Origin of the sequence: Streptomyces sp. GbtcB6, assembly GCF_019091475.1 — a bacterium.
GTDB lineage: Bacteria > Actinomycetota > Actinomycetes > Streptomycetales > Streptomycetaceae > Streptomyces > Streptomyces hyaluromycini.
In genome coordinates this window covers 1-113,392 of sequence record NZ_JAGXJL010000016.1, presented here as the reverse complement: position 1 = coordinate 113,392, position 113,392 = coordinate 1, and the positions used below count along the sequence as shown (strand labels likewise).

The following is a 113,392-nucleotide window of genomic DNA, read 5'->3' as shown; positions in this document are numbered from 1 at the left end:
GCGTCCAGCGCAGCACGGCCCGGACCGTGGTGGCCTCCACCGGGACGTTGGACCCCTTCAGCATCGCGTGCGTCATGCGGTCATACTGCCCTCTCGGTCCTGGTCACGACAACGCGGGGGGCCTCGCGACCGACACAGGCGGGTTACCTGAAATTCATGCCCTGCGGGAACCCCCGACATGGCTTTGTACGTACTATTACCGGCCACCCTTTACCAATTTCACAGGCTCGGCCCACGCCACGGGGGAGTTCTATGCGTCATTTCGGGCACATCGCACCTGAGGTGCGGCAGCGCCTTTTCCATCAGGAGCCGTGCGAGTTCACCGCCGACTCCCCGGCCCGTCTGCTCTCCGCGGCCCTGGGTGCCACGCTGTACAGCCCGGCCACCCGGCCGCGGCTCGCCGACGACATCGTCAAGCAGTCGGCACTCGGCGTGGTCTCGATGGTGCTGTGCCTGGAGGACTCCATCGGCGACGAGGACGTGGTGGCCGGCGAGGAGAACCTCGTCCGGCAGTTCGCCGACCTGGCCGAGCGGGAGCGGGCGGGTGTGGAGCTTCCGCTGCTCTTCATCCGGGTGCGGGAGCCCGAGCAGATCCCCGACCTGGTACGACGGCTGGGCGCGAGCGTGTCGCTGCTGTCCGGGTTCGTGTTCCCGAAGTTCACCGAGGAGCGCGGCATCCCCTTCCTGCAGGCCCTGGACGGCGCCACGCTGAGCAGCGGGCGCCGCTTGTTCGGCATGCCGGTCCTTGAGACGCCCGAGCTGATGTACCGGGAGACGCGCGTGGATGCCCTGGAGGGTATCGCCCGCGCCGTCGACAAGTACCGCGACAAGGTGCTGGCGCTGCGCCTCGGGGTCACCGACTTCTGCTCGTCCTACGGGCTGCGGCGGGCCCCCGACATGACCGCCTACGACGTGCAGATCATCGCCTCCGTCATCGCCGACGTGGTGAACATGCTGGGCCGGGCCGACGGCACCGGTTTCACGGTGACCGGGCCGGTGTGGGAGTACTTCCGGGTCCCCGAGCGCATGTTCAAGCCGATGCTGCGGACCAGCCCCTTCCTGGAGGAGCAGGCCGTGGAACTGCGCAACCGGCTCATCGAGCACGCCATGGACGGCCTGCTGAGAGAGATCTCCCTCGACCAGGCCAACGGGCTGCTCGGCAAGACCTGCATCCACCCGTCCCACGTCATCCCCGTGCACGCGCTGTCCGTCGTCAGTCACGAGGAGTTCTCCGACGCCCAGGACATCCTGCGGCCGGAACGGGGCGGCGGGGGTGTACTTCGTTCGGCCTACACGAACAAGATGAACGAGGTGAAGCCGCACCGCGCCTGGGCCGAGCGGACCATGCTCCGCGCCGAGGTGTTCGGCGTGGCCAACGAGGACGTCGGTTTCGTGGAACTGCTCGCCGCCGGGATACCGGGTTGACGGGCTCCAGGGGACGACACAGGGAACGCATGAACATCGCAGCGAACAACGGGGTCTGGTCCGGCAGCTGGGTCGCCGAGCGGCTCGGCGTCGAGCTCGTGGGCGACGACGGCCTGACGGCCCTCCTCGGCCTCGCCCTGCGCCGCAACCCCAGACGGGCCCACCTCCTGGTCTCCAACGTGCTCGGCAAGCACGTACCGCAGTCGCCGGCGGTGGTGTATGGGCATGGCTTCGCCCTGGGCCGACGGGTGCGGGACCTGCTCGGTGAGCAGGAGGCCCGGCAGGCCGTCGTCCTGGGTTACGCCGAGACGGCCACCGGCCTCGGCCACTCGGTGGCGGACGGGGTCGGCCTGGCCCCCTACCTCCACTCCACGCGCCGCCCGGTCGCCGGGGTCGCCGCGGCCGGCGGCTTCGAGGAGTCCCACTCGCACGCGACCTCGCATCTACTGCTTCCCGAGGACCCGGCCCTGCTCTCCGGCGACGGCCCCCTGGTCCTGGTCGACGACGAGTTCTCCACGGGCAACACGGTCCTGAACACGATCCGCGACCTGCATGCCCGATATCCGCGGAAACGTTACGTCGTGGTGGCTCTGGTGGATATGCGGTCACCGGAGGACGCGGGGCGGCTGACGGCGTTCGCCGCGGAGATCGGCGCGCGGGTGGACCTGGTGGCGGCGGCCTCAGGCACCGTAAAGCTGCCCGAGGGCGTCCTGGAAAAGGGCCAGGAACTGGTGGCTCGGTACGAAGAGAGTGCCGCGACAGGTGATCAGCCGTCCGCAGCGCCGTCGGGGCCGTTCGCGCAGTTCCCCGCGCCCCTAGGGGGTTGGGGGCAACCCTCTCAAGGGGCGCGGGGAACTGCGCGACCAGCCCCCACCCACCCGCACCCGACCGGCGACCGAACCACCCCTCACGTCACCCGCATCGACCTGCACTGGCCCCCCGGCCTCCCCGACGGCGGACGGCACGGCTTCACCCCCGCTCACCGCATACGCCTCGAAACGGCCCTCCCCCTGATGGCGGCCCGGGTCGCCGAAGCGCTCCCCCCCGACGCCCGCCGCGTGCTCACGCTCGGCTTCGAAGAGCTGATGTACGCCCCCCTCAGGGTCGCCCGCGAGCTGGAGGCCCTGGTCGCCGCCGAGGTCCGGTACTCCACCACCACCCGCTCGCCCGTCCTGGCCGTCGACGACCCCGGCTACGCCATCCGCAGCCGCCTCGTCTTCCCGGCCCACGACAACCCCGCCGACGGCCCCGGCGAGCGCTACGCGTACAACGTGGCCGGCGCCGGCTTCGACGCCGTCGTCCTGTTCGTCGACTCGGCCGGCGACACCCCCGAACTGCACGCCCCCGACGGCCTGCTGGACCGGCTCGGCGCGCATGCCCCGCACGTCCTGCTCGCGGTTGTACCGTCGTACGTCCCCGCGCTGACCGAAGAGAGCCCCGCCATGCTGCCCGAGCCCCTCCGCGGCCCCGCCTTCTCCTCGTACCCGGCGGAGGACGTCGGCTGGCTGCTCCAGGACCTCTCGGACGTCACGCTGGAGGCGCCGACCGAGGAGCGCGAGGAGGCGATCCAGAGCGGCGGCGCGCACTACGCCGAGTCGCTGCCGGTCGAGTACCAGCCGAGCGAGCGGTACCAGGCCCTCTTCCACGCCGCCCTGGACACCTCGGCCGCGCGGATCGCGCAGGCGGTCGGCGTCGTCACCGAGACCGTGCTGGCCGAGCGGTCGCCGCGGCCGGTGCTGGTGTCGCTGGCACGGGCCGGCACCCCGGTGGGCGTGCTGATGCGCCGCTGGGCGCAGTTCCGGTACGGCCTCGACCTGCCGCACTACGCCGTCTCGATCGTGCGCGGCCGCGGCATCGACGCGAACGCGCTGCGCTGGCTGGCCGCCCACCACGACCCGCGGGACGTCGTCTTCGTGGACGGCTGGACCGGCAAGGGCGCCATCACCCGGGAACTCGCCGACGCGGTCGAGGAGTTCGAGCAGCGGGCGGGCGTCTCCGGGTTCGACCCGGAGATCGCGGTGCTCGCGGACCCCGGGTCGTGCGTGCGGACGTACGGCACCCGGGAGGACTTCCTGATCCCCTCCGCGTGCCTCAACTCGACCGTCTCCGGGCTGATCTCGCGGACCGTGCTGCGGGCCGACCTGGTGGGTCCCGACGACTTCCACGGCGCGAAGTTCTACCGCGAGCTGGCCGGCGCCGACGTGTCGGTGGCCTTCATCGACGCGGTCGTGGCGCGGTTCGCCGAGGTGGTCGACTCCGTGGACGCCGCCGTGAAGGAGCTGGCCGTCGCCGACCGCACGCCGACCTGGGAGGGCTGGGCGGCCGTGGAGCGGATCAGCGAGGAGTACGGCATCCACGACGTGAACCTCGTCAAGCCGGGCGTCGGCGAGACCACCCGGGTGCTGCTGCGCCGGGTGCCCTGGAAGATCCTGGCGCGGGCCGGGGCGGGCGCCGACCTCGACCATGTGCGGCTGCTTGCGGAGCAGAGAGGGGTGCCCGTGGAGGAGGTCGGCGAACTGCCGTACACCTGTGTCGGGTTGATCCACCCCAAGTACACGCGCGGGGCGACCGGTGCCGACGGCAGGGCGGTGAACGTCTGATGGCGGTGCTCGTCGCGAGCGACCTCGATCGCACGCTCATCTACTCGGCGGGTGCCCTGGCGCTGACCATGCCGGACGCGCGGGCGCCCCGGCTGCTCTGCGTCGAGGTGCACGAGAGCAGGCCGCTGTCGTACATGACGGAGACGGCCGCGCAGCTGCTGGCCGAACTGGGGGACGCGGCCGTCTTCGTGCCGACCACGACGCGGACCCGCAAGCAGTACGAGCGGATCAACCTGCCGGGGCCCGCGCCGAGGTACGCCATCTGTGCCAACGGCGGGCATCTGCTGGTCGACGGGGTGTCCGACGCGGACTGGCACGGACGGGTGCTGGCGCGGCTGGCCGACGAGTGCGCGCCGCTGGACGAGGTGCGGGCGTATCTGGCGGAGCACGCCGATCCGCTGTGGCTGCGCAAGCAGCGGGTCGCCGAGGACCTGTTCGCCTACCTGGTCGTGGAGCGGGAGCTGCTGCCCGAGGAGTGGGTGAAGAGCCTCGCGGTGTGGGCGGAGAACCGCGGCTGGACGGTCTCGTTGCAGGGACGGAAGATCTACGCCGTGCCGAAGCCGCTGACGAAGAGCGCGGCCATGCGGGAGGTCGCGAGCCGGACCGGGGCCGAGCTGACGGTGGCCGCGGGGGACTCGCTGCTGGACGCCGACCTGTTGCTGGCCGCGGACTGCGGCTGGCGGCCGGGGCACGGGGAGCTGGCCGACGCCGGGTGGACCGGGCCGGCCATCGCCGCACTGCCGGAGCGAGGGGTGCTCGCCGGTGAGCGAATCCTGCGCGAATTCCTGAAGACGGTCCGTACGGCGGGTTAGCCGCAGCAACCGCCGCCGCAACAGCCCCCACCGGAGGCGGCGGGGGCGCCGGAGCCGGTGGCGGGCGCGGACGCCGAGCCCCCCACCGCCACCGTCGACAAGAGCTTTACCGTGTCTTGATGCCCTTCCGGGCATGCTGCCGGAGCCGATGACTCGGCCATGGGGCGGGACAGTTCGAAGGTGTCGCCGCAGGTGCGGCAGCGGTACTCGTAGCGGGGCATGAGGGACAGGCTAGCGGCAGTGATGCGGGAGTGATGGGCATCACTTCACCTCAGAATTTCATGAGTGTTCCTTTCTGTCCGATACTTGTGCGGAGATTTTGAAAAGATCGCTGATAATTTGAGCTGGCCGCGAGGAGCCGAAAGACCGGGGGAAGAGGGGGGCTCGTAGCGCCGCGCCCACCGCGGCCCTGCCCCCCGTCGTGTCCGACCGCGCGCGCAAGACCGAGTGCGAGGGGAGACGCAGTCGTGACGGACGCATCGGAGCGGACGGGCGACCCGGAGGGCGGCCGTGACCGGGCCGGATCCCGGGATCAGAAGCCGTTCGAGCCGGACGCGACCCTGCATCTGAACGTCGACGCCCTGCGCGCGGAGCATGCTCTGTGGCAGAAGGGCGACGACGCTCAGCGTGCGCAGGAGGTCGCGCGGCGGAAGGCCGAGGCGCTGTGGAAGGAGCTGCACGCCCTGCGGGCCGCCGAGGCCGACGCCGCGCAGGCGGGGGAGGGCGAGGGTGCGCGCCGCGGCGCGGGCGACGACCCGGCGCCCGGTAAGGGAGCGCGCCGGAAGAAGCCGGACCTGCCGGTGCATGACGAGACCCTGCATCTGAACGTGGGCGCCCTGCGGGCGGACGTCACGATGCAGATCCGGGTGCCCGAACAACGGCAGCCGGAGCCGGAGTCGGCGGCCTCGGGCGGCCGTGCCGAGCGGCGGCGCAGCGCACGGCCCTCCCCGCGGGAGCGTGTCGTCGGCGTCTGGGGCCGGATCGGGGCTCTCGTGGGGCCCCGCATCGAGCCCCTGCTGCCCTACGCGCGAAAGCTGCGGCCGATGTACCCGCGTCCCGGCCGGGCCGGCTGGCGGCGCTGGGTGCCGTCCTGGCGGCAGTGGCTGGGGGCCTGGCTGGGGAGCATCGGGCTGACCGGGCTGTTCCTCGTGGTGGCCTACGCGGCGACGGACATTCCCAGCAACCTCAACACGTACGCCACCCAGCAGGACAACGTCTACTTCTGGTCCGACGGAACGCCGATGGCCCGGACCGGCTGGGTGCAGCGGCAGGACATGCCGCTCAAGGACATACCCGTGGACGTGCGCTGGGCGGTGCTCGCGGCCGAGAACGAGAGTTTCTACTCCGACCCCGGTATCTCGGTCAAAGGCATAGCCCGGGCCCTGTATCGCACGGTAGGCGAAGGGGACACCGAGGGCGGCTCGACCATTACCCAGCAATACGTGAAAAACGTCTATCTCACGCAGAACCAGACGGTGAGCCGGAAATTCACCGAGGCGATGATCTCCCTCAAGCTCGACAACAAGATGAGCAAGGACCAGATCCTGGAGGGCTACCTCAACACCAGCTGGTTCGGCCGGGGGACGTACGGCATCCAGCGCGCCGCCCAGGCCTACTACGGCAAGGACGTCGGCCAGCTCAACGCCAGCCAGGCCGCCATGCTCGCCGGACTGCTCAAGGGGGCCGGGCTCTACGACCCGACGCTCAGCAAGGCCAACCACAAGCGGGCGGAGGAACGCTGGTCCTGGATCCTGGACCGGATGGTCAAGATAGGCAAGCTGTCGCCGACCGAGCGGGCCAAGTACACGAAGTTCCCCGAACCGATCGCGACCAACAAGGTTTACGACACCGGCAACCAGAGCGACTACCTCGTGGAACTGGCGCAGCAGTACGCCAAGAAGTCCGCCCATATCTCTGACAAACAGTTCGACCTGGGTGGATACCAGATCTACACGACCTTCGACCGGAAGAAGGAAGGCACCCTCACCAAGGCCGTGACCAAGGCCCGCAAGGACGCCAAGGCGAGCGACCCCAAGAACGCCGCGGCCGCCCACTACGGCGCAGCCTCGGTCGCCACCGACGGCCGGATCGTCGCCGTGTACGGCGGCCCCGACCACCGGACACAGGGCTACAACGAGTCCAACGCCACCACCGTCCCGGCCGGCAGCTCCTTCCTGCCCTTCGTCTACGCGGCCGGGCTGCAGAACGGCATCCACAAGGAACGCGGCGGGGCCGCCACCGACGTCCTGCCCGAGACGCTCTACGACGGCGACGACAAGGTCCCGGTCACCACACCCGACGGACCGTACTGGGACCGCAGCGGCAAGAAGGTCTACGCGAAGAACGACGACGACAAGTCCTACGGGCAGATCAGCCTCGCCAACGCCCTCGCCCAGTCGGTGAACACCCCGTTCATGCAACTCGGCGTGGACACCGGACTCGACAAGGTGCGCTCCACCGCGGTGGCCTCCGGACTGCTCTCCGAGAGCATGGGACCCCAGGTGCCCGCGCTCTCCATGGGCAGCTCCACACCCAGCGCGATCCGGATGGCGAACGGATACGCCACGTTCGCGGCCGGCGGCGACCACACCGAGCCGTACTCGGTCTCCAAGATCACCCGCAACGGCCGCCGGGTCGCCATGGACACCCCCCGGCCGACCCGCGCGGTCCGCGACGACGTGGCCGAGGACGTCGAGCAGGCACTCACCGAATCGTTCCGCCTGGCCCATCCGACCACCGCGCTGACCAACGCGGCGGCCGGGAAGGCCGGCAGCACGTACGCCGGCGGCAACGACACCGCCGCCTGGTACACCGGCACGCTCTCGAAGGTGACGACGTCGGTCGTCGTCTACCGCATCGACCTGAACAAGTCCCTGGAGCCGCTCCCGCTCAAGGGAATCGCCGGATCCGGCACCGACAACGTCCCTTACACGGTCTGGGCACAGGCCATGGGCCTCGACTGACCCCCGAGGCCCCGACGCTCCCCACGCCACCCACCCGCAGAATGAGCCGAGCATGAAGCCCCGCACGAAGCAGACAGCCGGCGGTCACCGCCGCAAGGCGCCCGCCCGTGACCGCCGTCCAGCCCGCCCGGAGGTCATGACCCTGGCCGCCTTCCTGGTCGTGGCCTCCCTCGTCGCGGGCTATCTGGTGCTCACCAGACAGGACGACACCGCGCCCACCGCCGCCGGGACCGCCAAGGCCTCCCCGTCGGCTTCGGCCTCACCGAAGTGGGACGGCAAGACCAAGATCCTCGGCGACGGCTCGACGTCGTACACCGGGCCGCAGAAGGACCAGTTGAAGCCCGAGAAACTCAAGCCGGGCGAGAAGCCGCCCCAGTTCGTCGTCTTCTCCTGGGACGGCGCGCTGGAGGGCTCCGACCATCTCTTCTCGCACTACCGGGAGATGGCCAAGGAGTACAACGCCCACATGACCTTCTTCCTCACCGGCATCTACCTGCTGCCCAAGAGCAAGAAGACCCTCTACACCGGGCCGATGCACCAGCCCGGCGACGCCGCCATCGACTACGCCACCGACGAGCACATCCGCACCACCCTGGAGCAGCTCCGCGAGGCCTACAACGACGGCAACGAGATCGGCACCCACTTCAACGGCCACTTCTGCGAGAAGAAGGGCGGCGGCGACTGGAGTGTCGAGCAGTGGAAGAGCGAGATCGACCAGTTCTACAAGTTCGCGGAGAACTGGAAGACCAACACCGGCTTCAAGGACATCCCCGCCCTGCCCTTCGACTTCAAGCAGGAGGTCGTCGGCGGCCGCGCCCCCTGCCTGGAGGGCCAGCCGAACCTGCTGAAGGCCCTGCAGAAGTACGGCTACAACTGGAAGTACGACGCCAGCTCCCCCGGCGACTTCCAGATATGGCCCTCGAAGAAGGACGGCCTCTGGAACTTCCCGCTGGAGATGCTCCCCTACCCCGGCGGTGACTACCAGGGCCTGTCCATGGACTTCAACTTCCTCTACAACCAGTCCAACGGCGAGACCGACGGCGACCCCTCCAAGTACGCCGAATGGGAGCAGCAGACCGCCGAGTCCTACATGGACGGCTTCAACCGCGTCTACTACGGCAGCCGCGCCCCCCTGTTCATCGGCAACCACTTCGAGGACTGGAACGGCGGCATCTACATGAAGGCCATCGACCAGATCATCCCGAAGATATGCACCAAGAAGGGCGTCAAGTGCGTCTCCTTCAAGGAACTCGCCGACTGGATGGACGCCCAGGACCCGGCGACCCTCGCCCGGCTGCGCACCCTGGACCCCGCCCAGGCCCCGTCGGACTGGTCGAGCATCGTGAAGTGAGCGCCGTACCAACTCCTGGCGGGCGGTTCAATTCGACGCGGCAGCAAGCGGATTCCAATCGTGCAACCCCCTTCACAGGAGTCACACACGCCGTGCGAAGATGCCGTCGCCCGGTAGAGGTGTACCGGCGTAGAGGGGAACATCATTGAAATCCAGAAAACTGAGCCGTAAGCGCAGCCGTGCGGCCATAGTCACGGCGGCGGCCGCCTCGGTCGTCGCCGGCGTCGCCCTCGTGCCCAACTGGAGCGCGGGCGCGGCCGTCGTCGACGACCCGACCGTGGACGCCGCGACCAAGGCGACCTTCCAGAAGCTGGCCGACGCGGTCTTCACCGACCGCACCCAGGCCCTCGTGCAGGGTGCTTCGCAGAAGCAGCAGACGTCCCGCTTCTCCGGCGACGTCCGGCTCTCCAGCACCCAGTCGCGCGACGAGAACGCGGCGCTGACCCAGCTGCGCGGCCGCCAGAACAGCATCGCCAAGGCAGGCGAGACGTACAACGCCGGCAGCACCCAGGTCACGCTCGACGCGACCCGCGTGACCGGCCGCACCGCCAAGGCCGACGTCACCGAGACCACGACGCTGACCTACGCCAAGGCCGCCGGCGGCACGCCGAAGACCACCGGCTTCCAGGCCCACCACGAGCTGACCTTCAAGGCGGACCAGCGGGGCACCTGGCAGCTGACGAACATCCAGGACACCGACGAGGGCGGCCTCGCCGTCAACACGCTGTCCAAGCCCTCGGTCAAGGCGCCCGCCACCCCCGACGACGGCAACACCACGCCGGACGCCCCCCGCGCGGCCACCACGCGCAACCCGGCGGCCGTGCCGAAGACGCTCACCGGTGGTACGTACGACTACAAGGCGATGGCCACCTACGCCGAGACGTACTGGAACAACTACAACACGGCCTACCCGAACTTCAACGGGCACGCGGACGGCGGCGACTGCACCAACTTCGTCAGCCAGTCCCTGAAGGCCGGCGGCTGGAAGCACGTCCCGGGCTACGTCTACGACTACACGAAGTGGTTCGGCACCGCCGACATCCAGTCCGACTCGTTCGTCGGCGTCAACGAGTGGTCCTGGTTCGCCCAGAACTCCAAGCGGACCACCCCGCTCGCCAACGTCTACCAGGCGGAAGTCGGCGACGTCATCCAGATGGACTTCGACCGGGACGGGTCGAAGGACCACACGATGATCGTCACGTACAAGGCCAACGGCATCCCGTATGTGACATACCACTCCAACAACACCTACCGCAGGTCGCTGGCGAGCCTCATCGCGTCGTACCCGAACGCGTACTACTACGCCTACCGCACCTGAGCCTCAGGCTCGGCCCGCTGCTCCGCCTCGGGGTGGCGGGCCCGCCAGTACGGGTTGTCGTGCGGCAGGTTCGTACTCACCCTGCCGTACATCCCGAACACCATCAGCACGAGGCCCACCACGAAACTGAACAGCACGTTCTGGATCTTGAAGGCAAGGAAGTCCGACTCCGTGTCGAGCAGGCCCAGGAACAGGAAGCCGTTCAGGATGAACAGCACACCCAGCACCATGTTCAGCGTGGACGCGAAGTTCCCGCCGATCACCATCCCGACGAACAGCAGCAGCCCGACACAGATCGACAGCACGCTCAGCGCACCGTTGGTGTTCAGACCGATCGCGCTGTTCCCGCCCGTGTCGAAGAAGCCGATGTTGTTGGTCAGTCCGAGGATCCCGAACGCCAGCAGGAACAGGCCCATCAGGCCCGCCCCGATCCGGTAGACCCGGTTCAGGCGGTGGTCGACGGGCAGTGCCTCGTCGAAAACGATCCGCCGCCGCGAGGTCCCCGACGTCCCCGAGTGCGCTGCGTGTGAGGCCATCTCCGCCTCCCATCTGGATTGCGGGCCTGGATTGCGGGCCTGGATTACGGGCCGCCCTCCCAATATCCGCCCGCACCGAGGGGACGGCAACGGCTCACAGACGACCGGTGCCCCGGTCCTCCCGGATCTGCGCCACCGCCCGCGCCACCGACTGCCGCACCGCCTCCGTCTCCGTCAGGAAGTGCCAGTAGTCGGGATGCCGCCCCTCCAGCGTCCCCACCGCCCGGTCCAGCCGCGCCACCGCGTCGTCCAGCAGCCGCGCGTGCCGCGGATCCGGACTGGTCCGCCCGGCCATCGCCAGCCGCTGCGCGTCCCGGATCGCGAACCGCGTCCGCTCGATCTCCGCCTGCGGATCCTTCTGCACGGCGTTGAGCCGGCTCAACCGGTCACCGGCGGCCGAAACCGCCTCGTCCGTACTGTTGAGCAGCGCCCGCACGGTGGACAGCAGCGAGGCGGCGTCCGCCCACTTCTGCGCGTCCCGCGCGGCCTGCGCCTCCCGCAGCTTCACCTCGGCCTGCCGGACGTTCTCCACGGCCTGCTGCGGCACCTGCTGCAGATCCTGCCAGCAGGCCGCCGAGAACCGCCGCCGCAGCTCGCTCAGCACCGGGTCCACCTGCCCGGCCCGGGTGGTCAGCGCCTGCGCCCGGGTCCGCAGGCTCACCAGCCGGTGATCGATCTCCGCGGCCTTCTCCGGCAGCCGCTCCGCCTCGACCCGGATGGCCTCGGCCTCCCGCTGCACCCGCCCGGCCCGCTCCAGCGTCGCCTGCACACCGTGCTGCCCCGCACCCTGGTTGAGCCTGGTCAGCTCAGGCGACAGCGCGACCAGCCGGGCCGCCAGCTCATCGGCCCTGATCTGCGTCTTCCGCACGGCATCGAGCGCGTTGCTGGCCGCCAGCAGCGCCTGCCGGGCCCGCTCCACGGCGGGCGCCAGCCGCGCCAACTGCGTCTCGGCCTTGCCCAGCAGCGGCCCCAGCGACTCCCCGAACCGGTCCAGCTCCCCCTTGACCCGGACCAGCTCGTCCTTGGCCCCGGAGATCTGCCCACGCGCCCGCGCCGCGACCCCGGCCTCCAGATCGTCCCGGTCCAGGTCATAGGCGTCGATGGCCTCGATGTACCGGTTGCTCACCTCGTCGATCCGCCGCCCCAGCGCCTCGAAGTCCGAGACGGCACGACGGGCCGCAGGCGAGTCGTCGACGGCGGAGATGGTCTCTATCGAGATCCGCAGATCCCGCTGGGCGGTGTCCAGCTCGTAGAACGCGGCGGCCGCGGCGTCCTTGGCCGCCTGCGCCTCCGCCCGCTGACTCTCCGCGCGCCCCCCGAACCACCGCCGCGTCCCGCCACCGGCGAACGCCCCGGGCACCACCAGCACGGCCAGCAACGGCAGGCTCACGAGAGTGAGAGCATCCCGAAGCGGCGTGCGCCGGGCCCGTACGGGAGGCGAGTACGACCGCTCGGATACCGCCGAAGTCGCCGATGTCCCCGTCACTTCTCCCTCTCCCGTACCGCGGTGCGCCCTGTGTCCTGGCGGTTGCTGCAATTCTCCCACTCGTGAAAGACGAACACACGAGCCGGTCAGTTCGCGGTTCGGGCGATCACCCGGTCACATTCGGCACGACCGGCCGGCGACGGTACGCGAGGCCGGTCCGGATACGGGTTTGCGGGACAGCGCCCCTGGCAATGTAGGCTGTCGACTCGTCTCGGGTGCGTAGCTCAGTGGTAGAGCGCCTGCCTTACAAGCAGGATGTCGGCGGTTCGAAACCGTCCGCGCCCACGTGACGAGAGGACCCCGGCCGATGCGGCCGGGGTCCTCTTGTGTTCTCAGTCCTTCTCGTGCGCGTGCTTGAGGCTGCTTCGGGCGTCCATGCGGTCCGGTGCCGTGACCTCCGCCCAGAAGCGGTGGCCGCTGACGAACACCGCGAGTTCGTGCTCGCGGCGGCGCAGCTTCTCCACCTCGGCCTGTTCGTCCTCGGTCCAACCTGGAGAGGCGGGGCGCTCCACCTTGCGCCAGCCGCCCTCGTCGCTGAATCCGTCCAGCGGCACGACCGACCAGGGGAGCCGCTTCAGCAGGGCCGACAGCTCGGCCCGGACCTGATGCAGCTCCTCCTGACCGGCGAGGAGGTCACTCGGAAAGTCATAGGTCGCAGCCACGCGGCAATGGTACGCCTGTTCGATTTTAGGTGGCGAGTTTGTTCGTGGGGTTCATGTGTTCGATGCGCGCGCGGTGCCGTCGGATCGCGTCGTCACGCGCCGCCCCAGAGGTCGATCACCGCCGCCAGGCAACCCCCGGTGACCAGCCCCTGCACCACCGCCGTGACCCACATCCGTGCGCTCCACGCCGCCGCCGCGATGATCCCCGCGCACAGCGTGAGGCCTCCAAAGCACGCCAGCGGGACCCACGCCGCCCCGGACGTGCCGAGCGTCAAAATGGCCAGGGCCCCGAACACCGCGACCGCCTCGAACACCACCATGGCCACCGCCGCGATCACGTCCCCGGCCCACCTTGTTCTGGGGCAGGGCGCCCGGTCCTTCAGAGCCGGGGTGAATATCCGTTCCCGCGGAGCGAGGCACGGGAAGCCGAATCGCCGTCAGGGCGATTCGGCATCGCCGTCCATGGCGCTGAGGGCGGCCACGCACAGGCGGTGGTGACAGGGAGCCGAGTATCCGGTGGCCGACCGGGTCGGCAGCCGGGAGCGGTCACTCACTCGGGTGATGGTGATCGATTGTGTGCGCGGGTGGGGAACGTGGTGGCTAGGTTCGCGGCATGTCACGTTTCCGGATGTTCCCGACGCCTGTGCAGGCGGAGCAGATGCTGCTGCACTGTGCGCATGCCCGGTACGTCTGGAATCTGGCCGTGGAGCAGCATGCGCACTGGAAGCCGGGCCGCAGGTCTGCGCCCGGTTTCGTGGAGCAGTGCCGTCAGCTCACCGAGGCCCGCAGGGACAATGAGTGGCTGGCCGCGGGGAACGCGGACGTGCAACAGCAGGCTTTGAAGGACTTCGCCCAGGCCAGGAACGCCCGCTTCACCTCCGGTTTCGGTGAGCCGACCTGGCGCAGGAAGCACCAGCACGAGGGCTTCCGCGTCATCGGCACCGACCGTCTACCCGAATACGAGTCGAACGGCTGCCCGAGGCTGAACCAGAAGACCGGCAAGCAGGTCATGGGCCGCTCTGTGGTCGTGCGGAAGCTCAACCGGCGGTGGGCGCAGGTCAAGGTCCCCGGCTGTGGCTGGGTCCGCTTCCGCCTCAGTGCCAAAGGCAAGGGTGCGCGGCTTCCTGCTGCGAAGACGTTCCGGGTGACGTACCGCAACGGTCAGTGGCACATCGCGTTCGCGGTCGTCCCCGAGCCGGTTCCCGCGCCCGGCACGGGTGAGGTCATCGGTATCGACCGGGGCGTGACCATTACGGCGGCGCTGTCGGGCGGGCGCAAGCTGAACTGCCCACAGCTCACGGTCAGGGAGCGGGCACAGATCCGCAAGCACCAGCGGCGCGCGGCCCGGGCTCCGAAGGGCAGTGCTCTCAAGGCCGCCGCGTACGCGAAGGTCGCCGGGCTCAAGGCCCGTGAGGTGAACCGGCGCAAGGACTGGTGCGAGAAGACCAGCACCCTGCTCGCCCGCAGCTACGACGTGATCCGGTTCGAGAAGCTGAACATCAAGAACATGACCCGCTCTGCGAAGGGAACCGTGGAGCAGCCCGGCGTGAACGTCCGGCAGAAGGCCGGGCTGAACCGGGGCATCCTCGCCCAGGGCTGGGGTCTGCTGAGGCGGCGCACGGAGCAGAAGGCTCCGGGCCGGGTCGAGGACGTTCCCGCGCCGTACACGAGTCTGCGGTGCAGTGCCTGCGGTTGGATCGAGAAGAAGTCGCGCAAGAGCCAAGCCGACTTCGTCTGCGTGTCCTGCGGGTTCACCTGCAACGCCGATGAGAACGCAAGCATCAACGTCGCGGCAGGACAGGGCGGGATCCCCCGCCCCCGGCAAACCGCCGGTGCCGGAGGGGCGACAACGGCAACCTGCCGTCCGAGCGCCCGTGAACCCCAACCCACCTGGGTTGGAATCCCCCTCTTTTAGGAGGGGGAGGATGTCAACGCGGCAGCGTCTCCCGGAGCCCGCAGACTCCGTCAGTCCCGCCCCCATACCGAGACCGGACCGGGACTCGACCGGTGGGTGGAGGCCCTGTCCATCGACCCGTGGGTGGTGGTGATCGACCGGGTGCCGGAGGAGCCTTGAGGCATGGGATCACTGCACTCGGTACTTGTCGTTCTCACCGGCGTCTGCGTTCTGGCCTTCGTCGTGGCCTGGATCGCGGGTGCTGTCTACTTCGGCTTGAAGAGCCAGGCCGGTGCGCGCGGCTGGGTGCGCGGACTGCGCCGCACGCTGCCCCGCCGGGTTCTGCTGGTCGTCGGCGCGTGGTTGTTCTCCTGGCTGGTCGGGCACACCGCCGGGTTCTGGCACCGTCTGCAGTACTGGCAGCCTGAACTCGCCCTCCTGGGCGCCCTGCTCGCCGTCGCCTCCACCACTCTGCTGCTGTGGGCCCGCTGGGTCCTGGGCACGATGTGGGCCAGCGTCCCGACGGTCCAGGAGCATCACGAACTGCGTACGGACGGGCCCTACCGGCTGGTCCGCCATCCCATATACACCGGCCTGCTGGGACTGGTCGTCGGCGCCATGCTGGCCTGCGGCTTCGGCGTCTGGACAGCCGCCCTGGCGGTCGCCGTCCCGTGGCTGCTGAGCCGGGTGCGGACCGAGGACGCCCTCATGGCCGGCCGGTTCGGGGCCGCCTACGACGCCTACCGCGCTCACGTCCCGGCACTCGTACCGTGGATCCGGCCGACACGGGTCCGTCCCTGCCGCGGTGACGCGAGCGGCAGCCCAGGGATGTAGGTGGGAGACTCCGCTACGGTCGGTGCGGCACGAAGCGGACGGTCAGGTGTTCCCGCCGGGCGGGAGAACGGAGCGAGGACAGGATGAGCGGGCAGCGGCAGCCGGCGTTCGTGAAGGTGTGCGGGCTCACCCAGGAGCAGCAGATCGACTGGGCCGTCGAGCTGGGATACGACGCCGTCGGGATCGTCGTGACCCCGAAGAGCAAGCGGTACTGCCCGCCGGAACGGGCCGTGGCGCTCGCCGAACACGCCAGGGGACGGATCACCGTCTTCGCCGTGGCCCTGACCCACGCCGAGACGGCCGCGGTCGCCGGGCACTTCGACACCGTCCAGATCTACGAGACGGCCGACATCCCGAACCTCGCCCTCGCCTCCGGCACCCCGCCCGGGAAGCCGGAGGCGCTCCAGTACTTCTTCTACGACGCCAGCGCCGGCAGCGGCGTGTTCGAGGACATCCCCGACTGGGTCGGCGAGGTGCCGGGGAAGGTGGTGATCGCCGGCGGCCTCGACGAGCACAACGTGGCCGGTGTCATCGAGGAGTTCGGGCCCTACGGCGTGGACGTCTCCAGCAGCGTCGAGACCGCGCCGGGGGTCAAGAGCCGCGAGAAGATGGCCGCCTTCGTCGCCGCCGCCCGAACCCCCGGGCGCGGCAGCCGCTAGCGTCCGGCCTCGCGCAACTCCCTGACGATGCGTGCCGTCACCGGCACGGGTACGCCGTGCCGGTCCGCCGCGCGCAGCAACGCGCCCCCGATCGCGTCGAGTTCGAGCGGGCGGCCGGCCTCCGCGTCGCGTTGCATCGAGGACTTGGTGGCGGGCGGGAAGGCGTCGTAGCGGGCCAGTGCCCGGGCCGGGTCGACGGGGGCGCCGCAGGCACGGCTGACCGCCGCCGTCTCCGCGACGAGGGACGCCAGTTCCTCGCGGTGCCGGGTGCGGGCCTCGCCGAGGGGGAGGGCGTAGCGGGTGGTGAGAAGGGCGAGCGGGGCGAGGAACGCCATCTTCGCCCAGAGGGTGGTGGTTTCGTCGTCCAGGACGCGGGTGGCCGGGCCGGCGGCGATGAGGGCTTCGGCCAGGGCCTCCAGACGGGGGCGGGGGACCTTGGCGCCGGTCAGGTCGATCTCCGCGAAGGGGCTGGTGTGTTCGACCAGGCCGGGGGCCGTGCGGGTCGACTCGACGCGGATCACGGACGGGGCCACGCGGTCCGGGGCGTAGCGGGCGCGCAGCAGCGCGGGGTGTTCCACGCCGTTCAGGAACGGTACGAGGAGGGCGTCGCCGAGGGCCGCGGGCGGGATCCGGGTGAGGGCCGCGTCCAGGGCGGTGGCCTTGACGGTGACCAGGCAGGCGTCGACCGGTTCGCGGAGGGCCGTGTCGGCCTCGACGGGGGCCGTGAAGTCGCCGAACAGGGGGCTGCGGACGTGGATGCCGGTGGTACGGAGCGTGTGCGCCGTTTCCTCGCCCGCGAGGCAGAGGACGCGGTGGCCGGAGCGGGAGAGCAGGGCCGCGAGCAGGCCGCCGACGCCGCCGGGGCCGAGGACGGCGACGCTGAGGCGAGGGGCGGAGACATCCGGGGTGTCCGGGCCGTTCGGCGTGTCAGGGCCGTTCAGGCTGTCCGGGGTGTCCGGGCCGTTCGGGCTGTTCGGCATGGAGTTGTCCTCTCGTCGGTCGGCCCCGGGAGTGGTGGCCGCCTCGGGAAGATCCTCGCAGGAAGGAGGGGGGCTGCGGGAGACTGGGGACATGTGCCGGAGTATCAAGACCCTGCGTCCGCCTCAGCTGGCCGAAGAGGCCACGGAGGAGGAGATCCGTGCTGCCGCGTTGCAGTACGTGCGGAAGGTGTCCGGGTTCCGGGCGCCGGCCGCGCACAACCGGGAGGTGTTCGAGCGGGCGGTGGACGCGGTCGCGGAGGCCACCGCCGCGTTGTTGGGGGGACTGGAGGTGCGGGGGCAGGGGGCCGTGGGTGGGGGCTGAGGCAGGGGGTGGGGACGCTTACCGGCGCTTGCCGGGGGGCGCGGCATGGTTCAGGCAGGGCGTCTTCGCATCAGGTACCCCGCGCCCGCTCCCGCGCCGAACAGGGCCGCCACCGATACCGCCGTCGCCATCCAGGTCGCGCCCAGCCACTGGGCGCCCAGCCAGCCGAGGGCGACGCTGTAGATCGCCCAGGTCAGGCCTGCCAGGGCGGACCAGGGGAGGAAGTCGCGGACGCTGCGGTGGGTCGCGCCGGCGCCGAGGGAGACTATCGAGCGGCCGGCCGGGGCGAAGCGGGCCAGTACCACCAGCGCGCCGCCGCCTCGGGACAGGGCCTCGCCGAGACGTTCCTGCGCGCTGCTGAGCCGTCGGGAGCGGGCGATGGCGCGGTCCAGGCGGGCCCCGCCGCGCCGGGCCAGCCGGTAGGCGACCAGGTCGCCGAGGACCGACGCGGCGGCCGCGCAGAGGGTCAGCCCCAGGATGTCCGCCAGGGCGTGCGGCGTGACCTGTCCGGCCGACGCTCCGGTGCCCGCCGCCGCTGCGGTGGCCGCGGTGATGACGAGCACCCCGCTCGGCAGGACCGGCAGGAACACATCAAGCAGCACGGAGAGGGCCACCATGGCGTATATCCATGGCCCGGCCTCCAGCGAGCCCATGCTTTCCCACACGACGGTTCCCCCGCGATTGTCCTGTTGCGCCCCCCGACGACAGCCATACAGCGTACGCGGGGGGTGTGACAGGAGTGTCACGGGGGCTTCGTATGTTCGGCAAAGGGTTATCGCGGGAGGGTCGGGCATGTGTCGTGCGGTGTCATACGGTGACCGGTGTGTTCCGTTCGGCCGCCGTCGGCCGTTCCGGGGCCGCCTCCGGCCGTGATTCCGCCGCGGCGGCCGCGGCGATACGGAGTACCGCCCGCGCGATCGCGTCGGCGTCCGACAGGGTCACCGAGTCCACGCCCGGCCGGGCCCCCGCCGCGGTCACCCAGTGCACCCCTTCCGTGGGCACCCCGAAGGCGAACCGCCGTGCGTGCGGGCGGCCGTGACGGCCGATGAGGCGGTACGGGCGCGGTGTCACGTCGACGCCGCCGGTCTCGTGGCCGTCCGCCACGTGCGGGCGGCACGCGCCCTCGCGGAGCAGTCCGGCCAGCAGCGCGTCGGCGGTGCGGCGCAGGTCCGGCTCGGGGAGGCGGGCCTCGACAAGGGTGGTCACCCGGACCGCCGAGCCGGGTATTTCGGGGGAGCGGGCCACCCAGGCGCCGTCCGCGAGGTCCACCTCCAGCCCCGGACCCAGCACTTCCACCACGCCCGCCGCCAGCAGCGCGGCGAACTCCTCGATACGGCGGCGGGGCGGGCCGATGGACAGGAAGGCGTTGAGCGGGGTGTACCAGCCGTCCAGATGGGCGCGCCGGGAGGCACCGGCCAGACCGCCGTGGTCGACGATCAGCCGTATCTCGTTGCGCAGGTCGCGCAGCACGTCCAGGGCGGCCTTGAGCGGGCCCCGCACATTGCCGAGGGCGGCCTGTGCCGCGTCCTCGCGCAGATACCCCAGGAGCCAGGCCCGCCACTGCTCGGGACCGGTGAACCTCCGCTCCCTGTACGGGTGCTGGAGCCGTTCCCAGGACCAGCGGTCCGGTTCCGGCACGCCGTGGGCGTCGAGTACGGCCGTCTCCGCGCGCCGGCCGTCGGCCGCGAGGAAGCGCTCGGTGAACTCCGGGTCGCCGGTCAGGGCCGCGTAGTAGACCGTCTCCACCTCCTTGGCGACCAGTGGCCAGATCTCCGCGAGGAAGTCGGGCGCCGCGCCGGAGTCCGCGCGTCTGCGGAAGCCCGCGATCACCTCGGGGGTGAGCAGGAGCGGGGTGTGGCGGCCGTACGGGCCCTTGGCGTTGTCGCCGCGTGCCTGGTACGGGATGCCGCGCCGGGAGCCCGCGTACAGGCGGGGCTCGCGGCCGGAAGGGGTGTAGCGCAGGGCGCCGTCGGGGGTGCGGGTGAAACGGCCGCCCCGGCCGGTGGTCAGCAGGGCCAGGTGGTCGAAGAAGTTGAGGCCCAGGCCGCGCAGCAGTACCGGTTCGCCGGGCGCGAGCGGGGTGAGGTCGACGTCGGCCGGGTTGGCGGGCGGGATGTGCCGCAGGCCGTGCCGGGCGGCGTGGGCGGAGAGCCGGCGTCGCTCGGCGGACGCCGTCGTCGGGAGGTGGCCCTGGGCCAGCACCACCGCCGCCAGGCCGGGCAGCGTGCGGCCGTCGTCCAGAGTGAGTGTCTGGTGGCCGTCGGGGGCGTCGTCGAGCCGTACGGCGCGGGCGCGGTGCGTCTCGACGCGGACCGCCGCCGGTGCCCGGGAGAGCGTCCGCGCGAACACCCACTCCAGGTAGCGGCCGTAGTGGGCGCGGGTCGGGTAGTCGTCGGGGCCCAGCTCACCGGCCGCCCACGCGTGCAGGCTGGGGCCGGGCAGGACGGGGCCCGCGCAGTCCACGCTGTCGTCGGTGAACAGGGTGACCTGGCTCGCCACGGTGTTCATCAGCAGCTCCGCCGGCTGCGTCGTACGCCAGACCCGGCCGGGGCCCGGTGGTGCCGGGTCGATCACATGGACCGTGAGGCGCCGGCCCGGGGGGAGCAGTTCGGGGGCGGAGGCGCAGAGGCGTTCCAGGACGCTGGTGCCGCGCGGGCCGGCGCCGACCAGGGCGACGGAGACGGGTGGGGAGGAGGACAAGGACGTGACTCCCGGGCGGGTGGGGGGCGCAGGGCAGGAACACCGTCCGCACGGGATCAGGAAGCGGACGGTCCGCCTCATCATGCCGTCGCGGTTAACAGTTGCCAACGTGCGCCCCACGCACCCCAGTTGTCCCTCAGATGTCCTTCAGTCGTCCCTCATGGGGTGGTGAGGACGGACTCCTGCACGGTCTCCAGGGTCCCGTTCCGCCGGGCCCGTTCCAGCCGCAGCCGGGCCGAACGGCCGTGCAGCGTCAGCGTCATGAGCTGGTTGCCGAACCACGGTCCGCCCCTCTTCCGCCATGTCACCGGCGGTCGCGCACAGCGCCCGTGCCGGGCGAACCGCCGTCCGAGGAACCGGGCGAGGGCGCTCCAGCCGAACCGGAAGCCGACCCGGATCGTCGGCGGCACGGAGTTGTGGACGGGGGAGCAGGTGAGTTGCAGCACACGGGAGTCGGGGGCGGCTCCGGCGGGCCACGCGGGCTCGGCGACGTACGCGTGATGGACGTCTCCGGAGAGCACGCAGATGGAGGCGGGCGCTCCGGGCCCGGAGCCGGTCCGGGCGAACAGGGCGGTCAGCTCGGCGAAGGACTCGGGGAAGGCCGCCCAGTGCTCCAGGTCGGCCGCGCGGCGCAGTCGTTCCCCGAACTCCGCCCAGCGGGCGCCGCGTTCGCCCCGGCACAGCGCCGCGTCCCAGTTCTCGACGTCGTGTATCAGGTGCGGCAGCAGCCAGGGCAGCGAGGTGCCGACCAGGAGATGGTCGTACGACTCCCGGCCTTCCAGGGCCTGTTCGCGCAGCCACTCGGCCTCGCCGGGGTCGAGCATGGCGCGGCTCTGCTGGTCCAGCACCCGCGCCGCCCGGGTGTCCACCATCAGCAGCCGTACCCGCCCGAAGTCACGCCGGTAACTCCACCGCACCGAGGCCGGATCGGCGTCGGCCCCGGCGGCGAAGGCGCGCAGTTCCTCGGTGCCGTCGGGAGCGGAGCGCACGGCCGCGTACACCGGGTCGGCGGCCAGTTCGGCCGGCGAGAGGTTGCCCAGGTGCTGATGGACCCAGTACGACATCAGCCCGCTCAGCAGCCGCTCCTGCCACCAGGGGGTGGCGCGCAGGTCGGCCAGCCAGGCCGCGGAGGTGTTCCAGTCGTCGATGACGTCGTGGTCGTCGAAGATCATGCAACTGGGCACGGTGGAGAGCAGCCAGCGCACCTCGGGGTCCAGCCAGGACTCGTAGTAGAGGCGGGTGTACTCCTCGTAGTCCGCGACCTCGGCGCCGGGTGCCTCCGCGAGGTCGCGGCGGGCGGCCAGCCAGTGCCGGGTGGCCGCCGAGGTCTCGTCGGCGTACACCTGGTCGCCCAACAGCAGCAGCACGTCCGGCCGTTGACCGCCGGCGGCGATGCGCGCGGCCAGGCTGTCCAGGGCGTCCGGGCCGACCGGGTCGTGGCCGTCGGCCGGCGGAGCGGCCCAGCGGCAGGAGCCGAGGACGACGTCGAGGCTGTCGCCGGCCGCCGGGCTGCGGATCACCGAGGGCGGGAAAGGGGAGTCGGGCAACGGCCACACGTGCGTGCCGTCCAGGAGGACGTCGTACGACGGTGACGTCCCCGGAGTCAGACCGGTGACCGGGACCAGGGCGTAGTGGTGGCCGGCCACCTGGAAGGTGCGCGCGGTGCCGCCGGCGCCGTCCGCGCAGCGCACCTCGGCGGTGCACGGACGGCTCGCCTCGACCCAGACGGTCGCCGACGAGCCGTCGGTGTACCTCAGCAGCGGTCCCAGGCGCAGTCCGGCCACGATCGCTCCGCTCTCCTCCTCGGTCGGTTCGCCTCCGTCGCCCCGTACGGTACGGAACGACGGAGGCCGGCGGGGAGGTGCCGACGCCGGAAAGAGAGCGGAGCGTGGCCGGAACGCGAGGGAAGCGGGACCTCGCGGCTGCGGTCGCCGGCTGGTTCAGCAGGCGGAGAGGTAGCTGGTGAGCGCGGTCTTCTCGGCGGAGTCCACGGAGAGGTTGTAGTAGTACTTCACCTGGACCCAGGCGCGGACGTAGGTGCAGCGGTAGGACGTGAGCGACGGCATCCAGGTGGCCGGGTCCTGGTCGCCCTTGGACTGGTTGACGTTGTCCGTGACGGCGAGCAGCTGCGGGCGGGTGACGTCGTTGGCGAAGGCCTGGCGCTGGGCCGTGGTCCAGTTCCGGGCGCCGGAGTCCCAGGCCTCGGCCAGCGGGACCAGGTGGTCGATGTCGACGTCGGAGGCGGCGGTCCAGGTGGCCCCGTCGTACGGGGAGTACCAGCTGCCGCTGGTGGAGACGCAGGCGGAGTCGGTGACGACGTTCGTACCGTCCCGCTTGAGGATGTACTCGCGGGTGTTGCAGGTGCCGCTGATGGTGATCCAGGTCGGGAACAGGTCTCGCTCGTAGCCGGTCCTGACCTCGGTCGCGACGGTGAGGGAGGCGAGGTAGGTGCGGGCGGTGGCGGCGCTGACCGGGGTGGGGAGGGCGGCGGAGGCGCTCGGGGAGTTGAACAGTGCGACGGAGGCTATGAGACCGGTAAGAGCCGCGAGTATGCTGGCTCGTCGACGCGCGTAGAACTTCGGCATGCGAACTCCCTGGTGGGGGTGGGGTGTTGGAGCACGAGCGAGGGAATGCTCGCGCTCCCGTGTTGCCGATGGGTGAGCGTTCGGTAAGAAACTAGTGACGTGTTCATGACACGACAAGGCGTGCGACGTGACTCACAGGTGGGAGCTCCGGCCTTGGGATCGATGGCTCGGTCACGTACTCTTGACGGCGTTGAAGGGGAGTAGCTCTTCGCCGGACCGTCGACATACTGCTCAGCTCGTCTGAGCCGGCGCCCGGAGGCGGATCTCGGCCATCTCGGTCAGGGGGCCGCCAGCGAGACCTTCGGCAAGCAGTGCACGCCCGTGCCGTACGGCACGGGCGATCGTGTGTGCTGCCGTGCCGAGGTGTTCGTCTGCGAAGTGCGGTGCTCTCGGTGGGGCGGCCCCGACCGATTGAGGACCCTTGATCAGCATCACCGTGACGGCGCTCGTCTTCGGCGTCATCTTCCTCGCCGAGCTGCCCGACAAGACCGCGCTCGCCGGCCTCGTCCTGGGCACGCGCTACCGGGCGTCGTACGTCTTCGCCGGTGTCGCCGCGGCCTTCCTGCTGCATGTCGTGCTCGCCGTCGCGGCCGGCAGTGTCCTGACCCTGCTCCCGCAGCAGATCGTGCACGCGCTGACCGGGGTGCTCTTCCTCGGCGGCGCGGCGGTGCTGCTGCTGAAGAAGGGTGAGGAGGAAGAGGAGATCCGCAAGCCGGCCGACCAGTCCTTCTGGAAGGTCGCCGGCACCGGTTTCATGCTCATCATGGTCGCCGAGTTCGGGGACCTCACGCAGATCATGACGGCGAACCTCGCGGCCCGCTACGACGACCCGATCTCCGTCGGCCTCGGCGCGGTGCTCGGCCTGTGGGCGGTGGCCGGACTCGGCATCGTCGGCGGCAAGGCGCTGATGAAGAAGGTGCCGCTGCGGCTGATCACGCAGATCGCGGCGGTGCTGATGCTGGCGCTGGGCGTGTGGAGCCTGTGGGAGGCGATCGCGGGCTGAGCCGGCCGGGCCCTGGACGGCCAGGGACTCCCCGCGGCCCGCTGTGGCCCGCTCCGGTCCGATCGGCCGAGCTGAAGACTCGGTGAACGGTCGGCGAAGGCGGTGGCGGGATCGGCGTTCTGTTTTGTACCGTAGAGAAACAAAGTGGCTCCCGCCCGTTTTCCCTGACCGGCGGGCGGGGCCGCCTTGTTCTTCCCGGCCTGCTTTCGGCCCGTGTATAGGAGCTGCCTGATGACGGCCACCGTCCTCACCGCCCGCGCCCTCCTGCTCGACATGGACGGCACCCTCGTCAACTCCGACGCCGTCGTGGAACGCATCTGGCGGCGCTGGTCCGAGCGGCACGGGCTGGACGGCGACGAGGTCATGAAGGTCGTCCACGGGCGCCAGGGGCATGCGTCCATGGCGGTGCTGCTGCCGGACCGGCCGGTGAAGCAGAACCTCGCGGACAACGCGCGGATGCTGGCGGAGGAGACGGCAGACGTGGACGGCGTGGTGGAGGTCCCGGGCGCCGCGGCCTTCCTCGCGTCCCTGGCGGGGCTGCCGCACGCGCTCGTGACCTCGGCGGACGTGGCGCTGTCGACGGCGCGGATGGCCGCGGCCGGGCTGCCGCTGCCGGCGGTGCGGGTGACCGCGGAGTCGGTGGGCGCCAGCAAGCCGGACCCCGAGGGCTTTCTGAAGGGGGCGGCGGAGCTGGGGGTCGCTCCGGCCGACTGCGTGGTGTTCGAGGACTCGGGCGCGGGGATCGCGGCGGGGCGGGCGGCGGGCATGCGGGTCGTGGGCGTCGGGGCGCGGGCCGGGGTGCACGGGCCGGATGCGGTGGTGCGGGATCTGACGGCGGTGCGGGTGGAGGCGGTGCCGGACGGGTCACTCCGGGTGCACGTCGGCGGGGCCTGAGGGGGGACGCTTACCGGCGCTGGCCGGGTGCCTCCCCCAGCCTTCGGCCGGGGGGACCCCCAGCGCCCACCCGTGCCGCCCTGCGGCACGCCTGCCCGCAGCTATGCAGGAAACGGCTGGGCAGCGCCCCGTAAGGGGCGCGAGGCTGTATCGATTTGCGGCTATCGCCGCGTGGGCGCGCCCAGCCCCCACTCACCCGCAGCCACACCACCACCGCACCCCCCCTGTCGGCCCGCCCCCTACGGCTCCGTCGTCTCCGACTCCAGTGCCGCCCGGGTAGCCGTTCCGTACACCCCCGCCTCGTCGGTGAGGATCCCCCGCGCCAGCTGGTACGTCCGCACCGCGTCCTCGGTCTTGGTGTCGTAGTGGCCGTCGGCCGTCCCCGTGTAGAGGTTCAGCTGGGTCAGCCGCTGCTGGAGTTCCGTCACCTCCGCCCCGGTGTCGCCGGGGCGGAGGACCGGCGCCGAGGTGGGCCGGGCGGAGGCCGCCGTGCCCGTCGTCGACGCCGACTCGGTCGGCGTGGCCGAGCGGGAGGGGGACGGGGACGGGGCGGCACTGGACGGCGCGGGGGACGGCGAGTGCGACGCGCTCGGGCTCGCGGACCCGGACGGGGAAGAAGAGCGCGCGGATCGCGGCGACGTCACCGGCGCCGCCGCCGAAGGCGACGCCGTGCTCGGGGTCACGTCCGGGACGCTCTCCCGTACGTCCGCCGGTGCCGCCCTGTCCCGCGTCGGCGTCGCGTGGGCGAACAGCCCGCTCGCGAACCCCGCCACGGCGAGGATCCCGATCACCGCCCCGGCGACCGCCAGGAGCAGGGCCCACCGGGGGCGCCGGCGAGGCCCTTCCGGAGCCTCCGGAGCCGCGTCGGCGGGCACCGCCCGCAGCGGCACGGTCACCTCGGCCGTGGCCTTGACCGGCGCGGTCACCGGCAGCGGCGAGGTCTCCGCACCGTCGGCAGCGTCGCCCGGGTCGCCCGCGATGGCGACGTACGGCCGTATCCGCAGCGGGTCGAAGTCCTCCGCGGCCGCCTGTTCGGCCGTGCGTGCGTCGCGCAGGGCGTCGGAGGTGCGCTGGTTGCAGTCGCAGAAGGGCGAGCCGTCCGGCCCCTTCGGTGTCCCGCACTCCGGGCACTGGTGGCCCCCGGTCGTATCCGTCACGGCATTCGTCCCTCCCCTCACGAACTCCACAGATTATGCAGAGCACCCACACGTACGTTCGCCGGAATCTCCCGTCTCACAGGTCCCGAAGCGGACTCGACGGGCCATACCGGGCGACACCGTCCACGATGGAAGATGGCCGAAAGCCCCGGGAGGTCTCCATGGCCCTGGAAACGACGCACACCCCGGCGAAAGACGCGGAGCGCGTACCCGGCAATGTGCTGGTCCCGATCGGCGCGCTGCTGCTCGGGCTGCTGCTGGCCGCGCTGGACCAGACGATCGTGTCGACGGCCCTGCCGACCATCGTCAGCGACCTCGGGGGGCTCGAACACCTGTCGTGGGTGGTCACCGCCTACCTGCTGGCCTCCACCGCCGCCACCCCGCTGTGGGGCAAGCTCGGCGACCAGTACGGGCGCAAGCGGCTCTTCCAGCTCGCGATCGTGATCTTCCTCGTCGGGTCGGCGCTGTGCGGGATGGCCCAGAACATGGGCGAGCTGATCGGCTTCCGCGCCTTGCAGGGGCTGGGCGGCGGCGGGCTCATGGTGCTGTCGATGGCGATCGTGGGGGACATCGTGCCGCCGCGTGACCGCGGGCGCTACCAGGGGCTCTTCGGCGCCGTGTTCGGTACGACCAGTGTGCTCGGGCCGCTGCTCGGCGGGTTGCTCACCGAGCAGCTGAGCTGGCGCTGGGTGTTCTACGTCAACCTGCCCGTCGGCATCGTCGCGCTCGCCGTGATCGCGGCCGCGCTGCACATCCCGCGCCGGAGCGCCCACCATGTCATCGACTACCTCGGCACCTTCCTGATCGCCGCCGTCGCCACCTGCCTGGTGCTGGTGGCCTCGCTGGGCGGGACGACCTGGCGCTGGGGTTCGCCGCAGATCGTCGGGCTCGCGGTGCTCGGGGTCGTCCTCGCCGTCGCGTTCGTGGCCGTCGAGCGGCGGGCCGCCGAACCCGTGCTCCCGCTGAAGCTCTTCGGTGTCCGCACCTTCACCCTCGCCGCCCTGATCAGCTTCATCGTCGGGTTCGCGATGTTCGGCGCGATGACCTATCTGCCGACCTTCCTCCAGGTCGTGCAGGGCATCTCGCCGACCCTGTCGGGCGTGCACATGCTGCCGATGGTGATCGGTCTGCTGCTGTCGTCGACGATCTCCGGGCAGATCGTCAGCCGTACCGGGCGCTGGAAGGTGTTCCCGGTCGCCGGCACCGGCGTGACCACCCTCGGGCTGCTGCTCCTGCACCGGCTCGACGAGCACAGCTCGACAGCCGAGATGAGCGGCTACTTCTTCGTCTTCGGCCTGGGCCTCGGGCTGGTCATGCAGGTGCTGGTGCTGATCGTGCAGAACTCCGTGTCGTACGAGGATCTCGGCGTCGCCACCTCCGGCGCGACCTTCTTCCGCTCGATCGGGGCCTCCTTCGGGGTCGCCATCTTCGGTTCGGTCTTCGCGAGCCGGCTCGCCGACAAGCTGGCCGACGCCTTCCGGGGCGTCCGGCTCCCGCCCGGCGCCACCCCGGACACCCTCAAGGCCGACCCGCGAGGCATCGCCGCACTGCCGCCCGCGCTGCGCCCGGCGGCCCTGCACGCGTACGCGTCCTCGATCACCGACGTGTTCCTCTACGCCGCTCCGGTCGCCCTCCTCGGCTTCGTCCTCGCCTGGTTCCTCAAGGAGGACCGGCTGCGCGGCTCGGTCACCGCGCCGGACGCCTCCGAGACCATCCCGCCCAACCCGGTCCAGCGGTCGTCCTACGACGAGTGCTCCCGGGCGCTGTCCCTGCTCGGCACCCGGGCGGGGCGCCGGGAGATCTACCGGAAGATCAACGAACGGGCCGGGTACCACGACCTGCTGCCGGCGTCCGGCTGGCTGCTGCTGCGGATCCGCAGGTACGGCTCGGTGGAGCCGGGCAGGCTCGCCGAGCGCGGCCCGGTCCCGATGAACGTCGTCCTGGAGGGGGCCCGTCAGCTGGAGGAGCGGCATCTCGCCGACCGCCTGGGCCTCGACCTGACCCTCACCGGCCAGGGCCGCGAGGCCGCCGAACGACTCGCCAGGGCCCGCGAGGAGTCCCTGGCCGAACTCCTCGGCGACTGGTGGACCCCGGACCGGCCGACCGACCTGGACCGCCTGGTGCGCGAGCTGACCGACGAAATGTGCGGCACCGAACGCGAGCAGCCGCAGCACCCGGCGGCACGGCAGGTCAGGTGAGGAGTTCCTTGCGGAACCAGTGCCCGGCGTAGACGTCGTCGTTGTGCGGCCCGGTCTCCGTGTAGCCGAGCCGCGCGTACAGGGCGCGGGCCTCCACCAGGTCGGTGCGGGTGTCCAGGAGGATCCGCACGGCCCCGAGGGCCCGGGCCGCGTCCTCGGCCGCTGTGACGAGGAGGGATGCGCCGCCCCGGCCGCGCAGCCCCTCGTGCACGAAGACCCGGGTGAGTTCGGCGGTGGCCGGGTCCAGGAGCCGTACACCCGCGCTGCCGGCCGGCTCACCGTCGTACCGCGCGATCAGCAACCGCCCGGTGGGCGGGGCCAGTTCGGAGCCCGGCCGGGCGGCGATCTCCCGCTCCAGCTCGGCCGGGTCGGTGCGGCGGCCCTCGTGGAGCAGGTACCAGCGGTCGCTGACCTCCGTGTAGTACGCCCGCCACAGGGCGCGGGCGGCCGGGGAGCCGGGGTCTTCGGGGGCGGTCGTCCAGGAGGTCATGGGCCGTAGTCTCCGGCGGACCGGGGCGGCTCGCGCAACCGGATATCGGCGCGCTCCGGCCGGCCCTGCGCGGCTACCGCGAACCGGCGGGCCGGCTGCTGCACATGTGCGTCACCCGCGTACGTCCGGTTCCGAGTCCGGTTCCGTGCCGGCCGCCGCCCGGCGCTCCCGCCACTCGCGTACGACCTCCTCGACGTCGTACGGCTTCTTGCCCAGCGGGGGCCCGGGCGGCGGCTTGAACATCATGTCGCGGATCTTGACGTTGACCTCCGTGATGATCTTGCGGACGATCCGCTCCGAAGGTGCCGCGTAGGCGGCCGCCAGCGCGTCCTCGGCCTCCTTGCGCAGGGCGAGCGTCGGCGGCAGCATCGCCAGGCCCTCCCGGGCCATCTTCCTTCTGATCCACCACATTTCGTCGTACGACGAGTCCAGGCCGGCGGGCAACGGCTCGCCCAGGCCCGGTAGTTGATCGAACTCGCCGCGCCGCTGCGCGTCCCCGATCTGCTTGTCGACCCAGGACTCGAACGGTACCCCGGGTGGCTTTCGCTCGGTCATGACTCCATTGTGCCGGACGCGGCCCGGCCGGGCGTTTTATCATGCGCCGGAGATCCAACAAGGATTCAGGAACCGCGCAGGGGGAACGCACGTGCTCGAACTCACCATGGCCTCCGTGTCCGGAGAAGCGGGCGAGACGGCCGGAATGCTCATGGCCGACGCGCCCAGCGACCCGGGCGCCGTGCTGCGGGTGGGCCGCGACGCCTCCGTCTGCCGGCTCACCACGCCCGACGACTGGCTGTTCGTCTCCCGGGTGCACCTGGAGTTCCTGTGCGGACCCGAGGGCGGCTGGCAGGTCACCTGGCTGCGCGGCTCCCAGCCCGAACCGTCCTCCGAGGTGCTGCTGAAGGTCGGGGAGTACGCCCAGGCCATCGCGTACGGCGGTACGGTCGCGCTGCCCCGGGGCGGCTCCGGCGAGATCGTCGTCCGGGACCGCACCGCCCCGCGCAGCGTCAACGTGGGCTTCTACCACGAGGGTTGAGCGACGCCTTTCCGGTGAGCCGGGGGGTCAGTCGAGGACCCTCGCCAGCGCGAAGCCGTCGTAGCCCTTGCTGCCGACCGTCTGGATCGCCGTGCCGCTCAGCCTCGGGTGGGCGGCGATCAGCTCGATCGCGGCGCGGGTGCCGACCACGTCCGGCTCGGCACTCTCGGCGTCGACGACCCGGCCGCCGCGCACCACGTTGTCGACGACGATCAGGCTGCCGGTGCGGGTGAGGCGGAGCGCCCACTCCACGTAGTTCGGGTTGTTGGCCTTGTCGGCGTCGATGAAGACCAGGTCGAAGGGGGCCGGGTTCTCGTCGGCGAGATTGGGCAGCGACTCCAGGGCGGGCCCGACCCGCACCTCGACGACCTTCTCCAGGCCCGCGCGGGCGATGTTGCGGACCGCGACCTCGGCGTGCCGGGCGCTGTACTCCAGCGAGATCAGCCTGCCGTCGGCGGGCAGGGCGCGGGCCAGCCAGATGGTGCTGTAGCCGCCGAGGGTGCCGATCTCCAGGATGTTCCGGGCGTCCTGGATCTGTGCGAGGAGCTGGAGCAGTTTGCCCTGGTTGGCGGTGACGTTGGCGTGCGGGAGCTCGTTCGCCTCGCTCTCCCGCAGGGCCGCCTGGAGCGCCTCGTCGTCCGGTGACAGGTGGCTGGTGAAGTAGAAGTCGACGTCGTCCCAGAGCTGAGAGCCGCTCATGCGTCCGCTGCCTTTCGCCTATTCAGATGGCTGTCCGGTGACAGCTACCTGGATAGCACTACTGAGGCGGCGGGCGCGCCGGTGATCCACCGCCCCGGTGCCGGACGGAACTCAGCCGATCGGCGCAGGGGGCGTCGGCGGGGGCGGCGGCTGCACCGGCGGGGGCGGCGGGGACGGGCGGCGGGAGCGTCGTACGGCGGCCAGGGACGTGACCGCGACGAGCAGCAGCAGCGCGCCGCCGACCGTCACCAGCCACGCCGGCATCCCGGCCACCTCGCGCAGCCGGTCCTCGTAGACGACCTGCTGGAACGGGGTGTCCGAGGACGCCCGCCGCAGCACGTGGTCGGCGGAGATCCGGGACGGGTACGGGAACTCCTGGCCGATCGCCGTCAGGTACGGGGTGCCGGCGGCCAGCTCGGCCAGCTCGCCGGTCGGGTGGCCGAGACGGCCGGCGTAGACGACCCGCGGGGGATCGCCGCCGATCGCCGAGCGCGGCTCCATGCGGTGCGCGGCGAGGACGTACAGGCCGAGCGACTGCGGGGTGGCCGCGAGTCTGGACAGCCGCATCGGGTAGACCGGGCTTTCGCTGGCGAAGGCGAGGTGGAGCGGGTCGAGGGCGCCGTGCAGTGCGGTGTCCGCGGTCTCGGGGGCGAGTCTGACCGCGACGTACTCCCAGTGGTCCGCGACGTAGGACTGGAGCGCGGTGTTCAGGCGGGGCGGGAAGGGGAAGCCGTTGCTGCGCAGCCAGCCGCTCAGGGCGCCGGAGTCGGTGGCGGTCAGCTGGGCCACGTCGAACGGGCCGAGCCGCTGGCGGTCGACCACGGCGACGCCGGGGGCGGTGGCGCCGGCGCCGGGCGGGCCGGTGGAGGTGTCGCCGCCGGTGGTGAGGGGCCAGTCGCCGTCCTCGGGCCAGAAGTGGTAGCGGGTGCGGTGTGCCGGGGCGGTGAGGGTGTGCAGCTGGTCGAAGAGGGCCGGGTCGGCGAGGGCGACGGTGGCGCGGTGCGGGACGGGCATGATCCAGGCGGCGGCGTCGGCGTCGCCGTCCACCGTCAGACGCATCACGATCTGCTCGCGGGTGCCGTCCCAGCGCAGTACGGATTCCTCGCGGCCGACGGTGACCTGCTGGGTGGCGCCGGGGACGAGGGCGCCGCAGGCGCAGGCGAAGGCGGGGGCGGCGAGCCAGCCGAGCTGGATGCCGGCGAGGATGAGGAGGACCGCGAGTAAGCGTGTGCGTCGGCGAGGTCTCCGCTGGCCGATCATGAACCGATGCCCTCCGCCCGTGTGTGGATCACCGACTACAGACGGTATAGCGGAGGGCATGGTTCCTGGGCCCGTTCCGGACAGCCACCGTCTGTCTACCGACGGTACGGGCCGACGGGGCGGATCGTTCGAACAGTGCAGGTGGGTGGGGGTTTTGCGCAGTTCCCCGCGCCCCTGAGGGGGATGGCTGCGCTCGGTCCGTCGACTGCGGGCCGGTGGGGGCCGAGCGCGCCCGCGCGGCGGAGCCGCATATGGACACAGCCCCGCGCCCCTTTAGGGGCGCTCCTACCGGGGCGCCTCCACAGAAGGGGCCGAGCCCGGAAGGGGCTGCCCCGCTGTCTCTGCCATGAGCCAGGCCGCGAAGCCGCCGATCACCGCTGCGGCCATCATGTAGTACGCGGGCATCATCAGGTTCCCCGTCGCTCCGATCAGGGCCGTCACCGCCAGCGGGGTCGTGCCGCCGAACAGGGAGACCGAGATGTTGAAGCCGATCGACAGGGAGCCGTAGCGGACCCGGGTCGGGAAGAGGGCCGGGAGGGCGGCCGGCATCGCTGCCGTGAAGCAGACCAGGAGGAGGCCCAGGGCGCCCATGCCGAGGGCGACCGCGAGCAGGCTGCCCTGGCGGATCAGGAGGAGGGCGGGGACGGAGAGGCAGAGGAAGCCCGCGCAGCCCGCCGCGATCACCGGGCGGCGGCCGACACGGTCGGTCAGGGCTCCGGCGAACGGCTGGACGATCATCATCAGCGCCATCACGCCGAGGACGACCAGCAGGCCGTGCGTCTCGTCGTACTTCAGCTCGCTGGTGAGATAGCTGGGCATGTACGACAGCAGCATGTAGTCCGTGACGTTGAAGACCAGGACCAGAGCCATGCAGAGGAGCAGAGCCCGCCACTGGCCCGTGATCATCTCGCGCAGGGGGACCTTCGGGCGGGACTCTTCGGACTTCTCGGCCTCCGCGGCGAACGCCGGGGTCTCCTCCAGGCGCATCCGCAGGTAGAGGCCGATGATGCCCATCGGGCCCGCGATCAGGAACGGGATGCGCCAGCCCCAGGACGTCAGGTCGTCGGCGGAGAGCAGCGCCGTCATCAGGGTCACCAGGCCCGCACCGCCGATGTAGCCCGCCAGCGTGCCGAACTCCAGCCAGCTGCCGAAGAAGCCGCGCTTCTTGTCCGGCGCGTACTCGGCGATGAACGTGGACGCGCCCGCGTACTCGCCGCCGGTGGAGAAGCCCTGCACCAGGCGGGCGGCGAGGAGGAGCAGCGGGGCGCCGACGCCGATCGTGGCGTAGGAGGGGATCAGGCCGATCGCGAAGGTGCCCGCCGCCATCATGATCATGGTGACGGCGAGGACCTTCTGGCGGCCCACGCGGTCGCCGAGCGGGCCGAAGACCATGCCGCCGAGCGGGCGGACCAGGAAGGCCGCGGCGAAGGCGCCGAACGTGGACAGCAGCTGGGCGGTCGGGCTGCCGGACGGGAAGAAGACCTTGCCCAGGGTCACCGCGATGTAGCTGTAGACGCCGAAGTCGAACCACTCCATGGCGTTGCCGAGCGCGGCCGCCTTCACGGCGCGCTTCACCAGCGCGGGGTCGGTGACGGTGGGGGCCAAGGCGGGGGAGGTGGCCGTACGGGTGGACGGGGTGACGGCAGTGGCGGTCGCCAAAACGGGGCTCGCCTACCTTTCGTGGGGGACGGGGGCGCGGCCCGTACGGCGGCGGACGGACCGAAAAGCGACGATAGGAGTACTTGGGGGCGTTACGTCGCGTACGCGCTTACGTGCATAGTGCAGCTAAACGCGGTGTGTGCAGGGACGTCTGCCCGCTCCCGCGGCCGTATGCGGGCCGCGCACTGTGATCCTTGTCGCGCTCCGTGGACGCGACCCCACCCCTCGCGCACTGTCGTCTTCCGGACAAAAGACGGGCGGACGTCAGGTGACGAGGGGGTTGCCTGCGTCTCTCTCCAGAGGTGGTGGGAGCCTCATAGGGTTCTCAGAACGATGCGCGGGACGGGGCGGGAGGCCGGCGAGGCGTGGCGAACGTGGAGCACGGAGGACGACCGGGGGAGGCTTTCGGCGGGGCGGAGGCCGGAGCACGGTTCAGAATGGCCCGGCTCGGCCTGTGGGCGGTGGCCGCGATCCTTGCCGTACGGCAGGTGGCCGCCGTCCTCAGCACCCCGAGCGGGGAACGGCTGACGGACCTGGAGACCTGGGTCGGCCCGGACGGCGTCCTGCACGTCAAGGGCTCCCTGTACGACTCGACGCAGTTCACCGGCACCCCCTTCGGCGGGCTGGTGCTCAAGCCGCTCACCAGAGCCGCCGAGCAGGCCCTCGGCTGGGGCTGGACCTTCGGCACGCTGCTGCTGGTGGTCGCCCTCGGCCTGGTCGCCGCCCGGGCGCTGCCCAAGCCGGTGAGCCGCCGCACCTCGCTGCTGGCCGCGCCGGTCGCGATCAGCCTCCTGATGCTCTCGCTGCCGGTCCGCAACACCCTCTGGCTCGGCCAGACCAGCATCATCCCGGTCCTGCTCGTCCTGCTCGGCTGCTTCGCCGGGCGCGGGCAGCGGGACAGCGGGCTGTGCGTCGGGCTGGCCGCCGCCCTCCAGCCGGCCCTGCTGCTGTTCGCGCCGCTGCTGTGGTTCACCGGCCGCCGCCGGGCCGCCCTCACCACCGGCGTGACCTTCGCCGCCTGCACGGTGCTGGCCTGGGCGGCGATGCCGCACGACTCGTACACCTACTGGGTCCACCACATGGCCGGCGTGGGCCTCGGCGGCGAGGCCGACGCGCTCGCCAACCAGTCGCTGCACGGTGCCCTGCTGCGGTTCGGGCTGAGCGGCCCGCTGGAGATCGTCCTGTTCCTGGCGCTCGCCGCGGGCGTGGCCACCCTCGCGCTGCGCCGGGCGGTGCGCTACGCCCGGGACGGGCAACTGCTGCTGGCGGTCGCCATCACCGGCTGTGCGGTGGTGGCGGTGTCGCCGGCCGCCTGGCAGCACCAGCTGCTGTGGGTGCTGCTCGCGGTGGTCGGCCGGGCCGGGCGGCGCGCGGCGGACCGGTCGGTGTGGCCGGTGGTGGTCGTCCTCGTGATGACGCTGCCCGCCAAGTCGATGCTGCCGAACCAGTCGCTCTTCGTGCCCGTGCGCGACAACACGATCCTGCTCGCCGCCCTGGCCGCGGCCACGGTCGTCCCCTTCCTGTCCCGCACCGCCCCGGAGTTCCTCCGCCCGATCCCGACGGACTACGCGGAACCGGTACCGGCCCGCTTCCGGCAGGTCCCGCTGGCCGCGTCCCTGCGCCGGGTGCTGACCCGCCCCAACCTCTTCCTCGAACTGGTCGCGATGCGGCTGGTCTACTTCGTCTACCAGCAGATCAGGCTCGCCGCCGCCGGGGACGGGAACGGCACCTCCGGGCGGGCCCGCGCCGAGCGCCACGGGTACCGGATCCACGACATCGAGCGGTTCCTGCACATCGACATCGAGCACTGGGCCAACCACACCGTGTACGGCATCGGCTGGCTGCGGAGCTTCCTCGACTTCTACTACGAGTCCTTCCACTTCGTCGTCCCGCTGACCGTCCTCGCCGTCCTCTACGTCCGCCGCCCCGTCGACTACCGCTGGGCCCGCACCGCCCTCGGCTTCGCCACCGCGTTCGCCCTGATCGGCTTCTGGCTCTACCCGCTGGCCCCGCCCCGCCTGATGCCGGGCCTCGGCATCGTCGACACCGTGCACGGCCCGCAGGACTTCGCCAAGCCGGACTACGGCACGCTCACCGAGCTGACCAACCAGTACGCGGCGATGCCCTCGCTGCACTTCGGCTGGGCGCTGTGGTGCGGGATCGTCATCGCCGTCGTCGCCCCGAAGTGGTGGCTGAAGGTCCTCGGCCTGATCCACCCCCTCTTCACGGTCTCGGCGATCATCGGCACCGGCAACCACTGGGTCCTGGACGCGGTGGGCGGTGCGGCGGTGGTCGGTGCGGGCTTCGGCGTCGGCTATCTGCTGCAGGGGCCGCGGGCCCTGCGGGTGGCGGGGGCCGACAAGGAAGACCGGGAGCCGGTGATGGCGTCGGCTCCCGGGTGACGCCTGTCGTTCGAGTTCGGCCGCGGCGCCGTTGTGGCTGGTCGCGCAGTTCCCCGCGCCCCTTTGGGGCGCTACAGCCGCTGGATGATCGTTCCGGTTGCCAGGGCGCCGCCCGCGCACATGGTGATGAGGGCGAACTCCTTGTCCGTGCGTTCCAGTTCGTGCAGGGCGGTGGTGATCAGGCGGGCGCCGGTGGCCCCCACCGGATGGCCGAGGGCGATCGCGCCGCCGTTGACGTTGACCTTGTCCAGGTTCTGCTCGAAGACCTGGGCCCAGCTGAGCACCACGGACGCGAACGCCTCGTTGATCTCGACGAGGTCGATGTCCTTCAGGGTCATGCCGGCCTTGCCCAGCACGGCGCGGGTCGCGTCGATCGGGCCGTCGAGGTGGAAGTGCGGGTCGGCGCCGACCAGGGCCTGGGCGACGATCCGGGCCCGCGGGCGGAGCTTCAGGGCACGGGCCATGCGCTTGGACGCCCACATGATGGCGGCCGCGCCGTCGGAGATCTGGGACGAGTTGCCGGCCGTGTGGACCGCCGTCGGCATCACCGGCTTCAGGCCCGCCAGCGCCTCGGCCGACGTGTCCCGCAGCCCCTCGTCCCTGTCGACCAGGCGCCACATGCCCTGCCCCGCGTGCTGTTCCTCCTCCGTCGTCGGTACCTGGACGGCGAAGGTCTCGCGCTTGAAGCGCTCCTCGGCCCAGGCGTGCGCCGCCCGCTCCTGCGAGAGCAGCCCGAGCGCGTCGACGTTCTCACGGGTCAGGCCCCGGTTGCGGGCGATGCGCTCGGCGGCCTCGAACTGGTTGGGCAGGTCGACGTTCCACTCGTCGGGGAAGGGCTTGCCCGGACCGTGCTTGGAGCCCGAGCCCAGCGGCACCCGGGACATCGCCTCGACCCCGCAGCTGATCCCGACGTCGATGACCCCGGCGGCGATCATGTTGGCGGTCATGTGCGAGGCCTGCTGCGAGGAGCCGCACTGGCAGTCGACGGTGGTGGCCGCGGTCTCGTACGGCAGCCCCATGGTCAGCCAGGCGGTGCGTGCGGGGTTCATGGACTGCTCGCCGGCGTGGGTCACCGTGCCGCCGACGATCTGCTCGACCGCGTCGGCGGGGATGCCGGTGCGGCCGAGGAGTTCACGGTAGGTCTCGCCCAGGAGGTAGGCGGGATGCAGGTTGGCGAGCGCGCCACCGCGCTTGCCGATGGGGGTGCGTACGGCTTCGACGATCACGGGTTCCGCGGCCATGGGGGCTCGGTCCTCTCCTCGGTCACCCGCGCGGCGCAGGGGCGTCCCGGCCCGGCCCGCCACGCAGAACTAGAACGCGTACTAGTTCTGCGTGCAGTTTGCTGACAGTCCGTCCACAACCGCAAGGGGGGTGCATGCAATTGGGGGGACCGTGCCCCTTGCGACTTGTAGAACCCGTTATTACCTTCACGGCAACCGGCCATTTCTGATGGTCCGTCAGAACATGTCAGAAACACATGTCCAGGCTCGTACACGGTGGGAGTGAGTCGCTCATGCCCTGTCCCGCGCTGCCCGACGGGTTCGACCTCACCGACCCCGACCTGCTCCATCACCGGGTGCCGCTCCCGGAGTTCGCCCAACTGCGCCAGGCGGAACCGGTCCGCTGGATCGAACAGCCGCACGGCATCGCGGGCTTCCAGGACGACGGCTACTGGGCCGTCACCCGGCACGCGGACGTCAAGTACGTCTCCACGCACCCCGAGATCTTCTCGTCCTGGGTCAACACCGCGATCATCCGCTTCGGCGAGCACATGCAGCGGGACGCGATCGACGCCCAGCGGCTGATCCTGCTGAACATGGACCCGCCCGAGCACACCCGGGTCCGCCAGATCATCCAGCGCGGCTTCACCCCGCGCTCGATCCGGGCCCTGGAGGAGCGGCTGCGCGCCCGCGCCGGGTCGATCGTCGACGCGGCCCGCGCCCACTCCGGCCCCTTCGACTTCGTCACCGAGGTCGCCTGCGAGCTCCCCCTCCAGGCGATCGCGGAACTGATCGGCATCCCGCAGGACGACCGGGCCAAGATCTTCGACTGGTCCAACAAGATGATCTCGTACGACGACCCGGAGTACGCGATCACCGAGGAGGTGGGCGCCGAGTCCGCCACCGAGCTGATCGCCTACGCGATGAACATGGCGGCCGACCGCAAGCAGTGCCCGGCCAAGGACATCGTCTCCACCCTGGTCGCCGCCGAGGACGAGGGCAACCTCAACTCCGACGAGTTCGGCTTCTTCGTGCTGATGCTCGCGGTGGCCGGCAACGAGACCACCCGCAACGCGATCACCCACGGCATGCACGCGTTCCTGACCCACCCCGACGCCTGGGACCTCTACAAGCGGGAGCGCCCGTCGACCGCGGCCGAGGAGATCGTCCGCTGGGCCACCCCGGTCAACTCCTTCCAGCGCACCGCCACCCAGGACACCGAACTGGGCGGCAGGCTGATCCGCAAGGGCGACCGGGTCGGCGTCTTCTATGCCTCCGCCAACCACGACCCCGAGGTCTTCGCCGACCCCGACGAGTTCGACATCACCCGCGACCCCAACCCCCACCTCGGCTTCGGGGGCGGCGGCCCCCACTACTGCCTCGGCAAGTCCCTGGCCGTCCTCGAGATCGACCTGATCTTCAACGCGATCGCCGACGCGATGCCGGGCCTCCGGCTGGTCAGCGACCCGGACCGGCTCCGCTCGGCGTGGATCAACGGTGTGAAACACCTTCAGGTCACCACGTCGTAACCCCTCCGGGCGACTACGTCGTAACCCCCTCCGGACGCGGGCCGACGGCTCCCGGCGCCGCCGGCCCGTCCCGAGGGAGGCAGGAGCACCCCCTCCCTACGCCCCGTTCCTGCCTCCCCCGAGACGCGATGTCACTCCCTGCCCGAGGCGATCAGCGCCAGCACCCCGGACATGGCCGCCGCGACCATCAGCGGCACCCCCGGGCTGTGGTCGCGGATCAGCCAGGCGCCCAGGACCGCGCCGGCGAACAGTGCGGCGATCGCGGCCGCCCTGCGCGGGGAGCGGCGGCTGGTGCCGTCGCCGAGGCGGGACTCGGAGACGAGTCCGGTCAGGGTGGTGGTGAGGACCGTGGTCGCCGTGAGGTCGGGCACGCCCAGCTTGCGGACGTTCGCGTTGCGCAGCCCCATCGCGAAGGCGGTCAGCGCGATCAGGACGTACCTGGTCGCCGGCGTGCCGGACGCGGTGAAGGCCACCGCGGCCGCCCCGGCCAGCAGCACCGCCTCCGCGGCCAGGGTCGCCCGCATCCACCGGCGGCGGGAGCCGGCGGCGAACCGGGCCGCGACCCGGCCGCCCACCGCAGCGCCCAGCATGAAGGCGGCCAGGGAGGCCGCCGAGTGGGGGACGGAGAAGCCGGGCGTCCCGGCGGCCGCGAAGCCGAGGATCACCACGTTGCCGGTCATGTTGGCGGTGAAGACATGGCCCAGGCCGAGATAGCCGACGGCGTCGATCAGGCCGCTCACCAGCATCAGCGCCAGCAGAACGGCCACCAGCCGCACACCGCGGGTCTCGGGGTCGCGGGGCGGGGTGGCCGTCGTCATCGTTCCTCCGGCGGATGGGCTGGCTCCGGGCCCAGTGCACCACGTCCGGACCTACGTCGGCACCCTCGCCCAGGAGGAGGGAGGCGAGGGTGCCGGGGTTCAGGGGCGCGCGGCGCCGGGGATCAGCGGCGGGTGCGTGGCTCGGCCGCGATCGACCGCGGGTGCGCGCGGGTCGGCCGGCTCAGTACCAGCCGTTGGCCTGCCAGAAGCTCCAGGCGGCGGTCGGGCTGCCGTAGCGGGAGTTCATGTAGTCCAGACCCCACTTGATCTGGGTGGCCGGGTTGGTCTTCCAGTCGGAGCCGGCAGACGCCATCTTCGAGCCGGGCAGGGCCTGGACCAGGCCGTAGGCGCCGGAGGACGAGTTGGTGGCGGAGGGGTTCCAGCCGCTCTCGTGCGACACGATCTTGCTGAACGCGTTGAACTGTGCGGCGTCCGGAATCATCTTGTGCGCGATCGCCTGGGCGGAGGAGGCCGACGTGGTGGCGGCCTGGGCGGGCGCCGCGGTCAGGGCCATGCCGGCGGCGGCAGCGGCCACGGCGGCGGTGGTGAGGGCCTTCTTCGGGGAAGCGATGCGGCGGATGAAGGACACGGACACGGAGAACCTCGTTCGTCGGGGACAGGGAGTCGCCGTGCTCCGGAACCACCCGTGAGGGCCGTCCGTATGCGTCGGCGCCGCGGCCCGCTGTGGGCTCGTGGCGCCTGGCGACGTCGTCCAGACAAGCAGGCCGGAAAGCCGTCCGCAATCACCCCTTTTACTAGTGGTGGTCGCATAGGCGGCGGTGGTCCGTTGTGTGGCGTGGCTCTCAAACCGCAGGTCGGCGGGGGTTGCGAAACGGACATAACGGATAAGTCTGACTACTGTTCCGGATCGTAGGTGACGTGCGTCATGTGGGGTGCTTCACCGGTCCCGTCACCGGACGCGTACGAGATCTCACGCCCCGGGGCCGTCGAATGTGACCGCGGTCTCGAAGGCGGCCCGCCGGGTGGCCCGGCGCAGCGCCCGCAGCAACGCCGGACCGAGGACCAGGGTGAGGACGACCGTGCACAGGGCCCGCCCCAGGTTCCATCCCATGGCGGTGGCCAGGCTGTAGGCGAGGAAACGGGCCAGGTTGGCGGCGGGCCCGGCATGCGGGTCGAAGGCCAGGTTCGAGGCGTTGCCGGCCAGCAGCGGCCAGCCGGCCAGGTCGACGACCGTGCCGTAGGCGAACGCGGCCAGGAAGCCGTAACCCGCCAGCAGCGCCAGCTCGCCGCGGCCGCGCAGCCGCCCGGCACCCGGCAGCAGACCGGCCCCCATCGTGAACCAGCCCATCGCCAGCATCTGGAACGGCAGCCACGGCCCCACCCCGCCGGTGAGCAGCGCCGACGCGAACATGGTGAGCGAGCCCAGGGTGAACCCGAAGCCCGGCCCGAGCACCCGTCCGCTCAGCACCATCAGGAAGAACATCGGCTCGATCCCGGCGGTGCCGGCGCCGACCGGCCGCAGCGCCGCCCCCGTCGCGGCCAGCACGCCCAGCATGGCGACCGCCTTCGGACCGAGCCCCGACTCGGCGATCGTCGCCGCCAGCACGGCGACCAGCAGCACCAGCAGGCCCGCGAAGAGCCAGGGCGCGTCCTGGGCGTGCGAGGCGATCCGGGAGGAGGGCGGCGCGAGGAAGGGCCAGCCGACGGCGACCACCCCGACGACACTGACCAGGAGCAGGGCCGCGAGGGAGCGGGGGCCGAGCCGCACGGGGTTGTCCGCTCGGGACCGTGCCCGGGGACCGGACCTCGCCCGGGGAGGGGGCATGCCGGTCATGCCAGCGCCTCCTGGACCTGGGCCACGGTGAGCCACCGCTGCGGCGCGAGGATCTTCGTCACCTGCGGGGCGAAGGACGGCGAGGAGACGACGATGTCGTCGGTCGGCCCGTCCGCGATGACCTCCCCCTCCGCGAGCAGCACCACCCGGTGCGCGAGCTCCGCGGCCAGCTCCACGTCGTGCGTGGCCAGCACGATCGCGTGCCCGTCGGCGGCGAGCCCGCGCAACACGCCCACCAGCCGGGCCTTCGCCGCGTAGTCCAGGCCCCGGGTCGGCTCGTCGAGCAGGAGCAGCGGCGGCCGGGCGGTGAGGACGACGGCGAGCGCGAGGGCGAGCCGCTGCCCCTCGGAGAGATCACGGGGGTGCGTGTCGTCCGCGACCCCGGGAAGCAGTCCGGACACGAGCCCGCGGCAGGTCCCGGGCACCGCCCCCGCGTCCCGGTCGGCGGCCGCGCACTCGGCGCCGACCGTGTCGGCGTACAGCAGGTCCCGGGGTTCCTGCGGGACCAGTCCGACGAGGCGTACTAGATCGCGCGGGCGCGTGCGGTGCGGGACCGCGCCGCCGACCCGCACCGCGCCGGAGTCCGGCTCGACGAGCCCGACCAGGGCGCCCAGCAGCGTGGACTTCCCGGCGCCGTTGCGCCCCATGAGGGCGACGGTCTCCCCGGGGGCGACGGTGAGATCGACGCCGCACAGCGCGTCGACCCGGCCCCGGCGGACGGCGAGGGAGCGGACCTCGGCGAGCGGAACCGCGGGGCCGGCCGCGGGCCGCTGCTCCGGGGCCCGCCCGGCCAGGCGCTCCCGCAGCCCGGCCGCCCGCCGCCGGGCGTCCCGTACGGTCATCGGCAGCGGCGACCACCCGGCCAGCCGCCCGAGCTCCACCACCGGCGGACACACCGGCGACACGGCCATCACCTCGGCGGGCGTCCCGCACACCGGCGCGGCCCCGTCCCCCGGCAGCAGCACGACCTGGTCGGCGTACTGCACGACCCGCTCCAGCCGGTGCTCGGCCAGCAGAACCGTCGTCCCCAGGTCGTGCACCAGCCGCTGGAGCACGGCCAGCACCTCCTCGGCGGCGGCCGGGTCGAGCGCGGAGGTCGGCTCGTCGAGCACCAGGACCGCGGGATGCGGGGTGAGCACCGACCCGATCGCGACCCGCTGCCGCTGCCCGCCCGAGAGCGTGGCGATCGCCCGGTCCCGCAGCTCGGCGAGCCCCAGCAGATCCAGGGTCTCCTCCACCCGCCGCCGCATCACGGCCGGGGCGATCCCCAACGACTCCATCCCGTAGGCGAGTTCGTCCTCCACCGTGTCGGTCACGAAATGGGCGAGCGGATCCTGGCCCACCGTGCCGACGACGTCGGCGAGTTCGCGCGGCCGGTGGGTACGGGTGTCCCGGCCGGCGACCGTCACCCGGCCGCGCAGGGTGCCGCCGGTGAAGTGCGGCACGAGCCCGCTCACGGAGTTCAGAACCGTCGACTTCCCGGTGCCGGACGGGCCGACCAGGAGGACGAGTTCACCCTCGGGCACCTCGAAGTCGACGCCTCGGACGGCGGGTCGGGCAGCGCCCTCGTACGTCACGGAGACGTCTTCGAAGCGGATCACGACGGCTCCTCCTCGGGATCCTCGGGATCCTTGGGAACGATCAGGGCGGGCAGCAGGCCGAGCAGCACGGCGGCCGCTGGCCAGAGCGGAAGCGTGGGGGCGACCAGCGGTACGACCCCGGGGTGCAGGGCGTCCGGATCACGGACGGACGCCAGGGTGAGCAGGGCGGCGACGGCGGCGCCCGCCCCGGACACCAGCCAGGCCCGCGCGTCCCACGGGTCCGGCCGGTACCGGGTGCGCGGCGAACGCCGGCCGCCGAGCCGCAGCCCCGCCAGCGCGGCGACCACCCCGGCGAGCAGTACGGGCAGCCCGTAGCCGCCGCCCTCGGTGGTCAGCAGCCCGTACAGCCCCGCGCAGATGCCGAGCAGACCGCCGAGGGTGAGCGCGGCCGTCGTACGGCGGACCCGGTCCGGGACGTCGGCGCTGCGGCCGTACCCGCGCGCGTCCATCGCGGCGGCGAGGGCGACCGAACGCTCCAACGCGCCCTCCAGGACCGGGAGTCCGACCTGGAGCAGGCCGCGGATGCCGGAGTCGGGGCGGCCGCGCAGCCGCCGGGCGGCCCGCAGCCGCTGTACGTCGGCGACCAGGTGCGGCGCGAAGGTGAGGGCGACGACCGCGGCCACGCCCAGCTCGTACAGGGCGCCGGGCAGGGACTTGAGCAGCCGGGCCGGGCCGGCGAGCGCGTTCGCGGCGCCGACGCAGACGAGGAGGGTGGCGATCCTGAGGCCGTCGTACAGGGCGAAGACGAGTGCCTCGGCGGTGACCCGGCCACCGAGCCGGATGCCCTGGGCCCAGTGGGGGAGGGGCACTTCGGGGAGGGTGACGAGGGTGTGCGCGCCGGGGACGGGGGAGCCGAGCACGACGGTGAAGGCGAGGCGGACGAGGAGAACGGCGAGGGCGAGCCTGGCGAAGGCGGCGTAGGAACGGGACCAGGGGGCGGACCGGGTCCGGCAGACGGCCACGACGTAGGCGGTGACCGTGACGAGGAGGGCGAGGAGGAGCGGGTTGGTGGTACGGGACGCGGCGACACCGAGGGAGAGGGACCAGAGCCACCAGGCGCCGGGGTGTACGGGGGAGCGGCGCTGCTGCCGGGGGACGGGGGGTTTCGCTCGCCCGCGCTTGCGGGGTGCCGCTGCGCCCACCCTCCCCCACGCTCGGCTTCGCTCGCGCGGGGGGACCCCCATCGCCCCAGCGGCACGACTGCCCGCAGCCATGAAGCTGACGCGACTGCGGCGCCCCTTCAGGGGCGCGGGGAACTGCGCGACCAGCCCCCACCGGCCCGCACTGTGGCGCTCACGCATTCTTCCGCCGCCGTGCCTGCCAGAGGGCACCCGCAGCCACCACCACGACCACCCCCACGCCGGCCGCCAGGCCAAGCGACGGCCCGCTGTCCGACGTACCCCCCGCGGCCACCTTCTCCCCGCACCCCCGCGACGGATACCCCCCGATCGCGCACAACAACGCGTTCGTGTCGTACCGCAGCGGCTTCGCCACTGCCGCCAGCGCCTCCGCCGCCGTCGCGTCCGCGGACACCACCGCGCAGGCCGTCCGTCGCGCAGGCGGCCGCTCTCCCGAGGGCGCGTCCGCCGCCGTACCGAAGTCGACGACCAGCCCCACCCGCTTCCGGCCCCCGACGGCGGGCGTACCGGCGCAGATCGTCCCGAAGTCCGCCGTGCCGCGCGGCCGCGACGCGTCCGCCGAGTCCTCGCTCAGCGCGAAGCGGAACCCCTCGACCGAACCGTCGGCGGGCCGCGCGGTGGCGGGGCCCTGCGTGGCGTACGTCCAGCGCGCGCCGTCCCGCTCCCAGAAGGACCAGTAGCGGTAACCGGTGGCCGCCGCCGGCCCGGCGGCCGCCGCGCACAGCGTCAGCGCGGCCAGGAGCAGCAGCGCCGCACGGCGGACCGCGGTCACAGCTGCTGCTGCTTCCGGCGGCCGCTGAGCAGGAAGCCGATGCCGATACCGGCGACGAGGCCGGTGCCGACGATCCACCACACGCTGCTGCCGGACTTCTTCTCCTCGGTGTGCTTCGCGGCTGCGGTCCGCGGGGCCGGGCCCGTCGCGTTCAGCGCCGTCACCAGGTTCGTGCCGCCGAAGTCACGCGGGTCCGCGCCCATCGCGTGCGCGGCGAGGATCAGCTCGGCGTAGGCCGCCGGCCCGCTCTGCTCCGCCCACGGCACGGCGTGCGCCTCCAGCCAGGCGTACGGCTTCTTCGCCGGCTTCGTCCAGCCCTGCGCGGCCATGGCGACGACCGCGTCGGCGGTGTTGCCGTAGTCCGGCTGGGGCTTGGCACCGGGCAGCGTGGAGACGAGGTGGCCGGTCGCGGACGTGGCGTCCCCCAGGTACGCGGCGCCGTTGCGGGCCACCTCCTCCCGGGTGAGGGCCTGGTCGGAGTCGGCGCAGGCGTAGCCCTTTGCCGGGGCCTTCCCGGCCGTCGTCACGAACCCCCTGCCGAGGGCCCCGAGCACCCCGGCCGCGGTCGCGTCCGCGTTGGCGGCCAGCTTCCCCTGCTTGTCCGGCTGGTAGGCGAGGGCGCCGCCACCGTCCTCGGCGCAGGGGATGGACCACTTGGCGAGGAGGTCGTACGGCGACCTGTCCGCGCTCTCGCCGGCCGCCGCGAGCGCGCCGATGACCACACCGGTGGAGTTGGTGTCGCTGGCCGAGCCCGGGGTGTAGCCCCAGCCGCCGTCCTTGTTCTGCTGCGACTTCAGCCAGGTCACGGCCTTGTCCGCGGCGGCGTCGTGCCCGCCGGCCGCCTTCAGCGCCTGTACGGCGGCCGCCGTGCTGTTCGTGTCGACCGCCACCTTGGCGTCGCAGGCCGCCGCCGGGTCGGCGCGGAACGCGGCGAACGAGCCGTTCGCGCACTGCTGCCCGGCCAGCCAGTCCACCGCCTTCGCGGCCGGGGTCAGCCCCACCGCGCGCTGGGCCAGCAGGGCGAGGGACTGGCGCCAGACGCCGTCGAACTTGGGGTCCGAACTGCCGTACAGCCCCGACGGGAGGACCGCCGACGCGGACGGCGACGGGGACGTGCCGGCGGCGAGTGCGGTCGTCGCGGGCGTGGCGGTACCGATGACGGCGGTGGCGGCCAGCACCCCGGCGGTGCGGCGGAGGACGGTCATGGTCGGCGGGTGCCTCTCCCTGCGGGGAGCCGGGCAGCACGGGACACCCCGGCGGCTCGGCTCCGTAAACCTCGACGGTGCCGTGCGACGGCGGGCGCCGGCGCACATGAGCCGATCAACGTCCCGGGCGCGGCGGTCCGGCTTGCCACCAGGTGTGGCTCACGGTTGCGGGTCAGCGCCGGAATTGCACCGGCTTCCCCCCGTACGGGTGATGACGACCCGGCTACCTTACCGGCCGCCCGGGGGAAGCTGAGAGGGGGCTGTGCGGGGACCGACTCGTTATGGTCACGCCATGACGGGGAGACTGCTCGGCTCGGGGCGTTCGGCCGATGTGTACGAGATCGACGAGGCGTGGGTGCTGCGCCGGGACCGGGACGGCCGGGGGGACGCGGCCGCCGAGGGCGCGGTGATGGCGTACGTACGGGAGCACGGGTACCCGGCGCCCCGGGTGCGGCCCTCCGGGTCCCGTACCGAACTGGTCATGGAGCGGCTGTCCGGGCCGACCATGCTGGCGGCGCTGCTGGCGGGGGAGACGGACGCGGAGGAGGGCGGTGCGCTGCTCGCCTCGCTGCTGCGGCGGCTGCACGCCGTGCCCGGCCGGGACCCTGCCGACCCCGGCACCCGGGTCCTCCACCTGGACCTGCATCCGGACAACGTGATTCTGACTCCCGACGGCCCGCGGGTCATCGACTGGACCAACGCCGAGGACGGGCCGCCCGGGCTCGACTGGGGCATGTCCGCGGTGATCCTCGCTCAAGTGGCGCTGGGTGCTTACCCGTTGGCGCACAAGCTGCTGGCGGCCCTGCTCGCCGACCCGGCCGAACTGTCCGAGGAGGGGCTGGCGGAGGCTCTGCGGCGGCGGGCGGTCAATCCGACGATGAGCCGGGAGGAAGTCGAAGTGCTGGGTGAGGCAGGCGAGTTGATACGGACGATCGCGTTCTAGGGCGGCTCGTACGGACCTCGTCCACTGCGATTCGGTAGCGCCCTGAAGGGGCGCGGGGCCGTATCCGATATGCGGCTGCCGCCGCGTGGGCGCGACCAGCCACGACGGCGCCGCAGTCGACCGACGGCATGTCGCGGCACTTCCAGCGGAGCGCTCAGGCCGCGTTCGCGAGCGGGGCGATGCCTGCGGACAGGTGGCGGGCCATCCGGCGCAGCGCGTCGTCGCAGTGGGCCGGGGTCTCGCCGACCGCCACCCAGAGGGCCAGCCGGTCGGCGGCGGTGGCGTGCGGACCGGCGGTGACGTGGTCGCCGGTGTGCCGGGTGAGGAGCATGCGGTCGGCGCCGGGCTCGTGGGCGGCGTCGGGGGAGAGGTCCAGGTGGTCGAGGCGGCCGGTGGCGGCCGGGTAGGCGAACTGGATGGCGGCCGCCCGCTGCCGGGTGGGCGTCGTGTCGGGCACCTCGCCGGTGGCGAGGGCGGCCGCGGCCTGGGCGAGGTCGACGCCGGTGGCCCGCTTGACGAGGAGCGGGATCAGGTCGCCCGGGAGATGCGGGGCGACGTCGGTGACCCGGGGACCGCGGTCGGTGAGGGTGAGGCCGATGTGCAGGACGCCCCGGCCGACGCCGAGGGCGTGCACGGTGCGGTCGACGGCCAGCCGCAGGAAACGGTTGTGCAGCAGGCCGTCGTGGGCGTGCACGGTGTGCCGGAGCGGCTGCCGGGCGGGCGCCGGACCCAGGGTCGTACGGGTGATGGCGGCGATGCGGATCTCGCCGTCGAGGACGACCGTCTCGGCCGAGACACGGGGCGTGCCGGGGGCGTCGACGGGGACCGCGTGGCCGGCCAGCAGCGTGCGCAGCGCGGGCGGGTCGGCACACGCGGCGGCCGCGGCGAGGGAGGTGCCGGGCAGCCCCAACTGCCCGGCGATCGTGGCGGCGGTGACCGCGTACTCGCCCATGTGGGTCAGCACGCCGCGGACCCGGTGCCTGGCCGCGAACCGCAGCACCGCCGATGCCGTCGCGCCGCCCTTGCCGGGGTCCGCCGCGAGGTGACCGGCCAGGCACTGCTGTGCCCAGGCCGGCGGTGCGGCGTCCACCAGCAGCACCGGGCGGACCGCGGCGACACGCGTCAGCACGAACTCGTCGTACGCGCGCCGGCGGCCGGCACCGAGGAGCAGGACGGGCTGCGGCATCGGTTCGCCTCACCTTCTGGGGAGGAGGCGGGGCGGCTGGTCGCCCCGGATGCCGCTCCCCCATAGGCGGCACCCGGGGCGGGTCGGTTCGACCGTGGCCTGGTGAGGTGATCCTTTCCTGCCGGTCCGTCACATGTCAACGATTGCTGCCCCCTTGGGCAGTGGTCCTTGTCATGTCTGGTGGCCGGGACCGGTGATTGGATAGCCTCGCGTCTGCTCGGCCGACCGACCAACCACGCGTGTCCAGGGGGACCTTGGTGAGTGACGCCCATGCCCCGCTGACCGGCGTACTGGAACGGCTCGGGGAGCTGACCGGACGCCCCGGACGGCTGCCCGAGGTGCTGGACGTGGCCGACCTGTCGTACCGCACCGGGATCCCGGTCGGGGTGGTCGCCGAACTCCTCGCGGGCGGGGCCGCGCCCGAGGCGGGGCTCGCCGAACGGGTGCGGCAGCGGCTGGACTTCATCCGCGAGAACCGGCGCCGCCCCGACGGCAAGCGGTACTCGCTGGGCGAGCTCGCGGCGATCGCGGGCACCAGCAGGCAGTGGCTGAGCGAGTGGCGCAAGAGCGGGCTGCCGAGCCTCGAACACACCGACCGGCTGCGGCGGTTCTTCGGCCTGCCGGCCGGTTTCTTCACCGCAGACGAGCCGGAGGCGCTGTACGAGGCGCTCCAGCCGGTGCTCCAGGGTCTGGAGGCCCAGGCCGACCCGCTCTCCCGGCTCCGCGAGAGCGGCCTGGTCCGCCTGGCGGCCCGCGCCCCGCAGATGAACCCCCGCCAGCTGGCCACCCTCGCCGACCTGGCGGAGATGCTCATCACAGCCGAGCGCGCCGTCAACTGAGCCTCGGGCGAGCCGGGTTGCGCGCGGCACGGCTTCAGCCGCCCGCGGTGGGGGTCGGCCCGCCGAACGGCAGCACCAGGGACCTGGACGCCAGAAGCCACCGCCCGTCGACGCGCCGGAACCCGTCCTGGTAGTGACCGACCTGGACGGGCGGCCCGGCCGGGACCATTCCGCCGCCGGATCCCCCCTCGCGTCCCGCGTCGTGACCGTCGACCCGGTACGTCTGGAAGTACGACGTCGCGGTCGCCGTGTCCGGTCCCGTCACCGTGACGAGGATGTTGGACATCACACGCCGGGAGAGGCGGCCCGGCGGCCGGGAGCCGAAGTACGCGGCGAGTGCCGCCCGCCCCTCGGCCCGCCGCCCGTCCCCGGGCGGCGGCCACTCCCACCACCCGTCCTCGGTGAACAGGTCCGCGACGGAGGAGGGTTCGCCGAGGTCGAGACGGTGGACGAAGTCGATGACGAGGCGCTCGCAGGCGTGTTCGGCGAGGAGCCGCTCCAAGGGGTCCATGAGGCTGTCTAGCAGCCGGGGGCGGCGATCGCCGAACGATTTTCACCGCCACGTAAACGATTTACACCGCCACGTAGGTGACCGGCTCGCTCCCCGCCACCGCCTCCGCCCGCCCCAGCTTCACCAGGCGCCGCAGGTGGGCCTCGGCCTCCGAGACGGCGATGTTCCTCGATCCGTACGGAATCTGCTCCCAGGGCCGGTTCCACTCCATCCGTACGGCCAACTGCCAGGGAGTGAGCGGCTGTTGGAGAAGGGAGAGCAGGCCGGAGAGGCGTTCCTCGTGGTGGGCCAGCAGTTCCCGTACCCGTCCCGGTGCGTCGGTGAAGGCGTACTGGTGGGCCGGGAGGACCTCGGCGGGGGCGAGCCGGCCGACGCGTTCCAGGGAGTCGAGGTAGTCGCCGAGGGGGTCGGTGACGGTCGCGTCGTCGGGGTCCTCGTAGAGGCCGATGTGCGGGGTGATCTCGGGGAGCAGGTGGTCGCCGGAGAACAGGCGTCCGCGGCCCGGGAGCCGGGCGGGATGCTCCTCCTCCAGGTGCAGGCAGACGTGGCCGGGGGTGTGCCCCGGCGTCCAGAGGGCACGCAGCCGGCGGCCCGGGAGGTCGAGGAGTTCGCCGGGGAGGATCTCACGGTCGGGGAGGGCGGGGGCCAGGCCGGGCGGGGTGCTCCGGCGGGGTCCGCCGCGCAACGGCGCCACGTGCTCGTCCGGCGCCCCGGCGGCCGTCAGCTTCGCCGCCATGTACGTGAACCACCGCTCCGGCCGGGTCTCCCGGGCCCGCCGCACGATCGCCGCGTCGGCCGCGTGCATCGCGACCCAGGCCCCGGACGCCTCGCGCACCCGCCCCGACAGCCCGTGATGGTCGGGATGGTGATGTGTGATGACGACCCCGTGCACCTCGCCGACGCCCGTACCGCACGCCTCCAGCCCCGCCGCCAGCACGTCCCACGACCCGGGATCGTCCCACCCGGTGTCGACCAGCACCGGCCCGCGGTCGGTGTCCATCACGTACACCAGCGTGTAGCCGAGCGGATTGTCCGGAATGGGTACGGCGACGGACCGCACGCCCCCGCCGAGATCCCGCACCGCCACCCCCGGCCGTGCCCCCGCCGACTCGCCCAGACTGTCCGCCATCAGCCTTCCTCCGCCCCCGCCCGGTCCCGCCGGCCCCACGGCCATTGCTCACTATAACGAGAACTGATGACACGTCAGATAGGCGGTGGACAAGTTCCCTTGATGACGCCCTGACCTGCGTCCGGGCGTCATCCGATGCAGGGCGCGGCCCGCGCCCGGACCCGTCGGGGGAGACATCGGGCCCGCCGCCCGCGAGATCTTCGCGCGCCGGACAATCCGCGCGGGTGTCTCCATGTCCCCGCACTCACCGACCAGGATCGGTCGCAGGTCGGCGCCTTAAGGTCGGGGCATGACGCTATCCCTTGCCGGCAGTGCCTTCGACTCGCTCCGCCTCGACGCCGTGCCCGATCAGGAGGCGTTGCGCCGGGCCTACGAACTGCCCGGCGACGCGGCCGTGCGCAAGCAGATGACCGAACTCACCGAGCAGACGCGGCGGTTGATCGGCTGTTCATCGCTGGTCCTGGTCGCCAGTGCGGACGCCGAGGGCAACTGTGACGTCTCCCCGCGCGGCGGCCCCGCCGGGTTCGTCGCCGTCCTGGACGCGCGGACGGTGGCGATACCGGACGCGACCGGCAACAAGCGTCTGGACACCCTGCAGAACGTCGTCGCCACCGGGCGGGCCGGGCTGCTGTTCGTCATCCCGGGGCGCACCACGACGCTCAGGGTGAACGGCCGGGCCTGCGTCTCCACCCGCCCGGAGCTGCTGGCGCAGCTGACCGCCGTGGGCAAGCCGCCGGCCAGTGCGCTGGTGGTGGGGATCGAGGAGGTCTACCCGCACTGCCCCAAGTCGCTCCTGCGCAGCGGGGCCTGGAAGCCGGAGCAGTGGCTGCCGGCCGACGCCCAGCCGCCCTCGGCCGAGGTGACGCTGGCCCAGCTGCGGATGCCGGAACTGACGATCGCCGACATCGAGCAGACGGAGGCGGACTCGCTGAAGTACCGCTACGAGTAAGGGACCGACCGGCGACCGGTGATCGCCGAACCACCGGCACGCCCCAAGATCAATCGCGGGGCGGTCCGTCGGACACCGGCTCGGACGCCGGCCGGGGCGACCGCATATTGGTTTGCCGCGCGCCGGTACGGCCGGGTAGGAAGCTCGCATGCTTACAGGCAGCACGGTCGGGCTCAGGGCCCGGCACGAGGAGGACATCCCGGTCCTGCGGGCCGAGCTCTTCGACGACGTGGTCAACTCCTCGCGGGCCAACAGCAGTCCGTGGCGGCCGGTTTCGCCCGACTCGAAGGACTCGCCGTTCACGGTGGACGACAAGGACGAGGGGAACGTCAAGTTCTCCGTGGTGGAGCTGGCGGGCGGCACGCTGGTCGGCACCGCGTCGCTGTGGGGCATCGACACCCACAACCGCGGCGCGCACATCGGGCTGGGGCTGCTGCCGGCCTCCCGCGGCAAGGGCTACGGCACCGACGTGGTCGCGGTGCTGTGCCACTACGGGTTCGTCGTGCGCGGCCTGCGGCGGCTGCAGATCGAGACGCTGTCGGACAACACCGCGATGCTGCGCGCCGCCGAGCGCAACGGCTTCGTCCGCGAAGGCGTGCTCCGCTCCTCGGCCTGGGTGATGGGCGAGTTCCTGGACGAGGTGCTGCTCGGTCTCCTCGCCCGGGAGTGGCGGCCGGACTCGAGGTCCTAGGCCCCGGAGGGCATCGGAGGCGTCCCCTTCGGCAGTGGCAAAAGTGCTGGTGAGAGCCTATTCGTTCCCACCCCTGGCTTAGTTGAACTAGAACTGGTATCAGTTCTGAGACATCGTCAGGAAGGGTGGCGGGGCGCCATGACCGAGTTCCTGGAACACGGACAGCTGTTCATCGGCGGGGAGTTGACCGACCCCCTGGGCAAGGACGTCATCGAGGTGGTCTCTCCGCATACCGAGGAGGTCTTCGGGCGGGTGCCGCACGCCTCGCGGGAGGACGTGGACCGGGCGGTGGCGGTGGCGCGGCGGGCCTTCGACGAGGGGCCCTGGCCGCGGATGACGCTCGACGAGCGGGTCGAGGTCGTCACCCGTATCAAGGACGCGATCCTCGTACGGCACGAGGAGATCGCCCGGGTGATCTCCTCCGAGAACGGTTCGCCGTACTCCTGGAGCGTCCTCGCGCAGGCGCTCGGCGCGATGATGGTGTGGGACGCGGCGATCAGGGTCGCGCGTGACTTCACGTACGAGGAGACGCGCGACGGGGTGCTCGGGAAGATCCTGGTGCGGCGGGAGCCGGTCGGGGTGGTGGCGGCCGTGGTGCCGTGGAACGTGCCCCAGTTCGTGGCGGCCGCCAAGCTGGCCCCGGCGCTGCTCACCGGCTGCACGGTGGTGCTCAAGCCGTCCCCGGAGTCGCCGCTCGACGCGTACATCCTCGGCGAGATCACCAAGGAGGCCGGGCTGCCGGACGGAGTGCTCTCCATCCTTCCGGCGGACCGCGAGGTGAGTGAGTACCTCGTGTCCCACCCGGGCGTCGACAAGGTCTCCTTCACCGGATCGGTCGCGGCCGGCAAGCGCGTGATGGAGGTCGCCGCGAAGAACCTCACCCGGGTGACCCTGGAACTCGGCGGCAAGTCGGCGGCCGTCGTGCTGCCGGACGCGGACGTGGCCACCGCCGTCGCCGGCATCGTCCCGGCGGCCTGGATGAACAACGGCCAGGCGTGCGTCGCCCAGACCCGCATCCTCGTCCCGCGCTCGCGCTACGACGAGTTCGCCGACGCCTTCGCGGCCGCGGCGAGCGCCCTGAAGGTCGGCGACCCGCTGGACCCGGCCACCCAGGTGGGCCCGCTGGTCGCGCGCCGCCAGCAGCAGCGGAACCTGGACTACATCCGGATCGGCCAGGAGGAGGGGGCCAAGATCCTCACCGGCGGCGGACGGCCGCCGGGTCTGGAGAAGGGCTGGTACGTCGAGCCCACCCTCTTCGGCGACGTCGACAACTCCATGCGGATCGCGCGCGAGGAGATCTTCGGCCCGGTGATCTGCCTGCTCCCCTACGGCGACGAGTCCGAGGCCCTGAAGATAGCGAACGACTCGGACTACGGGCTGAGCGGAAGCGTCTGGACGGCGGACGTGGCGCACGGCATCGAGGTCGCGCGGCAGGTTCGTACCGGGACCTACTCCGTGAACACCTTCAGCCTCGACATGCTTGGCCCCTTCGGCGGCTACAAGAACTCAGGCCTGGGGCGGGAGTTCGGCCCGGAGGGGTACGGCGAGTTCCTGGAACACAAGATGATCCACCTGCCGGCCGGCTGGGAGGGGTGAGAGGCCGCCATGGGTGACCGCTGGCACGTCGAGGTCGACCGTTCGATCTGCATCGGCTCGGCCCAGTGCGTCCACCGGGCCACCGGCTCCTTCCGCCTCGACTCCGCCATGCAGTCCCACCCCGTGGACCCGGAGACGGACGCCAACGGGAAGGTCCTCGACGCGGCGGAGAGCTGCCCGGTGGAGGCGATCACGATCACCCTGCTGGGCAGCGGGGAGCCGGTGTTCCCGCCGGAGGACTAGCCGGAGGACTAAAGGGCTTGCAGGGTCGCGAACAGTGCCCGGGCACGGGTGCCGTCCGGCTGCTGCCAGGCGCCGGTGATCCGGCCGAGCGCGTCGTCCGGCGCCGTCGAACCGGCGGTCAGCACGCGCCGCAGCCGCAGGACCAGGCCGCTGTCCGGTACGGCGAACTCGGTGCTCTCGTCGGTGTCGACGGGGGTGCCGAGGCCGGGCACGGGGCCCTGGCCGGTGTAGGAACGCTCGACCTCACGGTCGGGGGTGTCGGTGATGCTCTGGGCCTGTGCCTCGGCGCGCCCCTCGAGCAGGGCGAGCAACTCGCCGGTCAGCACCGGGTCGTGGCAGCCGTCGTAGATCCAGCGGGTGCCGAGGACGCCGTGCTCCGCGGTGCCGACGAGCGCGTGTTCGGCGCCTTCGAGCGGGGCCCCGCGATAGGTGAGCGGTACGAGGTAGGCCCCTGAACCCTCCGCGGCGACCATGAACTCGATCCCGACCTCGCCCGCCGGGTCGTCCAGCCGGAACCCGCCGGCCTTCACCAACTCCGGTGCGGCGGGGCCGTGATACCAGGGGCGGGTGGGGAGCCAGCCGGCGAGGAGTTCGACCTTGGTGGGCTTGACGGTGGTGTGGTGGATGAGTGCCATGGGGGGATTCTGCGTTCGGGCGAGGGCGCCTCGCCAGGCGGTTTACGCCCCGGCGACCACGAAATCCTGCCGCCCTCCTGGGGTACGCTCCAGCGGTCCGGCGGACCGAACAGGGTGGGAAACGTGCACAAGTCCGAGGCCGAGGGCCTGATCAGCGAGGCTTACCAGGCGTGGGAGGCCGAGGAGTGGCTGACCGCCGCCGGGCTCTTCGAGCAGGTCCTCGCGCGGTTCCCGGACGAGGAGCGGAGCGCCGTGTGGTGGTACGACGCCGCGCTCGCCCACAAGTTCCTGCGCAACTGGGCGAAGGCCTACGCGCTGGGCCGCGAGGCCGCCGCCCGGGCGCCGCGCGGGGAGGGCGACCCGGCGTTCTGGAACCTCGGGATCGCGGCCACCATCCAGGGCGACTGGGCCACCGCCCGGGACGCGTGGGCCGGTTTCGGCATCGACCTTCCGGCGGGGGAGGGGGAGATCGACGGGCGGTTCGGGGCGGCCTGCGTACGGCTCGACACCGGCGGCGAACGCGAGGTCGTCTGGATCGACCGGCTGTGCCCCACCCGCGGCCGGGTGATGAACGTGCCGGTCTCGGCCGGGCGGCGGTTCGGTGAGGTCGTCGTGCACGACGGCGAACCGAAGGGGCACCGGGTGGTCGACGGCCGGGAGTTTCCCGTCTTCGACGAACTGCTCCTCTTCCGCGCCTCCGAGCTGCCCACCCTGGAGGTGACGGTCAGCGCCGGCGAGGCCGCCGACCTGGACGCGCTGGTCGCCCTCTTCGTCGAGCACGACTTCGGCGCCGAACCCGCGAGCAGCGTGGAGGTGCTCTGCTCCTGCTGCAGCGAGGGCACCCACGAACAGTGGCGCACAGTGCACGGCGGCGCCCAGCGGGTGTCCCTGGCGGCTCCGGAGGGGGAGGCCCGGCTGCTGCTGGAGCGGTGGGCGGGGGAGACCGTCATCGGGCGGAGCTGGAGCGGGCTGGAGCCGGTGGAGTAGGCGTGCTGTATCAGTAAAAGTCCAAAAAATCCACTTCTGGGGGTTCCCATATGCTCTGCGCGCTCTATCCTGGAATCAGCCTACGAGGCGAGTGAGGGAGTCCGAGCGGAGTAGCCGACTCTGGCGTGACGCAGATGCAGAAGCATCCGCCGGTGCCGACGTCGACGGTCGGGCTGAGAGGCCGGAAGGCAGCAGCAAGGCCGGACGGCGACCCCCATCACCTGATCCGGACCATGCCGGCGAAGGGAACCCGTCTCGTAGGTCTTTCTGTGCCCTGCTGCTTCGGTCTTCCTGTGCCCTACTGCTTCGCGTCCGGCTCCGTCAGGTCGATCAGGCGGCACACCGTCTCGATGTCGATCTTCACCTGTGCGATGGAGGCACGGCCCGAGAGCCAGGTGATCAGGGCCGAGTGCCAGGTGTGCTCGATCACCCGGACGGCGGACAGCTGGGCGGGGGTGGGGTCGGTCAGGCCCATCGCGTCCAGGATGATCGCCGTCGTCTGCCGGGAGACCTGGTCCACCTCGGGGGAGACGCTGCGGTCGGCGAAGGTGAGGGCCCGGACCATCGCGTCGGCCAGGTGCGGCTCCCGCTGAAGGGCGCGGAAGGCCCGCATCAGGGTCTCGGCGACCCGCTCGGACGCCGTCTCGCCCGCCGGCGGCTTCTTGCGCAGCGTGCCGTGCATGTGCTCCAGCTGGTCCTGCATGGTCGCGACCAGCAGATGCACCTTGGACGGGAAGTACCGGTACAGGGTCCCGAGGGCCACCTGGGAGGACTCCGCCACCTCGCGCATCTGCACCGCGTCGAAACCGCCCCGGCTGGCCAGCTGGGCGCTCGCGTGCAGGATCCGGCGGCGCCGGGCCTCCTGCCGCTCGGTGAGCGGCGGGGTGGCCGATCTGGCGCCGATGTCCACCTTGGCTTCCGCAGGCATGGGTCCCGTCCGTGACAGTCGGTGAGGGCAGTGCTCAGGGCGAGTGATCAGACAGCATGGCAGGGGTTCCCGCCGTGGCGCGAATCACCTGATCCACTGCTCACTCCACCCCTACCTGCCGGTAGATTCAGAGCCTCTTGAACGATCAAGTCTGAAACTTGTTCTAGATTAGCGTCCCGGCGTAACCTCACGGGAAAGTGCAGGGAGAAGGGGGCCCGGAGTGACCGCTGAGGCCAGGCGGGCGGGTGCTGACGAGGAACCCGCCGCCGACGGCGAGCGACCGCTCGACATCGCGCTCCTCACCTATAAAGGGAACCCGTTCTGCGGCGGCCAGGGTGTCTACGTACGCCATCTGTCGCGCGAGCTGGCCCGGCTCGGGCACCGGGTCGAGGTCATCGGCTCGCAGCCGTATCCCGTCCTCGACGAGGGATACCCCGGCCTCACCCTCACCGAGCTGCCCAGCCTCGACCTGTACCGCTCCCCGGACCCCTTCCGGACGCCCGGGCGCGACGAGTACCGGGACTGGGTCGACGCCCTCGAAGTGGCGACCATGTGGACCGGCGGCTTCCCCGAACCGCTGACCTTCTCCCTGCGCGCCCGCCGCCATCTGCGTGCCCGCGCCGGGGAGTTCGACGTCGTCCACGACAACCAGACCCTGGGATACGGCCTGTTGGGGGACATCGGCGCCCCCCTCGTCACCACCATCCACCATCCCATCACCGTCGACCGGCAGTTGGAGCTGGACGCCGCCGAGGGATGGAAACGGCGGTACTCCGTACGGCGCTGGTACGCCTTCACCCGGATGCAGAAGCGGGTCGCCCGCAGGCTGCCCTCCGTGCTCACCGTCTCCGGCACCTCCCGCCAGGAGATCGTCGACCACCTCGGCGTCCGCGAGGACCGCGTCCACGTCGTCCACATCGGCGCCGACACCGACCTCTTCGCGCCGAATCCCGCCGTCCCCCAGGTGCCCGGCCGGATCGTCACCACCTCCAGCGCGGACGTCCCGCTCAAGGGGCTGGTCTTCCTCGTCGAGGCCCTCGCCAAGGTACGGACCGAGCACCCGGCCGCCCACCTCGTCGTCGTCGGCAAGCGGCCCACCGAGGGGCCCGTCGCGCAGGCCGTGGAGCGGTACGGCCTCGACGGCGCCGTCGAGTTCGTGAAGGGCATCTCCGACGCCGAACTCGTCGACCTGGTCCGTTCGGCCGAGGTCGCCTGCGTGCCGTCGCTCTACGAGGGCTTCTCGCTGCCCGCCGCCGAGGCCATGGCGACCGGCACCCCGCTGGTCGCGACGACCGGCGGCGCGATCCCCGAGGTCGCCGGGCGCGACGGGGAGACCTGCCTGGCCGTACCGCCGGGCGACGCGGGCGCGCTGGCCACCGCGCTGAACCGGCTGCTGGGCGACGCGGAGCTACGGTTGCGGCTCGGCCACGCGGGCCGTGAGCGGGTGCTGCGGCACTACACCTGGGCGCGTGCCGCGCAGGGCACGGTGGCCCGCTACCGCGAGGCGATCGCCCGCTCCGCGGGCGGCCCGGGCGCCGCCGTGTCCGCCCGCTCCGCGGCCGCCGAGGCCGTCGCCCCCTCCGCTCCCCGCAGTCCCGGCCGCTCCGCGGCCTCAGCTGGTGTTCGTCACGAGAGTGAAAGCAGGGCCACGTGCTGACCGTCGACTTCTCCCGGTTCCCGCTCGCGCCGGGCGACCGCGTCCTGGACCTCGGCTGCGGGGCCGGCCGGCACGCCTTCGAGTGCTACCGGCGCGGCGCCCAGGTCGTGGCCCTCGACCAGAACGCCGAGGAGATCCGCGAGGTCGCCAAGTGGTTCGCGGCGATGAAGGAGGCCGGCGAGGCCCCGGCGGGCGCGACCGCGACCGCCATGGAGGGCGACGCCCTGGCCCTCCCGTTCCCGGACGAGTCCTTCGACGTCGTGATCATCTCCGAGGTGATGGAGCACATCCCCGACGACAAGGGCGTGCTCGCCGAGATGGTGCGGGTGCTGAGGCCGGGCGGCCGGATCGCCGTCACCGTGCCCCGCTACGGCCCCGAGAAGGTCTGCTGGGCGCTCTCCGACGCCTACCACGAGGTCGAGGGCGGCCACATCCGCATCTACAAGGCCGACGAGCTGGTCGGGAAGATCAAGGAAGCCGGTCTGCGGCCCTACGGCAGCCACCACGCACACGCGCTGCACTCGCCGTACTGGTGGCTGAAGTGCGCGTTCGGCGTCGACAACGACAAGGCGCTGCCGGTGCGGGCGTACCACAAGCTGCTGGTCTGGGACATCATGAAGAAGCCGCTGGCCACGCGCGTCGCCGAACAGGCGCTGAACCCGGTCCTGGGCAAGAGCTTCGTCGTCTACGCCACCAAGCCGCACCTGCCCGGCACCGCAGCCGTGTCGGACGCCGAGGTGGCCGCCAAGTGACCACCCCCCGGACAGAACACCTCGTCCTGCCCGGGGTCCTCACCGCCGAGCAGGCTGCCGCGACCGTCCGCGGCATCCTCGCCGTGCAGCGGGAGGACGGTGCGATCCCGTGGTTCCGGGGGCACCACCTCGACCCATGGGACCACACCGAGGCCGCGATGGCACTCGATGCCGCCGGGGAGCACGCGGCCGCCGAGCGGGCGTACGCCTGGCTCGCCGAGCACCAGAACGAGGACGGCTCCTGGTACGCGGCCTACGCCGACGGCGCACACGACGACGTCACCGACCGCGCCCGCGAGTCCAACTTCGTCGCGTACCTCGCCGTGGGCGTCTGGCACCACTACCTGTCCACCGGCGACGACACGTTCCTCGACCGGATGTGGCCCGCCGTCTACGCGGCCGTCGAGTGGGTGCTGCGGCTGCAGCAGCCGGGCGGCGAGATCGGCTGGCGCCGCGAGGACGACGGCACGCCCACCGACGACGCGCTGCTGACCGGGAGTTCGTCGATCCACCACGCGTTGCGCTGCGCGCTCGCCATCGCCGAGCAGCGGGAAGAGCCGCAGCCGGACTGGGAGTTGGCGGTGGGCGCGCTGCGGCACGCGATACGGCGGCATCCCGAGCGGTTCCTGGACAAGGACCGGTACTCGATGGACTGGTACTACCCGGTGCTGGGCGGGGCGTTGACCGGTGCGGAGGCGGGCGCGCGGATCGAGAAGGACTGGGAGCGGTTCGTCGTGCCCGGGTTCGGGGTGCGGTGCGTCGTACCCAATCCGTGGGTGACCGGCGGGGAGTCGGCCGAGCTGGCGCTGGCGCTGTGGGCGGTGGGGGAGTCCGACCGGGCGCTGGAGATCCTCCAGTCCATCCAGCATCTGCGGGACGCCGAGTCGGGGCTGTACTGGACCGGGTACGTCTTCGAGGACGACGCGATCTGGCCGCGGGAGCTGACGACGTGGACGGCGGGGTCGTTGTTGCTCGCGGTGGCCGCGCTCGGGGGGCATGACGCCACGTGCGCGGTGTTCGGGGGCGGGGAGCTTCCTTCTGGGCTTGAGGTGGATTGTTGCGCCTAGTGGGGCGGGGGTTCTGCGGTACGGCGGGTGCGGGTCCGTCGTGGTTGCTCGCGCAGTTCCCCGCGCCCCTGAGGGGGCGCTTGCCCTGACCGGGGTTTTCTAGTGGCGGTGCATGCGGTTGGCGATCGCGTGGCCGATGAAGAGGTAGACCACCGCTGCCAGGCCGTAGCCGGTCACCACTCTGGCCCATGCCTCGTGGAAGGTGAACAGGTCGTGTGACCAGCCTGCCAGCCAGGCGGCCGCGTCGTGGACGAACCGGACCAGGCTGTTGGCCCGGTTCGCGTCCAGCAGGTACATCAGGATCCAGAGGCCCAGGATGAGGGCCATGATGTCGGCGACGACCGCGACGACCGTGCCGGCCTGATTGGCACCGCGAGATTCAGAGGACATACGGTTCGGGTTGCCGCCGAAGGGTCCTTGAAACCTGAACGGGGTTCTCCCCGAGTGGCGAGGTGCCGCCATCTGGGTGAGGCTGCCGGAGGAAGCAACCGCTCGGGGAGGACATCGAGACTCACGGGAGGACCCCGTGCCCGTACCGATACGGCGCCTCGTCGTCACGCTCACCCTCTGCTGCGCCCTGGTCGCCGGTGTCACCGCCTGCGCCGGCAGCACCCGGAGCAAGTCGGTCGACACCGGTATGGTGGCGGCCCCGGTGGCCGACACGCCCAGTCCGAGCACGTCCGCGCAGAGACAGAAACTCGCCAAGACGCGGTTCGTCGCCAACGCGGGTCTCGCCGCCGGCGCGACCTACCAGTGGATCGTGAAGCCGTGGAAGGCCGGCAAGTTCAAGAAGGGCGCCCACGGCCGCACCTTCGCCCTGATCAAGGCCGCCGCCGCGGGCGGGTTCGCCTACAACCGGCTCAAGGCAGCCAAGCGGAACGCCGAGGGCGACCCGTTGCTGTCCAAGGCCATCGCACCGCTCTCCGCCGGGATCGACTCCCTGAAGGACCTGCCGTCCAAGCTCCGCAAGGGCGACGGGGACGCGGCGAGTTCGTTCAACGACATCATCAACCAGGTCAAGGACGCCGGGAAGAGCGCCGGCGCACCGGTACAGAACCGGGTGCCCTCGGCCGGTCAGCTCACCGGAGGCTAGGAGTTGAGCTCGGCCAGCACACGCAGGGTGTGGGGGTCCGGTGCCAGGGCCAGTAGGTCGGTCACCGGGCCCTTGCGCCACAACTCCAGCCGCTCGGCGATGCGTTCGCGTGGGCCGACCAGTGAGATCTCGTCGGCGAACGCGTCCGGCACCGCCAGCACCGCCTCCTGCCGCCGTCCCGACAGGAACAGCTCCTGGATCCGCCGGGCCTCCTCCTCGTACCCCATGCGGGCCATGAGGTCGGCATGGAAGTTGCGGGCCGCGTGGCCCATCCCGCCGATGTAGAAGCCGAGCATGGCCTTCACGGGCAGCAGCCCGGCCGCCACGTCGTCGCAGACCTTGACCTGGGCCATGGGGGCGACCAGGAAGCCCGCCGGGAGGTCGGCGACCGCCGGGCCGTACACCTCGGGCCGGCTCGGCGCCCAGTACAGCGGCAGCCAGCCGTCGGCGATCCGGACCGTCTGGGCGACGTTCTTCGGCCCCTCGGCGCCGAGCAGGACGGGCAGGCCGGGGCGGAGGGGGTGGGTGATCGGCTTCAGCGGCTTGCCGAGGCCGGTCGCGTCCGGCCCCCGGTACGGGAGCGGGTGAAAGCGCCCGTCCAGCGCCACCGGCCCCTCCCGGCGCAGCACTTGCCGTACGACGTCCACGTACTCCCTGGTCGCGGTCAGCGGCGACTTCGGGAACGGGCGGCCGTACCAGCCCTCGACGACCTGCGGCCCGGACAGCCCGAGCCCCAGCAGCATCCGGCCCCCGGACAGATGGTCCAGGGTCAGCGCGTGCATCGCGGTCGTGACCGGCGACCGGGCCGCCATCTGGGCAACGGCCGTACCCAGCTTGATCGTCGACGTCTGCGCGGCGATCCAGGTGAGCGGGGTGAAGGCGTCCGAGCCCCAGGACTCCGCCGTCCACACCGAGTCGTACCCGAGCCGCTCCGCCTCCCGCGCCAGCGGCAGATGGTCCGGGGAGGGCCCGCGCCCCCAGTAGCCGAGTGCCAACCCGAGCCGCATGGCCACCTCCTGACGATACGTCAGACAAATCGCCGGTCGACTGTACGACAACGGCCCCTCGCCCGGAAGGGCAAGGGGCCGTATGCGCAAGGCTGTTCAGCCGCGCTGGATCCCGGAGGTGTCCTGCAGCACGCCGCGGCGGCCGTCCTGGGTCTGGGCCACCAGGGCGGGGCCCCGCTGCTCGACCGCCAAGTACCAGGTGCCGGGCGCCAGTTCGGCGATCGGCGCGGTCGAACCGTCCTCCGCGAACAGCGGCCGCGCCACCGGAACGGCGAACCAGAACGGCGAGAAGTCCGCGGCCGGCGGTTGCTGCTGCGCGGCGGCCGGGGGCTGCTGCTGCCCGTACGGCTGGCCGGGCTGCGGCTGGGCGCCGTAGGGCTGTCCGGGCTGCGGGGCACCGGCACCCGGGTAGCCGTAGCCACCGGGGGGCTGGGCACCGTAGGGCTGCGGGGCCGGCGGCTTGGGGGCCGGGACGAGTCCGGCCTGGAGGGCGGGGACGAGCGGGGTCGCGACAGCCGCGCCGGCCATGACGAGGGTGGCGACCAGGGCCAGGATGAGGCCCATGCCCGCGCTGGGGCCGTTGGAGGAGCCGGAGAGATTGTCCGCGGCGCCGGCCGGGTCGATGACATTGCCGAGCGCGCTCCACGCGGCGAAGACCGTGAGCGCAACGCCGAACGGGCTCAGATCCAGACCGGCCACCTTCCTCGGCTGCGGCAGTACTCGCGAGACGACGACGAGTGCGGCGCCCGCGATGCCCGCGAAGATGATGCTGAAGAGGACCGGTCCGCTCGACCAGAGGCTCGGCAGGTCGATGCCGTCCGGCACCCCGTCGTACGAATAGTTGTCGAGGAACGACGCGATCAACAGCAATACCGCTGCTCCGATCACCACGCCGTCGCCTCTAGTGAGGGAGCGGATATTCACTTCAGGTCCTTCGTAGGTCGTCTCGTCGGCGGAGGAGGCGTCGCGGGGGTGTGCCCCTCATCGTAGGAATCGATCGTAGGACGGACACTATCGTCCGAACGATCAGGGTGTCCGCCCGGAGGGGCCCGCCGATACCTACCCGCGCAGGAAACTCACGATTCCCTCAGAGATTCCCTGCGCCGCCTTCTGCCGCCAGGCACCGCTGGTCAACAGTGCCGCGTCCTTGCTATCGCGCATGTTGCCGCACTCGATGAACACCTTGGGAACCGTTGACAGATTGAGACCGCCGAGATCCTTGCGTACGTCGAGACCGGTGCCGTTGCCCACGTAGTTGGACGGAGCGCTGCCCGTGACCTTCGCGAAGTCGCTCTCGACACGCTCGCCGAGGGTGCGGGAGGAGGCGACGATCGGGCGGGTGTCGGCGGCGCCGGAGTGCACGGAGGCCGGGAGGATGACGTGGAAGCCGCGGTCGCCCTCGGGAGCGCCGTCGGCGTGGATGGAGATGGCCGCGTCGGCGTGCGCGGCGTTGCCGATCTCCGCGCGCTTGGTCACACACGGCCCCCAGGCCGGCCGGTCCCCGTCGCGGGTCAGCTTCACAGTGGCGCCCTGCCGCTCCAGCAGGGTCCGCAGCCGGTGCGCGACGTCGAGGGTGAAACGGGCCTCGCTGTACCCGGCGTTGGTGGACGTGCCCGTCGTGTCGCACTCCTTCCAGTTCGTCCCGATGTTCACCTTCTGGTTGATCTCGGACGTGTGCTGGAAGTTCCCCGGGTTGTGCCCCGGGTCGATGACGACGACCTTGCCCTGCAGCGGGCGGGCCGCGCTCGGGCTCGCACTCGGCACCTTGGCGTCGTCGGACGCCGCCCCGGCCGCCGACTTGGGCGCCGCCGCGCCCGCCTGCCCGGCACCGCTCCCGCCGGGCCTGCCGACCCCCTCGTACAGCACCCAGCCGAGCAGGGCACCGGGCACCAGCGCGGCAAGGCCGACGGCGAGCGGAGCCCGCCGGAACCGGCGCTGCTGCGGGGGATCGAATTCCGGGCCTGAGTACGACACGTCTGCGACTCTAACCGCGCCTTCAGATCCCCGCCCCCGTTCGCCGCAGGACGCGCAGCGAGTCGTGGGCGGAGACCTCCGTGAAGGCGCCCGACTCCAGGGCGCGGAGGTAGACGCGGTAAGGGGCCTGGCCGGTGAACTCGTCCTTCGGGTCCGGGAAGACGTCGTGGATCAGGAGGAGCCCGCCTTGGGCCACATGGGGGGCCCAGCCCTCGTAGTCGGCGGTGGCGTGCTCGTCGGTGTGGCCGCCGTCGATGAAGACGAAGCCGAGCGGGGAGTTCCAGAACGCGGCGATCTGCGGGGAACGGCCGACGACGGCGACGACGTGGTCCTCCAGGCCCGCCCGGTACAGGGTGCGCCGGAAGGCGGGGAGCGTGTCCATCAGCCCGATCTCCGGGTCGACCGTCTCCGGGTCGTGGTAGTCCCAGCCCGGCTGCTGCTCCTCGCTGCCCCGGTGGTGGTCGACGGTGAGCGCGGTGACCCCGGCCGCGCGGGCCGCGTCGGCGAGCAGGATCGTCGAGCGCCCGCAGTACGTCCCGACCTCCAGCAACGGGAGGCCGAGCCGCCCCGCCTCGACGGCGGCCGCGTACAACGCGAGCCCCTCGCCGACGGGCATGAACCCCTTCGCCGCCTCGAACGCGGCCAGGATCTCGGGCTTGGGTGCCGCCGCGGTCATGGGCGTCCTCTCACTCGTACGACTGTCCGAACCCATGCTGCCGCACACGCTCCGTCGGCCGGTCGACAGGGGTGCGGCGACACCGGCGGCACGCTCTTGACGTGGTGGTCGCCTCGCGCGAAGTGACGGCCTCGCGGCACGCGGGGGACGCACCGGCGGCCCGGTGGGTATCAGCCAAAGCGTTCGGATCGGCCACCGGCACACCCCCCGTGCCCGAGTGCCGTCCGAGCGCGCCACGGCCTCCAAGTCGGCTGCGTGTCACCGAAGTTGGCCGGGGGCTGGTTCTCAAGTGCACTCCAAGATCTACACTGACGCCGCCAACCCACCTCACCTGTGACGGAGCACCGGCATGCGCTATCGCGTCCTCGGCAAGACCGGCATCGAGGTCAGCACCCACTGTCTGGGCACGATGATGTTCGGGGGCCTGGGCAACCCCGACCACGAGGACGGCGCCCGCATCATCAACGCCGCACTCGACGCCGGCATCAACTTCGTGGACACCGCCGACATGTACTCGGCCGGTGAGTGCGAGGAGATCGTCGGCAAGGCGCTCAAGGGCAGGCGCGACGACGTGGTGCTCGCCACGAAGGTGCACTTTCCGCTGGGGGAGGGCCGCAACCGCAGCGGCAACTCGCGCCGCTGGATCCTCAAGGCCGTCGAGGACAGCCTGCGGCGGCTGGACACCGACTGGATCGACCTCTACCAGGTGCACCGCCCCGACCACACCACCGACATCGAGGAGACGCTGTCCGTCCTCGGCGACCTGGTGACGGCGGGCAAGATCCGGGCGTTCGGCTGCTCCACGTTCCCCGCCGAGGACCTCGTCGAGGCGCACCACGTGGCGGAGCGGCGCGGGCTGATGCGGATGCGCACGGAGCAGCCGCCGTACTCGGTTCTCGCCCGCGGCATCGAACGGGCCGTGCTGCCCACCGCGGAGCGCCTGGGCATGGGCGTGCTGACCTGGTCGCCGCTCGCCTCCGGATTCCTGTCCGGTGCCCACCGCGAGGGCCGGCCGGTCGACCTCACCACCGGTCGGGCCAAGCGCTTCCCGCAGCGCTTCGACCCCGCCGCCCCCGGCAACGCCGCGAAGTACGCGGCCGTCGAGCAACTCGTCGCGCTCACCGAGGAGGCGGGCTGCACCCTGCCGGAGCTGGCCGTCGCCTTTCCGCTGGTACACCCGGCGGTGACGTCGGTGATCATCGGCCCGCGCACGATGGACCAGCTCACCGCGCTGCTCAAGGGGGCGGAGCTGGTCCTCGACGACGAAGTGCTCGACCGCATCGACGAGATCGTGGCCCCCGGCACCGACCTCTACCGGGCCGACGGCGTCTGGCAGCCACCGTCCCTGACCGACCCGGCCCGCCGCCGGCGCCCGTCCGGGGAGCGCGCGGCCGCGGCCTGACCCCGGCGTACGGCGTACGGCGTACGGCGATTCGTCCGAGCCGGTCACCGCTCGTCCCGGTCCCCTGACTGGCCTCCCGGTCCCCTGACCGGCCGTCTCCCGGCCAGGCGCCTCGTGCGTCCGGCCGCCCGCGACCGTGCTCGCCCGGCAATCGTGCCCGCCTGCGGGCGAGCCGGCTCACCGGCCGCCGAGCGGTTTCCGGGCCGCTGCCGAGTCGCTGCCGGGCCACCGCTTTGCGGTCCGACGGCGGCCCCGCGGCGGTCTGCTCGTCCGGCGGCCCGCACACCCGGTACGTCCGCGGGACGGACTCCCGCGGCCCGGTCGGCGCCGCGCGGCCACGGCCGTCACGCCGGGGCGGTCACGGCGCCGCCGGTGTGCGGGCGGCCTCGACGTACGCGCGGCCGCCCACCCACCGGGTGTTACGCGTTGACCGTCTCCACGGGCAGCGCCAGGTCCAGGTCGACCGCGCGGTCGTCCCCGGCATGCGTCGCCGACGAGGCGAGCGGACCGTGGCCCGCCGCCTTCGCGGCCAGCACGTACGCCCCCTCGGCGGGCACCGCGAGCGCGTACGTACCGTCCTCGGCGGACAGCGTCGCCCCCGCCTGCCGCCCCCGCCGGTCGATCAGGGTCACCTTGGCACGGGCCACCGGCCCGCCCGCGGCGTCCAGGACGCGGCCGCGGAAGCCTCGCAGCACCTCCTCGGCGCCGGCGAGCGCGGCCTCCTCCTCGCTGCTCGCCCGCAGCTGCGTGTGCTGGGCGACCTCGGCCGGCCGGCTCCGCTTCGGCAGCAGCAGGGCGAGCACCAGACCCACCGCGACCGCTCCCGTGGCGATCAGGAACGAGACCCGGAAGCCGTGCATGGTCGGGACGGCGACACCGCCGACGTGGTTCGCCGTGTTGGCCAGCACCATCCCGATGACGGCGCTGGACACGGACGTACCGATCGACCGCATCAGAGTGTTGAGGCCGTTCGCCGCGCCCGTCTCGGACGCCGGGACCGCGCCGACGATCAGGGCCGGGAGGGAGGAGTAGGCGAGGCCGATGCCGGCGCCGAGGACCACCGCGATGACCAGGCTCTGCCAGGGCGCGCTCATCAGGCCGAGACCGGCGCCGTAGCCGATGGCGATGATCAGCATGCCGAGGATCAGGGTGGTCTTGGGGCCGTACTTGGCGGACAGGCGGGCGTAGACGGGGGCCGTGAACATCATCGTCAGGCCCAGCGGGGCGACCAGCAGACCGGCGGTGACCATCGACTGGCCGAGGCCGTAGCCGGTGGCCTTCGGGAGCTGGAGCAGCTGCGGCAGGACCAGCGAGACGACGTAGAAGCTGACGCCGACCATGATCGAGGCGAGGTTGGTGAAGAGCACGGCCGGGCGGGCGGTGGTGCGCAGGTCGACCAGCGGGGCCGAGTGGCGCAGCTCGAACACGCCCCACAGCAGCAGGACGGCCACCGAGGCGGCGAACAGGCCCAGCGTGGTGCCGGACGACCAGCCCCAGTCGCTGCCCTTGGTGATGGGCAGCAGAAGCAGCACCAGACCGGCCGACAGGCCGATCGCGCCGGGCACGTCGAAGGAGCCCTCCGCGCGCATCGGGGACTCCGGTACGACCAGGAGGGTCAGGGCTATGGAGAGCACGCCGAGGCCGGCCGCGCCGTAGAACAGGGCGTGCCAGTCCATGTGCTGCGCGACCAGGGCCGCGGCGGGCAGCGCGAGGCCGCCGCCGACGCCGATCGAGGAGCTCATCAGGGCCATCGCCGAGCCGAGCTTCTCGCGCGGCAGCATGTCGCGCATCAGGCCGATGCCCAGCGGGATCGCGCCCATGGCGAAGCCCTGGAGAGTGCGGCCCGCGATCATCGTGAGCAGGTCACTGGTGAGCGCGCTGACCAGCGCGCCGACCACCATCACGGCGAGGCTCAGGACCAGCATCCGCCGCTTGCCGTAGAGGTCGCCGAGGCGGCCCATGATCGGGGTTGCCACGGCGCCCGACAGCAGCGTCGAGGTCAGGACCCAGGTGGCGTTGCTGGGCTCGGTACCCAGCAGCTGCGGGAGGTCCTTGATGACCGGAACGAGCAGGGTCTGCATCACCGCGACCACGATGCCCGCGAAGGCGAGGACCGGGACCACGGCCCCGCTCGCGCCCCGGGCGGGCTGGTCGGTCGTCGTGTGCGTCATTGAGTGGGGCCTCCGGGCCGAGAGAGTGACGGGAAGAGCGGAAGGAGATCAGGACTCGTGCATGCGCATCGAATAAGTGGTGGGTAAACCTCGTATGCACAGGCAACTATTCCGTTGCTTCGAGCTGCTAACGAATCCTTGACCGTCCCATGGGTTTCTGATCCGCCGTCAAGGTCTGGCCTGTTTGTGGAACGTGTTCTAATCTCCCGCGTCATGGCTGCTGTGAAGGCGTATGTCGCCGGGGTCGGAATGACCAAGTTCGAGAAGCCCGAGAGTCGCGACTGGCAGTACTGGGACATGGTCCGGGAGGCCGGCGGCTCCGCGCTCGCCGACGCCGGGATCACGTACGGCGAGGTAGAACAGGTTCCTGTCGGCTACTGTTTCCAGCCCTCCACCGCCGGCCAGCGCGCCGCCTATGAACTGGGTCTCACCGGCGTCCCCGTCTACAACGTCAACAACAACTGCGCCACCGGCGCGACCGCCCTGATGCTGGCCCGCCAGCTGGTCGAGGGCGGGGCGGCCGACTGCGTCCTGGCCCTCGGCTTCGAGAAGATGAAGAGGGGAGCGCTCGGGGGCGGAGCCGACGGCGGCGACTTCTCCACTTCGCCGGTCGCCCGGCACTACGGCGTCATGGCCGCCCGGCACGGCTTCGAGATGACCCCGCCCACCGCGCAGATCTTCGGCGACGCGGCCCGCGAGCACATGGAGCGGTACGGCACGACGGAGGCGCAGCTCGCCGTCGTGGCCGCCAAGAACCACCGGCACTCGGCCCTCAACCCCTATGCGCAGTTCCAGGACGTGTACGAGGTCGACGACATCCTCGCCGCGCGCACCGTCCACCGCCCGCTCACCAAACTCCAGTGCTCACCCACCTCCGACGGAGCGGCGGCGGCCGTGGTCGTCTCCGAACGGTTCGCCGAACGGCGCGGGCTCACCGGCCTTGTCGAGATCGTCGCGCAGGCGATGGCGACCGACACCGAGGAGTCCTTCGCGTCCGGCTCGTGCATCGACGTCGTCGGACAGCCGATGTCCCGGGCGGCCGCCCGGCAGGTGTACGACCGCTCCGGCCTCGGCATCGAGGACGTCGACGTCGTGGAACTGCACGACTGCTTCTCGGTCAACGAGCTGCTGACGTACGAGGCGCTCGGCATGTGCGCCGTCGGCGAGTCGGGCAAGCTCGTGGAGTCCGGTGCGACCACGTACGGCGGGCGCTGGGTGGTGAACCCGTCCGGCGGGCTCATCTCCAAGGGGCATCCGCTGGGCGCGACCGGGCTCGCGCAGACCGCCGAACTGGTCTGGCAGCTGCGCGGCGCGGCCGGCGACCGGCAGGTGCCCGGGGCCCGGGTGGGGCTCGCGCACAACATCGGACTGGGTGGGGCGGCGGTGGTGACGCTCTTCCGGCGGGCGGGGTAGGCCGTACGACCGGGGACCGAGGGCCGGGGACCGAGGGCCGAGGGCCGCGTGGGCCGAAATGCCGATGCAAGGACCGTAACCGGCTTGAGAGCATGACACCCATGCTGGAAGCCGCGGACACCTCACGCATATCCCGCCGTACCGCGCCCCCCACCTGGCTGGTGGTGTCGCTGGCGTGCGCCGGGCAGTTCCTGGTCGTGCTCGACGTGTCCGTGGTGAACGTGGCGCTCCCGTCGATGCGCGCCGATCTCGGGCTGAGCGCCTCCGGGCTGCAGTGGGTGGTGAACGCGTACGCCATCGCCTTCGCCGGGTTCATGCTGCTCGGCGGGCGGGCCGGCGACCTGTACGGCCGCAAGCGGATGTTCCTGGTCGGGCTCGGCCTGTTCACGCTGGCCTCGCTCGGCGGCGGGCTCGCCCAGGACGGCTGGCAACTGCTGCTCGCCCGCGCCGTGCAGGGGCTGGGCGCGGCGGTCCTGGCGCCCGCCACGCTGACCCTGCTCACGGCGGCAGTACCGGAGGGGCCCGCCCGGGCGCGGGCGATCGCCACCTGGACGGCGGTCGGCGCCGGGGGCGGCGCGGCCGGCGGACTGGTCGGCGGGGTGCTGGTGGACGTGCTGTCCTGGCGCTGGGTGCTGCTGATCAACGTGCCGGTGGGCGCGCTGGTCCTCGCCGGGTCCGTGCTGTGGCTGACGGAGAGCCGGACCGGGGACGGCCGGCGCCTCGACCTGCCCGGCGCACTGCTGGTGACAGCGGGCCTCGGGACCCTGGCGTACGGCATCTCGCAGACCGAGGGGGCCGGCTGGACGGCGGCCCGGACCCTGCTCCCGCTCGTCGCCGGACTCGCGCTGCTCGGTCTGTTCCTGTACGTCGAGGCGCGCACGGCGGCCCCGCTGATGCCGCTCGGACTGCTGGGCCGGCGGTCGGTGGCCTCGGCCAACGCGGCCATGCTGGTGTCCGGTTCGGCGATGTTCTGCATGTGGTACTTCATGACGCTCTACGCCCAGAACGTCCTCGGCTACACCCCGCTGGAGGCCGGTCTCGCCCTGGTGCCCAGCTCGGTCGCGGTGCTCGTCGGCTCCAAGACGGCGCCGCGGCTGATGCGGCGGGCGGGGACGCGGACGGTGGCGGTGACCGGAACCCTGGTCGCGGCGACCGGGTTCGCCTGGCAGTCGACGATGGGCCCGCACGGCGCCTATACGACGGCCGTCATGTTCCCCGGGATCCTGATGATGCTCGGCGCGGGCCTGGCCGCGACCCCGCTGGCCGCGCTGGCCACGTCCGGGGCCGCGCCGGCCGAGGCCGGGCTGCTCTCCGGGCTGGTCAACACCTCGCGCACGATGGGCGGTTCGCTGGGGCTCGCGGTGATGTCGACGATCGCGGCGGCCCGGACGGGCGGGGAAGGCGGGGCGGCCGCCCTGACGCAGGGGTACGCCGCCGCCTTCCGCACCAGCACCGGGGTGCTGCTGGTCGGGGCGGCGCTGATGCTGCTGTGGCTGCCGCGCCGGAAGGTCTCCGCGAAGTAGGCCGCTCCGTGAAGTAGGCCGCTCCGTGAAGTAGGCCGCTCCGTGAAGTAGGCCGCTCCGTGAAGTAGGCCGGGAATTTCTGGCGCGGCAGGCAACGGTCCGGGCGGCTCGGGGACTCCTCTTTACATCTAGGAGGTGCCCATGGGGGAGCGGAAGGACGCTCGGAGCGAGGAGTTCCAGAGCTTCATGATCGGCCGCTGGCCGCGGCTGATGCGTACGGCATTTCTCCTCACGGGGGAGCAGCACGCCGCCGAGGACCTGGTCCAGTCGACGCTCGAACAGGTCTTCGTGGCCTGGCGGAAGGTCGGCTCGGCCGACGACCCGGAGGCGTATGTGCGGCGCGTGATGATCAACGCGCACGCACGCAGGCACAGAAGGAAACTCAAGGAGTTCCTCGCGCCGAAGGACGACTCGGGCCTGGTGCGCGAGGTGCCGGACACGGGGGACCGGATCGCCCAGGCCGACGACCGCAGCGCCCTGCTCAAGGCGCTCGCCCAACTGCCGCCGCGGCAGCGGGAGGCGGTGGTGCTGCGCTACTGGGAGGACCTGACGGAGACCCAGGCGGCGGAGGCGATGGGCTGCTCGGTGGGCACGGTCAAGAGCAACGCGGCCAAGGGGATCGCGAAACTCCGTGCCATACCGGGACTGGCCGAGATGGTGACGCAGGGAGGGCGTGGCTGATGAGCGGGAACCGGGAGAACCACGGCATGACACAGACGGAGTCGGACATCGCCTTCCTCCTCGCGGACGCCGCGGACGAGGTCGAGATCGGTATAGCCCCCGTGCAGGCGGTCATGCGCGGCGGCCGGCGGCGCCGGGCCCGGCGCTGGGCGGTGGCGGCGGCCGCGGCGGTGGTGGTGCTGGGCGGATCGGCGGGGGCGACGCTGGCGTTCGCCGGGCTGCCCGGGGAGCACCGGACGCAGGTTGCGGCACACCCGGCGTCTCCCGAGGCGCGGCACGTCTACGAGCCGCAGCGAACCGAGCTGTCCCGGGGGACCTACCGGGGCAAGGAATGGAGCGTGAGCGTCCAGGTGTGGGGAGCGCCGCGCAACGAGACCGAGGCGGAGCGGCAGTTCGACCGCATGGACGAACTGGGCGTGAAGCCTGCGGATGTCCACAAGCCCGCCGATCTGATCGGCAAGATCTCGTTCTTCGCGACCCGGGGCTGGGGAGAGGAGCACGTCCAGCAGGTCATGTTCAACACCGTCCGCACACTGGAGTTCTACGCGGGCACGGATCTGGAGTCCATGGCGACCCGGTTCTCGTCCGACTCCGCGAGCTCGGAGCGGCTGGTGATCGGCATGGTCGCCAAGAGCGCCCAGGAGGTCACCTGCGGCTGGAAGGACGGGCGGACCAGCGTGGCCCGCCTCGCCGTGGGCTTCTCGGCGCAGGACGACGGCAACGCGATCCGTACGGTGGACGGCTTCCCGACGGCGAACTGGTTCGTCTGCGTGGCCCCGCAGGGCACGGTCTACCAGTCGGCGGAGGTGACGAAGTAACGCCCTCGGGCGGCTCGCCGGGAGGTCACAGCCACCCCTGCTGCCGGGCCTCCCGCACCGCCTCCGCGCGGTTGCGGGTGCCGGTCTTGCCGATCGCGGCGGAGAGGTAGTTGCGGACCGTCGACTCCGACAGATGCACCTTCGCCGCGATGTCGGCGACGGTCGCGCCGTCCACCGACGCCTTCAGTACGTCGCACTCGCGGGCGGTGAGCGGGTTCGGCCCGGCGCTGAGCGCGGCCGCGGCAAGCGCCGGGTCGACCACGGTCTCCCCGGTGAGCACCCGTCGGATCGCCTGGGCCAGCTCCTCCACCGGCCCGTCCTTGACGAGGAACCCGGCCGCCCCCGCCTCCATCGCCCGGCGCAGATAGCCGGGCCGGCCGAAGGTGGTGAGGATCAGCACCCGGCAGTCCGGCGCCTGCTCGCGCAGCTCCGCGGCCGCGTCCAGGCCGCTGATGCCCGGCAGTTCGATGTCGAGGAGGGCCACGTCGGGCCGGTGGACCAGCACGGCGTCCGTGATCGCGTCGCCCGTCCCGACCTGGGCGACCACCTCGATGTCCGGCTCCATCCCGAGCAGTAAGGCGAGAGCCCCGCGCATCATCCCCTGGTCCTCGGCGAGCAGCACCCTGATGGACTTGGCGGGCCGGTGGTCCCGGGGCATCTCGTTCGCAGGCTCGTACACAGCCCAAGCCTAGCCTCGGGCTTTCACGAGGGGCGTCGTCCAACAGGCGATCGAAAGAGGCGCTTCCCAGCTGACGAAGAGCAGCGGGTCCTGCGCAGCCGGGCGCGAGGCACCCGGTGAAGGAGCGCGGTCAGGAATGGCGCGGTCCGCCGGGGTGATGCGCGGCCTGTCGATCTGCCGCTGCAGGACCGGCGGTCGGTGGCGCGGCGTCAGTATTTCGATGTCCTTGTCGGTGCCGCTCGTGGGAAGCGGCCGCATGAGGGAGGCAGGGCAGTCGCACCAGCACGATCGACCAGCCCGACATGTCTGTATGCGGCACTGCGTTGCCGGCGGCGACTGCCGTCCGGCGAGTCTCGTGCGGAAGTGGTCACGATGCCTCTTCGGCCTCCACGAGCCTGAAGTCCACCTTGTCGAACTGGTGACCGTTGACCTGAAGCTGCACGGCGTGGGCCCCCGGGTAGTAGACGCGCGTGCTGATGGGGCGGAACGAATGGCTGCGCGTCAGCTCGGCCGACTCTCCGGGGGCCAGGCCGCGCTTCGCGAGCTTGAAGACCTTGGGCGCCTGCTTCCCGTTCGCCTTCATGTGGTGGATGACGTAGTCGATGGCCAGGGAGACCGGCTGGTCGGAGGCGTTCGTGACGCGTGCCGAGAAGACGAGGGTCCCGCCGATGGAGATCTCGGTCTCCTCCGCCAGCGGTCCCACCACTTCGAGATCGTCGCGGCTGCCGTGGAAACCGACCAGCTCCAGCGCCGCCGGCTCGCCCTTCTTGACGAGCGTGCGCATGGCGTGCCGCACCAGGGCCGGCGTGGTGGACACCGGGTTGTGCATCCATCGCGCGGCGACCTCGGCGGCCAGGGCGGCGTCGAGACGGGAGATGTCGTTGAGGTGGTTGGCCACCGAGCGACGCACCACCTGCGAGCTGTCCGTGCGGAGCCTGTCCAGCAGGGGGACGGTGGCCTTGGGCCTGCGGTTGAGCTCGGGGACCTGCCGCGCCCAGGGGAGTCTGGGGCGGGTGCCCTCGCTCGCCAGCCGCCGCACGGCCGGATCCGGGGAGTCGGTCCACGTTCGTGCGGTTGCCAGGGTGCGCTCCAGGTCTGCGTTGAGGAAGGTCCTCAGCGCGAACTCGCCCGTCAGGCGGGGCGTGAGCTGCGCGAGCAGGTGGAGGCCGTCGTCGAAGTGCCGGTCGGTGCCGGACTCGGTGGCCGCAGTGGCGACGGCTTCGGTGACGGGCCAGATCATCCAACCGGTCAGGTCCGGGCGGATCAGGGCCTTGCGTACCGCGTGTGCCAGCTTCTCGTAGTCGCCGTCGCAGTCGGCCAGGACGGCGTCGCCCACGATCCGGGCCCGCTCGCTGAGGCCGAGGGTGCCGAGTACCGACTGGCTGCCGGCAACGCGTTGCCAGTCGGCGTTTCCGGAAGAGGTCTCCTGGAGGATGGCGGCCAGGCGGCGGACGCTGTCGGGGCTGATCAGCTCATCTGCGGTAGGCACGTTTCCTCCAAGGGCGCCGGCCGTGTGCTGGGGAAGACCGGCCGCGGTGCGATGGTAGACGGCCGACGGTCCCGTCCTGACCAGGGCTCTCAGCGCGCTGCGATGCCCTGGCCCTGGTAGATCTCGTCGTAGTAGTGGATCACCATCGGGCGGGTGAGCATGGCCTCGAAGGTGGAGGTGAAGCCGTGTGCCGTGCGCCAGGCGAGATAGTCGGTGTAGTTGTGCGCCTCCGTCCACTGGGTCAGACCCGTGACGTGGTCGGCGTCGCTCTGGTCGCGCAGGATGCGGATCTCTTCGCAGCCCTCGTGCTTGAGGCTCTCGCCCAGGATGTCCAGCAGCAGTTTCGCGACGTCGTCGCCGCGGCCGGGCTGAGCGAAGAACTCCGCGGTGACCAGTGTGCTCATGGGATGTTCCTTTCGCGAACGCTGTCGACGCCGGCCCGAGGGCCTGCCTTCAGTAGGGAGCCGGCTCGTTGCGCACGATGATCAGTGAGGTGATCTTGCCGTCGGTGACTGTGAGGTAGTTGGTGAGCACCAGCTCGTCGGGCAGGTTCGTCTTGTCGTACTCGCCGTCGTAGCGTGCCCGTACGACCGTTACGCTGCCGTGGCGCGCGACCTCGGTCACGTCCATGGTGACCTTGTCGTCGACCAGTTCGCGGCGCGCCCAGGCGCGGATCGAGGCGGTACCGACGAATTCGCGGCGCGCGTCGTTGACCAGGGCATCGTCGGAGAAGGTCGCCATGATGGCATCCGTGTCGAAGGCGTTGACCGCCGCGATGTGGGCGGCGACGACGTCGGGCAGTACAGCCGGCTGGTCGATGGTGTTCATGGGGGCTCCTTCGATGACCTCGGCACTGTGCGGTGCACGCTGCAAACGTTGGGCCGTACCTTCACGGGAGAGTCAACCGGGGGTCTTCTGCTGGACCCTCCGGCAGGGGGAGGGTTGACACTGGCGCCATGGACACAGGTCTGACGATCGGCGAGTTCTCCCGTGTGACCCATCTGAGCGTCAAGACGCTGAGGCACTACCACGAGGTGGGGTTGCTCGCGCCGGCCGATGTCGACCGGGGCACCGGCTACCGGTACTACTCCCTGGACCAGGTGCCCACGGCACAGGTGATCCTGCGCCTGCGCGACCTGGACATGCCGGTGGCGGATGTGAAGGCCGTGCTGGCCGCAGAGGACGTGAGCACGCGCAACGAGCTGATCAGTGCGCATCTCGCACGCTTGGAGGACCGGCTCGAACAGGCCCGGAGCGCCGTCGAATCGCTGCGCGAGCTGCTGGCCCGCCCGAAGCACGGTTCGACCATCGAGTACCGCACGGTCCGCGAGCAGCCGGCGTTCGGGATCCGCGAGGTCGTCGACCGACAGGACGCGGTGAGCTGGTGGCAGGGCGCCCTCGGCGAGCTGCACGGCTTCGCCACGGCCCGGGGACTGCGCCGCACCGGCCCGATGGGCGGGCTGTTCGCCAATGATCTGCTCCAGGACGAGCGCGGTGAGGCGCTCGTGTTCGTCCCTGTCGACGGCGATGCCCGCCCGGTCGGCCGGGTCGATGCACTGGTCGTGCCCGGCGCGGAACTCGCGGTCGCCGTCCACCGCGGACCCCTGCACACCATCGATCTCACCTACGGTGACCTGGGCACCTACACCGCACGCCACGAGATCGGTGTCGACGGCCCGCTGCGCGAGTACTACCTGCGCAGCCCCCTCGACGTGGCCGGCGACGACGACCTGGTCACGGAGGTCGGCTGGCCCATCTTCCGCTCCGCCGGCTAGCGGTGGTCCCGTGGCGTCGGCGGGGACAACGGCGGACGCCGCAGTCCGGACCGGGCGTGTCGCTGCCGGGCACGGACCGCGGGTTGCCCGAGTCCCCGAGACGCGCCGTCCCCGGCTTCGGCGGTGGGCCCACCGCACCACGTGGACCGCTCAGCCGCCCGCGGCCGCACCTGGGCAAGCAGCCCTCGGCTGACCAGCGCCTTCCCGCCGGACTCCGAAAATCCCCGCCGACACTCACCACAAAGGGTCCGTCGGCAAGCCGGCGGACCCTCGTAAACGATCGAGGTTAAAGAGTGGTTATTGTTCCGCGCCGCAGGTCTTGACGGCGGTTGACCGTGCTCAAACAATCACCTCGGCAATTCCCCGAATGGTCGGCGAATGGTCGGTATTTCGACAGCTGAATAGGTTCGGTATTTCGATCGAACGGCGTTCGGGATATCGGACGGCAAGAACCCGCACCGCCCTACGAGGAACCAAGAAGAGGTGCACCGTGTTCTCAGTGCCTGTACGAGTCCTGCGCTCCTGTCCGCCGCGCGTCAGGAGAGCCGTGCTGTCGGCGCTCGCGGCGTTCGCGACCGTCGCCGCGCTCGTCGTCGGGGCCGGCGCCCCCGAGGCGGCCGCCGCGAGTTCGCTGCCCTGTGACGTCTACGCCGCCGCCGGCACCCCGTGCGTCGCCGCGCACAGCATGGTCCGGGCGCTGTACTCGTCGTACAGCGGCTCCCTCTACCAGGTGCAGCGCGCCTCGGACAGCGCCACGGCCAACATCGGCCTGCTGGCCACCGGCGGCTACGCCAACGCGGCCGCGCAGAACTCCTTCTGCGCCGGTACGACCTGCATCATCACCAGGATCTACGACCAGTCCAGCAAGCACAACGACCTCACGGTCGAGGGTGCGGGCGGGGCCGGCGCGGCCGATGTCGGGTCCCCTGCGGACGCGCTGCCGGTGACCGTCGGCGGGCACCAGGTCTACGGCCTGGAGATCTCGGCCGGCATGGGCTACCGCAACAACGCCACCTCGGGAGTCGCCACCAACGGCGCCGCCGAGGGGATGTACATGGTCACCTCCGGCACCCATGTGAACGGCAGCTGCTGCTTCGACTACGGCAACGCCGAGACCAACAACAAGGACACCGGCAACGGCCACATGGACGCCATCAACTTCGGCACCGAGTGCTGGTTCTCGCCCTGCTACGGCTCCGGCCCCTGGGTGCAGGCGGACCTGGAGAACGGGCTGTTCGAGTCCAACCTCGGCTACAGCACCAACTCGTCCAACACGGGCACCGGCGCGATACCGTTCGTCACCGCGTTGCTGAAGAACAACGGGCAGGACCATTTCGCACTGAAATGGGGAAACGCGCAATCCGGCGGTCTCACCACCACCTATTCCGGCAGTGAGCCCAGCACCAGCAGCGGTTACTCGCCGATGCACCAGGAGGGCGCGATCGTCCTCGGCACCGGCGGTGACAACAGCAACGGCTCCATCGGCTCGTTCTTCGAGGGCGTGATGACCTCCGGCATCCCGACCGACGCCGCCGACGACACCGTCCAGTCCAACATCGTCTCCGTCGGCTACGGCGGTGCGACCGGCTCCACCGGCACCCTCGGCTCCGCCTCGGAGATCTCCCTGAAGGCCACGACGTCCTGCTGCACCGCCGACTACGTGCGCCACCAGAACAACGCCGGTGTGCTGTCCGCCATCACCTCCGGCAGCTCCGCCCTCGACAAGGGCGACGCCACCTGGATCGTCCGCCCCGGCCTCGCCGACAGCTCCTGCGTCTCCTTCGAGTCCCGGAACTACCCCGGCGACTACCTGCGGCACTACAACTACAAGATCTACCGGCAGCCCATGGACGGCACCACCACGTATCGGCAGGACGCCACCTTCTGCCCGACGACCGGCAAGAGCGGCACGGGCACGTCCTTCGCGTCGTACAACTACCCGACGAAATACCTCCGCCACTACAACTACAACCTCTACATAGCGAGCGACGGCGGTTCCAACGCCTGGGACAGCGCCACGTCCTGGACCGACGACGTGAGCTGGGTCGTCAGCTCGCCGTGGGCGCCGTAGGAGCCGCTGAGGTCAGCAGCTCCAGCGCCTCGGTGGGGAGTTCCGCGGTGACCGTGAAGCCGCCGCGCGGCGCCGGGCCGGCCCTGAGGGAGCCGCCCGCCGCCGCGAGGCGCTCGGTCAGCCCCTTCAGGCCGGTGCCGCCGATGCCCTCCCGGCAGGGCTCGGCGGCCACCGCGCCCGAGCCGTCGTCGGCGACCGTCAGCCGGGCCCGCCCGGCGGCGCTGTCGACGGTGATCTCGCAGCACGTGGCGTCGCTGTGCCGGACCACGTTGGTGACCGCCTCGCGCACCACCCAGCCGAGCAGCGTCTCGGTCTGCGGGGCGAGCGGCGCCCCCGCCTGCCGGACCACCGGCTCGACGCCCGCCGCCTTGAGGGCCGAACGGGCCCGGGAGAGATCGGCGGCCAGGCTGCCCTCCCGGTAGCCGGTCACCGCCTCCCGGATCTCGGTCAGCGCCTGCCGGCCGACCGACTCGATGTCGGAGATCTGCGACAGCGCCGCGGCCAGGTCACGGGGCGCGACCCGCCGGGCCGCCTCCGACTTCACGACGATCACCGAGAGGGTGTGGCCGAGCAGGTCGTGCAGATCCCGGGAGAAGCGCAGCCGCTCCTTCTCGACCGCCCGCCGGGCCAGCTCCTCGCGGGCGGCGCGCAGTTCCCGCACGGCCTCGGAGAGGGAGAGGATCGCGGCGGTGATCATCGTCGACAGGAAGGTGCCGTAGGCGATGGTGATGGCGTCGGAGCCGTCCCGGTACCAGGAGGCCGCGCCCGCGAAGCAGGCGAGCAGGATCCCGGCGCGGCCCAGCCAGGGTCCGCGCAGCACCGCACCCGCGGCGAGGCCGAGCAGCGGGAAGAACATCAGCCAGTTGCCGCCGTAGCCGAGGGCCAGGCCGGTGGTGAGCAGGCCCATCAGCAGCAGGGCGACGCGGGTGGAGGTGGCGTTCCGGGCCTCTTTGCGGAAGGAGCGGAAGGTCACGTAGATGTACAGGGAGTTGAAGGCGAGCAGGCCGAAGGCGCCGATCAGCGGGTTGGCCGTCTTGCCCTGGAGCAGGTTGGACAGGGAGCCCATCCCCATCAGCAGCCAGGGGAGCAGGGCGAACCCGGAGGGCGGCGGGCCCGCGTGCTCGGGCACCTCACCGTTCTTCCGGGCTGCCTTCTGCTGCTCCTTGAAGCGCTCCATCTCCTCCCGCCACTGGGCCCGCGCCGTCCGCCAGGTCTCCGCCTGGCATCTCACCTGCTGCCACCACGACATCTCGTTCTCCCCCGATCCGTACTCCAGTCCGGCGATACGACCCTACGGAAGGGCACGCTCGTCCGGCAGAGGCGGATGTACGGCCGCGGGCAGGACAAATGTCCTGGCCCGGCAGAGCTGCATCTGACACGACGTCAGGAGCCTTCACAAGTGTCGAGCGCTGGGCTATACAAGGGGCGCCGGACTGAAACGCGTTCTAGGGAGTGTCCGGCGGATCAGGTCGGCTGGAAGAGACGGCGCTTCCCGGCCGGGCCGAGCGGGATCTGGTGCGGCGGATGCGCGTGCCAGGGGCCGCGACGCCGACGTGATCCGCCGGACACCCCCTAGCCCGCCCCGTGGACGACCTCGGTGCGGCCGACGGTGCGGACGGCCGTGCCGAGGTCTTGAGACACCTCAGGAGCCGTATGCCCATCGACGCAGCCAAGGCCCTCGCCGCCGAACCCCGGTCCGGGGAGATCGGCTGGGAGCGCCGGGACGTCCAGCTCTACCACCTCGGCATCGGCGCGGGCCGCCCCGCCACCGACCCCGACGAACTGCGCTACACCCTGGAGACCCGGCTGCACGTGCTGCCCAGCTTCGCCACCGTCGCGGGCGCCGGCTCGCCCGGGGTGATCAGCGGACTGTCCATGCCCGGCATCGACGTCGACCTCGCCAAGGTGCTGCACGGCGGCCAGTCCCTCACCCTGCACCGACCCATCCCGGTCGCGGGCACCGCCACCGCCACCGGCAGGATCGCCGCCGTCCACGACAAGGGCAAGGCGGCCGTCCTCGTGATGCGCACCGACGTCGCGGACGCCGACGGCCCGCTGTGGACCAACGACGCGCAGATCTTCGTACGCGGGGAGGGCGGCTGGGGCGGCGACCGCGGCCCCTCGACCCGGCTCGACCCGCCCGCAGGTGAGCCCGACCGGACCGTCGAGCGCCCGATCCGCGAGGACCAGGCCCTGCTCTACCGCCTCTCCGGCGACTACAACCCGCTGCACGCCGACCCGGACTTCGCCAAGCGCGCCGGCTTCGACCGGCCCATCCTGCACGGGCTGTGCACCTACGGCATGACGCTCAAGGCGGTCGTGGACACGCTGCTCGACGGGGACGTGAGCCGGGTGCGGTCGTACACGACCCGGTTCGCCGGGGTGGTGTACCCGGGGGAGACGCTCCGGATCCGCATGTGGCGGGGTGACGGGGACGTCCGGGTCGCCGTCAGCGCCGTCGAGCGCGAGGACGCGCCCGTCCTCGCCGACACGATCGTCGAACACTCTTGATCAGTTGAGCAGCTGAGCAGTTGAGGGGAGCCGCACCATGCGCGCAGCCGTACTGCACGAGATCGGCCAGGAGAAGCTGGATGTCCTCGACGACGTCGAGGCGGTGGGATTCGGGCCCGGCAGGGTGCGCATCCGGGTGCGCGCCACGGGGCTGTGCCACTCGGACCTGTCGGCGATGAGCGGGGTGCTGCCGCAGCCGGGACCGTTCGTGCCGGGCCACGAGGGCGCGGGCGAGGTCCTGGAGGTGGGGGAGGGCGTCACCCGGGTGAAGCCCGGCGACCGGGTGGTCGTCTGCTGGCTCCCGGCCTGCGGGGCGTGTCCCGCCTGCAAGCGCGGGCAGACCGAGCTCTGCCTGGCCGGGTTCATGAACGCCGGCACCCCCAACTTCCGGCGCCCCGGCGGAGACGTCTTCGGCTTCGCGGGCACCGGCACCTTCACCGAGGAGGTCGTGGTCGACGCCGGGTGCGCGGTGCCGATCCCGGACGACGTGCCCTTCGACATCGCCGCGCTGATCGGCTGCGGGGTCACCACCGGGCTCGGCGCGGCCCTCAACACGGCCGATGTGGAGGCCGGTTCGTCGGTCGCCGTCATCGGGTGCGGGGGCGTCGGGATCTCGGCGATCCAGGGGGCGCGGCTCAGGGGCGCGGCCGAGATCGTCGCCGTCGACCCGGTCGAGTCGCGGCGTGAGTCGGCACTCAGGTTCGGCGCGACGAAGGCGGTCTCGCCCGACGAACTGCCCGGCGCCAAGCAGGAGGTCACCGCCGGCGAGGGCTTCGACTACGTCTTCGAGGTCGTCGGCAGGTCTGCCACCGCCCGGACCGCGTACGAGAACACCCGGCGCGGCGGCACCCTGGTGGTCGTCGGCGCGGGCGCCATGGACGACTTCCTCCAGCTCAACATGTTCGAGCTGTTCTTCGACGAGAAGCGGATCCTGCCGTCCATGTACGGCGGCGGAGACGTGGTCCGCTCCTACGAACGGACGATCGCCCTGTGGCGGGCGGGCCGCATCGACCTGGAGGGCCTGATCACCCACCGGGTGCCGCTGGCGGAGATCAACGAGGCGCTGGACCAGATGCGCACGGGCACCGCCCTGCGTACCTGCATAGAGATCTGAGGGGCCGCCGTATGCCGGGCCGCATGCAGGACAGACCGCTCGACGGGCTCAGCGCGATCGTCACCGGCGCGGGCCGGGGCCTGGGCCGGGCCGAGGCACTCGAACTGGCCCGGCTGGGCGCGGCCGTCGTCGTCAACGACTTCGGCCAGCCGGGCCGGGACGGCTCGGGGGCGGCCTCCACGGCACCCGCCGAGCAGGTCGCCGAGGAGATCCGCGCGGCGGGCGGCCAGGCGGTCGCCCACACCGGCGATGTCGCGGACTTCTCACAGGCGCGAGACCTTCTCACACTCGCGACAGCCCATTACGGAAAGCTGGACATCCTCGTCAACAACGCCGGGATCCTGCGCGACCGCATGGTCTTCTCCATGACCGAGGACGAGTGGGACTCGGTGATCCGGGTCCACCTCAAGGGCCACTTCAACACCACCCACTTCGCGGCGGCGCACTGGCGGGACCGGTCCAAGGCGGCGGGAGGCGAGAAGGTCTACGGCCGGATCGTGAACACCTCCTCCGAGGCCTTCCTCGCCGGCTCCGCGGGCCAGCCCAACTACGCGGCCGCGAAAGGCGGCATCGTCGGCCTCACCACCTCCACGGCCCTCGCCCTCGCCAAGTACGGCGTGACCGCCAACGTGATCTGCCCGCGCGCCCGCACCCGGATGACCGAGGACGTCTTCGCCGGCTTCGAGCAGCCCGCCGAAGGCCTCGACCCCCTCGCACCCGAGCATGTCGCCCCGCTCGTCGGCTACCTGGCCGCACCGGCCGCCGAACGGATCAACGGCCAGCTGCTCGTCGTGCACGGCGGCATGGTCGCGATCGTCGAACGACCGCGCGTCCAGGCCAAGTTCGACAGCAAGCAGGACACCTTCAGCTACGACGAACTCGACGCCCTGCTCACCCCGCACTATGCGGACCGGCCGGCGGGGGAGACGTTCGCGGCGGCGGAGGTGCTGGGGCTGAAGCGGCAGTGATGTACCTGTATCCGTCGGGCCGAGTGATCGGCGCCACCGCCGAACTGCCCAGCCTCTCCTGCGCGACCGCGACGCCGTCACCACCGGCCTCACCCTCCCTGGAACTCCGGCGTCGTGGAGGGCCATGTCAACAGGATCAAGATGCTCAGGTTGATCAATATTGATGAGAGAAGCGGGTGCCGGGCGCAGGTGATGAGTACGTCGCAAAGAGAGTGACCGAGGGCATGTGGAGGCTGCTCCGCGAGACCCGGTTACTGGCCGACCGGTACGACGTTGCGGTCCACCGAGGTGATCACGCAGAACGCGGCTGACTCGACCGGTACGCCCCCGGCTGGGTACGTCGCCCCTGGCGCCGCCGCGACGGCATGGAAAAGGGGCCCACCAGTAATCTGATGGGCCCCTCCCTCTTACGTACCGTCAGGCCGCCGACTCGGCCGGCTCCGGCTTGCGGTGCCGGCCGCTGGGGGCCGTCTCGCTGTCCTGCCCCGAGACATGACCGCGGTGCTTGCCGTGGCCGTCCGTTTCCTGAAGGTCGGCGGACAGCGGCTGGGACGTGCTGGCGTCGCTCATCGGAAGAATTCACCCCGTCAACATGATCTTTCTACAGCGCGGCGATTTTATCGGGCGCACCACGGGGCGTTTCCAGGCGGGCACGCCGACCGGTGCTAGTTCGTTACAAGCCGTGCCAACGGGGCCTGTTGAAGGGGCACCGGGCGGGCCACGACAGGTCCCGGAGGGTCCGGTTCCGTCGGCTCCCCGGGCGTACCCGACGCCCCGGCAGCCGCGCCGTCATGAACCGGATCCCCCGGGCCCGCGTCCCCCGGCCCCCCGTACTCCCCCGCCATCCCCGCTCCCTCGGTTTCCCCCGAACCCCCCGTTTCCCCCGTCTCCCCCCAGGGCACCGCCACCGCCGCCACACCGCACGGGACCTCCCCCGAGGCGTACGGCAGCCGCAGCACCCCGTCCTGCGTCCACAACCCGGCGCCGGCCAACCACCCTTCCGGCGCCGGGAGATGGCACATCCTGCGCGCTCTCGGCCGCCAGGCGCCCACCCAGCTGCCGAGCGGACCGTCGATCCGCAGCGCCACCCCGCAGCTCTCCGGCACCAGCACCTGCCCCGGCTGGACGGCGAACGGCGTCACCACGCAGTCCGGGCACTCCGGCACCCGCAGGCTCTCCGGGAAGCGCACCGGCAGCGTGCTGCCGAGGACACCCCAGCCCAACCGTTCCTGCCCGGGGCTGGGCGCGTCCGAGCCGACCAGGATCAGCCCGCTGTCCGGGTCGGCGAGCAGCAGCCGGTCGTCGCTGTCCGCCGCGATCTGCAGCAGCGGCGACACCTCGCCGCCCCGCTCCAGATCGACCACGACCGCCTTGGTCCGCCCGCCCAGCTCCCGGTCCAGGGCCAGCATCCGCCCGGCCCGGTCCAGCCAGACCCCGCCCGAGCAACGCCCCGGCACCACCGCGAGCTGTTCCGGCCCGAAGGCCCCGCCCGCCACCAGCCAGACGGCGGAGGAGCGCGGCCCCACCGCGAGCGCATACGCCCGCACACCCCCCGGCGCCGGCGGCAGCAGCCGTAGCGAGGCGCCCTCGTCCGGGCACTCCACCGCGCCCAGCGGCAGCTCACCGGTGCCCGGCCCGGTCGGATACAGCAGGGTGAAGTGGTGCCGCCCGTCCACCAGCCGGCGGATGAGCACCCGTCCGTCGCCCATCGGCTGCACCTCCGTGCCCGGCTCCTCCGGCTGGTTGCCGGGGAGCGGGACGGCGTAGGGCTCGGGGCCGTCCAGCGTCCACCGCTCCGGGTACCAGGAACCTTCCTGCTGGGCCAGCCGGGCCGCGTACGACCCGTCCACCGCGATGGTGCAGCCCGCCCCTGGCGCGCTGTCGTCCTCGTCCGCAGACGGGGGTTCGATTGCACAGGCCGTCATCGTTCGGTCACCTCCGGCCACGAAGCTAGTTTTCGTACGCACAGGCGGGGGACCGGCAGACGGCTACTTCACACATACGGGTGCACACTCGGCGATTCGCCTGAGGAAACGGTGGCGGGTGTGCTGCCCGTTGCCTCCCGTGGGCGAGCAGGTACAGCCCCGTGGAACAGGCAGGTAGCCTTTCCCCGTGCCCCGTCTGTCAGAAGTCATCGCCGCGCTGGACAACCTGTGGCCCGCCGAGCGGGCCGAGTCCTGGGACGCGGTCGGTACGGTCGTGGGCGACCCCGACCAGGAGGTCACGCGGGTCCTCTTCGCCGTCGACCCGGTCCAGCAGATCGTCGACGAGGCGGTGAAGCTCGGTGCCGACCTGCTGGTCACCCACCACCCGCTCTACCTGCGCGGTACGACGACGGTCGCGGCCTCCCACTTCAAGGGCCGGGCCGTGCACACCCTGATCAAGAACGACATCGCGCTGCACGTCGCCCACACCAACGCCGACACCGCCGACCCGGGCGTCTCCGACGCACTCGCGGGCGCCCTGGACCTGCGGGTCGTACGCCCCCTCGTGCCGGACCCGACCGACCCGGAGGGCCGCCGGGGCCTCGGCCGGGTCTGCGAGCTGGACCACCCGGTCACCGTCCGGGAGCTGGCGGAGCGGGCCGCGACCCGCCTCCCCGCCACCGCACAGGGCATCCGCGTCGCCGGCGACCCCGAGGCCCTCGTCCGCACGGTCGCCGTCAGCGGCGGCTCCGGCGACAGCCTCTTCGACGTCGTACGCGCCGCCGGGGTGGACGCCTTCCTCACCGCCGACCTGCGCCACCACCCGGCGTCGGAAGCGGTCGCCCACAGCCCCCTCGCGCTGCTCGACGCGGCGCACTGGGCCACCGAATGGCCCTGGTGCGAGCTGGCCGCCACCCAGCTCGACGAAATCTCCGACCGCCATGGCTGGGAACTGCGCGTGCACGTCTCCAAGACGGTCACCGACCCCTGGACCAGCCACTCACCGTCCCTTGGAGCCCCCAACTGAACGCCGCGCCCGCCGACCAGATCCGACTCCTCGACGTCCAGGCCCTGGACGTCCGCCTCCAGCAGCTGGCGCACAAGCGGAAGTCGCTGCCCGAGCACGCCGAGATCGAGTCGCTGACCAAGGACCTCACCCAGCTGCGCGACCTGCTCGTGGCCGCGCAGACCGAGGAGAGCGACACCGCCCGCGAGCAGACCAAGGCCGAGCAGGACGTGGACCAGGTGCGCCAGCGCGCCGCCCGTGACCAGCAGCGCCTCGACTCCGGCGCGGTCACCTCCCCGAAGGACCTGGAGAACCTCCAGAAGGAGATCGTCTCCCTCGCCAAGCGCCAGGGCGACCTGGAGGACGTCGTCCTGGAGGTCATGGAGCGCCGCGAGTCCGTGCAGGAGCGGGTCGCCGAGCTGACCGAGCGGGTCGGCGCGGTCCAGGGCCGGATCGACGAGGCGACCGCCGGCCGGGACGCCGCCGCCGAGCAGATCGACGCCGAGGTGGCGACGGTCACCAAGGAGCGCGAGGTCATCGCGGGCTCGGTCCCGGAGGACCTGCTGAAGCTCTACGACAAGCTGCGCGCGCAGCAGGGCGGCATCGGCGCCGCCAAGCTGTACGCCCGCACCTGCCAGGGCTGCCGCCAGGAGCTCGCCATCACCGAGCTCAGCGAGATCCGCGCGGCCGCACCCGACACGGTGGTGCGCTGCGAGAACTGCCGCCGCATCCTGGTGCGTACGGCCGAGTCGGGCCTGTAAGAGGTTGCAGTTGCAAGAGCCTCTAAGGGCTGCTGGAAGAAACAGCTGCCGTTAGAGGTTGTAAGTCCCGCAAGGGTCTATAAGGACTGCAAGGGTCGCAAGAAGACACAAGGGGCTTACGTGGCAAGGGAGTTCATCGTCGAGGCGGACGGCGGCTCCCGGGGCAACCCGGGGCCGGCCGGCTACGGCGCGGTGGTCATCGACGCGGCGACCGGCGAGACGCTGACGGAGGCGGCCGAGTACCTCGGCGTCGTCACCAACAACGTCGCCGAGTACCGGGGACTGCTGGCGGGCCTGCGCGCGGCCCACGCCCTGGACCCGACCGCCGCCGTCCACGTCCGCATGGACTCCAAGCTGGTCATCGAGCAGATGTCCGGCCGCTGGAAGATCAAACACCCCGACATGAAGCCGCTGGCGACGGAGGCGTCCCGGGTCTTCCCGGCGGGACAGGTGACGTACGAGTGGATCCCGCGGGAGAGCAACAAGCACGCGGACCGCTTGGCGAACGAGGCGATGGACGCGGGCAAGCGGGGCGAGCAGTGGTCGGCTTCGGCGTCGACGGCTGAGCTGGACGCGGGCGCGAAGGTACGAACCGCGTCGGCAGCGCCCCGTGAGGGGCGCGGGGCTGAGACATTCGCGGCTCCGCCGCGTGGGCGCGACCAGCCCCCACGCACCGGCACTGTGACGACCACCGACCCCACCACCGTCGCCGACACCCGCGCCGCCCGCACCGTAGCGAGCCCCGGCTGGAGCTCCGCCCCCGACCTCGGCGCCCCCGCGACTTTCGTGCTCCTCCGCCACGGCGAAACCCCCCTCACCCCCCAGAAACGCTTCTCCGGCAGCGGCGGCACCAACCCGGAACTGTCTCCCGTCGGCCTGGAGCAGGCGCAGCGCGCCGCCGAGGCCCTCGCCCGGCGCGGCACGATCGAGACGATCCTCGCCTCCCCCCTCACCCGCACCCGGCAGACCGCCGCGGCCGTCGCCGAACGCCTCGGCCTCGACGTCACCATCGAGGAGGGCATCAAGGAGACGCACTTCGGCGCCTGGGAGGGCCTCACCTTCGGCGAGGTCCGCGAGCGCTACCCCGACGACCTGACCACCTGGCTGGCCGACCCGTCGGCCCACCCCACCGGCGGAGGCGAGAGCTTCGCCGAGACGGCGGCGCGGATCGCGGCCACCCGGGACAAGCTGATCGCGGCCTACGCCGGCCGCACGGTCCTGCTCGTCACGCACGTCACGCCGATCAAGACGTTCGTGCAACTCGCCCTCGGCGCCCCGCTCCAGTCCCTGTTCCGCATGGAACTGTCGGCGGCCTCGCTGTCGGCGGTGGCGTACTACGCGGACGGCAACGCGAGCGTACGGCTCTTCAACGACACGTCCCACCTGCGTCCCTGACCCCGTTCCTGAGCCCCGCCGCGGCCCGGGCCAGCTCCCGGACCCGGGCCCAGTCCCCGGCGGCGACGGCGTCCGCCGGGACCATCCAGGTGCCGCCCACGCAGCCGACGTTGGGGAGGGCGAGGTACTCCGGCGCGTTGTCCGGGCCGATCCCTCCCGTCGGGCAGAAGCGGGCCTGCGGCAGCGGACCGGCGAGCGACCTGAGATACGCCGTGCCGCCGGCGGCCTGCGCCGGGAAGAACTTCATCTCCCGCACCCCGCGTTCGAGCAGCGCCACCACCTCCGAGGCGGTCGACACCCCCGGCAGGTAAGGCACCCCGGACGCGGTCATCGCCGCCAGCAGCCCGTCCGTCCACCCGGGACTGACCAGGAACCGCGCCCCGGCCGCGACGCACTCGGTCACCTGCGCGGGCGTGAGGACCGTACCCGCACCGATCACCGCCTCCGGCACCGCACCGGCGACGGCCCGGATGGCGTCCAGCGCGGCCGGCGTCCGCAGGGTCACCTCGATGGCGGGCAGCCCGCCGTCCACCAGCGCCCGCGCCAGCGGCACGGCAGCGGCGGCGTCCTCGATGACGACGACGGGGACGACGGGCGCGAGGTCCAGCACGGAGGTGGGCATGGCGCCATCCTGCCGAGGCGATGCAGAGCACGCAAAGCTCATTGCGCATGCTGCAATGCGGCAATGCGGCAATGCGGCAGGGTGGGGGGTCAGTGAACCTCTGTCACCAGCACATCCAGCGACCACGCCTGCCCCGCCTTCGCGGGCGCCGCCACCTCCACCTCGTACCCCAGCTCCCGCAGCGCCTCCACCAGCTCAGCCGGACCACCGGGCGCGATCCCGGCGGCCAGCAGACTGCGCACCATCCGCCCCTTCGTCGCCTTGTTGAAGTGGCTGACCACCTTCCGCGTCGGCGCGTGCAGCACCCGCACGGTCGCCGTCCGCGAGGCCACCTCCCCCTTCGGCTTCCACGCGGCCGCGTACGCCGCCGACCGCAGATCCAGCACCAGCCCCGTCCCGGCCGCCTCCGGCAGCACCTCGGCCATCGGCTTGCGCCAGTGCGTACCCAGCGCGCCCAGCCCCGGCAGCTTCACCCCCATCGAGCAGCGGTACGACGGGATCCGGTCCGTCACCCGGACCGCGCCCCACAGCCCCGAGAAGACCAGCAGCGACCGCGCGGCCCGCTTCTTCGCCGCGGCGTCCAGGGAGGCGAGCCCGAGGGCGTCGTACAGCACCCCGGTGTAGATCTCCCCGGCCGGCCGCGCGCCCGCCGTCCGCAGCGCCGCGTTCTTGGCGACCTCGCCGCGCAGCCCCTCGCTCAGCCCGAGAACCTCGCGGGCCTTCTCCTCGTCACCGGTGCACAGGTCGACCAGCTCGGCGAGCACGGCCTCGCGCGCCGCCGCGAGCCCCGGCAGGGACAGCGACTCCGGCTTCAGCGGGGCACCACGCCCCGAGGACGCCTTGCCCTCCGAGGGCGGCAGCAGGACCAGCACGGGTACTCCTCTTCACCAACGACGTTCACGACCGACGTTTCATCATCGACGCTTCGCGCCAGCGTAAAGCGCCGGACCGGCGTCCTGTGACTACGCTCGTCCTATGCCCCGCCGCCACATCCGCGTCAAGGGTGCCCCCGAGGCCCCCCTCCGGGCCGCGCTCGCCGCGCTCCGGGCCGACCTGCACATCCCCGAGAGCTTCCCACCCGAGGTCCTCGCGGAGGCCGAGGGCGTCGCCAGGTTCCCGGCCGTGCCCGGCCACGACGCGACCGACATCCCCTTCTACACGGTCGACCCGCCCACCGCCGACGACCTGGACCAGGCGATGCACCTGTCCCGGCACGAGGGCGGCTACCGCGTCCGGTACGCCATCGCCGACGTCGCCGCCTTCGTCGTACCCGGCGGCGCACTGGACTCCGAGGCGCATCACCGTGTGAACACCCTCTACTTTCCCGACGAGAAGGTGCCGCTGCACCCCACCGTGCTGAGCGAGGGCGCGGCCAGTCTGCTCCCCGGCCAGACCTGCCCGGCCGTCCTGTGGACCATCGACCTGGACGGAGACGGACGGACGCTGACCGCCGAGGTCCGCCGGGCCCTCGTGCGCAGCCGGGCCAAGCTCGACTACGCGGGCGTGCAGAAGCAGATCGACGAGAAGACCGCCGAGGAACCCGTCGCGCTGCTCAGGGAGATCGGCGAGGCCCGCGAACGTCTGGAAGTGGAGCGCGGCGGCATCTCCCTCAACGTGCCGGAGCAGGAGATCGTCGAGTACGACCACACCTACGAGCTCAGCTACCGCGCCCCGCTGCCCGCCGACGCCTGGAACGCCCAGATCTCCCTGCTCACCGGCATGGCCGCCGCCGACCTGATGCTGGCCTACGGCACCGGCGTCCTGCGCACCCTCCCGACCGCCCCCGACGGAGCGGTCGCCCGCCTGCGCCGTACCGCGCACGCGCTGCACATCGAGTGGCCGCACCATGTCTCGTACGCCGCGCTGATCCGTTCCCTGAACCCGCGCCGCCCCCGCCACGCGGCCTTCCTCCAGGAGTGCACCACGCTGCTGCGCGGCGCCGGCTACACGGTCTTCCGCGACGGCGCCCTGCCCGCGGTCACCACCCACGCCGCCGTCGCCGCCCCCTACGCCCACTGCACCGCGCCGCTGCGCCGCCTGGCCGACCGCTTCGCCTCGGAGCTGTGCCTGGCGGCGGCCGCCGGCGAGGAGCCGCCCGACTGGGTGCTGATGGCGCTGGACACGCTTCCCAAGCAGATGGCCGAGGGCGCGCGGCGCGCGGGCACCCTGGAACGGGAGTGCGTCGACATCGTCGAGGCGGCCCTGCTCAAGGACCGGGTCGGGGAGGTGTTCGACGGGTGCGTGGTGGAGGTCGAGCCGCGTCAGCCGACCGTCGGGAAGGTGCTGTTGCAGCAGCCCGCCGTCATAGGCCGGATCGAGGCCGACGCACCTCTCCCGCTGGGCGAACGGCTGCCGGTGCGGTTGACGGAGGCCGACCCGGGGACGACGAAGGTGCGCTTCGCGCCCGCGTGAGCTGCCGTGTCGTGGTGAGTTGTCGTACGAGGTCGGTGGCGTCGTCGGCATGGAAGCGGACCACGCCCACCTCCTGTCGGCGGCCCAGCAGGCTGAAGTGGGCGACGGGCTCGGCGAGTTCGAGGGTCACCGAGGTCTGCGAGCCGATGGGCACGTCGAGTTCGCCGGCCGTCTTCTCGTGCAGGTAGCGCGTCTCGCGCCGTACGGCCCTGATCGCGTCCAGCGGTATGCGCAGGTCGAGCCGGACGCCGTTGCGGACGTGCAGCGCGTCCGGGGTCAGCAGGTGCGGGTGGACGACGGAGGCCGCGTGCAGCCCGATGACGAAGAGGACGGTGTAGACGTCCAGGACGAGGAGGACGAGGTGCACGGCCGGCCAGTTGCGCAGCAGCACCGACACACCGACCGTCTCGATCACGCACACGAAGGCGAGCCCGAACATCATGGCGCCCTGGCCCCGGGCGTACCCGAAGCGCGCCCCCGTCCCTCTGGTCCGCCGGGCGGCCCACAGCACCAGACTCGCCAGCAGCCGCAGCTCGTGCCGGAGCACGGCGTACGCCGCCTTCACGGCCGCTCTCCGGCTTTCCTGGCCACGACGATGTCCAGGGCCCGGCGGATCGCCGCGGCCTGGGCCGGGGCGAGGTCGGCGTAGAGGGCGCGCAGGAAGCTGTCCTCGTGGTCGATGACGTCGCCGGGGAACACCTCCTGGGGGATGCAGTCGGCGAGGACCCGGGCTGCCTCGGCCACCCGGGGGTCGTCGAGGCCGGCGTCGGCGAGCGCGTCGAGCAGGGCGTAGGCCTCGGCCGCCCGGGCCGTCGCCTGCGGTGAACCGGCGATGGCGCCGGCAAGGGACATCAGCCGCTCCCGGTCCGCCGGGTCCGCCACCGTCTCCATCAAGGCGAACACCTCACGGTCCTTGGCGGCCATCGGGGAGCCGGCGAGCCGCGGGGCCGTCTCGGCGAACAGGGCGGCCAGTTCGGGCGAGACGGGCCCCTCGGCGGGCAGTTCGCCGGCGTCCAGCAGGGCCCGCAGCCGTTGCCGCCGCTCGTGGATCTGCGCCTCCTGCCGGGCGAGGTCCCCGTCGAGTTCGGTGAGCACCTCGACGAGGTCCTTGCCGGCGTCGTCCGCGAGGACGTCCCGCACCTCGGCGAGCCCGAGCCCCAGCTCGGTCAGCCGCCGGATACGGGCGAGGACGACGGCGTGCCGGAGGGTGTAGTCCCGGTAGCCGTTGGAGAGCCGCTCGGGCTCGGGCAGCAGGCCCTGGTGGTGGTAGTGCCGCACCGTGCGCGTGGTGACGCCGACGGCGGCGGCGAGTTCTCCGATCCGCATGGGACCAGTAGAGACGTTGACGTCGCGGCAGGGTCAAGCCGCCGATCCGTGGGCTCCCGTGGACTCAGGCGGCGACGAACCAGCGGGTCAGGGCGTCGTCGAGGTCGTCTCCCTGATGATCCTCATCCGCGGCCCAGGCCACGAACCCGTCGGGCCGTACGAGCAGACCGGTCAGCCCCGGCCGCCCCGGGCAGGCCGCGGTGACGACGTCCACCCGGTCGCCGTACCCCTCCGCGCGGGCGCGCAGCTTCGGGTCGTCGGCGAGGTCGAGGAGCAGGGCGCGGCCGTCGTGCAGGTGGTCGCCGAGCCGGGTGCCGTCGGCGAGTTCCAGGTCCGGGGCGCTCTGCCCGGTCAGCGGGTGGTCGCCGGGGAGGTCGTAGTGCTGCCAGACGCCCGAGATCTGCTTGACGAGGTACGTCGTCCCGGCCGTCGTCAGCGCGAGATCGGTGACCACCCGGCGCAGGGCGCGGGCGTGCCGGTCGGGGCGCATCACGGCGATCTGGGCGCGGGTCCAGTCGAGCACCCAGGCGCCGATCGGGTGCCGTTCCGCGGTGTAGCTGTCGAGGAGGGATTCGGGGGCCGTCCCGCGCACCACGGCGGCCAGCTTCCAGCCGAGGTTCATTGCGTCGCCGAGCCCGAGGTTGAGCCCCTGCCCGCCGAACGGCGAGTGCACGTGCGCCGCGTCCCCCGCGAGCAGCACCCGGCCCTTGCGATAACCGCTCGTCTGCCGGGCGTTGTCGGTGAACCGGGTCGAGGAGTGCACCCGGTGGATGGCCACCTCGTCCACGCCCGACACCCGGCGCAGGGAGGCTTGCAACTCCTCGGCGGTGATCGGCGCGGAACGGTCGGCGGGCGGCCCGTCGAACTCGACGGTGAGGATCCGGCCGGGGAAGGGCCCGTTGACGTACGTCCCCACGTCGGTGGTGTTCCAGCCGACCCCGAGCCGCTCGCTCCCGCTCATCTCGACGACCGCCTGATAGCCGGTGATCTCCGGTTCGGTCCCGGGGAAGTCGAACCCGGCGAGCTTGCGGACGGTGCTCCGCCCGCCGTCGCACCCCACCAGCCACCCGGTCCGGACGTCTTCGTCGCTCCCGAGGTGTACGACCACCCCGTCGGCGCCGTCGGCGGCGTTCTCGTCCGCGTCGAAGCCGGTCAGCTCCACGCCCCGGCGGACCTCGACGCCGAGCCGCTCGGCACGGGCGGCCAGGATCCGCTCCAGGTGTGCCTGCGGGACCCCGAGTCCGACCCTGTCGGCGGGGCCGATGTCGGCGAACGCCGGGTCGGAGACGTCGAACAGGTCACCGCGCAGCATGATCCCGGCGAAGTGCCCGGCGAACTTCGGGGGAGTCCGGGGCGCGTCGGCACCCCGCTCCTGCCCCTGCTCCCCGAGGAAGGCCCGCAGCCGCCACATGTTCTTCTCCCAGGCCGCCGCGAGCTCGGGCAGCATCCCCCGCCGGTACAGCGCCACCGCGCCCGCCGTGTTGATCCCGCCCGCCTTGATGGTCTCGTCCACCTCGGCCAGCCGCTCCACGACCAGCACGCTCGCCCCGCCGAGCCGCAGCTCGCCGGCGAGGAAGAGCCCGACAGGCCCGCCGCCGGCCACCACCACGTCGTAGACCGCGCCGTTCGTACGGTCTGTCGCCGTCACGCCCTCGGTCATGCCCTGGGTCACGCTCTCAGTCACGCTCTCAGTCCTTTTGTCGGTCACGCCATTACTGTAGTCACTAAAAGTTTTGGGCGGCTATAGTTTTCTCGTGACGGATGAGAACAGGCCAGGGGAGTCCCTGCGGGAGCGCAAGAAGCGGGAGACGCGGCAGCGGATCTCGAACATCGCGACGGGGATGTTCCGGGAGCGTGGCTTCGACCAGGTGACGGTCGCCGAGGTCGCACGGGTGGCCGGTGTCTCGGCGATGACCGTCTTCAACTACTTCCCGCGCAAGGAGGACCTGTTCCTCGACCGCATCCCGGAGGCCGTCGCGGCCTTCGCCGGGGCGGTGCGGGACCGTGCGCCCGGCGAGCCCCCGCTCGCGGCGCTGCGCCGCCTGGCCTTCCGGTTCATCGACGCGCGACATCCGCTGGGCGGACTGGGGGAGGGCTTCGCAGGCTTCTGGTCGGTGGTCGCCGACTCGCCGGCGCTGCTGGCCAGGGCCCGCGAGGGGGTCGAGGAGGTGGAGTGGGCGCTGGCCGCGGCGTTCGCCGAGGCCGGGCTCGCCGCCCCGGAGCTGGTGGCGGCCGTGACCGTCGCCGCGTACCGCTCGGTGTGCGTCGCCTCCGTGCGCCGTCAGCTCGCGGGTTACCCGTTCGCGGAGATCGTCGAGGACCACCGGGAGCGGATGGGGGCGGCGTTCGACGCCCTGGAGCGGATGGTGCCGTGACCGCACCGCACTCGCTTGACGGCTAACACTGTTAGCCCTATCGTCAGGGCTAACGGCGTTAGCTGAATTGCCTTCGGGAGGCAGCCATGACCAGCACCACGAACGTCACCCCGGTCCTCCGCACCGCCACCGTGGTGGCCCGCCGCACGGCGTGGCTGGCCGCCGCCCTGTTCTGGACGGCGTTCGCGGTCCTGGAGGGCGTGCACCACGGCTGGCTCGCCGGCGCCCTCGCCCTGCTCTTCCTGATCCTCCCGGACCTCACCTTCCTGGTAGCCCTCGACGAGGCGCCCCGGATGGCGAAGGGCCGGCTGGCGCCGCGCGCGGTGCCGTACTACAACGCGATGCACCGGGCGCTGGTGCCGCTGGGCCTGCTGGTGGCGTACGCGGCGCAGCCCTTCTTCTCCTGGCCCCCGGCGTTCGCCGCACTCTGCGGCTGGCTGGCCCACATCTCGTACGATCGCGCCTTCGGCTACGGACTGCGGACGAAGGAGGGTTTCCAGCGTGACTGACGCGACTGGCGCGACTGACCTGACCGACCGGCTGACGCCGAGGGCGCGGGAGATCGTGGCGGCGGCCCGGGAACTGCTGGAGGAGTCCGGCCCCACCGTCCTCACCATGCGCACCCTGGCCGACCGCCTGGGCATCAAGGCTCCGTCGCTCTACAAGCACTTCCCCGACAAGCACGCCGTGGAGGTCGAACTCATCGCGCAGATGCTGGAGGAGTCGGCCGAGGCGTTGGAGACGGCGGAGGCGGCGGAGGCGGCGGCGGAGTCTCGCACCCCCGGCTCCCTGGAGACGCTGGCCGAGGCCTATCGCACATACGCCCTGGCCCACCCCCACCTCTACTGCCTGGCCACGGAACGCCCCCTCCCGCGTGCCGCTCTGCCGCCCGGTCTTGAGGACAGGGCTGCTCTCCCCCTCCTCCGCGCCTGCGGCGGCGATCTCGACCTGGCCCGCGCCACCTGGGCATTCGCCCACGGGATGGTGATCCTGGAGATCCACGGCCGCTTCCCGGAGGACGCCGACCTGGACGCGGCATGGAAACGGGGCCTGAGGACGTTGCACCCTTAGCGCAAGGGGGTGCCGAAGGTGGCTGAACACGCACGGTGGACAAGAGCACGGCTGGGCCGCTGCGGCCCGCCGCTCGACATGCTGACGGCGCGCTTCGACAAGCACGTGTACGCCCCGCACGCGCACGCCGAGTTCACGATCGGGGTGTGCGTCGACGGCTCCGAGGTGATCGCCTACCGGGGCGGCCACATCCACACCGGCCCCGGTTCGATCGTCGTCCTGGCCCCCGGTGAGATGCACACCGGCGGCCCGGCCACCCCGACCGACGGCTACGCCTACCGTGCCCTGTACGCGGACCCGTCCCTGTTGGCGGACGGCACGCTGGACGCCGTACCGCACTTCCGGGACCCGGTCGTCGACGACCCGGAACTGGCCGCGGCCTTCCGCCAGGCCCACACCGAACTGGCCGCCTGCCCGGACCCCCTGGAGGCCGAAACCCGCCTCCCCTGGCTGCTGACCGCTCTGTCCCACCGCCACTCCACGGCGCGACCGGCGAGGGACGAGATCCCCGGAGCCCACGGCATATCCCTCCTCGTCCGAGACCGCCTCGCCGACGAACTCACCTGCCCGCCCTCCCTCGCCGACCTGGCGGCCGACCTCGGCCTCTCCCGCTACCAGCTGCTCCGGACCTTCCGTACGACGATGGGCGTCCCGCCGTACGCCTGGCTGGCCCAGTACCGGGTGACCCGGGCCCGTGCCCTCCTGGACACGGGCCTGCGCCCCGCGGAGGCCGCCACGCTCGTGGGCTTCGCGGACCAGGCCCACATGACCCGCTGGTTCCGCCGGGTACTGGGGGTGACCCCGGCGGCGTACCGCAACAGCGTTCAAGACGCGTCACGGTACTAACACCGATGCTTGGCGCATGACTGCACGCGGCTGGTTCCTGTTCTCCCTCATGGGAGTGATCTGGGGCATCCCCTATCTGATGATCAAGGTGGCGGTGGACGAGGTGTCCCCGTCAATGGTGGTTTTCGCCCGCTGCGCGGTAGGCGCGCTGCTCCTCCTCCCACTGGCGATCCGCCAGGGCGGCCTGTTCCTCACCGTCCGCACCCACTGGCGCCCGATGCTGGCCTTCGCGTGCATAGAGATCATGGGCCCGTGGTTCACCCTGACCGACGCGGAACGCCACCTGTCCAGCTCGACGGCGGGCCTCCTGATAGCGGGCGTACCGATCGTGGGCGTGGTGGCGGCGCGCTACTTCGGCGGCGAACGGGAGCACCTGGGCGTACGGCGCATCACGGGCCTCCTGATCGGCCTCGCCGGCGTAGCGGTCCTCACCATCCCCCACCTGACCGGCGGCGACGCCCGCTCCCTCGGCGAGGTCCTCCTCACGGTCATCGGCTACGCGACGGCGCCCCTGATAGCGGCCCGCCGCCTGAAGGACGTCCCGACGCTGCAGCTGATAGCGCCGTGCCTGACCCTGGCGACCCTGGTCTACGCGCCGGCGGCGGCAGCGACCTGGCCCTCCTCCCTCCCCTCGACGAACGCGCTGATCTCCCTCCTGGCCCTGGGCGTCCTGTGCACGGCGGTGGCTTTCGTGGCCTTCCTGGAGCTCATCAAGGAGATAGGCCCGACCCGCTCGACGGTGATCACGTACGTCAACCCGGCGGTGGCGGTGGCGGCGGGTGCGTTGTTCCTGGGCGAGAGCTTCACTCCGACGATCGCCGTGTCCTTCGCGTTGATCCTGACGGGGTCGGTACTGGCGACGATGGCCTCGGCACCGAAGAGGCCGGAACGCCCGGTAACATGGTCGACACGGCAGACGAGCCGGGCGGACGGCCGCGTGGAGTCCCCTTGACGGGGGGCTTCCCGAGGAACGTCCGGGCTCCACAGGGCAGGGTGGTGGCTAACGGCCACCCGAGGCGACTCGCGGGACAGTGCCACAGAAAGCAAACCGCCGGGGACCTCGGTCCTCGGTAAGGGTGAAACGGTGGTGTAAGAGACCACCAGTGCCCAGGGCGACCTGGGCAGCTAGGTAAACCCCACCCGGAGCAAGGTCAAGAGGGGCCGCTGTAACAGGCGACCCTGCGGGGACGTTCGAGGGCTGCCCGCCCGAGCCCCCGGGTAGACCGCACGAGGCCGGTGGCAACACCGGCCCTAGATGGATGGCCGTCGCCGAGGGCTCCGCGAGGAACCCTCGGAACAGAACCCGGCGTACAGCCCGACTCGTCTGCCGCTCTCTATTTCCGCAGGTCAGAGTTCATGTTTACCCGTTGAACAAACTGGCCGGGTCGGATCCGGGTCGAATGCGTGCCGTGCGAGTGGGTGACGGCGCGGAGATATACGGCTCGTATCGTCCACCCGGTGTCGCGGTGGCCAGTCGAGTAGGGGATTGGCCGGTGGCCAAATCGGCACGCTGCCCGCAGTGACTGCGAGTCCACGATGGCGGCCGTCGGGTCCGGTGAACGGCCTTCCTTCTGGCGCACCTTGTCACGCAGCCGGTCGTGGAACTCGGCAAGCAGACCTGTCACCTGCCAGCGGCGGGCGAAGGTGTGCACCCGCCGGTACGGCGGGAAGTCACAGGGTAGATTGACCCACTTCACGCCGTTGTCGACGACGTAGCGGACCGCATCCAGCATCACGCGGTGGCAATCACCCTCCGGCCCCCCGCCCCGCCCCTGCAGCCACGCGGGGACCGGCAGCAGTGGCCGGATGACCTGCCACCGCCTCCGTCAGATCGGAGCCGTAACACCGCACACGGTCCGGCCCGTCCGCCACGTTGCCGAACCTGTGCCGTGATCTGGGCCGGCATCGACGCAGGCGAAGTCCATCATCACTGCGTCGCCATCGAAGAGGACGGCCGCCGGCTGCTGTCCGGACGTGTTGCCGACGACGAGCCCGAACTGCTCGAACTCCTCGCCGACGTCCTGTCTTTGGGCGAGGAGGTGACCTGGGGCATCGACCTGGCCGACGGCGGAGCTGCCCTGGCCATCGCGATCCTGCTCAACCATGACCAGGCGGTGCACTACATCTCCGGCCGGGCCATCCACCGCGCCTCCGAGAGCTACCGCGGCGAGGGTAAAACCGATGCCAAGGACGCCGCCGTCATCGCCGACCAGGTCCGCGTCCGCCGTGACCTGCACCCCTTACGGACAGGCGACGAGACCATCACCGACCTCCAGATCCTCACCGGCCGCCGCATGGACCTGGTCGCCGACCGCACCCGCACCGTCAACCGCTTGCGAGCCCAGCTCACCGGTGTCTTCCCCGGCCTGGAACGAGCGTTGGACCTGACCAACATCGGCCCGCTCACCCTGCTGACCGGCTACCAGACCCCCGACGCCATCCGCCGAATCGGCGTCAAACGGCTGGAGACCTGGCTGCGCAACCGCCACGTCGTCCGCCCGGACCGGCTCGCCGAGACTGCCGTCCAAGCCGCCGAGCGGCAGCACACCAGCCTGCCCGGCGAGAAACTGGCCGCGGAGCTGGTGCACACGCCGGCGCAGGAGGTGCTGCACCTCAACCAGCAGGTTGCCGATCTCGACAAGGACATCGAGGCCCGGTTTCGCGACCAACGCGTTTCTACATCTCGGCGTTGTTCAGCATCCGGCACTGCGATGAGTCACGTCAGTCCTACGACCGCAAACGCGCCGAGGGCAAACGCCACCCCCAGGCCGTCCCCGCCCTCGCCCGCCGCCGCGTCAATGTCCTCTGGGCCCTCCTACGCGACGGACGGCGCTACGAACTGACCCCGCCCCAGTGCCCTCGTGGCTTGACAGACCGCATTAGGAATGACTGGGAAAGGCTCAGTGACGGACCAGGACTTTTTTTCAAGTCATCTTGAGTCACGCCAATGGTCATGCTAAGGATGTCCTATGGCCACTCGATCTCGTCTGTCGACGCGCTACTAGTCACGGCGACGTATGAGGCGACCCGACCGGTTGTCTCAGCCGGAGCCGGGGCCTGCCCGGTCACCCCATGGTGCAGTGGTGCGATCACCGCGATCGCGATGATCAAGAAGCCAGCATGACGGATTATACGTATCATGGTTCTCTTCAGTCAGGTAGTGATTACACTTGCGGAATATCAGCCAGCCTGAATTCGGACGCCAACTGAAGCGGTTGCGCGACCGCGCTGGCCTCAAACAGGCCGACCTCGCAGGCGGGCCTGTGTCTCCGAGCTACATTTCACGGCTGGAGAGCGGCACACGGATTCCATCCCGAGAGACAGTCACCCATCTGGCCGAGGTGCTCCAGGTGTCAGTCGAGCAACTCGTAGAGCCGGATGACGCAGAGTCGGAATTCCCGCACGATGCAGCGTTGGTCGCCGCGAACATCGCCCTCGCGGATGGAGACTATGCCCAAGTCGTAGATCTACTCGAGGGCAAATCCACGGAGCGCGAGCCGCTGTGTGAGTGGCAGGCGCTCTGGCTGCTGTCCGTTGCATACCGCGAACTGAGGAAGCCTGACCGGCAGGCCGAATTTCTGAGGCGGCTCACGGAGCTCAACGGTCTTGACACCACCATCGATGTCCAGGTCCGGCTGTTCGCCGAGCTTGCGGGCGTGGAACGTTCTCTGGGGAACTTGGCGGAGTCGCTCGCCGCCGGCCGTCGGGCCGCGGCACTGCTACAGACCTCCTCCACCAGTCACCCCGAACTGGCAGTCCGTTCGGCCCTGGCACTCCTGGCGTCGGAGACCGAAGCCGGGTTTGCGGCCGAGGCCAGCGAACGGATCCCGTCTCTGCTGGCGCAGGCCAAGAATGTGCCAGCGCGTCTCCGGGCTCAAGCATTGTGGGCTGCAGCAGGCGTCTACGTGAGATGCGGGCTGGCGGAGCGGGGGATGGTCCTGATCGAGCAGGCCCTGACGGAACTGGACAGTCGCGATGACCTGCTCGCATGGGCGCGGCTGCGGATAGCGGCCGCGTCGCTTTCTCTTCGAGCTCGACCGAGCGTCACACCGCGGCTTGAAGTCTGGCTCGATGAAGCCGAAAGCGCACTGCGATTCGTGGGCCACCAGGCACACGAGGCGGAACTCGGAGCTGTCCGCGCTCGTGTGTATCTGCTGACCGAGCGGTATCGCGAGGCTCTGGAGTGCGCACAAGCCGCGCTTGAAAGTGGGACGCTCGCTCACCACGACCGAGCGCGCACTGAGTTGGTGCATGCGTCCGCCCTCATTGGGCTCGGCGAAGTGACGTCCGGACGGGATATCTTCCGGCGAGTGGCCATCGAATCCGAAGCAGCCGGATTTCTGGACCTGGCCGCTGAAGCCTGGAAGGCATTGGCGACCACGAACACCGACGGTCGAGCCTGAATCCGGGGCATACCAACCCCTTCGGGAAAATGGTCGGGCAACCCCAGGTCTGGGTTGGACCACACACTCCATAGGCCTACTCCTGTGTCGCTTCGGGCACTGAAAAAACGTGAACCGCGCCAGCCTCGCGTGACAATCACTGTCATGTCAATGACTGTCCAGTCAACGGACGACACGCAGCGTCATGAGACCACCGGTCGTCGGCTGCCAAGCCGAGCGGGCCGAGGGGCACGGCGCTTGGGGTACGGGCGCGCGTCGGTACGCGCTTTCGCGGTCACCTCGGCGGGCGGGACGCCGCAAGGCCGCCGGACTACTAGGTCGGGTCACCCGACGCCTGGCCACCGACGCCTCAGCATGGAGCGACGACGCGTGGATCGTGGACTCCACGCCGATGAAGTGCGGCCGCTCACGCGGGACCGTCAAGCCCTCCGACCTGGCCGGATGGGCCGAGTACGGGTACTGCGCCGGCCACAGCCGCTTCTTCTGGGGCCTACGCCTGCACCTGGTGTGCACCCTCCACGGCCTGCACATCACCTTCACCCTGACCGAGGCCAAGGCCGACGAGTGCGAGACCCCACTGGACCTGCTCGCGACTGAACCGAACCTCGCCGCCGACCGGCCCGAACAGAGGCTGATCGGCGACATGAACCACTTCGACCGCGACTTCGAACGTCATCTGGTCGAGCAGGGTATCCAGCTGCTGCGGCCAGCCCACTCGGGCGAGCCGGAACAGCCGGCGCACAGCTGTTCAAACCATTGCGGGTAGGTCCCGCCGCGAGGCGTGCGGAAGTCGTCGCCGGTCCCGACTCCGGTAGCCCCAACAGGTCTACCAGCAAAGGCATTCAGGGCCGCGACCTGAGTGTTGTTCCGCATGCTTGATCGGCTCCACCGGCTGGCGGGCACCATTCCGCGTCGCCCGCCCCAAGACAGCCGACCACCTTGCCCCAGGCCGGCGGCCGCCCTCCAGCTCGCCCTGATCGCACCGCTGCCCCTGCCATGCTCCATTGAGCCACTCCTCTGTGCTGAGCCCGCGGACTTGAGCCCGGCGATTGTCGGCACTTGGCCAGCGTTGTCACGTTAATGACTGGCAAAGACGCGCGAGGCATCGAAGGTGTCAACCTGGATCAGACCAGGCAGAGAAATGAGTTGCTCGCCCCTACGGAGGCAATGGATGCTTGGCGGACGGGTGGCCTGACCCTCGACCTCGACATGCCAGTCATGTGAATGACTCATCATTGACTCACGGTTGTCACGCAGGTAGCGTGCCCGCTCGGGCCGATCAGCCAGTCGGACGATCGCATCTCGCGGCCTGAGGTGCGGGGTGCGTGCAGTACAGGCCCCTGTCGCGGCGATTCGAGAAGCGCGGCACACCCGCAGGGTGGGCAACTGAAAGTGGGGGGAGGGAACCGGATGCACGCGCGGCCGCTACATCACTGCGGGTCATATTCGCGCCTCCGCCCATCGCGGCAAGATCCTTGGATTCACGATCGAGGCATAGTCGGCGGGTTCGCCTAGGTGCCGCTGTACTGTCAGGCGAATTCATCCGCGTCGTATCGTGCTTCCGTCTCGCTCATCGAGCCTATTACGGAGCCCTAGGAAGGGTGCGGCATGCCGACAATTTGAGTCGGTATGATCACGGACGAGAAAGTGAACTTTCAATGGACAGTCTCGAAAAATTGTCGGCCTTTCAAGGATCCCTGGTCGCCGTAGTCACCCCGTTCAACGAGGACGGCAGCATCGACTACGGTGCCTTCGCTGAACTGGTACGACTGCAGGAAGAGGGCGGGACAGCGGGACTGTTCCTCCTCAGCGTGGCCGGCGAGGGTGCGACTCTGACCGATATCGAATTCGATGAGTTCACCGCCAAGGTGCTGAGCGAGAAGTGCTCACTGCCCTACCTGATCACCTGTACCGGCCGGCACACCGAGGACTCCCTTCGGCGCGTGCTGGTGGCGGCCGACCACGGAGCGGAAGGGGCGGTACTGACGGTTCCCGCACATATGGGACCCGATCAGGAACAGGCCGCCAGGTATTTCCTCGAAATCGCCGACCGCAGCCCGATTCCCATCGGTATATTCAACAATCCGTCGCGCATGATGACAGACTTGGACACCGCCACGGTGGACGAGCTTCTCAGCCACCCGAACATCATGCTGCACAAAGACGGGTCGTCGCGAACCGGCCGGCTCGGCGAGTTCATGCCGCGCCACCCGGACGTGTGCTTCATGGCGGATGACGCCCCGGACCAGGACATCCTCGTCGGCCCGATGGCGCTGGGTGCCCGGGGGATAGCGAGCGCGGGCGGCAATGTCCTGCCCCGCCAGTTCGCGGAGCTCTCCGAGCCCTGGGACGAAAACACCGACCTCAAGGCGTTCCGTGCGCTGTACGCCAAGGTCTGGCCGGTGATGAGGTATCTGTACTCCTTCCGCAGCCCGATCGGCGTCAAGTCCGTCATGAACGCGCTCGGGATGCCCGCGGGTCATCTCCGCGCACCGCTCACGCCGTTGTCCGACGAGCAGGTGGCGATCGGGCTCGAGCTCATCCGCGCGGCAGGTGGGACCGGATCCTGATGACCGCTGAACTTGGAGACATCCGAGGCGCGGCGTCGGCCGTTCCGCCGGAACGCGACCTGGCCGTCGAATTCGCCGACCAGCTGGTCGGAAACGGATACGGGCCGTTCTTCGGAACGCCCTGCGGAGTGCTGGCCCCGCTGCTCGGCGCAGTCGAGGACAAGGCGACCCTGCTCACCATCCCCAGGGAAGACAACGCCGTCGGGGTGGCCGCGGGCGCGGCGCTCGCCGGCCGCACACCCGTGGTGCTGATGCAGAACTCCGGACTGGGGCAGTCGGTGAACGCGCTGGCCTCCCTGGTGATGCCGTACCGGATTCCGATGCTCCTGATCGTCAGTCTGCGGGGGCAAGCGCCCGACACCACGCAGGAGAACACGGGCATGGGCCGCCTGACCGAGCCGATCCTGGCCGAACTGGGTGTCGCCACCAGGCGGCTGGCCGGGGACCGCGACCTCGGCGAATTGATGGACTGGCTCGATGGGCGGGTCAGGCAGCGGCGGGAAACCGCGGCCGTCCTGATCGGCCCCGCTACCTTCGGATGGCGGGTTCACGCATGAACAAGACCAATGCCGTCCAGCGGGTCGTCGATGTCTTCGCCGACGAACCGATCATCTTCACCACCGGCTATTCCTGCCGGATCGCCAACCAGATCGCCGACCGCGCCAACCACTTCTACATGACCGGATCGATGGGCCTGGTTGCCTCGTTCGGCATCGGCGTGGCGCTCGGTGCCGGCCGGACAACCGTGGTCGTCGACGGCGACGGCAGCCACATGATGAATCCGGTCGGGCTGATGGTGGCCGGCTCGCTGCCCGAACTGCCGTTGATCCACGTGGTGCTGGACGACGGCGAGTACGCCTCGACCGGCGGGCAGCTGGTGCCGTCGGCCCACATGCAACTGTGCGACTGGGCCCGCGGCGCCGGATACCGGCGTGCCGTGCAGGTCCTGGACGCCGACGAGTTCGAGAAGGCCCTGCGCTTCGAGGCCGGCGACTGCAAGGGCGCGGTCTTCATCCACTGCCTCCTCAGCGCCGAGGACGCCCCGGTCCCCGGCCGGATCGCCGTGGATCTCGCCGACCATGCCCGCAGGTTCGCCGCTCATGTCGGCACACGCCCTGCTCCGATCGGCGATACGCACAACTAGTCGATCCCCCCACGTTGTAGGAGAAGAACGCCGTGGCTCACGTAGTTTTCGTGGACAGCACCGGTCCTGCGCTGGCGGCCCTCGAGACCGCGCACAAAATGGGCCACTTCGTAACATTTGTATTCCCGACCGGAAACTCGCTTCTGAACGTGGCCGGGATTTCGCGCGAGCGCCGGGAATCGGCTCTGGAATTCGCCGACGAGGTGGTCGAGATCGGCGACGTGGAGTCCGAGCTGATCGGGGCCTTGCGGCAGATCCAGGCGCGACGCACGATCGATGCGGTTCTGACGACCTCCGAACCGGCGGTGATGCCCACGGTCAGGGCGGCCCAAGAGCTCGGTATCAGAGGGACCTCCGTGAGTTCCATGGAGACGGCGGTCAACAAGGATCGCTGCCGGGATGCCCTGCATGCCGCGGGAATCCGATCCGCGCGTCATGCCCGAGTGGATTCACTGCGGGAAGCGATCGAAGTCATGCACGCCCTGGCCATGCCGCTGGTGGTCAAGCCCAGCCGTAGTGCCGGAAAAGAGGGTGTGGCGATCATCCGGTCCGAGGACGAACTCGCCGAATATTTCGAGGCGCTGCCGACGTCGCGGCAGGCGATGCATCAGGCGCTGGACACCTGGATCAGTAACCAGCTGCTCGTCGAGGAATTCGTCGAGGGCGTCCTGTACTCCGCCGAGATCATCGCCAATGACGGTGACCTCGAAATATTCATGATCGCACGGAGAGAGCAGGCGACACACAATCCATTGGTGGAAGTGGCGGCAGTGCTTCCGGCAGGTCTGACGGACGCCGAGCAGCGTACGGTCGACACATATATGCGGGATGTCTTCGCTGAACTCGGGCTGACCGTGGGCGTTTATCACGTCGAATTCATCATGAGTTCCGGCGGGCCGGTTCTGGTCGAGGTGAACGGGCGGATGATGGGGGGTATGGCGCCCTTTGTGTACCGTCACATCACCGGTGACGACGTCTTTCGGCTGCTGGTGCAGGAACATCTGGGTGAGAAGCCTGGGATCGTGCGACCTCCGTTCGGCTCCGCCGGCATATCGATTGCCCTGGGCAGCATTTCCGGCGGAACGCTCCCCGAAGGCGTGGAAACGCGCATCGAACAGCTGAAACTCAAGTATCAGCCGCTGGCTCACTCGCTCAATCTCCGCAGCGGCCAGCACATCCCGAGACAGCTGGGGAACTACACCGTCTTCGGGTTCTGCTGCCTGTCGGCGGCAACGCCAGAACAGGCAAGGTCACAGGGGCTGGAGCTGCTTGCCGACCTGGAAGACGCCTTTGAGTTCGAGTTGGCGAAGTACGCCCTGTAAAGGATGGAACGAGCGATGGCAGCGATCGGCTCGGAAGCCGGCGCCCCCGTTGATGTGTGGGAGCGCTTTCCGTCCTGGATCCGAAAAGAGATCACCGAGTACGCGGCCGGCCGGATCGGCGAGGTGAACGATGGCGTCTCGGGCGCCAAGGGCACCTGGCAGCCGCTGCGGCCGCTGTACCTCGACCGGTCAGGCTATGAGCAACTCGCCTCGATCTCCTGGCGGTTGATGGAACTGGTCCTCGATGCGTGCAGACGCCGCGCGCGGACCGTCGGTGAGCTTGTGGACGTCCTGCGAGTACCGCGGGCGGACATTCCCCTGGTGTGCGAGGCCGATCCGCTCGATGAAGAGCTGCTCGTGTCCGCACGCCCGGACATCATCTACTCGTCCGGTGTGCCGATGTTCGTGGAAATCAACATCGACGGTGCGACCGGAGGCACCCACCACGCGGATCTGCTGGCCAGGCGGTTCTGCGATCTTCTTCAGGGCCGTGCGGGCGATGGATGGCCCGCGTTCGGCCCACCCCCTTCCGCCGTCGACGCACGGTTCTCGGTGATCCGCTCGTCGCTCCGCCTCTCCGACGGTGACCACGTCGTCATTCCCGTGTTCAGCAAGGGCACCGTGCCGGGACTGGAGGATGCGAAGATCTTCCAGGACTGGCTGGCGCCGATGTGCGAGAGCGGCGCCCGCCATGGCATGGACACTGTCGCCTGCTCCCTGGACGACCTGGTCGCCGAGAACGACGGGACGATCAGCCTGCGCGGACGACGGGTCGACGCCGTGTTCAGGCTCTTCCAACCGGTCGACCAGCCGGCCGGCCCCGGCCTCACCGCCCTGGTGCGCGCGGTGCACAGCGGGGCAGTGCGGATGCACACGACGGAGTCACCGTGGGTGCTGGGTGACAAGACCACCCTGGCCTGGCTGTGGGCGGATCGCGACCGGCTTGCCGAGGACGACCGGATACTGGTCGAACGGCACGTGCCGTGGACGGCGTTGCTGTCCACCCCCGGCACGGTGGACGACGAACTGCTGGCATACGCTCGGGCCCGCCGCGCCGAACTGGTGCTGAAGCCCTCCAACGGCTACGGCGGCTCGGGCGTGGTGGTCGGTCTCTCGGCCTCCGATGCCGAATGGGACGCGGCCCTGGCCGACGCGGCGCACTCACGGCATCCATACGTGCTCCAGCGCTTCGCCGAACCGGACTGCATGGAGATGCCGTTCTCGCACGTCGACACGGGCGCTGTGGAACACGCGCGAGTTCCGTTCGTCGTGGGGCCGTACCTGTTCGGCGGTAAGGCCTCCGGCGTGCTGGTCAGGCACGGCGTGCCGGGCAGCGGACTGGTCCTCAACGCACACCACGGCGCCCTGATGAATTCCGCTGTGCTCGTGGACGGGGCATGCTGAAATCACCGCGGTCCGATCGGACCACCGCCAGGAACACACCGCTGGGCAGAGTGTTCCGGCTGTATCAGTCGGCCATCCTCTCCTCGGACCTGGGCGACGGCATCTACCGGATCGCGGTTCCGCTGATCACCCTGGACACCACCCGTTCGGCGGCGGCCGTGAGCCTGGTCGGGTTCGCCGTCCGGCTGCCCTGGCTGGTGGCGACCTTGCCGGCGGGCGTTGCCAACGACCGGCTGGCGCCGATCCGGGTGATGCGGGCGGCCTCGTTGCTGCGACTGGTCCTCCTCACCACCATGTGCGTACTGGCGGTCCTCGGTGAACTGCCGTTGTGGCTGCTCGCCGTGATCGCGTTCGTCATCGGATGCGCGGGGACCTTCGTGGACGTCGGAGCGCAGTCGGCATTGCCGCGGCTGGTCCGGCCGGAACAACTGCCCAAGGCCAACGCGACGGTGCAGTCGGCCCAGACGCTCCTTGCGCAACTGCTGGGGCCGGCCCTGGGCGGCGTCGTCGTCGCTCTGGGCTCCGGGCAGGGCCTGGCCACGGTGGCGGTGCTGTACGCCGTGACCGTCCTGGCGCTCGGCCGGCTGCCGTCGGCGTCGAGGTCCGCCCAGCCGGACGCTCCCGAGACGGGTTCAAGTCCCCGGCGACGTGATGCGTCCGTGAAGGCGCTCGTCGCCGAACTCGGCCAAGGACTCCGCTACTTGGGCCGCCGTCCGGATCTCCGCAGACTGGCCCTTGCCGGAGCCGCGAACAACCTCTCGTACTCGATATCCCTGACACTGCTGCCGTTGTGGGCAGTGGCACCCGGCCGACTCGGCCTCTCCCAGGTCTACTACGGACTGCTGCTGGCATGCCTCGCCGTCGGCAGCGTTATCGCGGGACCCTTCGCCGGCCGGGTGATCGAGTCGTTCGGGCAGCAACGAGTCATGCGCTACGGGGGATTCGGCCTCGGCGTGAGTTACCTGATGCTCGCTGTGCCGTCCGTGCCGATCGTGGCTGCCGGACTGCTCGGCTACGGACTGGTCTGCATCGTGTGGAACGTGGCCGTCGTGTCCTACCGGCAGACGACCGTTCCCTCGGACCTGTTCGGGCGTGTCAACGCCGGGTACCGGTGGATCACTTGGGGGGTTTTCCCGGTCGGCTCGCTGCTCGCCGGTGTGATCGCCGAGGGGATCGGCCTTGCCTGGGCCTTCCTCGTCGCCGGTGCACTGCCGTTGCTGGCGGCTGTGTTCTTCCCGGTCAGAGAGCTGGTCGAAGACCCCGAATAACGGGCCGGCCGCCGACGTCATTCGGGCGTCAGGGAAACCATGACAGTCAAGAAAGAAGAGGCAGGGAACAATGTCGGACCGGGCCACACTCACGCCCCAGATGCTCGATTATGACGCCAAGTTCGCAGACAGCGGGGAAGTCCGATGGCTCCCGTACCTCATGTACTTTCATCCGGCCGAACACCACTCGAAGACCGTCAGCACCGATACGTCGGGCTTCCGGTACTCGGAGGCAAACGGGCTGAGGTATTCTGCTGCCGACCTCAAGGGCACTGATTCCGTCAGGGTTCTCGCCGGCAGTTCGACAGTGTTCGGAATCGGCGCGAGCTCGGATGCGTGGACTCTCTCCTCGCGGCTGACGGCGAACGACCCCCGGGAGCAGCCGTGGTTGAACTTCGGCGGCCGTAGCTTCAACTCCACGCAGGAACTGATGCTCCTGATGCTCTATCGCCACCTGCTTCCCAAGGTCGAGGAGATCGTCCTCTTCTCCGGGTTCAACAATCTGGGCCTGGCGCGGCTGCCCGCGAGCATGCGCGGGGAACACGGTGCGTTCTTCAACTGCAACGAGTTCTTCGACGCCTTCGGCACGGACGCCGACCGGGCGGCGGCAGCACAGAAGAATCCGTCGATGATGCAGCGGCTGCTCGGCGGGAAGAACGCGCCCGCGGAGACCTTCCAGATCCCCTCGATGGAAGAGCAGATCGCCTACGCCGGGGACCTGACCCTGCGCCATCTGGACCTCTGGCGCGTGGTGGCCGAGGACCTCGGGGCCAAGCTCACCTATGTGCTCCAGCCACTCGCGGGCTGGGTACGTGAGAAGGGCTGCGACGAGGAGGAGAGGCTGTTCGCCGAACTGGACAAGCTGGGCCGCTTCAGTGAGACGTACGGCGACATCCTTCAGGAGAAGGTCAACCTCCAGTACGCGGCACTCATCGAGCAGTGGGCCCAGAGCAAGGGCGTCGGTTTCATCAACCTCAGTCCTGTTCTCGCCGACCGGCTTGCTTCCGACCAGTGGCTCTTCGTCGACCGCATCCACTTCACCGACGACGGTCACGACTTCGTCGCCAAGCAACTCCTCGACCTCATCTAGACCGATCTCCTGGAAACGCATCTCCGCGAAAGGCGGGTTCTGCCATGAAGGCCTTGATTTCCTTCTTCTCTCGACTCTTCGGAAAGCGGCAGAAGAAGAAGCCGGACTCCTCGATCTATCCGATGTTCTGAGTCAACCGCCGCCCGGCGCCGACTGCGTAGACGCCGGCGCCCAAACCAAACGGATGCAGAGATCTCATGTGGCGAGAACTATTCCGGCGCGCTGTCAACCCTGAGACCTTCTTCGACAGCGCGCACGTACGCTCCCTGATGGAGCAGGTGACAGACCCCGCGCGGCAGGACCACGCATCGCTCGACGACGTCCTCGACCGCTTGGCCGAGTGGAAGAAGACGCGGCACGTCGCGTTCGGCCGTCTTCTGGAACAGAGCGACGGGGACGGCGTCGAACACGCCGTACGCGCACTTCTGATCCAGTCCGCTCCGATGGCGTCGACCCTGGGCTGCACGCTTCAGGCACTCAGCGCCCCGGCGGTGTTCGAGGACGTCGTCCAACTCCAGGCGATGACGCTGCTGGCGCACGATGTGGGCGTAGGGCGCCCGGACGCCTCCCGCTACGCCGAATTCCGCCTCCTGCTCAAGCGCCGGTCGCTGACCGAGATAGCCCTGGAGGCCGACCATCTGCCGAGCCTCGACGACATCCACGACGAGATGTTCGCCCTGCCGGCCGTTCTGCAGGCGCTGAGCCGACGGCCCGACCGGTTCCTGTTCGAACTTGTGGGCATCGACCATGCCATGCGAAGAGCGGGGCTCCTGCCTTGCTGGGAAGCGCTGCGAGCGGCCGGCGAAGCCGTGATCGACTGGCCGCGTCTCGATCTGAGCGCGGGCTCTGGCGGCACCGACGCCCGCGACCTGCTCGACCTGTCGTCCCAGGTCCTGGAAGCCTGCGGCGAACTGGGCGAAGAGGCCGTCCTCCGCGCCACCGCCGGCGCGGCATGGATCGTCGACGCCCTGGAAGCGTGGAGCACCCGGCTGCTGGACGCCTGCCAGAGCGCCGTGGATCCCGAGCGTGCCATGGCGGCGCTCATCCGCCGACGCGCCAGGGAAGCCGCCGTCTACCACCATGACTTCTCCCTCGACGGCCGCAGCCTGGCGACCTGGCTCCGTGAATCGCGTGAGGAGCCGCTGCCCCTGTTGCGGGCCCTGGCCCGGAGCAAGCTGATCAAGCCGGGCGACTCCGCTCGCAGCCCTCTGGTCAACGGACTCGTCGGCGCACGTGGCCGTATGTTCCGGATCTTCAGCCCCGCGGACCTGGCCGTCATCCGGCGTTGGATAGACCATCTGCCGGCCGCGGGCCAGGAGCCGCGCGACTCCGAAGCCTCCGGCCCCGCGGCCGGAACAGCGGTGCCCACAGATGGGCGGGACGCGGGCTTTCAGTACCCCGCAAGTCCCGTTCAGGCCTGCGCACCCAGCGAAGTGGGAATGGTCCCCGACGGCCTTCGCGAGGCCTACTACGTCCTTCAGGGACGGGCGCTGACGCCTCAGACGCGTGCGTACGCGGTCGAGTACGTCCGCGACTGGCTGGACCTGTCCCGCGACTCCCTGGACAGGGCGGGGCGTTCGCTCCCCCGGGAGTGGCAGCCCGGAGCGCTCAGGTCCTGGCTGCTGGACCGGCATGACCAGCACGACCGGGAGTTCGCCACGGCCGACAGCGAGGAGTTGCCGACCCGTGAGGCGGTCATCGACTCGACCGTTCAACTCGCCCCGCTGACCCTCATCGACGGCTCGTGGCTGCAGGGATTCACCGACGTCCAGCTGGCGTCCTCGCATATCGGCGCGCCTCTGTTCGAGACCTACTGGGACGAACTCGGCAACGGTCAGATCGAGCTCAACCACCCGGTCATCTACCGGCAGGTGCTGCGGCAGATGGGCGTCGAACTGCCGCCCACCGGCAGCCGTGGGTTCGCCTTCGACGAGCGAATCCGTGAGGAATCGCTGCGGCTTCCGGTGTACTGGCTGTGCCTGGGAAAGCTGCCGGTCACCTTCCTGCCCGAGATTCTGGGGATGAATCTCGCCATGGAGCTCTCGGGCGTCGGCGGCAGTTACCGCTCGGCGCGACGCTTTCTCAAGCACCACGGCTTCAGTACGCGATTCGTCGACATTCACAACACGATTGACAACGTGTCCACCGGGCATTCCGCATGGGCCGCCGAATCCATCGACACCTATATGCGCGAGCGGGTGAACATGGGCGACCCCACTGACCATGCGAATGAGTGGGAGCGAGTGCGCATCGGTTACGAATCCCTTGCGCCGTTGCCGTCAAAGCGGAGCGTGATCGGCCGGCTCCGGCGACTCCGTGGACGTCCCTCTCGGCCCCGGCCCGCCGACGGCGGCTCTCTGCTGCACGTAACTCCCGTCAAGATTGGCGTCTGATGTCAAGCTACGTCCTGGGAATCTCTGCCTTCTATCACGACAGTGCGGCTGCTCTGGTCAAGGACGGCATCATCGTGGCGGCCGCCCAAGAGGAGCGGTTCACGCGGATCCGCCACGACCGGTCTTTCCCTCGCCGGGCCGTCGAGTACTGCCTCGACCACGCTGGAATCACCCTCGACGAACTGGACGCCGTCGCGTACTACGAGGATCCGGAACTGAAGTACGAGCGGGTCAGATCGTCGTTCGCAAGCGCCGGCCCCAAGGGAATGACCGCATTCGCCCATGTGTATCCGGAGTGGCGGAGCTGGAAGCGAGACGCACTCGACGTCGTCCATCGGGAACTGCTGGACCTGCACCGGGGCACGCCGCCCCGGCCCGAGAACTCGCAGCATCACCGCTCGCACGCCGCCTCGGCGTACTTTCCGTCCCCCTTCGAGAGCGCGGCCACCCTCACCATCGACGGTGTCGGCGAATGGCAGACCACCACTGTCTGGCACGGTCAAGGCGACAGCCTCAAGCTCGTCAACTCCATCTCCTATCCGCACTCGCTCGGCATGCTGTATTCCGCCTTCACCTA

Annotated in this window: 105 protein-coding genes, 1 tRNA gene, 1 other RNA gene, 3 pseudogenes and 2 riboswitches (1 of these 112 cut by a window edge); of the genes and pseudogenes, 60 read left to right on the top strand and 50 right to left on the bottom strand. The window is 71.1% G+C overall.

All coding sequences use genetic code 11. The annotated features are described in order from the left end of the window. Positions 1-76, bottom strand: partial view of a TerD family protein gene (locus KVT45_RS26595; protein WP_217551607.1) — the beginning only. The gene continues 728 nt to the left of window position 1, outside the view; only the first 76 of its 804 coding nucleotides appear in the window; the start codon lies at positions 74-76; its stop codon lies beyond the left edge, outside the window. 176 nt (positions 77-252) lie between these two features. Here KVT45_RS26595 and KVT45_RS26590 point away from each other — a divergent pair, with 176 nt between their 5' ends. Genes KVT45_RS26590 through KVT45_RS26580 form a run of 3 tightly spaced genes read left to right on the top strand, consistent with a single transcriptional unit; the run spans position 253 to position 4,837 of the window. After that, complete coding sequence (locus KVT45_RS26590; protein WP_217551606.1) at positions 253-1,425, top strand: HpcH/HpaI aldolase/citrate lyase family protein; 1,173 nt, start codon at positions 253-255, stop codon at positions 1,423-1,425. Between the two features lie 29 nt (positions 1,426-1,454). Then, positions 1,455-4,025 (top strand): phosphoribosyltransferase, encoded by a 2,571-nt coding sequence (locus KVT45_RS26585; protein ID WP_217551605.1) that lies wholly within the window; start codon positions 1,455-1,457, stop codon positions 4,023-4,025. Beyond that, positions 4,025-4,837 carry an HAD family hydrolase gene (locus KVT45_RS26580; RefSeq protein WP_217551604.1) on the top strand — a complete coding sequence of 271 codons (813 nt, stop codon included), beginning with the start codon at positions 4,025-4,027 and terminating at the stop codon, positions 4,835-4,837. Before KVT45_RS26585 ends, KVT45_RS26580 begins: the two co-directional genes overlap by 1 nt. Here the strand turns inward: KVT45_RS26580 and KVT45_RS26575 are convergent. Next, positions 4,834-5,058 carry a zinc ribbon domain-containing protein gene (locus tag KVT45_RS26575; protein WP_089101429.1) on the bottom strand — a complete coding sequence of 75 codons (225 nt, stop codon included), beginning with the start codon at positions 5,056-5,058 and terminating at the stop codon, positions 4,834-4,836. The genes KVT45_RS26580 and KVT45_RS26575 overlap by 4 nt on opposite strands. A 633-nt stretch (positions 5,059-5,691) precedes the next feature. Between KVT45_RS26575 and KVT45_RS26570 the strand changes: the two genes are divergently transcribed. The 3 genes from KVT45_RS26570 (at position 5,692) to KVT45_RS26560 (ending at position 10,469) form a co-directional block, all read left to right on the top strand. Then, the gene (locus KVT45_RS26570; RefSeq protein ID WP_217551702.1) at positions 5,692-7,800 is read left to right on the top strand and encodes a transglycosylase domain-containing protein; all 2,109 of its coding nucleotides are present in this window, start codon (positions 5,692-5,694) and stop codon (positions 7,798-7,800) included. A 52-nt stretch (positions 7,801-7,852) separates the two neighbouring features. Continuing rightward, complete coding sequence (locus KVT45_RS26565; protein ID WP_217551603.1) at positions 7,853-9,151, top strand: hypothetical protein; 1,299 nt, start codon at positions 7,853-7,855, stop codon at positions 9,149-9,151. Positions 9,152-9,296: 145 nt separating this feature from the next. Next, positions 9,297-10,469 carry an amidase domain-containing protein gene (locus tag KVT45_RS26560; protein ID WP_217551602.1) on the top strand — a complete coding sequence of 391 codons (1,173 nt, stop codon included), beginning with the start codon at positions 9,297-9,299 and terminating at the stop codon, positions 10,467-10,469. Here the strand turns inward: KVT45_RS26560 and KVT45_RS26555 are convergent. Both KVT45_RS26555 and KVT45_RS26550 read right to left on the bottom strand, forming a co-directional pair. After that, on the bottom strand, positions 10,457-11,005 hold the full coding sequence (locus KVT45_RS26555; protein ID WP_217551601.1) for a DUF4383 domain-containing protein: 549 nt from the start codon (positions 11,003-11,005) through the stop codon (positions 10,457-10,459). The genes KVT45_RS26560 and KVT45_RS26555 overlap by 13 nt on opposite strands. Positions 11,006-11,099: 94 nt before the next feature. Next, positions 11,100-12,491, bottom strand: a complete 1,392-nt coding sequence (locus KVT45_RS26550; protein WP_217551600.1) for a hypothetical protein — start codon at positions 12,489-12,491, stop codon at positions 11,100-11,102. Between the two features lie 213 nt (positions 12,492-12,704). Between KVT45_RS26550 and KVT45_RS26545 the strand changes: the two genes are divergently transcribed. Next, positions 12,705-12,776: transfer RNA gene (locus KVT45_RS26545), tRNA-Val, on the top strand. A 47-nt stretch (positions 12,777-12,823) separates the two neighbouring features. Here the strand turns inward: KVT45_RS26545 and KVT45_RS26540 are convergent. Then, positions 12,824-13,153 (bottom strand): hypothetical protein, encoded by a 330-nt coding sequence (locus KVT45_RS26540; RefSeq protein WP_217551599.1) that lies wholly within the window; start codon positions 13,151-13,153, stop codon positions 12,824-12,826. Positions 13,154-13,245: 92 nt separating this feature from the next. Continuing rightward, positions 13,246-13,491, bottom strand: coding sequence for a hypothetical protein (locus KVT45_RS26535; RefSeq protein WP_217551598.1), 246 nt, complete (start codon positions 13,489-13,491; stop codon positions 13,246-13,248). Between the two features lie 275 nt (positions 13,492-13,766). Here KVT45_RS26535 and KVT45_RS26530 point away from each other — a divergent pair, with 275 nt between their 5' ends. The 3 genes from KVT45_RS26530 (at position 13,767) to KVT45_RS26520 (ending at position 16,540) form a co-directional block, all read left to right on the top strand. Next, positions 13,767-15,068: an RNA-guided endonuclease TnpB family protein gene (locus KVT45_RS26530; protein WP_217551597.1), complete on the top strand. Its 1,302-nt coding sequence runs from the start codon at positions 13,767-13,769 to the stop codon at positions 15,066-15,068. Between the two features lie 162 nt (positions 15,069-15,230). Next, positions 15,231-15,881, top strand: coding sequence for an isoprenylcysteine carboxylmethyltransferase family protein (locus KVT45_RS26525; RefSeq protein WP_217551596.1), 651 nt, complete (start codon positions 15,231-15,233; stop codon positions 15,879-15,881). 83 nt (positions 15,882-15,964) lie between these two features. Continuing rightward, complete coding sequence (locus KVT45_RS26520; protein ID WP_217551595.1) at positions 15,965-16,540, top strand: hypothetical protein; 576 nt, start codon at positions 15,965-15,967, stop codon at positions 16,538-16,540. Here KVT45_RS26520 and KVT45_RS26515 read toward each other — a convergent pair. Beyond that, a complete protein-coding gene (locus tag KVT45_RS26515) occupies positions 16,537-17,520 on the bottom strand; it encodes a ketopantoate reductase family protein (RefSeq protein WP_217551594.1) in 984 nt (327 codons plus the stop codon). The two genes, KVT45_RS26520 and KVT45_RS26515, sit on opposite strands and share 4 nt — an antisense overlap. 91 nt (positions 17,521-17,611) lie before the next feature. On the opposite strand from KVT45_RS26515, the gene KVT45_RS26510 reads away from it, so the two are divergent. Next, positions 17,612-17,842 carry a DUF2277 domain-containing protein gene (locus KVT45_RS26510; protein ID WP_217551593.1) on the top strand — a complete coding sequence of 77 codons (231 nt, stop codon included), beginning with the start codon at positions 17,612-17,614 and terminating at the stop codon, positions 17,840-17,842. 50 nt (positions 17,843-17,892) lie between these two features. Here KVT45_RS26510 and KVT45_RS26505 read toward each other — a convergent pair whose 3' ends face one another. The 4 genes from KVT45_RS26505 to KVT45_RS26490 all read right to left on the bottom strand — a co-directional run bounded on the left by KVT45_RS26505 (position 17,893) and on the right by KVT45_RS26490 (position 23,127). Further along, positions 17,893-18,507 carry a DedA family protein gene (locus KVT45_RS26505; protein WP_217551592.1) on the bottom strand — a complete coding sequence of 205 codons (615 nt, stop codon included), beginning with the start codon at positions 18,505-18,507 and terminating at the stop codon, positions 17,893-17,895. 142 nt (positions 18,508-18,649) lie between these two features. Next, the gene (locus KVT45_RS26500) at positions 18,650-20,542 is read right to left on the bottom strand and encodes an FAD/NAD(P)-binding domain-containing protein (RefSeq protein WP_254647382.1); all 1,893 of its coding nucleotides are present in this window, start codon (positions 20,540-20,542) and stop codon (positions 18,650-18,652) included. 158 nt (positions 20,543-20,700) lie between these two features. After that, entirely contained in the window at positions 20,701-22,326 is a 1,626-nt protein-coding gene (locus KVT45_RS26495) for an alkaline phosphatase D family protein (protein ID WP_217551591.1), read from the bottom strand. A gap of 156 nt (positions 22,327-22,482) precedes the next feature. Next, a complete protein-coding gene (locus KVT45_RS26490; protein WP_217551590.1) occupies positions 22,483-23,127 on the bottom strand; it encodes an HNH endonuclease family protein in 645 nt (214 codons plus the stop codon). A gap of 421 nt (positions 23,128-23,548) precedes the next feature. Between KVT45_RS26490 and KVT45_RS26485 the strand changes: the two genes are divergently transcribed. Together KVT45_RS26485 and KVT45_RS26480 are read left to right on the top strand one after the other, a co-directional pair. After that, on the top strand, positions 23,549-24,130 hold the full coding sequence (locus KVT45_RS26485) for a TMEM165/GDT1 family protein (protein WP_217551589.1): 582 nt from the start codon (positions 23,549-23,551) through the stop codon (positions 24,128-24,130). A gap of 231 nt (positions 24,131-24,361) precedes the next feature. Continuing rightward, on the top strand, positions 24,362-25,024 hold the full coding sequence (locus tag KVT45_RS26480) for an HAD-IA family hydrolase (protein ID WP_217551588.1): 663 nt from the start codon (positions 24,362-24,364) through the stop codon (positions 25,022-25,024). A gap of 239 nt (positions 25,025-25,263) precedes the next feature. On the opposite strand, the gene KVT45_RS58130 is transcribed toward KVT45_RS26480, so the two are convergent. After that, a complete protein-coding gene (locus KVT45_RS58130) occupies positions 25,264-26,181 on the bottom strand; it encodes a peptidoglycan-binding protein (RefSeq protein ID WP_217551587.1) in 918 nt (305 codons plus the stop codon). Positions 26,182-26,342: 161 nt separating this feature from the next. Here KVT45_RS58130 and KVT45_RS26470 point away from each other — a divergent pair, with 161 nt between their 5' ends. Continuing rightward, positions 26,343-28,379 carry an MFS transporter gene (locus KVT45_RS26470; RefSeq protein WP_254647381.1) on the top strand — a complete coding sequence of 679 codons (2,037 nt, stop codon included), beginning with the start codon at positions 26,343-26,345 and terminating at the stop codon, positions 28,377-28,379. On the opposite strand, the gene KVT45_RS26465 is transcribed toward KVT45_RS26470, so the two are convergent. Together KVT45_RS26465 and KVT45_RS26460 are read right to left on the bottom strand one after the other, a co-directional pair. Then, positions 28,372-28,869 (bottom strand): GNAT family N-acetyltransferase, encoded by a 498-nt coding sequence (locus KVT45_RS26465; protein WP_217551585.1) that lies wholly within the window; start codon positions 28,867-28,869, stop codon positions 28,372-28,374. The two genes, KVT45_RS26470 and KVT45_RS26465, sit on opposite strands and share 8 nt — an antisense overlap. Before the next feature lie 111 nt (positions 28,870-28,980). Then, the gene (locus KVT45_RS26460; protein ID WP_217551584.1) at positions 28,981-29,424 is read right to left on the bottom strand and encodes a DUF1992 domain-containing protein; all 444 of its coding nucleotides are present in this window, start codon (positions 29,422-29,424) and stop codon (positions 28,981-28,983) included. A gap of 91 nt (positions 29,425-29,515) precedes the next feature. Here KVT45_RS26460 and KVT45_RS26455 point away from each other — a divergent pair, with 91 nt between their 5' ends. Further along, positions 29,516-29,905, top strand: coding sequence for an FHA domain-containing protein (locus tag KVT45_RS26455; RefSeq protein WP_217551582.1), 390 nt, complete (start codon positions 29,516-29,518; stop codon positions 29,903-29,905). A gap of 27 nt (positions 29,906-29,932) precedes the next feature. Here the strand turns inward: KVT45_RS26455 and KVT45_RS26450 are convergent, their stop codons facing one another. From KVT45_RS26450 to proP, 3 genes are all read right to left on the bottom strand, one after another. Then, the gene (locus KVT45_RS26450) at positions 29,933-30,604 is read right to left on the bottom strand and encodes an O-methyltransferase (protein WP_217551580.1); all 672 of its coding nucleotides are present in this window, start codon (positions 30,602-30,604) and stop codon (positions 29,933-29,935) included. Positions 30,605-30,715: 111 nt separating this feature from the next. Next, positions 30,716-31,864: a DUF2330 domain-containing protein gene (locus tag KVT45_RS26445; protein WP_217551578.1), complete on the bottom strand. Its 1,149-nt coding sequence runs from the start codon at positions 31,862-31,864 to the stop codon at positions 30,716-30,718. A 285-nt stretch (positions 31,865-32,149) separates the two neighbouring features. Next, the gene (gene proP, locus KVT45_RS26440; RefSeq protein WP_254647407.1) at positions 32,150-33,469 is read right to left on the bottom strand and encodes a glycine betaine/L-proline transporter ProP; all 1,320 of its coding nucleotides are present in this window, start codon (positions 33,467-33,469) and stop codon (positions 32,150-32,152) included. 419 nt (positions 33,470-33,888) lie between these two features. Between proP and KVT45_RS26435 the strand changes: the two genes are divergently transcribed. After that, positions 33,889-35,925 (top strand): bifunctional glycosyltransferase 87/phosphatase PAP2 family protein, encoded by a 2,037-nt coding sequence (locus KVT45_RS26435; protein ID WP_217551574.1) that lies wholly within the window; start codon positions 33,889-33,891, stop codon positions 35,923-35,925. 71 nt (positions 35,926-35,996) lie between these two features. Here the strand turns inward: KVT45_RS26435 and KVT45_RS26430 are convergent, their stop codons facing one another. Then, positions 35,997-37,166: a steroid 3-ketoacyl-CoA thiolase gene (locus KVT45_RS26430; protein ID WP_217551572.1), complete on the bottom strand. Its 1,170-nt coding sequence runs from the start codon at positions 37,164-37,166 to the stop codon at positions 35,997-35,999. Between the two features lie 272 nt (positions 37,167-37,438). On the opposite strand from KVT45_RS26430, the gene KVT45_RS26425 reads away from it, so the two are divergent. Continuing rightward, on the top strand, positions 37,439-38,674 hold the full coding sequence (locus tag KVT45_RS26425) for a cytochrome P450 (protein ID WP_217551570.1): 1,236 nt from the start codon (positions 37,439-37,441) through the stop codon (positions 38,672-38,674). A gap of 131 nt (positions 38,675-38,805) precedes the next feature. Here KVT45_RS26425 and KVT45_RS26420 read toward each other — a convergent pair whose 3' ends face one another. From KVT45_RS26420 to KVT45_RS26390, 7 genes are all read right to left on the bottom strand, one after another. Beyond that, positions 38,806-39,492: a YoaK family protein gene (locus tag KVT45_RS26420; RefSeq protein WP_217551568.1), complete on the bottom strand. Its 687-nt coding sequence runs from the start codon at positions 39,490-39,492 to the stop codon at positions 38,806-38,808. Between the two features lie 181 nt (positions 39,493-39,673). After that, entirely contained in the window at positions 39,674-40,087 is a 414-nt protein-coding gene (locus tag KVT45_RS26415; protein WP_217551566.1) for a transglycosylase SLT domain-containing protein, read from the bottom strand. Positions 40,088-40,423: 336 nt separating this feature from the next. Next, a complete protein-coding gene (locus KVT45_RS26410) occupies positions 40,424-41,278 on the bottom strand; it encodes an ECF transporter S component (protein WP_217551700.1) in 855 nt (284 codons plus the stop codon). 5 nt (positions 41,279-41,283) lie between these two features. Then, positions 41,284-42,888: an ABC transporter ATP-binding protein gene (locus KVT45_RS26405; protein WP_217551564.1), complete on the bottom strand. Its 1,605-nt coding sequence runs from the start codon at positions 42,886-42,888 to the stop codon at positions 41,284-41,286. Further along, a complete protein-coding gene (locus tag KVT45_RS26400) occupies positions 42,885-44,072 on the bottom strand; it encodes an energy-coupling factor transporter transmembrane protein EcfT (protein ID WP_217551562.1) in 1,188 nt (395 codons plus the stop codon). Before KVT45_RS26400 ends, KVT45_RS26405 begins: the two co-directional genes overlap by 4 nt. 109 nt (positions 44,073-44,181) lie before the next feature. Continuing rightward, positions 44,182-44,799, bottom strand: a complete 618-nt coding sequence (locus KVT45_RS26395) for an SCO2322 family protein (protein WP_217551560.1) — start codon at positions 44,797-44,799, stop codon at positions 44,182-44,184. After that, positions 44,796-46,004 (bottom strand): prenyltransferase/squalene oxidase repeat-containing protein, encoded by a 1,209-nt coding sequence (locus KVT45_RS26390; protein WP_217551558.1) that lies wholly within the window; start codon positions 46,002-46,004, stop codon positions 44,796-44,798. The genes KVT45_RS26395 and KVT45_RS26390 overlap by 4 nt, the downstream gene beginning before the upstream one ends. A 108-nt stretch (positions 46,005-46,112) precedes the next feature. Further along, positions 46,113-46,242: riboswitch (cobalamin riboswitch) on the bottom strand. A 54-nt stretch (positions 46,243-46,296) separates the two neighbouring features. On the opposite strand from KVT45_RS26390, the gene KVT45_RS26385 reads away from it, so the two are divergent. Beyond that, positions 46,297-46,947: a phosphotransferase family protein gene (locus tag KVT45_RS26385; protein WP_217551556.1), complete on the top strand. Its 651-nt coding sequence runs from the start codon at positions 46,297-46,299 to the stop codon at positions 46,945-46,947. 154 nt (positions 46,948-47,101) lie between these two features. Here the strand turns inward: KVT45_RS26385 and KVT45_RS26380 are convergent, their stop codons facing one another. Beyond that, a complete protein-coding gene (locus tag KVT45_RS26380) occupies positions 47,102-48,133 on the bottom strand; it encodes a hypothetical protein (protein WP_217551554.1) in 1,032 nt (343 codons plus the stop codon). 257 nt (positions 48,134-48,390) lie between these two features. Here KVT45_RS26380 and KVT45_RS26375 point away from each other — a divergent pair, with 257 nt between their 5' ends. Then, entirely contained in the window at positions 48,391-48,972 is a 582-nt protein-coding gene (locus tag KVT45_RS26375) for an XRE family transcriptional regulator (protein ID WP_217551552.1), read from the top strand. Positions 48,973-49,006: 34 nt separating this feature from the next. Here KVT45_RS26375 and KVT45_RS26370 read toward each other — a convergent pair whose 3' ends face one another. Beyond that, a complete protein-coding gene (locus tag KVT45_RS26370; RefSeq protein WP_217551550.1) occupies positions 49,007-49,483 on the bottom strand; it encodes a nuclear transport factor 2 family protein in 477 nt (158 codons plus the stop codon). Positions 49,484-49,544: 61 nt separating this feature from the next. Continuing rightward, positions 49,545-50,612, bottom strand: coding sequence for an MBL fold metallo-hydrolase (locus KVT45_RS26365; protein WP_217551549.1), 1,068 nt, complete (start codon positions 50,610-50,612; stop codon positions 49,545-49,547). Positions 50,613-50,901: 289 nt separating this feature from the next. Here KVT45_RS26365 and KVT45_RS26360 point away from each other — a divergent pair, with 289 nt between their 5' ends. The 4 genes from KVT45_RS26360 (at position 50,902) to KVT45_RS26345 (ending at position 54,091) form a co-directional block, all read left to right on the top strand. Beyond that, positions 50,902-51,561, top strand: coding sequence for an MSMEG_1061 family FMN-dependent PPOX-type flavoprotein (locus tag KVT45_RS26360; protein ID WP_217551547.1), 660 nt, complete (start codon positions 50,902-50,904; stop codon positions 51,559-51,561). A 148-nt stretch (positions 51,562-51,709) separates the two neighbouring features. Continuing rightward, the gene (locus tag KVT45_RS26355; protein WP_217551545.1) at positions 51,710-52,252 is read left to right on the top strand and encodes a GNAT family N-acetyltransferase; all 543 of its coding nucleotides are present in this window, start codon (positions 51,710-51,712) and stop codon (positions 52,250-52,252) included. A 138-nt stretch (positions 52,253-52,390) separates the two neighbouring features. Next, on the top strand, positions 52,391-53,848 hold the full coding sequence (locus tag KVT45_RS26350) for an aldehyde dehydrogenase (RefSeq protein WP_217551543.1): 1,458 nt from the start codon (positions 52,391-52,393) through the stop codon (positions 53,846-53,848). 9 nt (positions 53,849-53,857) lie between these two features. After that, positions 53,858-54,091, top strand: coding sequence for a ferredoxin (locus tag KVT45_RS26345; RefSeq protein WP_217551542.1), 234 nt, complete (start codon positions 53,858-53,860; stop codon positions 54,089-54,091). A gap of 8 nt (positions 54,092-54,099) precedes the next feature. Here the strand turns inward: KVT45_RS26345 and KVT45_RS26340 are convergent, their stop codons facing one another. Further along, positions 54,100-54,726: a 1,4-alpha-glucan branching protein gene (locus KVT45_RS26340; protein ID WP_217551540.1), complete on the bottom strand. Its 627-nt coding sequence runs from the start codon at positions 54,724-54,726 to the stop codon at positions 54,100-54,102. 123 nt (positions 54,727-54,849) lie between these two features. Here KVT45_RS26340 and KVT45_RS26335 point away from each other — a divergent pair, with 123 nt between their 5' ends. Further along, a complete protein-coding gene (locus KVT45_RS26335; protein ID WP_217551538.1) occupies positions 54,850-55,713 on the top strand; it encodes a tetratricopeptide repeat protein in 864 nt (287 codons plus the stop codon). 83 nt (positions 55,714-55,796) lie between these two features. Beyond that, positions 55,797-55,978: riboswitch (TPP riboswitch) on the top strand. 33 nt (positions 55,979-56,011) lie between these two features. Here the strand turns inward: KVT45_RS26335 and KVT45_RS26330 are convergent. Further along, positions 56,012-56,641 (bottom strand): TetR family transcriptional regulator, encoded by a 630-nt coding sequence (locus KVT45_RS26330; RefSeq protein WP_217551536.1) that lies wholly within the window; start codon positions 56,639-56,641, stop codon positions 56,012-56,014. 220 nt (positions 56,642-56,861) lie between these two features. Here KVT45_RS26330 and KVT45_RS26325 point away from each other — a divergent pair, with 220 nt between their 5' ends. From KVT45_RS26325 to KVT45_RS26315, 3 genes are read left to right on the top strand one after another with little or no spacing between them, the layout of a single operon-like run. Then, positions 56,862-58,298 (top strand): glycosyltransferase family 4 protein, encoded by a 1,437-nt coding sequence (locus tag KVT45_RS26325; RefSeq protein WP_217551534.1) that lies wholly within the window; start codon positions 56,862-56,864, stop codon positions 58,296-58,298. Next, positions 58,292-59,050, top strand: coding sequence for a class I SAM-dependent methyltransferase (locus tag KVT45_RS26320; RefSeq protein WP_217551533.1), 759 nt, complete (start codon positions 58,292-58,294; stop codon positions 59,048-59,050). Before KVT45_RS26325 ends, KVT45_RS26320 begins: the two co-directional genes overlap by 7 nt. Beyond that, positions 59,047-60,117, top strand: a complete 1,071-nt coding sequence (locus KVT45_RS26315; RefSeq protein ID WP_089101385.1) for a prenyltransferase — start codon at positions 59,047-59,049, stop codon at positions 60,115-60,117. The genes KVT45_RS26320 and KVT45_RS26315 overlap by 4 nt, the downstream gene beginning before the upstream one ends. Positions 60,118-60,216: 99 nt before the next feature. On the opposite strand, the gene KVT45_RS26310 is transcribed toward KVT45_RS26315, so the two are convergent. Then, complete coding sequence (locus tag KVT45_RS26310; protein WP_217551531.1) at positions 60,217-60,507, bottom strand: hypothetical protein; 291 nt, start codon at positions 60,505-60,507, stop codon at positions 60,217-60,219. Positions 60,508-60,643: 136 nt separating this feature from the next. On the opposite strand from KVT45_RS26310, the gene KVT45_RS26305 reads away from it, so the two are divergent. Further along, positions 60,644-61,210 carry a hypothetical protein gene (locus KVT45_RS26305; protein ID WP_217551529.1) on the top strand — a complete coding sequence of 189 codons (567 nt, stop codon included), beginning with the start codon at positions 60,644-60,646 and terminating at the stop codon, positions 61,208-61,210. Here the strand turns inward: KVT45_RS26305 and KVT45_RS26300 are convergent. From KVT45_RS26300 to KVT45_RS26285, 4 genes are all read right to left on the bottom strand, one after another. After that, positions 61,207-62,217, bottom strand: coding sequence for an LLM class F420-dependent oxidoreductase (locus KVT45_RS26300; protein WP_217551527.1), 1,011 nt, complete (start codon positions 62,215-62,217; stop codon positions 61,207-61,209). The genes KVT45_RS26305 and KVT45_RS26300 overlap by 4 nt on opposite strands. A 96-nt stretch (positions 62,218-62,313) precedes the next feature. After that, positions 62,314-63,141 (bottom strand): DUF5336 domain-containing protein, encoded by an 828-nt coding sequence (locus tag KVT45_RS26295; protein WP_217551525.1) that lies wholly within the window; start codon positions 63,139-63,141, stop codon positions 62,314-62,316. 135 nt (positions 63,142-63,276) lie between these two features. Then, a complete protein-coding gene (locus KVT45_RS26290) occupies positions 63,277-64,191 on the bottom strand; it encodes an N-acetylmuramoyl-L-alanine amidase (RefSeq protein ID WP_217551523.1) in 915 nt (304 codons plus the stop codon). Positions 64,192-64,213: 22 nt separating this feature from the next. After that, positions 64,214-64,867, bottom strand: coding sequence for a class I SAM-dependent methyltransferase (locus tag KVT45_RS26285; RefSeq protein ID WP_217551521.1), 654 nt, complete (start codon positions 64,865-64,867; stop codon positions 64,214-64,216). 349 nt (positions 64,868-65,216) lie between these two features. Between KVT45_RS26285 and KVT45_RS26280 the strand changes: the two genes are divergently transcribed. Then, positions 65,217-66,269 (top strand): aldo/keto reductase, encoded by a 1,053-nt coding sequence (locus KVT45_RS26280; RefSeq protein WP_217551519.1) that lies wholly within the window; start codon positions 65,217-65,219, stop codon positions 66,267-66,269. 419 nt (positions 66,270-66,688) lie between these two features. Here KVT45_RS26280 and KVT45_RS26275 read toward each other — a convergent pair whose 3' ends face one another. Next, on the bottom strand, positions 66,689-68,440 hold the full coding sequence (locus KVT45_RS26275; protein ID WP_217551517.1) for an MFS transporter: 1,752 nt from the start codon (positions 68,438-68,440) through the stop codon (positions 66,689-66,691). Positions 68,441-68,653: 213 nt separating this feature from the next. Here KVT45_RS26275 and KVT45_RS26270 point away from each other — a divergent pair, with 213 nt between their 5' ends. The 4 genes from KVT45_RS26270 to KVT45_RS26255 all read left to right on the top strand — a co-directional run bounded on the left by KVT45_RS26270 (position 68,654) and on the right by KVT45_RS26255 (position 72,875). Continuing rightward, positions 68,654-69,853 (top strand): lipid-transfer protein, encoded by a 1,200-nt coding sequence (locus KVT45_RS26270; RefSeq protein ID WP_217551515.1) that lies wholly within the window; start codon positions 68,654-68,656, stop codon positions 69,851-69,853. Between the two features lie 92 nt (positions 69,854-69,945). Further along, positions 69,946-71,376, top strand: coding sequence for an MFS transporter (locus tag KVT45_RS26265; protein WP_217551513.1), 1,431 nt, complete (start codon positions 69,946-69,948; stop codon positions 71,374-71,376). A gap of 141 nt (positions 71,377-71,517) precedes the next feature. After that, positions 71,518-72,057: a SigE family RNA polymerase sigma factor gene (locus KVT45_RS26260; RefSeq protein WP_217551511.1), complete on the top strand. Its 540-nt coding sequence runs from the start codon at positions 71,518-71,520 to the stop codon at positions 72,055-72,057. Continuing rightward, positions 72,057-72,875 carry a hypothetical protein gene (locus KVT45_RS26255; protein ID WP_217551509.1) on the top strand — a complete coding sequence of 273 codons (819 nt, stop codon included), beginning with the start codon at positions 72,057-72,059 and terminating at the stop codon, positions 72,873-72,875. Before KVT45_RS26260 ends, KVT45_RS26255 begins: the two co-directional genes overlap by 1 nt. A gap of 25 nt (positions 72,876-72,900) precedes the next feature. Here the strand turns inward: KVT45_RS26255 and KVT45_RS26250 are convergent, their stop codons facing one another. From KVT45_RS26250 to KVT45_RS26235, 4 genes are all read right to left on the bottom strand, one after another. Further along, positions 72,901-73,533, bottom strand: coding sequence for a response regulator transcription factor (locus KVT45_RS26250; protein ID WP_217551699.1), 633 nt, complete (start codon positions 73,531-73,533; stop codon positions 72,901-72,903). Between the two features lie 388 nt (positions 73,534-73,921). After that, positions 73,922-75,043: a DNA alkylation repair protein gene (locus KVT45_RS26245; protein ID WP_217551507.1), complete on the bottom strand. Its 1,122-nt coding sequence runs from the start codon at positions 75,041-75,043 to the stop codon at positions 73,922-73,924. 89 nt (positions 75,044-75,132) lie between these two features. Continuing rightward, the gene (locus KVT45_RS26240) at positions 75,133-75,447 is read right to left on the bottom strand and encodes a putative quinol monooxygenase (RefSeq protein ID WP_217551505.1); all 315 of its coding nucleotides are present in this window, start codon (positions 75,445-75,447) and stop codon (positions 75,133-75,135) included. Between the two features lie 49 nt (positions 75,448-75,496). Further along, complete coding sequence (locus KVT45_RS26235) at positions 75,497-75,871, bottom strand: nuclear transport factor 2 family protein (protein ID WP_217551504.1); 375 nt, start codon at positions 75,869-75,871, stop codon at positions 75,497-75,499. Positions 75,872-75,999: 128 nt separating this feature from the next. On the opposite strand from KVT45_RS26235, the gene KVT45_RS26230 reads away from it, so the two are divergent. Next, the gene (locus tag KVT45_RS26230) at positions 76,000-76,818 is read left to right on the top strand and encodes a MerR family transcriptional regulator (protein WP_217551502.1); all 819 of its coding nucleotides are present in this window, start codon (positions 76,000-76,002) and stop codon (positions 76,816-76,818) included. Positions 76,819-77,317: 499 nt separating this feature from the next. Then, complete coding sequence (locus KVT45_RS26225; protein ID WP_217551500.1) at positions 77,318-78,889, top strand: alpha-L-arabinofuranosidase B; 1,572 nt, start codon at positions 77,318-77,320, stop codon at positions 78,887-78,889. On the opposite strand, the gene KVT45_RS26220 is transcribed toward KVT45_RS26225, so the two are convergent. Next, entirely contained in the window at positions 78,867-80,138 is a 1,272-nt protein-coding gene (locus KVT45_RS26220; RefSeq protein ID WP_217551498.1) for a sensor histidine kinase, read from the bottom strand. The two genes, KVT45_RS26225 and KVT45_RS26220, sit on opposite strands and share 23 nt — an antisense overlap. Before the next feature lie 404 nt (positions 80,139-80,542). Between KVT45_RS26220 and KVT45_RS26215 the strand changes: the two genes are divergently transcribed. From KVT45_RS26215 to KVT45_RS26205, 3 genes are read left to right on the top strand one after another with little or no spacing between them, the layout of a single operon-like run. Beyond that, complete coding sequence (locus KVT45_RS26215; RefSeq protein WP_217551496.1) at positions 80,543-81,400, top strand: MaoC/PaaZ C-terminal domain-containing protein; 858 nt, start codon at positions 80,543-80,545, stop codon at positions 81,398-81,400. Positions 81,401-81,437: 37 nt separating this feature from the next. Further along, positions 81,438-82,514 carry a Zn-dependent alcohol dehydrogenase gene (locus tag KVT45_RS26210; RefSeq protein WP_217551494.1) on the top strand — a complete coding sequence of 359 codons (1,077 nt, stop codon included), beginning with the start codon at positions 81,438-81,440 and terminating at the stop codon, positions 82,512-82,514. Positions 82,515-82,537: 23 nt separating this feature from the next. Next, positions 82,538-83,482 carry a 3-oxoacyl-ACP reductase gene (locus KVT45_RS26205; RefSeq protein ID WP_217551492.1) on the top strand — a complete coding sequence of 315 codons (945 nt, stop codon included), beginning with the start codon at positions 82,538-82,540 and terminating at the stop codon, positions 83,480-83,482. A gap of 417 nt (positions 83,483-83,899) precedes the next feature. Here the strand turns inward: KVT45_RS26205 and KVT45_RS26200 are convergent, their stop codons facing one another. Both KVT45_RS26200 and KVT45_RS26195 read right to left on the bottom strand, forming a co-directional pair. Next, positions 83,900-84,052 carry a hypothetical protein gene (locus KVT45_RS26200; protein WP_217551491.1) on the bottom strand — a complete coding sequence of 51 codons (153 nt, stop codon included), beginning with the start codon at positions 84,050-84,052 and terminating at the stop codon, positions 83,900-83,902. Between the two features lie 95 nt (positions 84,053-84,147). Further along, positions 84,148-85,407 (bottom strand): hypothetical protein, encoded by a 1,260-nt coding sequence (locus KVT45_RS26195; protein ID WP_217551489.1) that lies wholly within the window; start codon positions 85,405-85,407, stop codon positions 84,148-84,150. A gap of 187 nt (positions 85,408-85,594) precedes the next feature. Here KVT45_RS26195 and KVT45_RS26190 point away from each other — a divergent pair, with 187 nt between their 5' ends. The 3 genes from KVT45_RS26190 to KVT45_RS26180 all read left to right on the top strand — a co-directional run bounded on the left by KVT45_RS26190 (position 85,595) and on the right by KVT45_RS26180 (position 88,569). Beyond that, on the top strand, positions 85,595-86,434 hold the full coding sequence (locus KVT45_RS26190) for a Nif3-like dinuclear metal center hexameric protein (RefSeq protein ID WP_217551487.1): 840 nt from the start codon (positions 85,595-85,597) through the stop codon (positions 86,432-86,434). Continuing rightward, positions 86,431-87,174: a zinc ribbon domain-containing protein gene (locus KVT45_RS26185; RefSeq protein WP_217551698.1), complete on the top strand. Its 744-nt coding sequence runs from the start codon at positions 86,431-86,433 to the stop codon at positions 87,172-87,174. The genes KVT45_RS26190 and KVT45_RS26185 overlap by 4 nt, the downstream gene beginning before the upstream one ends. A gap of 120 nt (positions 87,175-87,294) precedes the next feature. Continuing rightward, complete coding sequence (locus KVT45_RS26180) at positions 87,295-88,569, top strand: bifunctional RNase H/acid phosphatase (RefSeq protein ID WP_217551485.1); 1,275 nt, start codon at positions 87,295-87,297, stop codon at positions 88,567-88,569. Here the strand turns inward: KVT45_RS26180 and eda are convergent. Further along, complete coding sequence (gene eda / locus KVT45_RS26175) at positions 88,541-89,191, bottom strand: bifunctional 4-hydroxy-2-oxoglutarate aldolase/2-dehydro-3-deoxy-phosphogluconate aldolase (RefSeq protein WP_217551483.1); 651 nt, start codon at positions 89,189-89,191, stop codon at positions 88,541-88,543. The two genes, KVT45_RS26180 and eda, sit on opposite strands and share 29 nt — an antisense overlap. 89 nt (positions 89,192-89,280) lie before the next feature. Next, positions 89,281-90,063 carry a peroxide stress protein YaaA gene (gene yaaA / locus KVT45_RS26170; protein WP_217551481.1) on the bottom strand — a complete coding sequence of 261 codons (783 nt, stop codon included), beginning with the start codon at positions 90,061-90,063 and terminating at the stop codon, positions 89,281-89,283. A gap of 103 nt (positions 90,064-90,166) precedes the next feature. Between yaaA and KVT45_RS26165 the strand changes: the two genes are divergently transcribed. Beyond that, entirely contained in the window at positions 90,167-91,603 is a 1,437-nt protein-coding gene (locus KVT45_RS26165; RefSeq protein ID WP_217551479.1) for an RNB domain-containing ribonuclease, read from the top strand. On the opposite strand, the gene KVT45_RS26160 is transcribed toward KVT45_RS26165, so the two are convergent. From KVT45_RS26160 to KVT45_RS26150, 3 genes are all read right to left on the bottom strand, one after another. Next, a complete protein-coding gene (locus KVT45_RS26160) occupies positions 91,494-92,168 on the bottom strand; it encodes a hypothetical protein (RefSeq protein WP_308310869.1) in 675 nt (224 codons plus the stop codon). The genes KVT45_RS26165 and KVT45_RS26160 overlap by 110 nt on opposite strands. Next, positions 92,165-92,929 carry a MerR family transcriptional regulator gene (locus KVT45_RS26155; protein ID WP_217551477.1) on the bottom strand — a complete coding sequence of 255 codons (765 nt, stop codon included), beginning with the start codon at positions 92,927-92,929 and terminating at the stop codon, positions 92,165-92,167. The genes KVT45_RS26160 and KVT45_RS26155 overlap by 4 nt, the downstream gene beginning before the upstream one ends. Before the next feature lie 64 nt (positions 92,930-92,993). After that, on the bottom strand, positions 92,994-94,589 hold the full coding sequence (locus KVT45_RS26150) for an FAD-dependent monooxygenase (RefSeq protein ID WP_217551697.1): 1,596 nt from the start codon (positions 94,587-94,589) through the stop codon (positions 92,994-92,996). 94 nt (positions 94,590-94,683) lie between these two features. Between KVT45_RS26150 and KVT45_RS26145 the strand changes: the two genes are divergently transcribed. From KVT45_RS26145 to rnpB, 6 genes and pseudogenes are all read left to right on the top strand, one after another. After that, positions 94,684-95,304, top strand: a complete 621-nt coding sequence (locus KVT45_RS26145) for a TetR family transcriptional regulator (RefSeq protein WP_308310868.1) — start codon at positions 94,684-94,686, stop codon at positions 95,302-95,304. Between the two features lie 86 nt (positions 95,305-95,390). Beyond that, positions 95,391-95,813, top strand: a complete 423-nt coding sequence (locus KVT45_RS26140; protein ID WP_217551475.1) for a DUF4260 family protein — start codon at positions 95,391-95,393, stop codon at positions 95,811-95,813. Positions 95,814-95,832: 19 nt separating this feature from the next. After that, on the top strand, positions 95,833-96,375 hold the full coding sequence (locus KVT45_RS26135) for a TetR/AcrR family transcriptional regulator (RefSeq protein ID WP_217551695.1): 543 nt from the start codon (positions 95,833-95,835) through the stop codon (positions 96,373-96,375). Between the two features lie 78 nt (positions 96,376-96,453). After that, positions 96,454-97,221: an AraC family transcriptional regulator gene (locus KVT45_RS26130; protein WP_217551694.1), complete on the top strand. Its 768-nt coding sequence runs from the start codon at positions 96,454-96,456 to the stop codon at positions 97,219-97,221. Positions 97,222-97,237: 16 nt separating this feature from the next. After that, a pseudogene (locus KVT45_RS58470) lies at positions 97,238-98,023 on the top strand (DMT family transporter); the annotation flags it as partial. 115 nt (positions 98,024-98,138) lie between these two features. Continuing rightward, an RNA gene (gene rnpB / locus KVT45_RS26120) (RNase P RNA component class A) lies at positions 98,139-98,548 on the top strand. Positions 98,549-98,555: 7 nt separating this feature from the next. Here the strand turns inward: rnpB and KVT45_RS26115 are convergent. Continuing rightward, a complete protein-coding gene (locus tag KVT45_RS26115; RefSeq protein ID WP_254647393.1) occupies positions 98,556-98,999 on the bottom strand; it encodes a transposase in 444 nt (147 codons plus the stop codon). Between the two features lie 111 nt (positions 99,000-99,110). Here KVT45_RS26115 and KVT45_RS26110 point away from each other — a divergent pair. The 9 genes and pseudogenes from KVT45_RS26110 to KVT45_RS26070 form a co-directional block, all read left to right on the top strand. After that, positions 99,111-100,045 (top strand): annotated as a pseudogene (locus KVT45_RS26110) (IS110 family transposase); the annotation flags it as partial. A gap of 346 nt (positions 100,046-100,391) precedes the next feature. Then, positions 100,392-101,624 (top strand): helix-turn-helix domain-containing protein, encoded by a 1,233-nt coding sequence (locus KVT45_RS26105; RefSeq protein WP_217551473.1) that lies wholly within the window; start codon positions 100,392-100,394, stop codon positions 101,622-101,624. A 295-nt stretch (positions 101,625-101,919) separates the two neighbouring features. Continuing rightward, a pseudogene (locus KVT45_RS26100) lies at positions 101,920-102,386 on the top strand (transposase); the annotation flags it as partial. Between the two features lie 896 nt (positions 102,387-103,282). Next, positions 103,283-104,194 carry a dihydrodipicolinate synthase family protein gene (locus KVT45_RS26095; protein ID WP_217551469.1) on the top strand — a complete coding sequence of 304 codons (912 nt, stop codon included), beginning with the start codon at positions 103,283-103,285 and terminating at the stop codon, positions 104,192-104,194. Next, positions 104,194-104,751, top strand: a complete 558-nt coding sequence (locus tag KVT45_RS26090) for a thiamine pyrophosphate-binding protein (protein WP_217551467.1) — start codon at positions 104,194-104,196, stop codon at positions 104,749-104,751. Before KVT45_RS26095 ends, KVT45_RS26090 begins: the two co-directional genes overlap by 1 nt. Further along, positions 104,748-105,338, top strand: coding sequence for a thiamine pyrophosphate-dependent enzyme (locus KVT45_RS26085; RefSeq protein WP_217551465.1), 591 nt, complete (start codon positions 104,748-104,750; stop codon positions 105,336-105,338). Before KVT45_RS26090 ends, KVT45_RS26085 begins: the two co-directional genes overlap by 4 nt. Before the next feature lie 50 nt (positions 105,339-105,388). Beyond that, positions 105,389-106,660, top strand: coding sequence for an ATP-grasp domain-containing protein (locus KVT45_RS26080; RefSeq protein WP_217551464.1), 1,272 nt, complete (start codon positions 105,389-105,391; stop codon positions 106,658-106,660). 15 nt (positions 106,661-106,675) lie between these two features. Continuing rightward, on the top strand, positions 106,676-108,064 hold the full coding sequence (locus KVT45_RS26075) for a hypothetical protein (RefSeq protein WP_217551462.1): 1,389 nt from the start codon (positions 106,676-106,678) through the stop codon (positions 108,062-108,064). A gap of 50 nt (positions 108,065-108,114) precedes the next feature. Next, the gene (locus KVT45_RS26070; protein ID WP_308310867.1) at positions 108,115-109,332 is read left to right on the top strand and encodes an MFS transporter; all 1,218 of its coding nucleotides are present in this window, start codon (positions 108,115-108,117) and stop codon (positions 109,330-109,332) included. Positions 109,333-109,500: 168 nt separating this feature from the next. On the opposite strand, the gene KVT45_RS56480 is transcribed toward KVT45_RS26070, so the two are convergent. After that, positions 109,501-109,752 (bottom strand): hypothetical protein, encoded by a 252-nt coding sequence (locus KVT45_RS56480; protein WP_254647377.1) that lies wholly within the window; start codon positions 109,750-109,752, stop codon positions 109,501-109,503. 10 nt (positions 109,753-109,762) lie between these two features. Between KVT45_RS56480 and KVT45_RS56475 the strand changes: the two genes are divergently transcribed. The 3 genes from KVT45_RS56475 to KVT45_RS26055 form a co-directional block, all read left to right on the top strand. Continuing rightward, positions 109,763-110,422: an SGNH/GDSL hydrolase family protein gene (locus tag KVT45_RS56475; RefSeq protein WP_254647376.1), complete on the top strand. Its 660-nt coding sequence runs from the start codon at positions 109,763-109,765 to the stop codon at positions 110,420-110,422. A 269-nt stretch (positions 110,423-110,691) separates the two neighbouring features. Further along, positions 110,692-112,815: an iron-containing redox enzyme family protein gene (locus tag KVT45_RS26060; RefSeq protein ID WP_217551457.1), complete on the top strand. Its 2,124-nt coding sequence runs from the start codon at positions 110,692-110,694 to the stop codon at positions 112,813-112,815. Further along, positions 112,815-113,392 (top strand): carbamoyltransferase N-terminal domain-containing protein (locus KVT45_RS26055; RefSeq protein WP_302832553.1); only part of this gene is annotated, 578 nt, incomplete at its 3' end. The genes KVT45_RS26060 and KVT45_RS26055, both read left to right, overlap by 1 nt.

Bases quoted from the DNA above. Each gene is read 5' to 3' on its own strand.
- KVT45_RS26590 (WP_217551606.1), top strand. From the start codon at position 253: ATGCGTCATTTCGGGCACATCGCACCTGAGGTGCGGCAGCGCCTTTTC.
- KVT45_RS26585 (WP_217551605.1), top strand. From the start codon at position 1,455: ATGAACATCGCAGCGAACAACGGGGTCTGGTCCGGCAGCTGGGTCGCC.
- KVT45_RS26580 (WP_217551604.1), top strand. From the start codon at position 4,025: ATGGCGGTGCTCGTCGCGAGCGACCTCGATCGCACGCTCATCTACTCG.
- KVT45_RS26575 (WP_089101429.1), bottom strand. From the start codon at position 5,058: ATGCCCCGCTACGAGTACCGCTGCCGCACCTGCGGCGACACCTTCGAA.
- KVT45_RS26570 (WP_217551702.1), top strand. From the start codon at position 5,692: ATGCAGATCCGGGTGCCCGAACAACGGCAGCCGGAGCCGGAGTCGGCG.
- KVT45_RS26565 (WP_217551603.1), top strand. From the start codon at position 7,853: ATGAAGCCCCGCACGAAGCAGACAGCCGGCGGTCACCGCCGCAAGGCG.
- KVT45_RS26555 (WP_217551601.1), bottom strand. From the start codon at position 11,005: ATGGCCTCACACGCAGCGCACTCGGGGACGTCGGGGACCTCGCGGCGG.
- KVT45_RS26530 (WP_217551597.1), top strand. From the start codon at position 13,767: ATGTCACGTTTCCGGATGTTCCCGACGCCTGTGCAGGCGGAGCAGATG.
- KVT45_RS26525 (WP_217551596.1), top strand. From the start codon at position 15,231: ATGGGATCACTGCACTCGGTACTTGTCGTTCTCACCGGCGTCTGCGTT.
- KVT45_RS26520 (WP_217551595.1), top strand. From the start codon at position 15,965: ATGAGCGGGCAGCGGCAGCCGGCGTTCGTGAAGGTGTGCGGGCTCACC.
- KVT45_RS26515 (WP_217551594.1), bottom strand. From the start codon at position 17,520: ATGCCGAACAGCCCGAACGGCCCGGACACCCCGGACAGCCTGAACGGC.
- KVT45_RS26510 (WP_217551593.1), top strand. From the start codon at position 17,612: ATGTGCCGGAGTATCAAGACCCTGCGTCCGCCTCAGCTGGCCGAAGAG.
- KVT45_RS26490 (WP_217551590.1), bottom strand. From the start codon at position 23,127: ATGCCGAAGTTCTACGCGCGTCGACGAGCCAGCATACTCGCGGCTCTT.
- KVT45_RS26480 (WP_217551588.1), top strand. From the start codon at position 24,362: ATGACGGCCACCGTCCTCACCGCCCGCGCCCTCCTGCTCGACATGGAC.
- KVT45_RS26470 (WP_254647381.1), top strand. From the start codon at position 26,343: ATGGCCCTGGAAACGACGCACACCCCGGCGAAAGACGCGGAGCGCGTA.
- KVT45_RS26465 (WP_217551585.1), bottom strand. From the start codon at position 28,869: ATGACCTCCTGGACGACCGCCCCCGAAGACCCCGGCTCCCCGGCCGCC.
- KVT45_RS26460 (WP_217551584.1), bottom strand. From the start codon at position 29,424: ATGACCGAGCGAAAGCCACCCGGGGTACCGTTCGAGTCCTGGGTCGAC.
- KVT45_RS26450 (WP_217551580.1), bottom strand. From the start codon at position 30,604: ATGAGCGGCTCTCAGCTCTGGGACGACGTCGACTTCTACTTCACCAGC.
- KVT45_RS26445 (WP_217551578.1), bottom strand. From the start codon at position 31,864: ATGATCGGCCAGCGGAGACCTCGCCGACGCACACGCTTACTCGCGGTC.
- KVT45_RS26430 (WP_217551572.1), bottom strand. From the start codon at position 37,166: ATGGCCGCGGAACCCGTGATCGTCGAAGCCGTACGCACCCCCATCGGC.
- KVT45_RS26425 (WP_217551570.1), top strand. From the start codon at position 37,439: ATGCCCTGTCCCGCGCTGCCCGACGGGTTCGACCTCACCGACCCCGAC.
- KVT45_RS26420 (WP_217551568.1), bottom strand. From the start codon at position 39,492: ATGACGACGGCCACCCCGCCCCGCGACCCCGAGACCCGCGGTGTGCGG.
- KVT45_RS26410 (WP_217551700.1), bottom strand. From the start codon at position 41,278: ATGCCCCCTCCCCGGGCGAGGTCCGGTCCCCGGGCACGGTCCCGAGCG.
- KVT45_RS26400 (WP_217551562.1), bottom strand. From the start codon at position 44,072: ATGGGGGTCCCCCCGCGCGAGCGAAGCCGAGCGTGGGGGAGGGTGGGC.
- KVT45_RS26390 (WP_217551558.1), bottom strand. From the start codon at position 46,004: ATGACCGTCCTCCGCCGCACCGCCGGGGTGCTGGCCGCCACCGCCGTC.
- KVT45_RS26385 (WP_217551556.1), top strand. From the start codon at position 46,297: ATGACGGGGAGACTGCTCGGCTCGGGGCGTTCGGCCGATGTGTACGAG.
- KVT45_RS26380 (WP_217551554.1), bottom strand. From the start codon at position 48,133: ATGCCGCAGCCCGTCCTGCTCCTCGGTGCCGGCCGCCGGCGCGCGTAC.
- KVT45_RS26370 (WP_217551550.1), bottom strand. From the start codon at position 49,483: ATGGACCCCTTGGAGCGGCTCCTCGCCGAACACGCCTGCGAGCGCCTC.
- KVT45_RS26365 (WP_217551549.1), bottom strand. From the start codon at position 50,612: ATGGCGGACAGTCTGGGCGAGTCGGCGGGGGCACGGCCGGGGGTGGCG.
- KVT45_RS26360 (WP_217551547.1), top strand. From the start codon at position 50,902: ATGACGCTATCCCTTGCCGGCAGTGCCTTCGACTCGCTCCGCCTCGAC.
- KVT45_RS26355 (WP_217551545.1), top strand. From the start codon at position 51,710: ATGCTTACAGGCAGCACGGTCGGGCTCAGGGCCCGGCACGAGGAGGAC.
- KVT45_RS26350 (WP_217551543.1), top strand. From the start codon at position 52,391: ATGACCGAGTTCCTGGAACACGGACAGCTGTTCATCGGCGGGGAGTTG.
- KVT45_RS26345 (WP_217551542.1), top strand. From the start codon at position 53,858: ATGGGTGACCGCTGGCACGTCGAGGTCGACCGTTCGATCTGCATCGGC.
- KVT45_RS26340 (WP_217551540.1), bottom strand. From the start codon at position 54,726: ATGGCACTCATCCACCACACCACCGTCAAGCCCACCAAGGTCGAACTC.
- KVT45_RS26330 (WP_217551536.1), bottom strand. From the start codon at position 56,641: ATGCCTGCGGAAGCCAAGGTGGACATCGGCGCCAGATCGGCCACCCCG.
- KVT45_RS26310 (WP_217551531.1), bottom strand. From the start codon at position 60,507: ATGTCCTCTGAATCTCGCGGTGCCAATCAGGCCGGCACGGTCGTCGCG.
- KVT45_RS26300 (WP_217551527.1), bottom strand. From the start codon at position 62,217: ATGCGGCTCGGGTTGGCACTCGGCTACTGGGGGCGCGGGCCCTCCCCG.
- KVT45_RS26285 (WP_217551521.1), bottom strand. From the start codon at position 64,867: ATGACCGCGGCGGCACCCAAGCCCGAGATCCTGGCCGCGTTCGAGGCG.
- KVT45_RS26280 (WP_217551519.1), top strand. From the start codon at position 65,217: ATGCGCTATCGCGTCCTCGGCAAGACCGGCATCGAGGTCAGCACCCAC.
- KVT45_RS26275 (WP_217551517.1), bottom strand. From the start codon at position 68,440: ATGACGCACACGACGACCGACCAGCCCGCCCGGGGCGCGAGCGGGGCC.
- KVT45_RS26270 (WP_217551515.1), top strand. From the start codon at position 68,654: ATGGCTGCTGTGAAGGCGTATGTCGCCGGGGTCGGAATGACCAAGTTC.
- KVT45_RS26265 (WP_217551513.1), top strand. From the start codon at position 69,946: ATGACACCCATGCTGGAAGCCGCGGACACCTCACGCATATCCCGCCGT.
- KVT45_RS26260 (WP_217551511.1), top strand. From the start codon at position 71,518: ATGGGGGAGCGGAAGGACGCTCGGAGCGAGGAGTTCCAGAGCTTCATG.
- KVT45_RS26255 (WP_217551509.1), top strand. From the start codon at position 72,057: ATGAGCGGGAACCGGGAGAACCACGGCATGACACAGACGGAGTCGGAC.
- KVT45_RS26250 (WP_217551699.1), bottom strand. From the start codon at position 73,533: ATGCCCCGGGACCACCGGCCCGCCAAGTCCATCAGGGTGCTGCTCGCC.
- KVT45_RS26240 (WP_217551505.1), bottom strand. From the start codon at position 75,447: ATGAGCACACTGGTCACCGCGGAGTTCTTCGCTCAGCCCGGCCGCGGC.
- KVT45_RS26235 (WP_217551504.1), bottom strand. From the start codon at position 75,871: ATGAACACCATCGACCAGCCGGCTGTACTGCCCGACGTCGTCGCCGCC.
- KVT45_RS26230 (WP_217551502.1), top strand. From the start codon at position 76,000: ATGGACACAGGTCTGACGATCGGCGAGTTCTCCCGTGTGACCCATCTG.
- KVT45_RS26220 (WP_217551498.1), bottom strand. From the start codon at position 80,138: ATGTCGTGGTGGCAGCAGGTGAGATGCCAGGCGGAGACCTGGCGGACG.
- KVT45_RS26215 (WP_217551496.1), top strand. From the start codon at position 80,543: ATGCCCATCGACGCAGCCAAGGCCCTCGCCGCCGAACCCCGGTCCGGG.
- KVT45_RS26210 (WP_217551494.1), top strand. From the start codon at position 81,438: ATGCGCGCAGCCGTACTGCACGAGATCGGCCAGGAGAAGCTGGATGTC.
- KVT45_RS26205 (WP_217551492.1), top strand. From the start codon at position 82,538: ATGCAGGACAGACCGCTCGACGGGCTCAGCGCGATCGTCACCGGCGCG.
- KVT45_RS26200 (WP_217551491.1), bottom strand. From the start codon at position 84,052: ATGAGCGACGCCAGCACGTCCCAGCCGCTGTCCGCCGACCTTCAGGAA.
- KVT45_RS26195 (WP_217551489.1), bottom strand. From the start codon at position 85,407: ATGACGGCCTGTGCAATCGAACCCCCGTCTGCGGACGAGGACGACAGC.
- eda (WP_217551483.1), bottom strand. From the start codon at position 89,191: ATGCCCACCTCCGTGCTGGACCTCGCGCCCGTCGTCCCCGTCGTCGTC.
- KVT45_RS26165 (WP_217551479.1), top strand. From the start codon at position 90,167: ATGCCCCGCCGCCACATCCGCGTCAAGGGTGCCCCCGAGGCCCCCCTC.
- KVT45_RS26155 (WP_217551477.1), bottom strand. From the start codon at position 92,929: ATGCGGATCGGAGAACTCGCCGCCGCCGTCGGCGTCACCACGCGCACG.
- KVT45_RS26150 (WP_217551697.1), bottom strand. From the start codon at position 94,589: ATGACCGAGGGCGTGACGGCGACAGACCGTACGAACGGCGCGGTCTAC.
- KVT45_RS26140 (WP_217551475.1), top strand. From the start codon at position 95,391: ATGACCAGCACCACGAACGTCACCCCGGTCCTCCGCACCGCCACCGTG.
- KVT45_RS26130 (WP_217551694.1), top strand. From the start codon at position 96,454: ATGCTGACGGCGCGCTTCGACAAGCACGTGTACGCCCCGCACGCGCAC.
- KVT45_RS26095 (WP_217551469.1), top strand. From the start codon at position 103,283: ATGGACAGTCTCGAAAAATTGTCGGCCTTTCAAGGATCCCTGGTCGCC.
- KVT45_RS26090 (WP_217551467.1), top strand. From the start codon at position 104,194: ATGACCGCTGAACTTGGAGACATCCGAGGCGCGGCGTCGGCCGTTCCG.
- KVT45_RS26085 (WP_217551465.1), top strand. From the start codon at position 104,748: ATGAACAAGACCAATGCCGTCCAGCGGGTCGTCGATGTCTTCGCCGAC.
- KVT45_RS26075 (WP_217551462.1), top strand. From the start codon at position 106,676: ATGGCAGCGATCGGCTCGGAAGCCGGCGCCCCCGTTGATGTGTGGGAG.
- KVT45_RS56475 (WP_254647376.1), top strand. From the start codon at position 109,763: ATGCTCCTGATGCTCTATCGCCACCTGCTTCCCAAGGTCGAGGAGATC.
- KVT45_RS26060 (WP_217551457.1), top strand. From the start codon at position 110,692: ATGGAGCAGGTGACAGACCCCGCGCGGCAGGACCACGCATCGCTCGAC.